We start from the raw sequence: 115,343 nt of genomic DNA, 5'->3' as shown, positions 1-115,343 counted from the left end.
TGGCTAAGATTGGCATTACTGTAATGGCAAGCTCAGTCGCTCTAATTACTCTAAACTCTAAAAACAAAGGCGCAAGCTCTTTGCGCATTGGCCATTTTTTACCATACAAACGGCCAGTTTGTAGTTGTGACATCACACTTTTTTGCATCATGACTCCTCACAGATACTGCTTTTAAATACAATGGAAAAACGAGCTATACACAAAGTGTAACACAAAATGAAGGAGTTACACTTTCTCAGTAAAACAGCTTAAATTTACCTTTTAATGGCGAACAATCCTAACTTAAACATCTTAATTAAGGTAAAGTATTTAACATTGCGTTAACCACTTTGCAGTTGAACACTCAACTGTCTTAGCTTTATTTAATACCGTAAGTGTAACGATTACGTACTAACGTTTACTTACTAAATTTGTTTATGGAAATTGAATCTATGCCAACAACCTCTCCTGAATCACAACACGTTTTAGTTTTAAATTGTGGTAGCTCTAGCTTAAAGTTTGCCATTATTGATGCAAACGATGGTCACGAAATTATTTCAGGCCTTGCAGAACGCTTAGGCGCTAAAGCGCCCTCTATTAAATACAAATTTAATGGTGCTAAAACAGTTATCGACTTAGCGACTAATCAAGCACATGCTGAGGCTATAAATACGCTTGTAAGCTTAATAAAAGATCACAAATTAGACGAGCAACTTATCGCAGTGGGCCATCGTGTAGTACATGGCGGCGAGCACTTTACGCGATCGGTATTGATTGACGAAAAAGTAATTGCAGGCATTACACAGTCGGCAACGCTTGCGCCGCTTCATGGGCACGCTAATTTACTAGGTATATCGTCGGCGCAGGCATCGTTTGAAGGTTTGCCACAAGTTGCGGTGTTTGATACTGCATTTCACCAAACTATGAATGAAGTTGCCTTTCTTTACGCTCTTCCATATAAGTTGTACACCGAGTTTGGTGTTAGGCGTTATGGTTTTCACGGCACAAGTCATTTTTATGTTGCAGGGCAAACAGCAAAGTTACTTGAGCAACCTATCGAGCAAAGCAATTTTATTAGTGCCCACTTAGGCAACGGCTGTTCTGTATGCGCTATTAAAAATGGTAAGAGTGTTGATACCAGCATGGGACTAACGCCTCTAGAGGGGCTGATAATGGGCACACGTAGCGGCGATATTGACCCTGGTTTATTTAACTTTTTAACCACTCAACTTGATTACACAGCCCAGCAAATAGATAACCTACTAAATCAAAAAAGTGGCTTGTTAGGTATTAGCGAGCTTTCTAACGATTGCCGTACCATTGAAGAAGCCGCTATAGCCGGTGATAAAAAAGCGATACTCGCAATTGAAATGTTTTGCTACCGACTTTCAAAACAAATCGCGGCGTATATGGTGCCATTACAGCGCCTTGATGCTGTTATATTTACTGGTGGTATTGGTGAAAACTCAGATATTATTCGTGAAAAAGTAATTACACAACTTGCCTTTTTAGGCATTAATTGTAATCCGCAAGCCAACCTTAATGCGCGCTTTGGTCAAGAAGGCGTTATTAGCTGTAAAAATTCACACGTCAAAGCAGTTGTAATGCCAACTAATGAAGAATGGGTTATTGCCCTTGATGCTGCAAATATTGTGAAGGAGCTTTAATATGGCACGTCGTATTATGTTAATTCCTGTTTCTACCGGTGTGGGTTTAACGTCGGTATCAGTTGGTTTAGTGCGCGCACTTGAACAAAAAACAGTTAAAGTTAACTTTTTCAAACCAATAGCTCAGCCACGTTCAGGTGAAACAGGCCCTGAAAAATCAACACAAATAGTTACTCAAGGCTCACCTATCAACCCACCAATGCCTTTTGCACTTGATTATGCTGAGCAAATGATTGGCGACGGTAAAGGTGATGACCTACTAGAGGAAATTGTTGAACGCTTTGAAAGTAAAATAAACGACGACGAAGTCGCTATTATTGAAGGTATGGTACCTACTCGTCGTCAACCTTATGCTGGGCGTGTAAACCGCGAAATTGCGCAAACACTCGGCGCCGAAATTGTATTTGTACTTACCCCAGGTAATTACACCATTACTCAAATAGAAGACCGCCTTGAAATTGCAGCAGGTAACTACGGTGGTATCGATCACCCTCGCGTACTGGGCTGTATTTTTAATAAAGTAAATGCGCCACTTGATGAAGAAGGTCGTGCACGCGCCGATTTAGTCGATGCCTATAAACCTGAAGAGCTCGAAAACGAGTTAAATCGTTTAGCATCCCTACCTATTTTTAAAAAAAATCCGTTTATGTTACTTGGTGCAATCCCGTGGGATTTTGACTTAGTAGCGCCGCGCGTAAAAGACTTAAGCGCATACTTAAAAGCCACGATTATTAACGAAGGCGATATGCTTCATCGTCGTCTGCGCCGGATTACTTTTTGTGCTCGTACGGTTTCAAATATTTTAAATTATTTTACGCCAGGCGCTTTATTAGTAACACCGGGCGATCGCTCTGACATACTTGTTGCTGCGTGCTTATCTGCTATGAACGGCACTAAACTTGGTGCTATATTACTCACCGGTGGTTTTGAGCCAGAGCCACGTATTATGGCCTTGTGTGAGCAAGCCATGCAAACCGGCTTACCAATACTCGCAACCGATGCAGACACGTGGCGTACATCATTACTACTGCATAACTTTAATATGGAAGTACCAAATGATGATGACCAACGTATCGAAAAAGTAAAAGATCACAACGCAGAGCATATCAATTCAAGCTGGCTAGATACTCTAGCTAAAAGTGTAGGTAAAACTCGTAAGTTATCACCACCCGCATTTCGTTACTTACTTACCACTAAAGCGCGTAAAGCAGGTAAAACCGTGGTTCTACCAGAAGGTAATGAACCTCGTACAATTAAAGCGGCTGCTATTTGTGGTCAACGCGGAATTGCTAAAACTATATTACTAGGCGATCGCGAAGAAATAATGCGTATTGCACAGCAGCAAGGTATTGAGCTAAACGAACATGTAAGTATTATCGAGCCTCAAAGCATTATTAATGATTATATTGCGCCTATGGTCGAAATTCGTAAAAGCAAAGGCCTAACTGCCGTAGTAGCACAAGAGCAACTACAAGATAACGTCGTACTGGGTACAATGATGCTTGAGCAAGGTAAAGTAGACGGTTTAGTATCGGGTGCAGTAAACACTACGGCAAATACAATTCGCCCACCACTGCAATTGATTAAAACAGCACCAGGGTCATCACTAGTATCATCTGTATTTTTTATGCTACTGCCTGACCAAGTGTTAGTTTACGGTGACTGTGCGATTAACCCAGACCCTAATGCTGAACAACTTGCAGACATAGCGATTCAATCTGCCGACTCTGCAGCTGCATTTGGCATAGAGCCGCGTGTTGCCATGATCAGCTACAGCACTGGCACTTCTGGTACAGGTGCCGATGTTGAAAAAGTACGTGAAGCCACAAAAATAGCAAAACAAAAACGCCCTGATCTAATTATCGACGGCCCACTACAATACGATGCAGCTATAATGGAAAACGTAGCACTTAAAAAAGCACCTAACAGCCCTGTAGCCGGTAAAGCGACCGTATTTATATTCCCAGATTTAAATACGGGTAATACCACGTATAAAGCAGTACAACGTAGTGCCGACTTGATAAGTATTGGCCCTATGCTGCAAGGTATGCGTAAACCTGTAAACGATTTAAGCCGTGGTGCATTAGTTGATGATATTGTGTATACAATCGCCTTAACTGCCATTCAGGCAGCTCAAACAGAAGCGCTAATTACTCATTAAACGTAACGTGTGCTTTTTATAGCCTAGCTATTATTTATTTAATAATTAACTAGTTAGGTTATTTATACCCTGCAACCCCCATACTTATCCACAGAAATTGTGGGTAAGTTTTTACCCCCTTCTTTTATCTACTTATTTACTGCTGAGTTAGTCGTTGTTACACCTTTAATTTAAAGCCAATAATCTATACTATTAAGCTATCAATATTGCTGTTCGCAGGCTTTTAATGTCAAAACAAACATTACAATTACACAGCACCATTTTATCTATACACAGTTTAGATGTAGATGCCGACATACCTGCGGCACTTTTAAAGCAATCTTTGTTTTTTATTTCTAAAACCCATGATGAACTTTCAATTGTATGCCCAAGCGATTTTGAAGTAAAAAGCTTGGATACCGAACCCGACTGGCAAGCTTTAGAGGTTGTAGGTCCACTTGGCTTTTCGTTAACCGGAATTATGGCTAATATTTCAGGGGTATTAGCGCGCGCTAAAATTTCTATCTTTTCAATCTCAACCTACGATACTGATTATATTCTCATAAAAAAACACACTGCAGAAAATGCTATTTCCGCTTTAAAAAAAGAGGGTTATAACGTGGTGGGAAACTAACTTATGAAAGCTCAAAAAATTGACTATTTAGCTCAAAATAAAACGCCTCTTAATGCAATAAATATAACCAGCCCATTTACAGGTAAAGTAATTGAACTGAAAGAGCATCCAGAACCTTTTTTTCGTTTTGGCACTCTGGGCCCTGGTATTATGGTGCAACTAACAAGTCATAAAATTTTAGCACCGTTTGATGGAACTTTATTACAAGTAAAAAATGCAGGTACTGAGTTTATTCTACAAGCTAATAATGGTCTAAAAGTCTTGATTAACTTAACCATTTTTGATTCGCAATCAATTACGCATACCCATATTGCGCAACTCAATGGTAGCAAAATATGCAAAGGTCAACGCCTTGCTTATTTTGATTTACGAGAACTTGATACTCCAATGCTTGCTAGTTTAATTTTACTAAACGGCCATAACCTTGGCACATTTCATTACTCGCATTCGCATGTAAATGCGGGTGAAGACACCCTATTAACTATTATTAAGAAGAACTAGATTTATGATCACTCTATACGGTATTAGCAACTGCGATACGATAAAAAAAGCTAAAAAACATTTAACTAATAACAACATCGAATTTACGTTTCATGACTACCGCAAAGATGGCGTAAATGAGCAAATGGTGAGTGAATTTGCAGACAAGCTCGATTGGGAACAACTCGTTAATAAACGTGGAACAACTTATCGCGCATTAACTGATGAGCAAAAACAAAGCCTAACTAAAGAAAGTGCTATCCCATTGTTGGTTGAACAACCTGCCATGATCAAACGTCCAGTACTGGTAAACAATGGCAGTTACCATTTAGGTTTTAAAGCAGCCCAATACGACGAGATTTTTAAATAATGACTAATGACGTAATTCAACTCGCCCAAGCGCTAATCCAACGTGAATCGGTAACGCCCGAAGATGCTGGCTGCCAACAAATGATGAACGATCGCCTTGCTGCGGTTGGTTTTAATATAGAATCATTATTTTTTACCGACACACTTAATACTTGGGCTCGAAAAGGCACACAATCGCCGCACTTTTGTTTTGCTGGTCACACCGACGTTGTACCAACAGGCCCTGAAAAAAATTGGCAACACCCGCCGTTTTCAGGATTAATAAAAGACGGCCTACTGCACGGGCGTGGCGCTGCCGATATGAAAGGCTCATTAGCCGCAATGCTTGTAGCAACCGAACGTTTTGTTACTAAACATCCAGATCATAAAGGCTCTATTTCTTTTTTAATCACTTCTGACGAAGAAGGACCGTTTATAAACGGCACAACACGTGTAATAGATACACTAGAAGCCCGTGGTGAAAAAATAGATATGTGCCTAGTAGGCGAGCCCTCATCACGCGATGTACTCGGTGATGTGGTTAAAAATGGTCGCAGAGGTTCACTTACCGCTTTTTTAACCGTTAAGGGTATACAAGGTCATGTTGCCTACCCACATTTAGCACAAAACCCAATTCATCTAGCAACGCCTGCACTTACTGAGCTTAGCCAAACGGTGTGGGATAACGGAAATGAGTACTTCCCAGCAACTAGCTTTCAAATTTCGAATATTAATGGCGGCACAGGTGCTGGTAACGTGATCCCGGGTGAACTAGAAGTACAGTTTAACTTTAGATTTAGCACGCAAGTAACGCATGAGCAATTACAACAGCGTGTAAATGACATTCTACAAAAGCATAACTTAAATTATGAATTAAGCTGGATAGTAAATGGCTTACCTTTTATTACCGAGCACGGCCCGCTTGTTGATGCCACAGTTAAAGCGATTAAATCAGTAACCGATTTAACCACGAATCTAGAAACTACCGGCGGCACATCTGACGGTCGCTTTATTGCACAAACAGGCGCTAAAGTAATTGAACTTGGCCCACGTAACGCCACTATTCATAAAATAGATGAATGCGTAAGTACCGATGATTTAATAGCCCTTACCGACATTTACGAGCAAATATTAGAGCAACTTTTAGCATAATGGATGTAACTAAACCAACACCAATAATGTGTATCACAGGGCAAAGTGATACACATTTAACTGATATACAAAATCATCGCTTGCACAGCGCTATTATTAACGACTTTTTAGCGCTGCAAAGTGCAGCAAAAAAAGCGGGATTTGAGCTTACTATTGCCTCAAGTTTTCGCGATTTTGATCGTCAATCAATTATTTGGAATAATAAGTTTTTAGGTATTCGACCTGTTTATAATAAACAGCAAAAGGTTGTAGATTTAACTAAATTAAATGATGTAGATAAATGCATAGCAATAATGCTCTACTCTGCATTACCTGGGGCAAGCAGGCACCATTTAGGCACCGATTTAGATGTGTTTGATAAAGCTGCGGTAAGTGATGATTATAAACTACAGCTAACACCTGATGAATACCTGCAAGGTGGGCCGTTTGCGCCTTTAAGTAATTGGCTTGATACTAACTTAGATAAATTTGGCTTTTATCGCCCTTACCAGCATGATTTAAGTGGTGTCGCACCTGAGCTTTGGCATATAAGCCATATTAAGCAATCGCAATTATTAGTGAATAAGCTTAGCGAACAAGTACTTTTTGAATGCATAAAAAACAGTGAACTACAGGGTAAGCAGGCAATACTTGATAACTTACTCGATATTTATACACGCTTTGTAACGAACGTTAGTCCGCCATAAAGAACTTGTTTAAGTGGTATCACACCTTCTTTTTATTTAAGATAAATACCAGCACAGCCCCTAATATTAACGAGCTTGCTACTATAAATTCCATTGTTACCTGCTCTGATAAAAACAAGACCCCGGCAACGGCTGCAAGTACAGGTACACAAAGCTGCACAACAGCAGCTTGGGTACTTTTAAGCAGTGGCATAGCCACATACCAAACACTGTAACCAATTCCAGACGCTATCGCACCCGAGGCACATGCAAGCAAAACCCCTTCAATACTCATATTTTTTAAATAACTCATACCAACAAGTAATAAAATAGGGATAGCCACTAAGCTTCTTATAAAGTTAAACCCGGTAGTACGCAGTGGCGATACGCACACTTTACCGCGAATACTGTAAATACCCCATGCCACACCACTGAGTGCCATGAGTGATGCACCTAATAATGAAGGTACAGCAGCAGATGGCAGCATTAAATATACAAACCCACCTAGCGCCACTATAAACGCGCACCACTGAAGCACACTCAACTGCTCTTTTTGATATATACCCCAGCCAATCATAGTGAGTTGCACGGCTGAAAACAAAATCAGTGCACCGGTGCCTGTATCTAGCTCTACGTATGCAATCGAAAAACAAAGTGCATAAACTAAAAGGCTTATACTGCTTCGCCAGCTTCCTTTATCACTTAAAATAGCGGGGTTAAATGTGCCTTTTCGTTTTAAATTATGAGTATAGATAGCCATTATAATACCCAAACACGCAGCACCACTGAGTAAGCGAATAACTGTAAAGTTCCAAGCATCTATATAGCCTTCGGCTAAAGCCATTCTGCAAAAAAGAGAATTTGCAGCAAACGCAATTAAAGCAATGATTGTGTACAACGTAGCTTTCAAAAAAATTCCTTAGCAATAAAAACAAATTACAGCGTTATTTCAATTAATTAACCTACTAAGCTAAAAACATTGTCATAAGCGCCTATAAAACCGCTTAATGAGCAGCACATTTAAACAGGATTGGTATAACTGTGCAAAGAGAGTATTTAGTTTTTATAAATTAGATCATTTATACTCAAATCTTAGCCGCATTTGCAAAATACGGTGTCTACAACACAAGATATCCTTTTAGTATTTTCCGTATTCGACTTAGTGAATAGCAATTACTTCATTTAAAAAATTCATTTATCATTACGCTTTAGGGATCATTGTATTCAATAAGACCAATAAAGTACCTTAAGCATTTCAATATTGTTACCCAACAAGAAAATTCACACTTTGTTCACCAATGTCATTTTATATTTCTTTATTAGCAGGCAGTTTTACTCTACGATTTTTTACAATATTTCACACATTTAGCTAAAAATAATATGTTAATGTATGCAGGTAAATTAAGAGGAGTGCGCAGTGCGCCTAAGTATAATTTTAAGCTTTTGTTGTATTTTAAGTGGGTGTAGCACAATGGGCTTTAATGACCTATTTAATGACTATGCCACGCAAATGACACCAATAAGAAATGCGATCGAGAAAAACAATATCGAAGAAGCGCAATCCCTTATTGCCAATAATAGCACCATGCACAGCAGCTACTTACTCAACCAACTTGAGCAAGCTCGCTTAAACGACTTAGCCAATACGCCACAAGAGGCACAAAGTAAATTTGAGAACGTGTATACGCAAATGCAAAAAAAACGCGAAGCCGCCAAAATACAAGTAAGTGCGGGGCTTGAGCAAAGCAATGCGTTATTTACTAACGACTCAGCCATAACTTATGTACCACCGGCTTACGAAATGAGTATGCTTCATAGTTATAAAGCACTTAACTACGTGTATAAAAATGATGTAGAAGGCGCTTTGGTCGAAATTCGCCGTGCTAATAAAGTACAAGTTGATGCACTAAGCGAAAATAAAACAGATGGCGACTCAACAGTTAAGGAAGCGCAGCAGCACTACCCTAGCATGGGCAATGTAACCAGAGATGTAAAAAATGGCTTTCAAAATGCCTACACATTTTATTTATCTGCTTTGCTTTACCAAAGCGCTAAACAGTATGACGATGCTTATATTGATTATAAAAAAGCACTGGCTATACAACCTAACAATATTTATTTACAGCAGGACGTAATGCGCTTTGCTAAAAAACAAGGGTTTGACCAAGACCTAAGTGAATTTAAAAAACGTTTTAGTGATGCACCCACTATTTCTGCAACACAAGGCGAAGTAATTGTTTTATTTGAACAAGGCTTAGTACCAAAACAAGATGAATTTAAACTGCGCTTGCCAATTTATTCGTCACGCGGCGATGCACGCTTTTACAGCCTTGCAATGCCAGTATATAAAGATAATGCCTATGTGCGCCGTCTTAATAATATAAACATAGATGCACAAAGCTTAGCGCTGAGCCCATTAGTACACATTGAAGCACTTGCAGCAAAAACATTAGAAGATCAAATACCTGCAAAAGTAGCTCGCCAAGTGCTTAGGTTAGTAGCTAAAGAAAAAGTCCGTGCAGAGCTTGCACGCAGTGCCGGTGACGTAGGTAATATACTTGCCAATATTTATAATTTGGCGTCTGAGCAAGCTGATACACGCAGTTGGCTTACGCTTCCAAATCAAATAAGTGTTGCAAGGCAAAGCCTAAATACAGGTGAGCATTCTCTGCATATAGGCACACAAGCACCTATAAATTTTACCGTTAGTAAGCAAGGGTTAACGTTAATTTACTTAACCTCCATTAATAGCTACTTTAATTATCACGTAGTTCAACTTTAGGAGCCATCATGAAATACATAGCGCCATTATTAGCAGTTTTAATGCTCAGTGCATGTTCCAGCAAACCGGTTACATCGGGTATTTCTGTTGAACAAAATAAAAATCAGTTTAATGAGCAATTACGTGTAGATAACCCAGAGCTCGGTAAAAAGCTGGCCATTACTGATGTTAAAACACGTCAAACCAACCAGTTAACCGATGTAGTAGTGACACTTTCGAGCCAGTATAAAAAATCACAGTATTTGCAGTATCAATTTAATTGGTTTGATAAAGACGGCTTTGTTATTAAAGGCAATCATTCACCTTGGCAAGCACTCACCTTATTTGGTTTTGCAAAAACACAATTACCGGGCTTAGCACCTAGCTCTGATGCGGTTACCTTTTCTTTAGCAGTAAGAGAAGTGTCTACCGAATCACAAGAATTTAAAGATTAAAGGAAACAACCATGATAATCAGTAACAAATTTAAAACAGCATCAACTTACGCTTTAGTTGGCTTGAGCGCTTTAGTATTAAGTGGCTGTGCTAATAAAGCCGTAGTAAGTTATGGCGATGCACAAGCAGTAGAAACAACAGATATTAATTTTGGTTCTACCGACTTACAAAAAGTAGCGAGCCAAATGACCGACTCATTACTTAGCTCACCTGTTGTTGGCACAATGACCGCTAATAAACGCCCTGTAGTATTTGTTGAGCGTATTAAAAATAAAACCAGCGAGCACATTGATACAGAATCAATCACCGATTCAATCTCAACACAAATGCTACGCAGCGGTAAGTTCCGTTTTGTAGATATGACCCGTGTTGAGTCAGTACGTGAGCAATTAACGTTTCAAAACGAAGATGCCCTGGTTAATCCTGCAACAGCCGTTGCATTTGGTAAACAAATTGGCGCGCAATATATGTTATATGGAAACTTATCAAGCATCGTTAAATCAAATGCCGATAAATCAGACGTATACTATAAATTTACAATGCGCTTAATGGATATGGAAAGCGGCCTAGTTGAGTGGGCAGACGAAACTGAAATTCGTAAAACTAAAGAAAAATCAACCTTTGGCTGGTAGCTAATACCAATCTGCTTATATATGGGGTCTATTTAACGTTATGAAAATTACGCTAGTACTAGGCAAAAATTTTTGTATTTAGTTGTTCTAAATAAAAAATTTTTACCGACGTTATAGCGCAATTTAATTCGTTAAATTGATCAAAGATTTATGCAGGTTGGTATAAAAGGAGCAAGTTATGAAAGCAATTACTGTAATTATGTGCGCTTTACTTACAATAAGCGCGCCTACGTTTGCTAAATACGAGCGCAATAAAGCAGTCCCTGTGCAGCAAGTTTTATTTGGTGACGTAAAATCGGTACGCAATATTACCGAACAAGAAATCATTCAAGACAAAAACAACGGCTGGAAAACCTTCGGCGGTGCATTACTCGGTGGCGTAGTAGGCAACCAGTTTGGTGGTGGTAGCGGCCGCACAGTAGCAACAATATTAGGTTCGGTAATTGGCGGCAGTGTTGCACATAATAGGCAGCAGCAAAGTCATTATCAGCAAAATCACTTTGTAGAGTTATTAATACAAGTTGAAAATGGCGACCAGTTTATGGTTGTTCAAGATCAGGACCAATCAATGCGTTTTAGCAAAGGCGATAACGTAAGATTAGTGTACTTGAACGACAACACAGTGCGTGTAGATAAAGCGTACTAGGACGTGCTGAACTTTGGTGGTTGAATTTGCAGCAGAATGTTTGGTATTTAGACAAGGCAGAGCCTATGAACTGTGGTTGTTCCCTATTAATAGGCGATAACGCAGCATAAATGCCAAACATGCGCTGCCCGAAGGGTTCTGCCTAGCGGCAATTAACTCTTTGTTGCTCGGTTTTTACTTATTCTTACATGGATGTAAGCCAGTAGGGTAACGCAGGAGCAGTTACCGAGCCCACTAGGTTACAAACCTCGCGTCGCGATTTAATCGCCCCTAGATTGAACAAATTTCAATCCACAAAGATCTACACGCCCTGTTAATATATTCATGACTAAAGTAAAAAACGAGCCAAATTTGGCTCGTTTTTTTATTATTTTTTAATAACTATACTTGGCGATAGTCTTTAAAAAACCGCTTCATTTTTAACATCGCATCCGATAAATCATCTTTGCTTGGTAAAAAGACCAACCTAAAATGATCAGGATCTGGCCAATTAAACGCCCTGCCATGTACAAGTAATATTTTTTCGGCTTTTAGCAAATCGTACATCATCTTTTCATCATCTTTGACGTTAAAAAGTGCTGTATCTACTTTGGCAAACGCATAGAGTGCGCCTTTAGGTTTTTTACAACTAATGCCTTCAATATCATTTAATCCGCGCCATGCAATATCACGCTGCTCATACAAGCGACCACCCGGGTTTATTAGACTATCAATTGATTGCACGCCGCCCAAAGCCTGTTGAATCGCATACTGTGCAGGTACATTTGCGCACAAACGCATAGATGAAAGTATTTCTAGGCCTTTGCGTAAATCATCCATTACCGAGGTACGACCGCTTAGAACCATCCACCCCATTCTCAGCCCCGCTGCACGGTAGGTTTTAGCTAAACCATTAAAAGTAATAATAGGCACATCGTCGCAAAGTGAGCCGATTGAAGTATGCGTTATACCATCGTATAAAATCTTTTCGTAAATTTCATCGCTCAATAACAGCAGTTTATGTTCACGCGCTATATCAATTAATTGCATTAACAAATCATCACTGTAAACCGCACCAGTAGGATTATTAGGATTAATTAATACCAGAGCTTTAGTTTTAGACGTGATTTTACTTTTTATATCGGCAATGTCCGGAAACCAATCTTGCTCTTCATCACATAAATAATGTACCGGATTACCACCCGATAACGTGACCGAAGCAGTCCAAAGTGGATAATCTGGAGCAGGAATAAGCACTTCGTCACCATTATTTAATAGCGCTTGGGTGATCATCTGAATAAGTTCGCTTACGCCATTACCAATATAAATGTTATCTACATCTAAATTATGTAATCCACGTTGTTGATAGTGTTGATAAATAGCCACGCGAGCTGAATAGAGGCCTTTAGAGTCACAGTAACCTTGGGCTGAATATAAGTTGCGGATAATATCTCGGTGCATATCTTCTGGCATATCAAAACCAAAAGCAGCCGGATTACCTATATTCAATTTTAATACTTTTTGACCTTCGTCTTCCATTTTTTTAGCTTGCGCTAAAACCGGCCCACGAATGTCATAACATACACCTTCTAATTTGTGACTCTTTTTAATATCAGACATTTTTACCTCTTTAGGGCGTATTGACTTAATGGATTAAATTTGTTCAACCTAGGGGCGATTTAATCGCGGCGCGAGATTTGTAACCTAGTGGGCTAAGTAAAAATTGAGTAACAAAGAGAAAATAGCCCCTAGGAAGAACCCTCTGGGCAATGCGTGTTTGGATTTTATGTGTTGTTATCGCCTATTTATGTGGAAAAACCACACTGCATAGGCTCTACCTAACCTAAAAACCAGACACTCGTTGCAAATTCAATCCCGAAAGATCAACACGCCCTAGTGAGTCTTTAGACTAACCTAGTAAAGGCGCAAAATGCCAGTGTATTTGATTACTTAGTACTGAAATAAATTCACGTTTAGCTTATATTTTTAACGAGATGCTAACCATTCATTTAGCTTAGCTTGAGAGCCTGTTACTTGAGTCATTAAGCTATTAGATGCGTCGATGGCTTCAGCTAAGTTATCTAGGTTTAAATTTTGTTCAATAACGCGAGATACTTCAGCAAGGCTTGAAGCACCAAACTGCGCAGCGTTAGATTTTAAGCTATGAGAATGACGAATCGCCGCTTCTCTGTCTTTTCCAATGGTTGCTAAAACTTCAGAGCCTAAACGCTCAAACTCCGAGCAGCAAAAATCAAGTGTATCAGCAAACTGCTCACCCAATAACGATTCCATACTCTCTAATGCTGATGTATCAATATTTATTTCTGTCATATTTTAAGCCCTTAAAACAATCCATGTAAATTACAGTTTAATAGTACTACTTTATATTGATGCGTAAAAAAAACCAACTTAATTACCTTATAAATGTATAATTGTGAGGATCATACTGGCAACAAAAAGTTTATTAAATGGCACGCACACTTTGTAATCATTGTAACTTTGCACTTAACACCTGTATTTGCAGCGCAATTACAAATATAAACAACAAAGTTAAGGTTATTATTCTACAGCACCCAAGCGAAGAAAAAATAGCAAAAAATACCGCTAAACTACTCAATTTGTGTCTAACTGATTGCCAAATAGTCAAAGGCGAAAATAATGACGACTTTTCTATTCTTAAATCACTGCCAGTAAGCTCAACTGTTTTGCTCTACCCTAACGAACACGCTGTAAATTTAGACGATAGCGCTGAGCAATCTAATATAAAAAACATCACCCATTTAATCGTGGTTGATGGTACATGGAAAAAAGCCTACAAAATTTTGCAGCTCACCACATTGCTAAATCAATTCAAAACGGTCAGTTTTAAACAGTTACCTAAAAATCGTTATGCTATTCGTAAAGCCCCTAGGGCCGACAGCCTATCCACACTTGAAGCCGTAGCGCATAGTTTGTTTTTAATAGAGCAGTTAAATCCTGCACCACTTTATAATGTGCTTGATGAATTAATACAAAAACAAACCCAACACATGCCCGAGCACGTAAAAGCACGTTACTTAGATTAAATTCGTTACTATATGAAACTTGCAATGCGTAACTACCCTAACAGACTAAAACGTGGCTTTACTCGCCAAGGACCCGACTATCGCTTTGACGACCAAGTCGACTTTAGCGATATAAGAGATACCTTCGGCTTTAGATCAATGGTCGTCGGTAAATGGGTAACTAAAGAAGAGCGCTATATTAGCGCCAATTTAATTTACGATGCACTGGCCGACCTTGCACAAATACTGCATTTACCGCCCAAAGCTATTGGCCTGCGCGGGAAGCTTAATTTTGCATTTGGTCATGGTGGTCAAAAAGGTGTGCAAGCGCATTATAATGCAGCCTCTCAAACACTTGCTCTTGCAAAAAATGCAGGCGGTGGTGCACTTGCTCACGAATGGTTCCATGCGTTTGACCATCATATAAGTGAGCATTTATTTGCAGCAAAACCCCGCTTTGGCTTTGCCTCAAAATTATGGCTTTCAAACACGCCTAATTTATCGCACCCACTTAATAATGCTTTGAACAGTTTTTATAAAAATGTATTTTTAGATGAGCAAGGCGTTGATGCAAATAACTTTGTACAAACATGCATAGAACACGATAAAGCTCACAATATGAATTATATGAGTATGCCAGAGGAGCTTGCCGCACGTTGTTTTGAAGCCTGTATTGAGCAGCATTCAAATATAAAAAATAGCTTTTTAGTGGGGGGCTTACAAAGTAGTAATTTAATATACCCAAATATTGGGCATATTAATAAAGCAAATGAAGCGCTTAACCAGTACTTTGAACTACTGGGTTATGCGCTTCATAAAATGGATTAAATCAGCTCTTAAAGTGATGCTTAGCTAAACCATTACCTGTACTAATGGTTAGCGAACTAAATCTAGTAATTTGTTTGTGCTCTGAACATTACAATAACCAAAGCTCAATGCAGCCATAAATGCATGATGAACATTATGTGCAGATACTACCACCCCATTAAATTCAAGATCTAATGTAGCACAAGCATCATGTGCTACATGACATTCATAGCCAAAATCTACTGCAGCACGAGTAACAGCATCAATACACATATGGCTCATAGCACCAACAATAATCAACCTTTCAACGTTGAGCTCTTCTAGTACTCTTTGTAAATCAGTATCGCGAAAACTATTTATTTGATGCTTTAAAACGACCGGCTCACCTTCAATTGGAGTAACCGTAGGATGGATTTTCGCACCATCAGAGTTAGGCACAAAGAACGGAGCCTCGTCAGAAGGAAACTCATGACGAACATGAACTACAGGCATACCATTATCACGAAATTGAGCTAGTAGTATTGCTGTATTTTCTGAGGCTTTTTCAGTTCCAGACAGAGGCCATTTAGCTCCTTCGAATGTAGAGTAATAATCGTTTTGTAAATCAATAAGTAGTAATGCTATGTTAGACATAATAATCTCTCTTATGTTGTTTAGGTTATCTGTTGAGACTATTATGCAAAACATCAACTCATTACACCGATGGCGAAATAGCCATAAATCAGTTTAAAAATGACAAAGCATGTTCAGATCACAATTATCGACTACCCCAACGCCCTACAAAGTGCAGTACAAGGCTTTAAAGAGTTATTTTTTTTGGCAAACAGAATAGTTATAGAAAGCCAGCTTGAAGTTCAGTTCTCTGTAAAGGTCATTCAGCCCGGTATAGATTTAGATGGGATGAGCCAAAATGATATTATTATTCTCCCACCAAACTTAGATGGTGATTATTACTACACGCCTCAACCCAAGTTGTTGCAATACCTCAACGAGGCTCATCAAAAAGGGACTATATTATGCTCTGCTTGCGCTGGTGCATTTATACTTGCCAAAACAGGCTTATTAAATAATCGTGTTGCTACAACACATTGGCAATTAGCTGATGTCATGGATTGATCTAGGGCTAGAAATCGTGGCTCAATTCACAAAACCACACGTTATGCGTACACTTGGAAAGTTTCTTATCGTTGATACGGGTAAAAGAGAACAACGCTATTACGGTAGTTTTTCGCCAAAACTTAATCACGGGAATAAACAAATATTACTAGTTCAGCATTTCATTCAAGCAAATTATAGTAAAACACTGAATGTTTCTGTACTAGCTGCTTTGGCCTGTATGAGCGAGCGAACATTTCTTCGACAATTCACCCATGCCACAACATTAAAGCCGATACAGTATATTCAAAAAATAAGAGTGCAAAAGGCATGTGAGCTATTAGAATCGACCACTCACAGTTTTGAGCGAGTGGCTCTGAATATTGGCTATGACGATGTAAACAGTTTTCGCAAAGTATTTATTAAGATAATCGGATTAAGCCCTACGGCGTTTAAAGAAAGATTTTTTTGAATAGATAGTACCAAAGGGAAGAATCATTAATTACCGTTGTATTCTCACTTCACTATTAAAATAAATGGCTATTATTGTAAATATTGAATTAAAGGTATAAAACTTTCATCTTTATACTTAGCAAACTTGTTGCACACGCTTAATAAAGCAAATGAAGCGCTTAACCAGTATTTTGCACTACCGGGTTATGCGCTTCATAAAATGGACGAATAAAAGCTTTATTTAGTGGTTACTTATCGTCACTAATACGACTTGCTACTGCGCTGCTTTGATCTTTATATTTTGCATCTTTACGAATATTGTATGGGTTTTCACACGGGCCCGATAACATTTCAAAGCTCATAGCCCCAATTTTCATCAGTGGGCGAAGAGCGAGTGGTAATTTACCTGAGTTGTAAAACTCTAAAACAATATTACCGCTCCAGCCTGGATCTATTCGGTGCGCAGTTACATGCACCATTAAACCTAAACGTGCTAGCGATGAGCGTCCATCTAACCACCCTACTATGTCTGCTGGCAGAGTTACTTTTTCGTGCGTTATAGCAAGTGCAAGTTCACCTGGGTGTAAAAAGAATGCTTCACCTTCATCAAGCACTATTTCTTCACTCATGATTGATTCCATGGCTTTATTTAGCTGATCTTTTGGACCACTTAAATCGACGTATGCCGCGTTGTGTGCATTAAAAGTTCTGAATTTATTACCTAATCGCAAATCGGCAGTTACGCCTGAAATCATGTCACTTGTTGGCGCAGGCTCAATAACAATGCGACCATCGCTTAGGTATTCATTAATATGTGTGTCTGAAAGTCTCATTATTTACTAATCTTCTGTAATCACAATTTCAATCGCATTGTGATGCTGTTGATAATAAAGCGTGCTGGCTATAAGCCTCGCTGCTGCGCTGTATGTTTTGCTTATTGCCGCGTCGTTATCGTTGGCAATAAGTTTTCCTTGCTCAGAATACTCGCGTATATCTATTGCAAGAGGAATATGACTAAGTACGGGTACGCCGTGCTTGTGCGCAAGTTTTTGTGCGCCGTCTTTACCAAATACGTGGTTAGCTTCGCCGCAATGGCTGCAAATGTAATAACTCATGTTTTCAATTAAGCCCAGCACTGGCACGTTTACTTTATTAAACATAGCAATGCCTTTTTGCGCATCGGCAAGGGCTAAGTCTTGCGGCGTAGTGACAATAACAGTGCCGCTCGCGGGTACTTTTTGGCTCATTGTAAGTTGAATATCACCAGTGCCCGGTGGCATATCTACAATTAAGTAATCAAGCTCGCCCCAATCAGTCTCGTTAAGCAATTGGCTAAGCGCGCCTGAAGCCATTGGCCCGCGCCATACGGTGGCGTCATCGCTTGGGACTAAAAAGCCAATTGACTGCGCTTTAATGCCGTTTGCATCAAAAGGCTGTAGCTGTTTGTTATCTTTAGTGACGGGCTCTGCGCCCACCAAGCCTAAAAGCATTGGAATAGATGGGCCATAAATATCAGCATCTAAAATACCCACCTTTGCGCCTTCGTTTTTAAGGGCGCCCGCCAAGTTAACAGCAGTAGTCGATTTACCTACTCCGCCTTTGCCTGAGGCAATAAGCACAATATGTTTAATCGCCTTAAACTTAGCTGCCTCTTTAATGATAACCTTGGCGCTAATTGTTACAGACACATTTAAGCTTTCACTTACGTGTTGCTCAACTAAAGGCATTTCTGATTGCCCAGCAAATGGCAGGGTTAATTTAATGTGTAGTGATTTATCGTCATTTTGAGTAATAGTATCAATGAAGCTTTCGTCAATACCGACGGCAAAAGCCGCACTACGATATGCCGCTAAGGCAGTAATAATCGGTTGTTTTTGCACCGATTTAGAAGAGAATAGTTTCGACAGTCCAAACATAGCAATTAAATAGCGTTTCTTTGATGAAAAGTGCCACGGAATTATGTAACATTCAGGGCATTAACACCAGTCAATTAATAAAAATCCATAAGCTGTGCGCACTCTAAGCAGATAGCTTGTAGATAAATTAATGATAATTGCCGTTTGTATAATAAAAACGGCGTTTTATCCTCAATTCGGAATGATTATGACGCAGCGAAAGATCCTGATTACCAGCGCATTACCTTATGCAAATGGCCCTACTCACTTAGGTCATTTATTGGAATATATTCAAACTGATATTTGGTCACGTTTTCAAAAACTACAGGGCCACGAAGCTTATTATGTTTGCGCAGACGATGCCCACGGCACGCCAATTATGCTTAATGCGCAAAAGCAAGGGATCACGCCTGAAGAAATGGTAAAACAAGTGAGCATAGAGCGCCAACGCGACTTCGCTGACTTTAATATCAAATTTGATAACTACCACAGCACGCATAGCCAAGAAAACAAAGAATTAAGCGAGCTTATTTATAACCGCCTAAACGATGCCGGTCATATTAAAAAGCACACTATTTCGCAATTATTCGATCCGGAAAAAGGTATTTTCTTACCCGATCGTTTTGTAACAGGTACTTGCCCAACGTGTAAGTCTGAAAACCAAAACGGCGACAGTTGTGATTCGTGTGGTGCTACATACAGCCCTACCGAACTCATTAATCCGCGTTCTGTAATGTCAGGTGCAGAGCCTGTACTTAAAGATTCTGAACATTACTTTTTTGATTTGCCAGCATTTGAAGGCATGTTAAAAGAATGGCTACACTCGGGCACTATTCAGCAAGAAATGGCTAACAAGCTAGACGAATGGTTTACCGATGGCTTGCAACAGTGGGATATTAGTCGTGATGCGCCTTACTTTGGTTTTGAAATTCCAAATGCACCGGGCAAATATTTTTACGTTTGGCTAGATGCCCCTATTGGTTACATGGCAAGCTTTAAAAACCTATGTGACAAAAAAGGCATCAACTTTGATGAGTTTTGGGCTGAAGGCTCAAACGCTGAGCTTTATCACTTTATTGGTAAAGACATTATCTACTTCCACAGCTTATTTTGGCCAGCAATGCTAGAAGGCGCTAATTTTAGAAAGCCAACTAACGTATTCGCTCATGGTTTTGTCACTGTAAATGGCGAAAAAATGTCTAAATCAAAGGGTACGTTTATTAAAGCGCGTACTTATTTAGATAACTTAAACCCAGAGTACTTACGTTACTACTACGCAGCAAAATTAAGCAGCGGTATTGTTGACCTTGATTTAAACCTAGAAGACTTTGCACAACGTGTAAATTCAGACCTAGTAGGTAAAGTAGTAAATATAGCGAGCCGTTGTGCTGGCTTTATTACTAAAAAGTTTGATGGCAAGCTAAGCAGCACAATTATGCAACCAGAGCTATTAGCAGAATTTCAAGCGGCTGCACCGAGCATTACAACACACTATGAGAACCGCGATTACAGCCGCGCAATTCGCGAAATAATGGCGCTTGCCGACAAAGCAAACCAATTTATTGATGGCGCAGCACCTTGGGTATTAATTAAAGACGAAACTAAGCAACAAGAAGCACACGAAGTGTGTTCTCTTGGTCTTAACTTATTCCGCGTTTTAATTACTTACTTAAAACCCGTGTTACCAGAAATGGCCGACAACGTACAAGCGTTTTTAAATGACGACCTTGCATGGAACAGCGTTCAAAATGCGCTAGTAAGCCACCCTATCAATAAATTTAAACCGTTAATGCAACGTGTTGAAATGGATAAAGTAAATAAAATGGTTGAAGAATCTAAAGAAAGCTTAGCGCCAAAAGTAACTATTGACCCTAACAGCCCACTTGCAAAAGAGCCGATTAGCGACGAAATAGAATTTGATGACTTTGCAAAAGTAGATTTACGCGTAGCTAAAATTGCTAAAGCTGAGCACGTAGAAGGCGCCGATAAACTACTTAAGCTAACACTTGATTTAGGCGGCGAAACTCGCCAAGTATTTGCGGGTATTAAATCGGCTTACGCACCAGAGGATCTTGAAGGTAAGTTAACCGTTATGGTTGCTAACCTTAAGCCTCGTAAAATGCGCTTTGGTATGTCTGAGGGCATGGTATTAGCAGCAGGTCCTGGCGGAAAAGAAATTTATATTCTAAACCCAGATGACGGCTCAGAGCCTGGTATGCGCGTAATGTAAGCTAACGCTTAATAACCCATCTAAAAACCGCTGATACTGTCAGCGGTTTTTTTATAAGCTTCCCTATTTGCTTTATAGGCATTATTTAAATAATATCAGTGTATTAAAATATTTTTTAGATCAACAACCATGACCAGCAACCTTGATACCCAAAGACTAAATACCAGTGCGCTAATCAAGCAATATAAGTTACTCGCAATCTTGCGCTTAAAACAACAAAGCGATGTAGCTCCATTAATTGACTGCTTAGTTAATGCGGGCATAAACGCACTCGAAATCACTTCAAACACACCTGGCTTTGAGCAAGAAATAACAAAAGCACGCGCTGCTCATAAAAATGCCTTCATTGGCGCAGGTACAATTCTAAATACAACACTTGCTCAGCAAGCAATTGATGCCGGTGCACAATTTATTGTAACCCCTAACACAAATAAAGCCGTTGTAGATCTTGCTCACCAGCATGGTTTACCTGTACTTATGGGCGCATTAACACCTACCGATGTTGCAAATGCGATTGAATATAATGCTGACATTATTAAGGTATTTCCTGCTGGCAGTATGGGCGTTGGTTACTTTAAAGCATTAACAGGACCATTTTCAGACGCGCAACTAATGCCTGTTGGTGGCATTACTTTGGATAATATATCTCAGTGGTTTGACGCAGGTGCTTGCGGCGCGGCAGTCAGTGGTGATTTTTGTAAAATAGTTAATACCGAACAAGAACGTGATGCACTTACTAAGTTAGTACACAGCTATATAAGTAAACTGCCTAAATAGGCAGTTGTACTTTTATTTATAAAACAACCCAGATATAGGCTGATTGTATTTGATGCGTATTGTAAAAAATTAGTCACTGCATTAATTTAATGCCTTTAATACACGATCTTTTCTGGGTAGATAATAGTTATCGTAATCAAGCGACAAAATGACGCGCTCTGCTTTTCCTAATAGCTCATCACGCGGAATTAAACCTATTACACGAGAGTCTGCACTATTATCTCGGTTATCGCCCATTGCTAAATAGTAATCATCAGGAATTGTTATTTCGTCAAACCCCGATAAACGCGAAGGAATATTCGCCACTCTTATCGAATGCTCTAATCCGTTTAAATCTTCAATTTTATCAAGCGAGTCTATGTTGCTGCGCTGATCTGCATAGTTAAGCTTTTTACCATTAATAATAAGCTCATTATTTTCAAGTGCGACACTATCGCCAGGTACCCCAATCACTCGTTTAACTAAACGATTATCGGCAGCTTGTGAGTCAAACACGATAATATCGCCTGTTTGCGGATCACCTAATTTAAAAACCGGTATGTGCGTAAAAGGAATACGTAAGTCGTAAGCCATTTTATCGGTAAGTATTCTATCCCCTTCTTGAATAGTCGGTTTCATTGAGCCTGTAGGCACTTCGTACCAGTCGGCAACAGCGCTTCTAAATACGCTCATTAGTGCAATAAATACGATGAGAGAACGGTTGTTTTTCCAAAAATTATAAACTGGTTTCATGCCTAATCCCTTTAATTTAACACGTCTTTAGTTAAGTAAGTGTTTATATGACTTTACTAATAAGCAGCAGTTCAATTAAGGATGTAACAAAACATGTTTACTACTTAATTTTAATTGATCGATTAAATTTTAAGCGCCGTAACATTTAATGAAACCAACGGGTATTAACTTAAAGGAAAATAAAATGTTTAAGAAAATTACTACTGCATTATTGTTTACAACAGCAAGCCTTGGATTTACTACGGCGGCTTATGCTGATCATCATGGTATGAAAAAAGATGTTGTTGAAGTAGCCGTTGAAAATGGTTCGTTCACTACTCTTGTTGCCGCTGTTAAAGCTGCAGGTTTAGTTGAAACGCTACAAGGTAAAGGACCATTTACTATTTTTGCACCAACAGACGCTGCATTTTCAAAACTGCCTGAAGGCACTGTAGAAATGCTACTCAAGCCTGAAAACAAAGATAAGCTAACGGCGGTATTAACTTACCACGTAGTGTCGGGCAAGGTTATGGCTGCTGATGTAATGACAATTGATAAAGCAACAACCGTGCAAGGTCAATCAGTTATGGTCAAAGCTAGTGATATGGGCGTGATGATTAACGATGCAAACGTTATTAAAGCTGATGTAGAAGCAAGTAACGGCGTAATTCATGTTATCGACACCGTATTACTTCCAAAAGAGTAGTCATAAAAGAATAAGCCAAATAAAAAAGCATAAGTAAATACTTATGCTTTTTTATTGTTTTATGTTTCATCACATAAAAAATTACTGATTTAGTTTTTCTTTCGCTTCTTTTACTTTTTCAAAATCTAAACCAAGTTCGTCGGTTGCTTCTTTAATCAAGTGTGGTTGCGTCATCACCACTGCCATTAGTTGCTGTAGCTTTTCTGGCGGAATACCAAGCTCTTGAACAAGCGCCATTGCCATCATTGGGTTTTGAGTAAACGCTTCAAACAATGCTTTTACTTTTTCGTCGCTTACATTGTGCTCTTTAAGTATTGCTAGTATTGGATTCATTATTAAACCTTAAGTGTTTTTTATAGGGCTTAGTATATGGGCTAAACCCTAAAATTAAAGAGTTACTCTACAAGTAAAACAACTTTACCAGCATTTTCATTACGCTCTAAAATAGCATGAGCTTCGTTTGCGTCGCTCCAAGGCAATGTTTTGTACAGGTTAAAGTCGTACTTTTTAGTGGCAATATCATTGTAAAAACGCGCTACAAAGTCGTCGCGCACCTGGCGTTTAAACTCAATACTACGATTTCTAAGCGTTGAGGCATGAAACGAAATACGTTTGCGTAAAAGCGCGGCAAAATCAACTTCTGCAAAACGTCCATCTAAAAATGCAAGCATTACAATTTGGCAATCCATCGCTGCAATAGCGGCATTTTTATTTAAGTAACTCCCCGAAACAGGATCTACAATTGCATTTGCTGTTAACTCATTTGCTTTCATATATTCTACAAAGTCGGTGGTTTTGTAGTTAATTGCATGATCGGCACCGAGTTCTTTTGCGTGTCGGCATTTGTCATCCGTACCTGCGGTAATAACCACGGTAGCACCTGCGCTTTTAGCCATTTGAATTGCTGCACCGCCCACACCACTAGCACCTGCATGAATAAGCGCTGTTTGCCCTTTTTGCAATTTACCAAGCTCAAATAACGCGCCAAATGCTGTTAGGTACACTTCGCTTATTGCTGCGCCTTCAGCCATTGTTACATCATCGGGTAATTCCATAAGCTGCTTTGCATCAACGGCTACATATTCACTGTAAGCGCCACCAGAACACAAAGCAAAAACACGTTTATTAAGCCAAACTCTATCAACTTTACCACCAATATCGCTAACAACACCGGCACATTCTAAACCTAAAATAGGGCTATCTCCCGCAGGGGCCGGGTATTTACCTTGGCGCTGCATACTGTCTGCACGGTTTACACCTATTGCTGCAACTTTAACAAGTACTTCATGGCTCTTTAAAACCGGTTTTTCGGTTTCACTAAATGCAAGATTACCATCTTCATGAGAAATATATTTCATTGTTGCTCCAAGTTTAAAAACTGTAATAACATATAGATGGGGATGAACACAGATTCAAACAACCTCAAAAGCGCCAACTTTGTTTGTAAGGATAAACATCGGGTAGATAACCATTGTGTACTTGTTGCTGACAACCTTGCCAAAACGTCGCTAAAAACAAGTTACTGTGCTCATTATTAAAATAATTAAACGCAATCTCGTTGGCGCTAAAAAACACCTTAAATTGGCTCGGAAATATATCGTTTTCAGCTATATCAAAATACGAGTTACTACTTAGCTCTTCAAGTGCATTTTGGGTTTGTGGCACCTCTCTAAAGTTGCAATCGGTTAGTGGGCAAATTTCGTCAAAGTCGTAAAACACCACTCGCCCCCATCGCGTTACGCCAAAGTTTTTCATTAGCATGTCGCCCGGAAATATATTAGCACCGGCTAATTCTTTAATTGCTTTACCGTAATCATGCATAACTCTCTCTAAGGTTTTGTTATCGCATTGGGTAATATATAAATTAAGCGGGGTCATTTTACGCTCAACATAAACGTGCTTTAAAATAAGTGCCTTGCCAGATATAACCATGCTGCTGCCAATTTGGCTTTTCATCTGCTCAAGCAGTTCATCGCTAAAACGGCTTAAATCAAACGCTAAATATCTAAATTCGTGTGTGTCTACCAAACGACCAACCCTATCGGCTTGTTTTACAAAGTTATACTTTTCTTTCACTTGTGCTTTGGTGGCTGTTTTTGGCGCACTAAATTTGTCTTTAATTACTTTATAAACGTAATCTAGCCCTTCAATAGTAAATACCAGCATTACCATACCTGGCGTCCCTGGTGCTGTGACATACTTGAAGTTGGCTGGGCTATTTTTAGTCGTATCAACCTTGTGCCGATAAAACTCAGTTTTGGCGTGCTTTATAAAACCAATGGCGTTAAATAACTCAAAGCGTTGTTTATGTGGCATTAACACACTTAAGTAATCTACATAACGAGCGGGCTTATCGGTATCAACCATAAAATAGGTGCGTGCAAAACCAAATAATAAACTTAATTGATCGGCGCCCATCATTACAGCATCAAGCTTTAATCCCTCATCGGTATTTAAAATAGCGATAGCAAAAGGCATATTGTCGCCATTTTTAGCAATGCAGCGCCCAATTAAATAACAGGCTTTGTTTCTAAAAAATAATGAGTTGGCGTATTCAATATACCCATCGTTTAAATTTATAAGTTCGTACACCTGTTTGCATTGCTGCTTAGCGCCTTGCATTAACGTACTTTGTAATGTGGCTACATCGCGTTCTAAATGACTAAACGGCACTCTAAATACTTGATTAGTGATAAGCGTTTTAACGGCGTTATTAAACCCATTATGTAGCGATACCCTGCTCACTAAGCTTTCATAAGAGCGCGGCTCACTACGATACTTTGCTTTTAATACAAACAAATGCACAGTACGAATTTTTTTATCGTCCCAAATTGCGCCAAACGTTGAGTTAAAAAAGGTATGCGCAATAGGTTTATTTTCGTGATTTTCTACCATATCGCCGTAAATATTTTTAGCTAACTGCCACGTTTGCGGGCAAGTAAGTTCAGCATAAGCAATAACTCTCACGGCTTCACTCACGTTTTTAACTTCGCGCTCATACACCTGTAAACGTTCACGCATAGCACTTTGTACACTGTGATACTGTCGTTGTTCAAAACGGCTTTGTGCACCCAGTGTAATATTTAAAAATTGCGAAAACATCGCCTCAAATCCAGCAAAAACAGATCGTGCAAGCTTACTGGCTACAACGTGTTGTAGCGCATTATTAGATTGATTTGTTAGCTTATTTTGCATAAATACAGCACTTATATTGATGCCAGTTATGGCGGTTATTTTTTATTAATGGTTTACACCTTAGCAAGCAGGCTTTAATTTAGATAATTAATAAAGCATATAAATAGAATTTATTGGGCGTATTGACCTTTCGAGGTTAATTTTGCAGCCGTGTATTTGGTTTTTAAGCAAGGCAAAGTACATGTAGTGTGGTGACTCCCCATAAATGTACTTTAACGCTGCATAAAGGCCAAATACACACTGCCCATAGGGTTCTTTCTAGGGACGATTAACTCTTTGTTACTCGATTTTTACTTAGCCCACTAGGTGGCAAACCTCGCGCCGCGATTAAATCGCCCCTAGATTGAACAAATTTCAACCCTGAAAGGCCAACACGCCCATATGAATATAAGAAATGTCGATCTTAACCTTCTCGTTTACTTAAATGTGTTAATAGATGAAAAAAGTGTGTCAAAAGCTGCAAATAAACTTGCTCTTACGCAACCAGCTATGAGTAATGCGCTAAAACGTTTGCGCGATTTATTTGACGACCCGCTACTTGTGCGTGCCGCAGGCTCTATGACGCCAACGGCAAAGGCACTTGCATTAAAGCCTGAAGTTGAGGCCCTATTAAAAATGGCTGAAGCTATTACGCAGCCTAGTGAGCAGTTTAACCCTACAACCGCTGAAGTTACGTTTAGAATAATGGCAAACGACTATATAGAGTCGACCTTAATAGCCCCTTTTATAACGGCGCAGCTTAGTAAAAACCCCGGTATTAATTTTGATGTATTGAGCCCAAGCGACGTAAACCTACAAGATATGGAAAAAGGCACTATTGATTTAGCTATAAACCGCTTTAACGGTCTCCCTCGCTCGTTTCATCAGGCCAGTGTTTGGCGCGATAACTACTGTTGTTTAACGCATCCTAAAAATACATTTTTACAACATTCAGGGTTAGACGACTACTTACAAAAAGAACATATTTGGGTAAACCGTGCAGGTTGGGGGCCGGAGGCCGCTGTTACTAATAAATCAGGTAAGCAAAAATTAGGCTGGGTAGACGAAGCCCTTTGGCAACTAGAACAAACCCGTAAAATACGTGTTTTTACTCGCCACTACATGGTCGCAAGCCTGCTTTGCCAATCAGAGCAACTTATTGCCACCCTACCGCGCAGGCAGGCTAAATTGTTAACCTCTCATACTGATTTAGTAATCAGCCCTGTACCATTTCAAATAGTGCCTATTGAGGTAAAAATGATATGGAGCCCGCTACTACACCACGCGCCTGCACACCAATGGTTAAGGCGTGAATTATTAGCGTTTGCTAAAACGATTGCAGATAGGTAATTAAGAGCAAACCTTTGATTAGTACTCAAGAGCCTAATGCGAGTGCCTGTGCTATGTACTGAATCATCTTATTTTGAGCTAATAGCTTGGTTAGCATTTTAAATACATTGAGTTAAAAACTATCTAATGAAAAAGCTAGAACTCAAATACAGTGTTCGCTGAAGAATTGAATCAAAATAGGTACTGCGTTATTCTTAATTAGTGATATAAAGTCAATAACTTTAGATACTCGTTATCAATAACCTAAGACATATTAAAAAATGGAATTTTATGTACCAATACCTATATTTGAAGTGTTCACTTATAATGAGCAAGGTCACCAAAATTAGCTTTCTTCCTTTCTCTAAAGTTGAAACTGATAATTTAAAAACCCTCTTATTTACTGCACGATTTTTTGTTTATATAGCTCTTGCATACTTTTTGAATGGGTTAGGTACTTTTTTATATGATGTTCATGAAGTTGTTAATTTATACAACTTTGAACAAACTTGGAGCGTAATATTTACAAATATTCATCAGACTCTACTGTTGAAAAAATTATTATGGGAGATGTTATTTAGCGCTGCTATATTAGCGACTGGAGGTATATTGGCTGCAATAGTTTCATTCGAGTTTAAATATGAAAGTAAAAGTGACTAACCTCAAGTCTTTGCTACATTAAAATAAACTTAATCGGATTATAAAAATATCATTAAATAACAACAACTTAAAAACCTTGCTGTGTAAGTGTTATTTAAGAGCCTTTTAAGGAAGATTATTATAAATATTGATTACTCTGCTTATTCACTTAGTGAATTAAACGAAGCAATTGAAAGTATTGACTCACATAAATATCCAGAGAACTACAAACGCCTTAAAGATGAATTAGCTAAACCAAATCGTAACGAGCCAAAAGCTGCGCAACAAATAGTAATAGCTAAAAAGAACACTAAGAAAACAAGTAAAGCGCTCCTGTGTATTGTTTTAGGTTTGTTTATTCTTTTGCGCAGCTATTTTAATTACGAAAGTGGTGTCATTTATAAGAGATACAATGAGCCGGCAGTGGCATCTTTAGAAAATAACCCGAAAAAGTTTTATTTATTTCTTTTTTTCACAATTAGTGCCGGAGGTTTTATTACGGCATATGGTATTCATGCTTTATTTTCTAAAAAAGAAGACAATGATAAACAAACTTAATAATAAGAATAACGATACTGCAAATAAAATTTTTGCTGTCTTTCAAAAATCCTATGCTATTGAGGCTAAACTGATCGGCGCGCATAACTTCCCTCCTTTAGCGCGTAATATTAAAGGTATAAAAAAGTCAGAAACAACTTTTTATGGCTACAGCGAAAAAGAATGTTTAGTAGCTGTTATTGAAGTAGATACAAACAACGAGTGTTTAGATATTTGTAGTTTAACCGTTGATCCTAGTCATTTTAAAAAAGGTATCGCAAGTAAGCTAATAAGTTATGTTTTAGCAATGGATGATTTTTCTCATGCAATAGTGGAGACTGCGGTTGCTAATACTCCTGCAATAAATTTATATAAAAAGCATGGCTTCGTGGAATTTAAAAGATGGACTCCTTCACATGGTATTGAAAACCTGGCTATGTCGGTCGTAATTTAAATCAGTATTTCAAAATAGGTAATTTATAAATGGATAGTGCATCAATAATTGCGTGGAGTGTTTTGTTCGGCGGCATAGGTATTGGCTACCTTACTTACGGGCGAAGAAAAAAAGCCGTAGTGCCACTTTGTATTGGTTTGTCATTATTGGTTTTTCCGTACTTTATGACCAGTGTTAGCATGCTGTTGATTGTAGGCGGTATTTTAGTGGCTATTCCCTACTTTATTAAAATTTAACATTACTATTGTTATTGCTATTGTGACGGCTAAATAAAATACACGCGAAAAATAAAAAAGCGCCACGGTATTCAACTTTGGGAAAATACCGTGGCGCTTTTGGAAATCGTCGATATAGGAATCTACCTACAGCGTATTATTAGCAAGCTTAGTACCAACTTCATAAAATAATTAAAATTCAATAAAAACAATTAACTAAGATTCCTTCTTTATTCCTCAACTCCTCCCCTTGTTCCATTTTTGTGCACACGTTCACCGCATTGCACCAAATCAATTAGTATTATTTAGATATGTTTTCTATTTTTTATTTAGTTTTAAAACTTACTATTGATAAAATCAATATCAGTTATTGAAAACAACAATTTTATTAATATTACACTTAGCGCTAGAGTGAAGTTAAGCCAACAAACTAAGAGTAATTATTATGACAACAGCTTCTTTCACACGCCAAGACGGATTATTCATCGATGCTAACTTGCATCAGTTCATTGAAGAGCAGTTATGCACTAAAGCTAACACCACTGAAACTTACCAAGCGTTAGCTACTTTAGTTGATGAGTTTGGTTGTAAATGCCGTAAAACAAAGCATCAACCAGATGATGTATTAGAAGTTGATACATTATTAAATGCATACCAACTTAAAAATCATCCACTTTGCCATGTTGATGCACAAACTACGGAAGCCGTTTTAGACGAATATTGCTGCCAGGTTCCTGCAATTATTGTTGTTGCGTTAATGGATACGCTTAGTGGTACACAGTGCGATGAACCCCAAGCACATGAGATTTACCATCGTGCAGCGCAGTTAACCAACCGCCCTTGTATGCACAGAGTAAAAACTGCCTCAGCAGCTTAATAATGAATGTATTTAAAAGTGCTCGATAACCTTCTTTGCAAAGCCAGTACAAGTTAAGGTTGTCGAGTTATGAATACTTGAGTTATCGCTCTGCTCTTGCGCTAAATCAAAGGTTACTTCACCGCTTTTAAATGTTTGCTCTAACGCATTTTCTATGAGTAATGCGGCCTCGTCCCACCCCATAAATTTAAGCATTAATACCGCACTTAAAATACTACTACTGGGGTTTGCTTTATTTTGCCCTGCTATACGTTCAAACGTGCCATGTGTAGGCTCAAAAAATGCGACATCGTTATTTAAATTTGCAGCGGGCATTATACCAACACCACCAACTTGTGCGCTCAGCATATCCGCTAAAAAGTCACCATTTTGGTTAGTAGTCACCACTACATCAAATTGCTCTGGATGCATTAAACATTGTTGCAGCATGTTGTCAGCTATGACTTCTTTAATAATTAAGGGCGCTTGGTGTGCTCGCTCTATTTGCAACCAACGCCCATTTTCATGTGCAGTGGCATTAAACTCGTTTTGTGCAAGTGCAAACCCCCAACGCTTAAATGCACCATCGGTAAATTTAAGTACATTACCTTTGTGTACTAGCGTTAATGATTCACTATCGTTTTTAAGTGCATAGTTAATTGCAAAGCGCATTAGTCGCTCAGAGCCTTCTTTAGATATATTTTTAATACCAATTCCGCACTCTTGTGAAAACCTTAGGCGGGTTACGCCCATTTCCTCACATAAAAAATCGAGCATTTTTTCGCTTTCTACACTGCCTGCTTGCCACTCAATACCTGAGTACACGTCTTCGCTGCTATCACGAAGCACTGTTATGTTTGTTAAAAAAGGGTTTTTTAAAGGAGAAGGGAGTGCACTAAAGCCTTTTATAGTGCGCATATTTACAAACAAATCCATTTCTTGCCTGAGTGCGACATTAAGAGATCGAAAACCACCACCTAGTGGTGTGGTTAACGGCCCTTTTATGGCAATTTTACAGGCACGTACCGCGTTAATTGTTTCTTGTGGAAACCAATCACCGTCATACAGCTTTGCGGCCTGCTCGCCATTATAAACCTGCATCCAATGAATTTTCCGTGCGCTTTTATAGCAATGCTCAATTGCACTATCAACAACGTGGCGCATTACCGGCATAACATCTAGCCCCACGCCATCGCCATCAATAAAAGCAATGATAGGTTCTAACGGTATTTGCCAGTGTCCTTGTGCATCAATAGTGATATTTTGGCCGTGCTCAGGAACTTGAATATGCTGATACGTCATGGCTAAACCTAACTTAAAATAACGATTAATTGATTAAACCATGCTTAGCTAGGAGTGTCTGTATTTGTACTTTTATAGTTACTATCATTTTAAAAAATAAAGAATTAGGCGTGATTATTTATCCATTTAGTTGGTCTTGTATATTAGAATTTTCGTACCAATTATTAAATTACAGTGGAGCATTTTAATGAAATTCTTTTTTGTACTGCTACTATTAATCAGCTCTTTTAACGCATTAGCCGTTGAAGTAGTCATACATAACCTTAGCTCGCTCTCAAGTAATGCTCAAAATACGGTGTCTATATGGGTTAATCAAAGTGTTGAAAAAACACAAAATACACTGGGACCTTTAAAACAAACCACATTGCCTATTTATTTAAAACCGCAATACTTTGCTTTTGAGCCTGTACCGTGGGCTACAGTTAAGCGCAATAACCCCGATGGGCTTGAACTACATATAGATCGCTATGCCAGTTTAAATGCATTCACTAAAGATTGGACGCTATACCATGAACTTTCGCATTTATATTTGCCGCTACTTCCCTACTCCGGTTTTTGGCTTAGCGAGGGTTTTGCCAGTTATATGCAAAACGTAATAATGCGTGACAGCGGTATAATTACCCAGCCGCAATTTGTACAACGTTTAAATGCAGGGTTTGATCGTGCCCGCATGCAAACTAAAACTAAAACACAGCCACTTAATAAGCTCTCTGCCGATATGTGGAAACAACGAGCCCAGCAACGTGTTTATTGGACGGGTGCGGCTTTTTTTGCACAGGCCGATTTGGAGCTACAAAAACAAGGTTTATCTGTCGCGGGTATAATAAAACAGTATCAAGTATGCTGTAGACCCGCTCGATCTAGTGCGAAAACCTTTATAAAAGAGTTAGATAAGCTATCCGGTAGTAGCGTTTTTACAGCGCTGTATGCAAAATATAATACCCGCACCGATTTTCCTGATATTAGTAAAGAGCAGCTAAACACGCTTTAACGGCTGCTCTGTTTTATATAGTTACTATATTCAACAAGCCCTTGCGCGTTAAAATTGGTTGAGTACTCGTTCATAAAACCATGCAAAAAATTGGTTTTATAGCACTTAACATCCGCTTTGGTGCTTAAAGCTTTAATAACTTCATCAACATTAAAGTGACTCTCACTTTCTGGAAATATGAACTCACAGGGTACTTTTGCGCTTAAATTTAAATTATGTCTAATTTGCGACGGATAAAAGCCAATTAACTTTTTAAGGTGTGTATTGCCTGTTAATAACTGTGCCCGCCATTCTGCACTTGCCCCTGCACTAAAAGCAATACACGTCGTTGGCAATTTTAAACTCTCAAAGCATTTTTGAAGTTTGTCGGTGTATTTATCATGGCCACAGTGCTGTATGGAATTATTGTAACTATCTTGTTCACTTTCAATAGCTTGAAACTTGTTATTGTAAGGGTCAATAATCACTAGATTTGAACTAATTGCCTGTGATAACTTCCTTAAAGCAGGGGTTAAACCATAAATATCACTCACTATTAGGTAATTCATACTTATCCTTTGGTAACTAAAAATGGGCTTTGTAAGCAGTTGATAAGATTTATTATAAATATTTTTACAAAAATAGCTTGCACACAATTTATATATAAGTTACCTTCCCTCTCTGGTTTAAAGAAACCGCCGCGGTTAACCATTTACCCTGATCCAGTAAGCCCCGCAAAACGTATATTTGAAAGCTAAGTTATTGTACGGCGAGAACCCCTTGAATAATACCGAGATGATTTTTTACTATCATCGCAAAAGTGTCATAAAGATCGTCAACACTGTAATGAAGCTAAACACAACATCGTTAATTTATTAACTGCAATTTGCTATAAAAATATAGCGCAGAATAAATAACAAGAATAAAGTGAGTTTTATTATGTCTTATAAATATAATGGGTCTATGATCCAAATCGCACATCCAGTGCAATCAATTTCAGTAAACAAACATCGTGTAATCTTTAGTGATACACAAGGTTTAAAAAATGCATTGTTTCAAAAAGCGAGTGATGCACGCCAGTTTGTTAAGTGGCTAAAAGCTAACTAAGCAACACATAACTTTAATTGCCCTTTTATTATTGCAATTATTGATAAGATATTATGCCAGCCTCGTTGCTGGCATTTTACTTTTTAGCTCTTTATTGGTTACAATAGTTTTACAATAATAATTACTGGCAGCTGTTGTAATGCTCCGTATATTTTTAACTTTCTTACTTTTTTTCTGTCTGAGCTCAATAGGCAATGCTAGAACCATAAACTGGCTAGCGCACGACTTTGCACCCTATTATATTTTAAATGGTCAATATCAACACCAAGGCCGTGACGAAAGCATAATTTCATTACTTGAAAAACAACTTCCTAATATTACCTTTAACCGCATGCTTATCCCTTCAGGTAAAGTAATCCAAGAGCTATCTAATACTTCAAATAATGTTTGTGCGTTATCGCTTTATAAAAATGATTACAGAAAAGAGCATATTTATTTTACAGAGGAGAGCTCAACAACGGGCCTCTCGCCTTCAATAGCAATGCACAAAAGACTCGCCAAAGCGCTAAATATAGCGGAATCAAAAGAAGTATCACTATTAGATTTAATACAAGATAAAAAACTAACTCTTGGGATCTCTATGAGCCGCTCTTATGGCCAAGAGATAGATACATTGATAAACAGTACGCCTAATATAGATTTAGTAATTAGACCCACTCGCGATAGCCTAGCGAGCCTCACATATATGCTTAACCTAAAACGAATTGATATTTTGCTGGGTTACCCAAGCGAGCATTACTATTTAGCTAAATCAATGCACTTTGAAGAGAACTTAACGCAGCGTCCATTAACCGAATCACCTGCGTTAAGTTATGGTTTTATTGGCTGTACTAAAAACAAGCAAGGCGCAGAAGACATTGCTATTCTTAATGAGCAGCTTAAAGTTATTAAAAAAACGCAGGCTTATAATGATTTACTCATGCGCTGGTTGCCCGAGCATTTAAGGCCGCTATTACAGTCACGTATTAATAGCGCAAAATAAGCAAATTCGAAGTCGCTTAATTTGAGTTTCTGTTAAGCAAAAAAAACGCCACAGTAAGTGGCGTTTTTATATTTAATAATGGTATTACTGACGAACGCCTTCTATTGATAAAATAATATCAACATGAGTAGATGCAGGTCCTAAGTTGTAATCAATACCGTAATCGGTAAGTTTAAGGCTGGTTTCGCCCTCAAAACCTACGCGGTAGCCGCCCCACGGATCTTTACCTTCGCCCACTTTATCTATTTCAAAGGTAATAGTGTTTGTTACGCCGTGCAGCGTAAACTCACCGGTTACATCAGCCTCTTCGCCGTCTTCATCAAATTTAATACTCGTGCTTTTAAATGTCGCTTTTGGGTATTTATCTACATTTAAAAAATCTTTACCATGTAAATGCTTATCGCGCTCTGCATGGTTAGAGTCAAGACTTGTGGTATCAATGTTTACCATAATTTTTGACGCATCAGGGTTTTTAGCATCGTAACTAAATGTGCCGTCAAAAGTATTAAAACGACCATATAACCAGCTGTAACCTAAGTGTTTAATTTTAAAGTTAACAGATGCATGCCCGCCTTTTGTATCAATTACATAATCAGCTGCATTGGCGGCTGTTGCCGATAACATCATTGCAGCCGAAACGGCTGTGCTTACTAATAATTTTTTCATTTTAATCATCCTTTAATGGTTTGATCATTCTAATTAAGGTTTTATCTTTATCGATAAAGTGATGTTTTAACGCCCCTAGTGCATGCAATACTGCAAACCCGATTAATGTGCACGCGCCGTAATAATGTACTTTTCCTGCAATATCGGCTTGGTCATCAAAGGCAAAATCAAGCGCTGATACATTAAATAAAGTAAATACTTCTATTGGACGCCCGTCTGCGGTTGATATTAAATACCCTGCAACAACAATAACAGCCAAAATAATATACATAGCAATATGCGCCGTATGCGCTAATTGGTTCATGCCTTTACTCTCACCTAATGGCTTAGGTTGTGTAGATAAAGCACGCCATAAAACTCTAAATAAAAATACGGCCACAAGCGTAATACCAATACTCTTATGTAAATCGAGTGAACCTTTATACCAGCTATCGTAATAAGTAAGCTCAACCATATATAAACCTAAACCAAACAGGCCAAAAATAGTCAGCGCCATGAGCCAATGTAAAATAATGGCGACAAGTCCGTAAGATGAAGGTGTATTTTTAAACATGTGTAACGTCCTATAATGCTATGACGTTACAATATAGTGCACAGCCGTAAATGAAAATAACATTTACAAACACTTTATGTGCGTATACGCACAGAACTTTATTATTTAAAGTCAGTTTTGCAAATAGATGATTAAACAGATAAGTTTATAGGGTGGATTGTTCGCTTAAGCTGACATAAATTAAGCTCTCAGGGCTCACTTGCAAACAGGTAACAAGCCCTTCTTTAATAAGCTCAAGCATAGCTATAAAACTAACCACTACACCACTTCGCCCTTCATTTGGGGTAAAAAGCGCATTAAATACCACTGCCGAGTTTGCTTGCGATAGTTGCTGTAATATTTGGCTCATTCTCTCTCGGGTTGAGAGTACTTCAGCAGTAATTTGATGATGCTCAAAGGTTTTTGCACGCGCCATTACATCACTCAGCGCCAGCATTAAGTCTTTAAGTTCAATATCGGGGAGATTTTGACTTGTATCTTCACTTATTGGCATAGCGGCATGCGCTATAAAAATATCACGACCAACTCGGGGAATATCGTCGAGGTTTTCGGCGGCTTGTTTAAACAGCTCATACTCTTGCAGGCGTTTAATAAGCTCTGCACGAGGATCTTCTTCCTCTTCAAGCTCTTCATGTACAGGGAGTAATAAGCGAGACTTAATTTGCGCAAGTAACGCAGCCATTACTAAATATTCGCCAGCAAGTTCGAGTTGAAACTCGGTCATCATTTCTACATAACTTACGTACTGCTCTGTAATACTAAAAATAGAAAGCTCGAGTACATCAAGCTTATGCTTTTTAATTAAATAGAGCAGTAAATCGAGCGGGCCTTCAAAGGTTTCTAATATTATTTCGAGCGCGTCAGGTGGAATGTATAAATCTTCTGGTTTGTCTACAACCGCTTTACCATGCAAAAAAGCCAGTGGCAGCTTTTGCTGCACTGGCTTTTCACTATTTTTTGTATTCGCAGTGCTTTCGCTCACTCGCTATTACTCAAACGGGCTTGTATCACCACAGCCAACACGCAAAATCTTGACTTCATCTTCCGACAAATCGATTACCGTGGTTGCTTGCTCGGCTAAGTGGCCACCGTGAATAATTAAATCAACGTGTTTATCTAATCGCTCTAATATTTCATCAGGATCTGATTCTGTAAACTGCTCACCTGGTAAAATTAAAGAACACGACATTAACGGCTCACCAAGTTCGGCAAGTAACGCACAGGCTATTGGGTGCTCAATTACACGCATGCCAATGGTTTTTTTCTTGTCGTTTAATAAACGTTTAGGGACTTCTTTTGTGCCTTTAAAAATAAAGGTATATGGCCCTGGCGTATTATTTTTTATTAACCTAAATAGCTGATTATCTACACGTGCGTAAGTAGATAGCTCCGATAAATCACGACAAACTAGCGTAAAATTATCGTTTTTTTCAATACCACGAATACGCTCTATGCGCTCTTTGGCTTGCTTATTACCAATGTTACAACCGATGGCGTAACCCGAATCTGTTGGGTAAACAACAACGCCGCCTTGTTTAATAATATCAACGGCTTGACTAATTAGTCTCGGTTGCGGGTTATCAGGATGAATATGAAATAATTGACTCATGTTAATGCCCCTTCTTCTCCTTCCCAAGCTTGCCAAACACCTTGGCAGTCTTTTGGTAGGTATAAATTTTTGCCAAGCTCTAAATAGCTTGTCGGAAAATGAAAATCAGACCCTTGCGAGCAAAGTAGTTCGTACTCACGGCTGAGTTCACCTAAAAATTGACGTTCGCTTGGCGCCTGTTGAGGTTGTGCAACTTCCATTGCGTCCCCTCCTACACTTTTAAATTCTACTAATAATTTGCGTAGCCACTTGTTTGACATTTGATAGCTACTTGGATGCGCTAGTACAGCAACACCACCAGCGGCATGTATGGCCTCAATAGCGGTTTGCATGGTGCACCAGCAACTTGGTACGTAGCCTGTTTTGCCACGCCCTAAGTACTTTTTAAAAACACCCGGGAAATTTTTAGCAACACCGCGCTCAATAAGGGCGCGTGCAAAATGTGCACGCGTTATTTGCGCGTCTTTTGCCTGCTCTTTAGCTTGCTCGTAAATGCCATCAAAGCCATTTTTTGCAAGGCGAACACCAATCTCTAGTGCACGCTCTTCTCGCTTTTGCTGCTGAGCTGATAATAAAGAGGTAAGGTCAATATTATTAATATCAATATTTAAACCTACAATATGAATTTCGAAGCTTTCCCATTTAGTAGACACTTCGGTACCCGTTATCAATGAAAGCGGTAAGTTTTCGGTTTTAATAAATTGCTGCGCAGGCTTAATAGCCGCCACAGTGTCATGATCGGTAATAGCAAACACATCAATATTTTTATCAACAGCGCGATGCAATAATTCTTCAACCGTTAAACGCCCGTCTGAATGTGTGGTATGGCTATGTAAATCATATTTTATCAAAAGAAAACTGCTTAAAATTAAGGGTTACTGGTGTTTATGTAAGTATAACAACTTTTTTGACTAAATTGTTTTAAATAAACACTTGACACAAAAGCATAAGATACGTTTTACTGTAGCCACTTTCAGACACATTAAGAATTAACAATAATGATCAATTCAAACTTAAACACTATTTGGTGGTGGCACTCGTAATTATCGGGTGATGAATTGTCGTGTCTAACAAAAATTCAAAACCCGCAACTATGCGGGTTTTTTTATAACTAAATTTTACGAAACGTATACGTTAAAAATATTTAACAAATTTTGAGGCAGAAAAACATGAATAACGGTCTTACTCTTACACATCGTTGGTGGTGGCGCCTGATATAGCGGGACGGTAATGATCTGTTTGTAATTTAGATATCGTTATTCAAACCCCGCACTGCTAAAGCATTGCGGGGTTTAATTTTTTGAGGGAATGAGGTTTGATTTTTAGTCATATAACTACCACACCAGGCGAAGTAACAAGCATTACGCAAGTACGCGACTATATTAGTAGTCCTCTTGCATTATACGCGGCACTTGATAAGCCTAACTCACTACTGCTTGAATCGGCTGAGATTGATTCTAAAGACAGTGTAAAAAGTTTAATTTTAGTCGACTGTGCACTGCGCATTGTATGCCAAGGTAAAACAGTTACTATTACTGCTCAATCTAATAATGGGCAACAGCTTCTAAGCTACTTGCAGGCAAATGTTAAAAGCTGTGACGCTACTTTAGACGGCGCAACACTTACCCTGTGTTATTTAGACACTAGCGGCGATACTGACGAAGCGAGTAAACTAATTGCAGATAACGCATTTAGCGCTCTGCGTACTTGTATTAACAGTATAAAAAGCACAACTAACAATCCATTTTCGTTATTTTTAGGCGGTGTATTTGCCTACGATATGGTAGCAAACTTTGAGCAGTTAAGTGATGTACCTGATGGCGAAAACACCTGCCCAGATTACGTATTTTATTTAGCCGAAACCTTAGTTGTTATTGATCATCAAAAACAAACAACCGAACTCATTGGTAATGTATTTAACGGCCCAGACGTACACGCTAACTGCTTTGAAGTAGGTAAAGAATTAGAGCGATTAAATACACTGTGCGATAACGCCTCAGAATTTAGTGCGGATATGCAAAGTGGCGAATGTGAGGTAAGCGTTGATATTGACGATGACACATACTGCGAGCAAGTAGTTAAGCTTAAAAAGAATATTGTAGACGGTGATATTTTTCAGGTAGTGCCATCGCGTACATTTTCACTACCTTGTCCTGACGCTTTGCATGCTTATAGCCAGCTTAAAAAGCAAAATCCAAGTCCGTATATGTTTTATATGCGCGATGAAGACTTTGCTTTATTTGGCGCATCGCCTGAGTCAGCACTTAAATACACAGTGCAATCTCAGCAAGTTGAAGTATACCCAATTGCTGGCACTCGCCCACGTGGCAAATTTGCTAATGGGCAAATAAATCCAGACCTAGACAGCCGCATTGAGCTTGAACTTAGAAACGATCAAAAAGAGCGCGCCGAGCATTTAATGCTTGTCGATTTAGCCCGTAACGACGTAGCCCGCATTAGTGTTGCAGGTACTCGTTTTGCCAAAGAGCTATTAAAAGTAGACCGCTATTCACAAGTAATGCATTTAGTGTCACGCGTTGTTGGCACACTAAAACCCGAGCTTGATGCACTGCACGCTTACCAAGCGTGTATGAACATGGGCACGCTTGTTGGTGCACCAAAGGTTCGTGCTGCTGAGCTTGTTCGTCAAACTGAAGGTAAGCGCCGTGGCAGTTATGGCGGCGCAGTAGGTTACTTAACCGGTGATGGCGCAATGGATAGCTGTATTGTTATTCGCTCAGCTTTTGTTAAAAATAACAAAGCGTATGTGCAAGCAGGTGCCGGTGTGGTGTTTGACTCAGATCCTATTTCAGAAGCAAACGAAACTCGCGCTAAAGCACAAGCGGTTATCACCGCCATAAAATCTACGTATAAGGCGGTATAAAATGAGTAAAGCGAATCCTATTAAAATCTATTTTTTAGATAACTTTGACTCATTTACATATAACCTTGTTGATGAGCTTACGATGCTTGGCTGCGAACTGGTTGTTTACAGAAACAACATTAGCGCTGAGGTTATTTTTAACAAAATGCGCCAAGAGCAAGGCCAAGTGCTATTAGTACTTTCGCCTGGCCCTGGAACACCAAGCGATGCGGGCTGTTTAATGGAGCTTATTGAGCTCTCTAAAGGCCACTTCCCAATGCTAGGCATTTGTTTAGGTCAACAAGCATTAACACAAAGCTATGGCGGAGTAATCGGTCACGCGGGTGAAACCGTACATGGTAAGTCTTCAATTATTAATTTAGGCGAGCACCCTGTATTTGATGGTATGGGCAATACAATGCCAGTTGCGCGTTATCATTCATTAATGGCAACAAAAGTGCCTGATAATATTAAGGTAATTGCCCAGTACGAAGATATCCCTATGGCTATTTATCATCATGATGACAACGCATTGGGTTACCAGTTTCATCCAGAATCAATACTAACGCCAAACGGCGCAATGCTACTTCAGCAAAGTGTCGCTTACTTAACACGCGCTAAATAAAAGAGGACATTATGAGTACACAACCAGAACAACCCATAAATGTTCAACACGCTATTGAGCAACTAATTACGGGGCAATCATTAAGCTACGCAGACGCCAAAGCGCTTTTTGATGAAATAATGCAAGGTAACATGAGTGAAATTGAGCTAACCGCCCTACTTATAAGCCTTAAAATTAAAGGCGAAGTAAGCGACGAAATTGCAGGCGCTGCAGCCTCAATGCGCGAAAACGCCGTTGCTTTTACTACCAGCAGTACGCAACTTGCCGATAGCTGTGGCACTGGTGGCGATGGCTCAAACACAATTAATATAAGTACAACGGCTGCAATTGTTGCCGCTGCTGCTGGTATTAACATGGTAAAACATGGTAATCGCAGTGTATCGAGTAATTCAGGCTCAGCCGATTTACTCAAAGCCCTGGGCATTAATATAGATATGAGCCCAGAGCAAGCAGCAAAATGTCTTGAGCAAACCAATTTTACCTTTTTGTTTGCACCGCACTATCACAGTGGCGTACGCCATGCGATGGGCGTACGAACATCGCTTAAAACACGCACTATTTTTAATATTTTAGGTCCGCTTGCTAACCCTGCAGCACCTGAAGTGCAATTACTCGGCGTGTATAACGAAGCGTTGTGTATGCCAATGGCACAAACACTTAAAACCCTTGGCACAAAGCGCGCTATGATTGTTCACGGCTCGGGCACTGACGAAATAGCTCTGCACGGCCCAACAACGGTAGTTGAGCTAAATAATGGCGAGCTTACACAGTACACACTAAACCCAAGCGACTTTGACCTTGCAAACTATTCACTTGAACAACTCGCTGGTGAAGGCCCACAATACAACGCAAATGCTAGCCTCGCCATCTTACAAGGCAAAGGCACAGTTGCACATAATGCTGCTATTGTGGTTAACGTAGCTGCTCTTTTATACCTAACAGGTAAAGCAGAAACGTTAAAAGAAGGGGCAAAACAAGTACAAACATTATTAAGTTCAGGGCAAGCCATGAACACACTAAGTGCAATTATTGAGGTAAGTAATGGCTAATGTATTAGACAAAATTGTTGCTGATAAAAAATTAGAACTAATTGAAAGAAAAGCTGCACGCCCGCTTGAAAGCTTTAAGCATCTTGCAGTGCCTACAAGCCGTAGTTTTTATAAAGCACTTGCAGCACCTGGCACTCAGTTTATTTTAGAGTGTAAAAAAGCATCGCCTTCAAAAGGGTTAATTAGAAACCCATTTGATTTAACTGAAATTACCTCAGTTTATAAAAAATACGCTACCTGCATGAGTGTGTTAACTGATGCTAAATATTTTCAAGGCAGCTTTGACTACCTCGAATTTGTGCGCAGCCAAGTAGAACAACCGCTTATCTGTAAAGACTTTTTTATAGATGAGTACCAAGTGTACATGGCACGTATTTATGGTGGTGACGCTATATTGCTGATGCTTTCGGTACTCGATGACGAGAGCTATAAAGCACTGCATGCTGTTGCCGATTCACTTAATATGTCGGTGTTAACCGAAGTAAGTAATGAAGAAGAAGTACACCGCGCACTTGCGCTTGATGCACAAATTATTGGTATTAATAACCGCGATTTACGCGATTTAAGCACCGACTTAGCCACTACTGAAAAACTACGAAAGCTTATTCCGGCTGATAAAGTGGTTATTTCGGAATCGGGTATTTACACCCATCAAGACGTAAAACGTTTAGCTCCTCTATGCGATGGCTTTTTAATTGGCAGCTCACTTATGGGCGAGCGTGATTTAGAGCAAGCATGTCGCCGTGTTATTTTAGGCGACAATAAAGTATGTGGTTTAACACGTAGCCAAGATGCACAAGCGGCATATCAAAACGGTGCTGTTTATGGTGGTTTAATTTTTCATCCTAAATCGCCTCGCTATGTCGATTTAGATTGTGCAAGAGAGCTGAGCCAAAGCGCACCACTTAACTTTGTTGGTGTATTTGTAGATGCTCCCATTGAGCAAGTTGCTCAATACGCAAGTGTGCTAAAATTAGCGGCAGTTCAATTACATGGCCAAGAAAGTGACGATTACATTGCTGCGCTGCGTACACAACTTCCAACTAATTGCGAAATTTGGAAAGCCCAAGCAATAAAAGATGCATTGCCAACGCCTGTAAATGGGGTTGATCGACACCTTTACGATACGCACAGTGATACACAAGCTGGCGGTACTGGTAAAGCATTTGATTGGTCGGTGCTTAGCGGCGCAACTACACCATTTATGCTCGCTGGAGGCTTAAATCCAGACAATATTAAAGATGCGCTTTTTAAAGGTGCCTTAGGCCTTGACTTAAACTCAGGCGTTGAAGAATCTGCGGGTAAAAAGTGCCCTAACAAATTACATAATGCTTTCACAAGCATCAGAAATTATTGAGGTTAAAATGCAAAATCCAGCTTATTTTGGCGAGTTTGGCGGTATGTTTGTACCCGAGTTACTTGTCCCTGCGCTTAAGCAGTTAGAAAATGAATTTAACAAAGCACAAAAAGATCCTGAGTTTCAGGCAGAGCTAAGTAAATTATTAAACGAGTATGCGGGTCGTCCTACCCCACTTACTTTAACGCGCAATTTAGTTAAAAATCCAAAAGTAAAACTGTACCTAAAGCGTGAAGACTTACTACACGGCGGCGCACATAAAACGAACCAAGTACTTGGTCAGGCGTTACTTACTAAGCGTATGGGTAAAAAACAAGTTATTGCTGAAACAGGTGCCGGTCAACACGGTGTTGCAACAGCGCTTGCATGTGCCTTACTGGGTTTAAAATGTCGTATTTATATGGGCGCAAAAGACGTTGAACGTCAGCAACCTAACGTATTTAGAATGAAGTTAATGGGCGCAGAAGTTATTCCGGTAACAGCGGGTTCTGGCACATTAAAAGATGCAGTAAATGAAGCGCTGCGTGACTGGTCAGCAAATTACCAAGACGCACATTACCTACTAGGTACAGCTGCGGGTCCTCACCCATTCCCAACAATTGTACGCGAGTATCAAAAAATTATTGGTGAAGAAGCTAAGCAACAAGTACTTAAAGCAGAAGGTCGTTTACCTGACGCTGTTATTGCCTGTGTTGGTGGTGGTTCAAACGCAATTGGTATGTTTACTGACTTTATTGACGAGCCAGGCGTTAAATTAATTGGTGTTGAGCCTGCTGGTAAAGGGCTTGATACAAATGAGCACGGTGCAACAATTTGTAAAGGCACAAAAGGCATATTGCACGGTACTTATACGTACATTATGCAAAATGATGATGGCCAAATTGAAGAGTCTTACTCTGTATCAGCGGGTCTTGATTACCCAGCTGTTGGTCCTCAACATGCATTTTTACACGAAACTGGTCGCGCTCAATACGTGGGTATTACCGATACAGAAGCGCTTGATGCGTTTCAGTCGCTTGCTAAAAATGAAGGGATTATTCCGGCGCTTGAATCAAGCCATGCGTTAGCTTATGCGCTTAAGTACGCAGAGGAGCTAACCGAGGAAAGTGTTATAGTGATTAATTTAAGTGGTCGTGGCGATAAAGATTTAGCACACGTTCACAATGTACTAACTGAAAGAGGTCAGCTATGAGCCAAGTAAAAACGGATCGTTACGGCAAAATGTTTGCAGCGCTTAACGAGCAAAAACAAGGTGCGTTTGTACCATTTGTAACGATTGGCGACCCAGGTAAAGAGCAAAGTATTGCGATTATTAAAAGTCTAATTGACGGCGGAGCAGATGCGCTTGAACTTGGTATTCCGTTTTCTGATCCAATTGCAGATGGTCCAGTAATTCAAAAAGCTAATATTCGCGCCCTCGATGTGCACATTAACACACAAGATTGCTTTGATATTATTAAAGAAATACGTGAGTATAATGCCGATATTCCAATTGGCTTATTATTGTATTCAAACCTTGTGTTTAAGCGCGGTATAGAAGCATTTTATAAAGATGCAAAAGCGGTAGGCGTAGACTCAATTTTAGTGGCTGATGTACCTCTGCATGAATCTAAAATGTTTAGAAAGTCAGCTATGGATAACGGTGTAGACCCAATTTTTATTGCAACACCAAATGCAGATGACGACACACTTCGCCAGTGTGCCTCTTACGGTCGTGGTTATACGTATTTACTATCGCGCGCAGGTGTTACCGGTACCGATACTAAAGCACAAATGCCTGCTGGTAATATTGTTACTAAATTAAAAGAATACCATGCAGCCCCTGCTCTTTTAGGGTTTGGTATTTCAACGCCAGATGATGTAAAAGCGGCTCTTAATGCAGGAGCAGCCGGTGCTATTTCAGGCTCTGCCGTGGTTAAAATTATTGAAGCTAACCTTAATGATTTACCTGTAATGACCGCGCATCTAAAAGCTTTTGTAGCCGATATGAAAGCAGCTACATCGCTATAATCTAACTAGGGCGTGTTTTATACGCATTAAAAAAAGGGCATTTAAAATGCCCTTTTTTGTTTTTTAAAATCAAACGCTGTATCAATAACCAAACGTTTTAAAAAAGAAAATTAGTGAGCTTGGTGTTTACCCTCTAAAATCTCTTCAATAAATTTAGCATTAAATGCTTCTAAATCAGCTGGGCTTCGGCTCGTTACTAAGCCTTTATCTACACATACTTCTTGGTCAACCCAATTGGCACCTGCATTAATTAAATCGCTTTTAATACTTGGAAAAGAGGTAATGGTACGGTCACGCAGTTTATTAATTTCAGCTAGTAACCACGGTGCATGGCAAATTGCAGCAACGGGTTTATTTTTTTCTGCGCCAAAAAAGCCATCAATAAAGGCTTTAGCATCTTTATCTTGACGTAAACTGTCTGGGTTAAATAAACCACCAGGAAGCATAAGCGCGTCGTAATCGGCGGGGTCTGCGTTTGTGACTAGTTTATCTACTGTTACTTTATCGCCCCACTTGTCTTCATCCCAGCCCGTAATTTGGCCTTCTTTAATTGATACTATTTCGATGTTTGCACCAGCATCAAGTAATGCGCTGCGTGGAGATAAAAGCTCACTTTGCTCAAATCCATCAGTGGCTAAAATTGCAATTTTTTTGCCTTGTAAACGTGTGCTTGTTTGTAATGTACTCATTGAGATCTCCTTATATTATACCAACCTGCATAAATCTTTGAGCAATTTAACGAATTAAATCGCACTATAACGTCGTTAAAAACCTTTCATTTAGAACAACTAAATACGAAAAATTTTTGCCTTGTTCTAGCGTGATTTTCTTAACGTTAAATAGACCCCATATATAAGCGGACTGGTATTGTTTAAAAATATGTTCGAAACACACAGTTAAACAGCATAATGCATGCCGATAACAAGCAATTGAAAATAAAGGATTTAATGTAAGTGGGGTTTATAATGCCATGTAAATCATTTAGAGATTATGAATAATCTACATAGGTGCGAATTTATTTCCAGCTCATGTAATTTAACGCCACCAAACGCGAGGTGCAAAACCTCACCTACAACATATACCCGTAGGTGCGAATTTACTTCGCGCTCATGTAACTTATCTATCAATACGGGGTTTAAAACCTTAAATAAATTTAAAGCAGATCTTTTAACGCCTTAGCCGGTTTAAAAACCGCTTTATTAGCGCCTTCTATTTCAATTGCTGCACCTGTTTGCGGGTTACGCCCAGTACGCGCTGGGTAGTAACTTAGTGCAAACGTACCAAAGCCATTAATTTGAACCTGATCGCCCTCAGAAAGTGATTTAGTAATTACTTTTTGCAAGCTTGAAAGTGCCGCTTGAGAATCTTTTTTTGTTAATTCACTTTTGTGTGCAATGGCAGCAACGAGTTCTGCTTTATTCATTTTAGGCTCCTAAATACACGCCAAATCAGTGTTGGTTAAGCGTGGGAATATGATGATATAAAAAATACCAAACCAAATTGGCAATAAAGCCACGCAGGCTAAGGGTTACAGGGCAACAAGTCAACCTTGTAGTTGCTAAGCTTTATGTGGTAAAAAGCCTTTGACTCTTTTTTGTATAATTTAGGTAAGCTATGCACGCATTAATTGAATACATCCCACTCATACTGTTTTTTGCAGTTTTTAAGCTAGTCGATATTTACTGGGCTACCGGTTTATTAATGGCCACTACGCTCATTCAAGTTGCTTATAGCTACTTTAAACATGGCTCTGTGCCAACTCGTCAGTGGATATTTTTTGGCATTGCTGCCGTGTTTGGCACGTTAACGCTGGTACTTCATGATGAGCAATACATAAAATGGAAAGCAACACTCATATACGCAGGTTTAAGCTTAACGTTACTTGTTAGCCGTTATGTACTTAAGAAAAATCTCGTTAAAAAAGCGCTTAGCTCAATCCTCGAAAATGCTAATGATACAAAACAAGCCATTGTAGTCCCAGAACCATTATGGGATAAGCTTAACCTAATGTGGGTTGCTATAACTGCTGGCATCGCAGCACTAAACATTTATATTGCATATAATTTTTCGCTCGACTTTTGGGTTAATTTTAAAGTGTTTGGTTTAATGGGTATTACCTTTGTGAGTATTTTTGCCACTATTATTGCCTTGTACAAATACCTCCCTAGTGAAGAGGAACCAGCAAAGTAAGCCCCCTCGTCATAAAAATGTCGTCTTAGCTTGATAGCTTATTAAAAAACAAGTTGAGACGACCTTGAACGCCAATCAATATCGCTGGTTTGAATTTACCCTCATTTTTGTGTTACTACCCTTGTTGGGTTTTGTATTACGCGAGTATTTAGCTAACTGGCTTATTCCTGCGCTTATTATTTTAATGAGCGTGTGTTGTATGTTGCTACTGGGCGATCCCCATTTTAAACGTTTTAGGCTTACAAGCCTTGGGCAATTTTCTGCTGTTAAAAAACGTGTGTTTAGCTTCTTTTTTTTAGGTGCACTGTTCTCAGGTATGTTTTACGGGATTATTCATCAGGGAAACTGGTTTACCCTTCCCCGCAACTCGTTTAATGATTGGCTTTTACTGTTGCTACTCTACCCAATACTGTCGGTTATTCCTCAAGAGTTAATATTCAGAACGTATTTTTTTCATCGTTATAAACGCATCATGCCCAAAAAAGCAGTGCGTATTGTAGTTAGTGCGAGTGTATTTGCGTTGGCGCATATTGTGTATGCAAATTGGATTGCAGTAGCCTTAGCATTTTTAGGTGGCTTACTGTTTGCTTATACCTATGCACAAAGCCGCTCAACCGTCGTGTGTGTTATTGAGCATAGTTTATGGGGGATATGGATGTTTACACTCGGGATCGGCAGCTACCTTGATTCAGGCGCATTTAACTAATATAACAAGCATTAAAAAATCCGATACTAGAAAACTAATATCGGATTTTGAATATTTCTAAAACCACTTAACTAATGGTTAAAATAACGATTCAAACTCACCATTTGGAAATAAAACACCAGGAATACCACGTACTGCAGTAACATCAGCTAGTTTAGTATCACCAAAATATAAACCGCCACTGTAATTACGGCCCTTTTGCTTTACATCTAACCAACGTCCATTTTCGCCTTTCGCTATTAGATTAATGTTGCCACTAACATCACGAATACGTAAATCTAACGCACGGTTTTTTATGCTAACAAATATATCTGTAGAGGTAAGTTCTGATAAGTTTTCAACATCGCCCACGTAAGCAAACTTAAAATCGCTTGCACCACTCAACGGAAAATCTAATTCAAAAGTAAATGCTAAATCGTCATTATCTTCACCAATAAAAGGCGAAGCCTCTACTGCAGTGATATGAAATGCAGTGTCTTGAATGTCACTTACGTAATCACCATTAAAATCAAAAGTAGATAACGTCGTAGACTCTTCACCTAATGAATTAACAAAGCGATTTAAGTTTAGTGATAAGTCACCTTCAAGTTTACCAGCGGCTTTATTGATAATTACATTGGTAGTTACCTGTGTAATACCTGTGTCGGCTTCTGGATTTAATTCACTTTGAGCATCTATACCATCAAACTGAATTAGCAACTCACTTACATCTACACTTAATACCGTAGCACCATTTGTGACTGTTGCGCTCATTACACCTTCAATTTTATTACCTAATACACCACTTACTCTAAATGTTGGAATTGATAAATCAATTGTTATAGGTAAATCATCATATGTGCCAGTTATAGCCCAAGTATAAGGTGATTGGCTGTAATCAATATCTAAGTCACGAAGTTTATATTGTCCTGATGGTGTAGAGCCATCAGCTAGTGGTGAATAATTTGTAATAACTTCGTTTAAAGCATTAGTAAGTGCATCAAGTGTTCTTTGTGTGTCTTCATCAAACGCACTTTCAAGCTCAGCAAATTTTACGTCTAATTCATCTGAATAGCTTTTTTCTTGAAGTCTTGCAGCACCTATAATATTTCGTGTATCAACAAGTAACTCTCTAGAATCTAAGCTTTGAGCTTCTGTTGAGCGAGCCTGCCAATTTGTAAATGTAGTTACACTTGCAATTGTTTGCTTAACTTGACCAGCTACATTTTGCAGCAAAGCATTACCTTGGTCGCTAAATAAGTTATCTGTAACATACTGCGCTGCTAAATCGCTATAATCTTGCCATGCTTGCTGGTCAGTCTCTAAGTTAGTAAATGCATTAAAAGCACTTTCAACACTAAACGTACTATCAGCAACACCAGCTAAAATTGCCGCATAAGTAAATGCATTAGTAACCATTTCTGCTTCAACACTTGCATTTAAATTGCTGTGCGTTAAATGATAAAAAGGCGTGGCTGATAAACTAGCTTGCGTAGCACTAAAGCCTTCATCTGTAATTGCTTTACTCAATGGCGATAAATAAACCGTATTTACACCTGGTGCACTAAATGCATCTGCTTTGTAATTAAGAGTAACGGCTGTCAATTCTTGGTAGTCTATTAAACGGTTTGCGTTTAAGTCATTTACATCACCACGAACTGTTCTGCCACAACCTGTAAAGCGAGGACAAGGTAGAGCAGTATCACTCGGTATAAACTCAAAACTATTAAAAGTAAGTGGAGCTACACTTACACTCGCAGTATTGATGTTTTCAACTTCAATTGATTCTTGCACCACCCCGTCGCTATCTAAAACATTAAGCGTGCCCTGTGGTGATTGCCAATTAGATACATAAAAACTCACAGAAGAAGATGTAGCAATCTCACTCACTGCAACAGACTCTGAACTGTCACTGTCTGATGAAGAACCACAACCTACCAATGCAATAGCTACCCCTAAGGGTATAATTTGTTTTAACATCTTCATTCCTTAAAACTTAATGTTCACGTACCAATTCACATTAGCATAATAGGCTTTATCTAAATCTAGGCTATCAGTTTGTAAATTAAGACCAAAATACTCGTTTTCTATACCAACTAAAAATGCTTCACTTTTTGTCTCATAGCCTGCCTGTACTTTCCAATGATCCCAAAAGTGTATACGGCCTTTTAATTGGCTGAACGTGTCTTTGTCGTAACGTTTTAAAGTTAACTGAGTCGAAAATCGGTCGTTTATTCTGTAATCGGCAAATGCTTGTAGTCGCATTTCCATTTCTAAATCATGAGATACCGTATTTCCAAATGCAGATGTTTTTAATGAAACTGTTGGCTGAGTAATAATATCGCCGTTGTCATCTTCGCTAAATGGAATTTCAGTAGTTTGACCTTTTACGGAGCCACTGTCTTCATACTCTGTTTTATAAAGCAAATCTTTTACGCTAAAGCCAACCTGAAGCTCATCGTTTACTTGCCAATCAGCAAAAATATCTAGGCTATAGCCAAGCCCTTCAGGCTTTTCTGAAGGTGAAAACTTTTTAAATAATATATCTTTTGAAAAGTTGTAATCAACAGTTACAGCGCCTTCAACTTCATCACTATAAATTTCACCATTTACAGTGGCATCTTGATAGTGTGAGCTGGCAAAAACAGAAAGTTTAGGTGTTATTGTTAATGCATTTTTATCTAAAAATTTAAAATCATAAGATACAAATACACCGTTAGACGTTGCTTGTTTAGCATCAAGGTAATATGTATAAAATCTATCTTCAAACTCTAGATCATTTTTTTCGGTATGAGTATATTTAGCTGTATCAGGATCAAAGTTAAGGACATAGTCGTAACGACTTTGTAAACCTACCTTAAAATTACCGTAGCCAACACCTACTTCAAATATATTATAGGTAAATGCACTGTCACCCGATTTTAATGGAGCATCAAAATCATCTACAAAAGCTTGTACTGGTTGTGCTTCTGTATAAATTTCTGCGTCAAAGTGGGTAAAAATTTGAAATTGGTTATCTGCGGAAGCAAGAGGAGAAATAAAAGCTGTTGAAAATCCTAACAAGAGAATTTTTTTTTTCATAATTTAATCGCTTTCTATAAAAAAAGGGAAAAGCGCTGCTTTCCCCTTTTATAGTTTAAATATTACTTAGATGAATCAATTAAATCAACATCAGTGTAAGGCACTACATCACCATCAATGTAAGTGATAGATACACCGTTAGTAACTTTAGAAGCTGTACCAAATGACATCATTTCGCCATTGTACATAGCTTTAACATCACCAGTGTAACCTGTAGATTCCATACCAGTTAGAGATAATGTGTAACCCATTGCTGCGTCACCTTTAACCATAACTTCTAATGTACTTTCATCTTCATCACCACTACTGTCAACCATACCCATTACTTTAAAGTCTAAGTCGCCAGACATACCTTCAAGTGTAATACTTGAAGAATCTGATTCTTCAGTTGCAGTAAGGTTTAGCATACCAGTGAAACCAGAATCACCGTCCATAATTTCAACGTGGTTCCAAGCTTGCGTATCGATAATTTCAGCATCATCAACTGTATCTTTATCAACTGCACCATCAAATGTGAATATTAAACATGAATCAATTTGAGTAGAATCAATTGTACCTGCAGCGAAATCAACACAATCTGTAAGTGCTTGTTCTTGTGTATCAGCAGTAACAAGTGAAACAGTTGCGTCATTTTCACCCATTAATGTAGCGCCCCAAGCAACAACTAATTGCTCGCCTTGGTAAGAAGCTGAAGCACTGATCATTTCACCGGTGGTTTCATTCTCTAATACTAAAACTAGCGCATCTAAGTCATAGTTATATGACCAATCAGGTTGACGAGTAGAAGTACCTTCACCTGAGTTACCCATTTCAGCTAATTCATCAATTACGTCAGCAAGAACGTCTGCTGCATCGATAACCGCTTGACCACCAGTGTTAGTAAGCACAGTCATAGTCGATAATGACTCTGATGTAGCTTTAACAGAAGTTAGTACTTCAAGTTTTGCAACTGCAGTTTCAGCAGCAAGTTGTAGGTTATAAGCTGTTACAAATTGCTCGCTAGCTAGTACACCTTGAGCTACAGCAGCTGTTTGCATAGCTGTAAGCGCATCAATCATTGCTTGTGCGCCTTCGCCTTCAAGTTCTAGGTAGGCATTAGCAGCAACAAGTGCTTGCTCAATAGCAATTTCAAGTGCATCAACAGCAGCAGCAAAATCAGACGCAGCAGTAACGGCAGTCATTGCAAGCTCAAGAGCTTCAGTTGCGTTTGCAGCTGTATCTACCATTGCACCTTCTGCGTTAGCAAGTGCGCTAGTAGAAGCCGCTTCAGCTGTGTCTGCTACTGATTTTTTCTCATCAGCAACGTCTGCAGTGTCTTCAGCAACTAGTTTTGCTGCAGCAAGAGCCACATCAAACTCTGTAATTGCTGCTTCAGCTTCAGCTACTAGTGCAGCTAATGCAGCGTCGTATGCAACTGTGTCAGTTACAGCAACAGATGCATCTGTTTGCAACGATGTTGCAGAATCAAGAACTTGTTGGTAATCAGAGCTTTGAGTAACTAACGCTTTTGCAGCAGTTACATAGCCTTGTGATTTAACAAAAATAGAGTCTGCTTTAGCTGTTAAATCAGCCGTAGTAGCTTCATTTTTCAGTAATGTAACAGCGCTTACAAATGCAGCTGCGTTATCAGCTGTAAGAGCATCGCCACCCATTGCTTGAACATCTGCAAGTGAGCTTTGAGCTGTTTCAATGCTCATTTCTAATGCAGTAAGTGCAGTTTGAGAAGCAGTAACTTCTACTGTTAAAGCAGCTGCTAGAGCTGTATAAAAATCATCTCCAACTGTACATTCTGCGCCAGTACAACCAATTACTTCTAGTGCTTTTTTAACTTTTACTGCAGCGGCTGCAAGGCTCGCATCAGTTGCTGCACCATTTTTAACAGCTTTATCTTTAGCAGCTTTTGCTTTTTTAGCAACATCAGCTGAGTTAGCAGCAAATGCAACTATCTCACCAGCAGTAGGAGCTGGAATTTTTGCTGCGAAAGCGGCTTCTAATGCAGTTTTAATGTCATCTTCAGTACCAGTAGCAATGGCAACAAAAACATTTGCAGTATTTGTAATAGCTGTTTGTAACATTGTCGCTATTGCTGCAATGCTAGCATCAGCATTACCTTTAAACTGGCCTGATTTAATACCAGCTTTAATGCTGCTCATTACATCACCAATTGAAGGTAAACCTTGAATTGAAGATGAAAGCTGTGCAATTGCTAAAATACCGTCAGTAAGTTCTTCTTCGCCATCAACATCACTTAAATCTACAGCGCCGCCGTTAGATAAATCACCAATAATAGCTGAAAGTAAAAGTGCAGCGTCTTGACCCATTACTTGTACAACAGTATCTAAGCTTGCTTTAGCAATTGCGTCTTCATCTACACTTGAACCTGAGTCAAGAAGAAGAGCCGCCACTAACGATGTTAAGAAAGTAACATTAGCTTTATAAGAAGCTTCTACATTAGCATCGCCTGCAGAACCACTTACTCCAGATGTATCTGCTTCAACAGCTGGAACAAATTTAACAACTGAAAGCTCTAGGTCAGTTTTGTACCATTCGCCAAACTCAATCGCAGTATCGCCATCATTTACGTCATCTTCTTCTGGCGCTACATCGTAATCGCCACAACCTACGTAAGCATCACAACGTAAAAAGCTATCATCGCCTTCTGCAGACGTTTTAACAGTAATGTAAACTGGTCCAGTAAAGTCATCATCTAAGTAGATGCTGTAACGGCCGCTTTCATCAGTTAATACTTCAGGGTTAGCAGCAATTTTACTTGCTTCTACTGCAGCATCAGCAGCACTTTGTGATAGTGCTTCTTCAGAAAAAGACTCTGCTTCTGCTGAAGCAGCTGAGCGAAACGCAACAGGAACGCTTTGACCAGATGCATCTAAAGTCATTACAGTTACTACTGCACTTTTCATTGAACCTTTAACTGCTTTACCAGTTACTTCTATGTTGAACTGTGCATCACCTGTTGCAGTAAAAGATTCTACAGGTGTAACAGGAATGTTTCTGTCATTGTCCGAACCACATGCTGTTAAGCCTAATGTAAGTGCAACTGAAGCTGCAATAGGTGTAAATTTGATCGTACGCTTTACCATTTATTTCTCCTTGATAGCCTGGAATGAGTATCAGAAATTAGTTTAGTTGATAGTGGCTTGTGTAAGCTTTTATGTTTAAAAAGCATTAAAAAAGTACACAATCATAACCTTTGTTACCAGAACATTAAAAATACCATTAAGCTATATAGTTATGCTACATATTTATACGTTTTATAGAAGTATTTATCTTTATTCTATGAGCTACTTCTTTATCAGCATCTCTATTATTCAATAACCTATAGACACTCATAAAGAACCAGCACATATTGATACAATATATTCACTTTATTAAATGAATATTACATACAATCTAGTTTGTTAATTATATTCTTCAAGTAAATGCGATGGATGAGAGCTAAAAAAGAGGATAATTCGAAAAATTAATGAAAAAGGATTGTTTATAACGAATGTTAGTAGGTTTTACTTTAGCTAAGCAAACGTTTATAAAACTTGTTTACTTACCTAAAGTAAATGTTTAGTAATTACTGAGGGACTCTTACAACCCCTTCCATTAATACGCGTGCACTTCGGCTCATACTTGCTTTGGTGACTAGCCAGTTGCCAGCATTATTTTTAGCCTCAGCACCTACTTTTAGCGTGCCCGACGGATGACCAAAGTTAACTTCACTCAATGCGCCGCCACCAGCGGCTATATTTACGAGTGTGCCTTCGATTGCTGCAGCCGTGCCAATAGCAACAGCCGCTGTGCCCATCATGGCATGGTGCAGTTTACCCATCGACATAGCGCGTACTAACAAGTTGATATTTGCAGCTTCAATAAGCTTTCCGCTAGACGCTTTATAATCTAAAGGCGATGCAACAAACGCAACTTTAGGCGTATGTTGGCGAGCTTGCGCTTCACTAATGTTAGTGATTAAGCCCATTTTAACAGCGCCATAAGCACGAATGGTTTCAAGCTTTTTAAGCGCTGCAACATCGTTATTTATATCGTCTTGCAGCTCTGTGCCGGTATAACCAATATCAGTGGCGTTAATAAATATGGTAGGAATACCTGCATTTATCATTGTTGCTTTTAAAGTACCAACACCCGGTACTTCTAAATCATCAACTACATTACCAGTTGGAAATAACGCGCCATCGCCATCAGCGGGGTCAATAAATTCAAGTTTTACTTCAGCTGCAGCAAAAGTAACGCCATCGAGCTCAAAGTCGCCGGTTTCTTGTACTTCGCCATTTGTCATAGGGACATGCACTAATATGCTTTTTTTAATATTAGCCTGCCACACACGCACGATAGCAACACCGTTATCGGGTACTCGGTTTTTATCGACCAAACCATTACTAATGGCAAAAGCACCCACTGCTGAGGTTAAGTTACCGCAGTTACCGCTCCAATCTACAAAAGGTTTATCTATCGCCACTTGACCAAATAAATAATCTACATCGTGGTCAGTTTGCTCACTTTTACTTAAGATTACGGTTTTACTGGTACTTGATGTAGCACCACCCATGCCATCCGTTTGCTTAGCATACGGATCGGGGCTGCCAATAACACGCAGTAATAAATTATCCCGCGCCTCGCCTGCTACTTGAGCAGGCTTTGGCAAATCAGTTAAATTAAAAAACACACCTTTACTGGTGCCGCCACGCATATAGGTTGCAGGTATTTTAATTTGCGGTTTAAACATAATGCTTGCCCTTATGCAGATTGTGTTGCTTCTAAAAAGTCTTGTGCAAAGCGTTGTAACACACCACCAGCCGCGTAAATAGAAAGCTCTTCTTGGGTATCGATACGGCACTTCATAGGCACAGTGAGTACTTCACCGTCTTTACGAGTAATACTTAAATTAACGGTGGCACCTGGTTTTAAATCGCCTGCTACATCGTACGTTTCACTGCCATCCAGCTTTAGAGTTTTACGCGTTGTGCCCGCTTTAAACTCAAGCGGTAAAACACCCATACCAATTAGGTTAGTACGGTGAATACGCTCAAAACCTTCAGCTGCTATTACTTCAACGCCTGCAAGTCTTACGCCTTTTGCTGCCCAATCGCGCGACGAACCTTGCCCGTAATCGGCACCGGCTACAATAATAAGCGGTTGTTTACGCTCCATGTAAGCTTCGATTGCTTCCCACATACGAGTATTAGTGCCTTGTGGTTCTAAGCGTGCGTAAGAGCCTTGCTTAACTTCGCCGTTTTCGTCCAGTACCATTTCATTAAGTAGTTTAGGGTTTGCAAATGTTGCACGCTGCGCTGTTAAATGATCGCCCCGGTGCGTTGCGTACGAGTTGTAGTCTTCCTCTGGGACGTTCATTTTGGTCAGGTATTCGCCAGCAGCGCTGCTTGCCATAATTGCGTTTGATGGCGATAAATGATCCGTTGTAATGTTATCGCCAAGAACTGCAAGCGCACGCATACCGGTCATTGTGCGCTCACCCGCAAGTGCACCTTCCCAATAAGGAGGGCGACGAATGTAGGTGCTTTCTGGGCGCCAGTCGTAAAGTGGGTCGTTATCTTCACCGTAATCTACGGTTAAATTAAACATCGGCTCGTATACTTTTCTAAACTGCTCTGGCTTAACGCTTTGCTTAATTACTGCATCAATCTCTTCATCCGATGGCCATAAATCTTTAAGCGTAATATCGTTGCCTTGTTGATCTTGCCCTAGTATCCCCTTTTCAATATCAAAGCGAATAGTGCCTGCAATAGCGTACGCAACAACTAAAGGAGGTGACGCTAAAAATGCTTGCTTAGCATAAGGATGAATGCGTCCATCAAAGTTACGATTGCCAGAAAGCACCGCTGTAGTGTATAAATCGCGATCGATTACTTCTTTTTGAATAACAGGGTCAAGCGCCCCGCTCATACCATTACAGGTAGTACACGCAAAACCAACAATGCCAAAGCCAAGTTGCTCAAGCTCTGTTAGTAGGTTTGCATCTTCAAGGTATGATTGCACTGCTTTTGAGCCCGGTGCTAATGAAGTTTTAACCCAAGGTTTGCGCATTAAACCCTTAGCATTTGCGTTACGGGCAAGGAGTGCAGCGGCAATTACATTGCGTGGATTACTCGTATTAGTACAGCTAGTAATCGCGGCAATAATACATGCGCCGTCTGGCATTAAGCCTTCTTCATTTTCAACAACACCCGAAATACCTTCTTTAGCTAAATCGCTTGTCGATACACGGCGGTGTGGATTAGATGGACCCGCAATATTGCGCCCCACGCTTGATAAATCAAACTTAAGCACACGCTCATATTTTGCGGTTTTTAAGCTATCGCTCCAAAGGCCTGCTGTTTTTGCGTAGTTTTCTACAAGGGCAATTTGTTCTTCTTCGCGACCTGTTAAACGCAAGTAATCTATTGTTTTATCATCGATATAAAACATGGCTGCAGTTGCGCCAAATTCAGGTGTCATGTTTGAAATGGTTGCTCTGTCGCCAAGTGTAAGCGCATCGGCACCTTCACCGTAAAACTCTAAATAAGTAGATACAACACGTTGCTCACGTAAAAATTCAGTAATAGCCAACACAATATCGGTTGCGGTAATACCGGGTTGGCGCTTGCCTGTTAGCTCAACACCGACAATATCGGGCAAGCGAATATAAGAAGCACGGCCCAGCATTACGCTTTCAGCTTCAAGCCCACCTACACCCACAGCAATAACACCTAGCGCATCAACATGTGGCGTGTGGCTGTCGGTGCCAACTAGTGTATCTGGGAATGCAATGCCATCTCGGTTTTGAATAACCGGCGACATTTTTTCAAGATTAATTTGATGCATAATGCCGTTACCCGGTGGAATAACGTCAATATTTTTAAACGCAGTTTTTGTCCAGTTTATAAAATGAAAACGGTCATCATTTCGTCTATCTTCGATGGCGCGGTTTTTTTCAAACGCATCAGGATCAAAACCGGCATGCTCTACCGCTAACGAATGATCCACTATTAACTGCGTGGGTACCACAGGGTTCACTTTTGCCGGATCGCCGCCTTTGGCTGCAATTGCATCACGCAAACCTGCTAAATCAACAAGCGCTGTTTGCCCTAAAATATCGTGGCACACTACCCGCGCCGGATACCACGGAAAATCTAAATCTTGTTTGCGCTCAATTAGCTGATTAAGTGCATCGGTTAACATGGCAGGGTCGCATCGGCGTACTAAGTTTTCGGCAAATACACGTGATGAATAAGGTAGCGTGGCATATGCACCTGGCTTAATTGCATCTACGGCTTCTTGAGTATCGTAATAGTCGACATTTGAGCCCGGTAGAGGTTTACGGTATTGGGTATTATTAATTATGGTCATGGTAAGGGTTCGCTAATTTGGTGACGGTGTTTGCTCACAGCTAGCGTGTTTAATGAAAAGTTTGAGAAAAACTGCTCGCTAGTGGCTATGTGCAATAAAAAGTGAGCACATGCGTGCTCACTCATTTTTTAACGTGACTCTATTGGTGTGTAACTACGTGCATCAGGGCCTGTGTAATCGGCACTTGGGCGAATAATACGGTTGTTAGCGCGTTGCTCTTTTACATGCGCAGTCCAACCCGTAACACGGCTCATTACAAATATTGGCGTAAATAACTTAGTCGGAATATCCATAAAGTGATAAGCAGACGCATGGAAAAAATCGGCATTACAAAACAGTTTTTTCTCGCGCCACATAATCTCCTCACAACGAACAGACACTGGGTAAAGCACGGTATCGCCTACCTCTGCCGCTAGTTTTTCAGACCATTTTTTAATAATTACATTGCGTGGATCAGATTCGCGATAAATAGCATGACCAAAGCCCATAATTTTATCTTTACGTTCAAGCATGCCCATTACTTCTTGCTCAGCATGCTCAGCACTTGTAAAACCTTGAATCATATCCATAGCTGCTTCGTTAGCACCACCATGTAATGGCCCACGTAGCGTACCAATCGCACCTGTTACACAAGAGTGAATATCAGAAAGCGTTGATGCACACACACGACCCGCAAATGTAGAAGCATTAAACTCATGCTCTGCGTATAAAATTAGTGATACGTTCATCACTTGTGCAAATAAATCACTAGGTGCTTTGTCATGTAACAGTGTTAAAAAATGTGCGCCAACTGAGTCGTCATCAGTTTGTGTTTCAATGCGTACGCCATCATGTGTAAAGCGGTACCAGTAACAAATAATACTTGGGAACACAGCAACCATACGGTCGATTGCATCATTGGCTTGGTTAAAATCAAGCTCCATTTCAAGGTTACCCAACATTGAGCAGCCCGTGCGCATTACATCCATTGGATGCGCGTCTTTAGGAATATTTTCAAGCACGGTTTTAAGCGCATCTGGTAAGCCGCGTAAGCTTTTAAGTTTAGCTTTATACTCAGCCAGTTCACTGGTTGTAGGTAGCTCACCGCGTGAAAGTAAAAAAGACACTTCTTCAAACTGCGCTTTTTCAGCAAGTTCGCTAATATCGTAACCACAATACGTTAAACCAGAACCACTTTGCCCAACAGTACACAATGCTGTTTGACCAGCCACTTGTCCGCGTAAACCCGCGCCGCCTAATGCTTTATCTACCATGATCTTCTCCTATCTTAAATTTGTGTGTGATTTAGGGCGTATTGAACTTTGTGGATTGAAATTTGTTCAATCTAGGGGCGATTAAATCGCGGCGCGAAGTTTGTAACCTAGTGGACTAAGTAAAAACCGAGCAACAAAGAGATAATCGTCCCTAGAAAGAACCTAAGGGGCAGCGCATGTTTGGTCTTTATGCTGCGTTATCGCCTATTTATGTGGAATAACCACACTTCATAGGCTCTGCCTTGCCTAAAAACCAAACACACTGCTGCAAATTCAACCACCAACGTTCAACACGCCCTTATTTAATAGTTTTTATTTGTCAGATTTTGATGAAAAAAGGGTGTCGAGTGTGTTCTCGTACGTGTGGTAATCTAAAAAGTCGTAAAGCTCAGAACGCGTTTGCATATTTTCAATTTGGCTTTGTTGTGAGCCTTCATTTAAAATTGCTGAATACACGTTTAGTGCTGCTTTGTTCATGGCTCTAAATGCACTTAGTGGGTAAAGCACCATTTCAACACCTACATCACTTAGCTGCTCTTTTGTGTAAATAGGTGTTTGGCCAAACTCAGTAATGTTTGCCAAAATTGGAACGTTAATCGCCTTTGCAAATGCTTGGTAATCAGCAAGGTCGTGTACGGCTTCTGCAAAAATAGCGTCAGCACCCGCTTCAACACAGGCAGCTGCACGGTCTATCGCGGCGTTTAGACCTTCTTTTTGAAATGCATCGGTACGAGCCATAATATAAAAATCGCTATCGGTTTTTGCATCCACCGCCGCTTTAATGCGGTCAACCATTTCACCTTGGCTTACAATTTCTTTATTAGGACGATGACCACAGCGTTTTTGCGCTACTTGGTCTTCTATATGAAAACCCGCCGCACCCGCTTTAGTCATTTCTTTTACTGTGCGTGCAATATTAAATGCCCCCCCCCAACCGGTATCGGCATCAACAAGTAGTGGTAAATCGCTAGCACCTGTAATACGGCGAATATCTTCAAGCACGTTATCAAGGCTCGTCATACCTAAATCTGGCATACCAAACGAGGCGTTTGCAACACCGGCACCTGAAAGATAAATAGCTTGGTGGCCCATTTTTTCAGCCATCATCGCTGTGTAGGCGTTAATAGTACCTACCACTTGTAACGGGCGGTTATTGGCAATAGCGTGTTTAAATTTTAATCCTGCTGACATTACTTTCTCCTCACTTTGAACGGTTGCTACGTGGAGTAACTTATAGTTTTAATCTGTAATTGTGACTGTTTAACTGCTCTGCTTAGCTTTTAACTTTTAACTTTTAACAGCTTATGCTTTTTTGCTTAGCTAATAAGTTGAATTTGGTTTGAATATTTGCTTGTGATGCACTTATGTGGCGCTTCATTAACATTTCGGCCAGTTCACCGTCGTGGTTTTCAATGGCGTTAATAATAGCTAAATGCTCATCAAACGCTTTTGATACACGCGGCCCCACCATGCCCATTTGTACACGGTACATGCGTATTAATTGATAGAGCTCATTACACAGTAAATGAATTAAATGCGCGTTTTTACTGCCCTGAATAATACGATAATGAAAATCTAAATCGCCGGCTTCTTGATAATAAGATTCGCCCTCTTTAACACGTTGTGTTTGTAGGTGCTGATTAAGTAATTGCTTTAAGCCTTTTACTTCTTCGGGTTCCATATTGTCGGCAGCAAGCCTACATGCTAAGCCTTCAAGTGAGCTGCGAACTTGATAAACTTCAATCAAACGCTCAGCGGTAAGAGCAACTACTCGGCAACCTACGTTAGCTTTACGCTCAACAAGGTAGCAACTTTCTAGGCGATTTAACGCCTCTCTAAGCGTTGCACGGCTTACACCATAACGTTTGGCAAGCTCAGGCTCTGATATTTTACTGCCTTGAACTATGCTGCCTTCAACAATCTCACGGCGCATATCTACAAATACTTGATCTGATGCGGTAGTTATAGGCGCTTCGTTTAAAAATGTGTGTGTCATAAGTTATTTTTTAGATTGTCGACAATTAATGTAGTTACTATGGGCTTATTAAAAAATCATGTCAACCCTAAACCTATCAAAATGGCTAAAAAACACACCTATTGTCGACACTATTAATCTAAAGTCGTATAAAATACGCTTTAAAATAGGCCAAACCAATAAAGTGTCGACATAGCAATAAATTGGATGTTACGTTTTTAAGCACTGAAAATGCGTTATATAAATGCTATTATCACGCTTTATTTTTATAGTATGAGCTAACGCGTGAACGCCAACACTTTTATTCCTGAGCACTTTATTGACGACGTAAAAACCTATTTACCAGCGCATCTAAACTTAGATGACTTTTTAAATGCGTGTCGCAGGCCACTCAGAAAATCTATCCGCGTTAATACTTTAAAAATTAGCATTGAAGAATTTGTAAAACGTGCCACTGAAAAAAATTGGCTGCTAACCCCAATCCCATGGTGCAGTGAAGGCTTTTGGTTAGAGCGCCCAAACGATGAAGAGCAAAACCTAGCCCTTGGTAATACCGACTTACATCTAAGCGGGGCTATGTACGTGCAAGAAGCAAGTTCAATGCTGCCCCCTATCGCATTAAAGCAAAGTATTAAACTCGCAGACTCTCAAAATAACACCGTGCTTGATATGGCATCAGCACCGGGTTCTAAAACATCACAACTTGCAGCACTTATGGATAACCAAGGCGTGCTTGTTGCAAATGAGCTATCGTCATCTCGTTTAAAGGTACTCAGCGCAACACTCAAACGTATGGGAGTAGGTAACTGTGCGCTCTCGCATTTTGATGGCGTTATATTTGGCAGCTACATGTTTGAATGCTTTGACAGCATATTACTAGACGCGCCCTGCTCTGGCGAAGGCACAGTACGTAAAGACGCCGACGCACTTAAAAATTGGTCAATAGAATCAAACATACAAATAGCTCAAGTACAAAAAAACTTAATTAAAAGCGCATTTTACGCACTAAAGCCCGGTGGCACATTAGTGTATTCAACCTGTACACTTACCCCGCTCGAAAACCAGCAAGTGTGCGATTATTTACTGAGTGAATTTGGCGACTATATAGCGCCTGAGTCACTAAGTGATTTATTTGAAGGTGCGAGCAAAGCCACCACAAATGAAGGCTACTTACATGTATGGCCGCAAACATTCGACAGCGAAGGCTTTTTTATTGCTAAATTTAAAAAGCACACAAGTTGCGATAATCCAAATCAAACTGTTAAAAAAGGCGCGTTTCCGTTTAACGAGTTTGATAAAAAACAAAGCGTCGCGTTTATGCAATCGCTTAAAAAGCACTTTGGGTTAACTAACCTACCTGGCAACTTAATGCAGCGAGATAAAGAACTGTGGTTGTTCCCTGAGGGGTTTGAAGCCGTACAAAATAAAATTAAGTACGCACGTTTAGGTATTCAAATTGGAATTATTCATAAAAACGGCGTTAGGCTAACGCACGAATTTGCAACCGTATTTGGCAATGAGTGTAAAAACAATATATTTGCTTTAAATAACGAGCAAGCAAATGATTATTTTCAAGGTAAAGATATACGCTTAACTGAAGTAACTCAAACAATAGGGGAAGTAGTATTAACGCTGTGTGGTTGCCCTATTGGGCTAGGAAAATGGCAAAAAAATAAGATCAAAAATTCACTACCACGAGATCTAGTGCAAAATACTCAGTTAATAAGCTGGGTTTAATGCATATACTTTACAATATATTAACCATATAATACTAAAGCATTTAAATGAACTAAGTATCTAAATAAGCTGAGCTAATACATAAAATTAATGATGATTAATTTACTAGCGTTGTTGCTTCGTCTCACTTACAAAGAATCTATATCAAATAAGGAATAATAGTTTGCAGTTCAGGGAAGATATTAATGGCTTAAGGGCCATAGCAGTTATTGCTGTTGTTTTATTTCATTTTAACCCATCTTGGATGCCTGGTGGATTTGCAGGTGTAGATGTATTTTTTGTTATCTCTGGTTTTTTAATGACAGGGATAATATTTAAAGGTTTAGAACAACAAAAATTTTCTATTTTAAGGTTCTATGTTGCACGCGCAAATAGGATTATTCCAGCGCTCGCAATTCTCTGCATTATATTATTAATTTTAGGTTGGTTTTACCTTACCCCTCAAGACTATAAATCATTAGGAAAACATGCCGCTAGCAGTGTAACTTTTGTATCAAATGTAACGTACTGGCTAGAATCAGGCTACTTTGATGCCTTAGCAAGCGAAAAATGGTTATTACATACGTGGTCATTATCTGTTGAATGGCAATTTTATCTTATTTACCCATTAGTCCTTGTTGCACTATATAAATTTATATCTATAGACATGATGAAAAAAGTAGTGTTAGTTAGCACTATTTTAGGCTTTGTATTTTGTGTTCTGGTTACTTATAAATGGTCCAAAGGTGCTTACTTTTTATTACCCACAAGAGTGTGGGAAATGTTGTTAGGTGGGGTTGCATACCTGTACCCATTTAGCATTAAAGACAAACAAAAAAAGTTAGTTGAATGGACCGGTATTGCACTTATTTTAGGCTCTTACTTTTTAATTTCAAAAGATACACCTTGGCCTGGTTACTTTGCTGTTTTTCCTGTTTTAGGTGCATTTCTTGTTATTCAAGCACAACGCGACAATAGTATCGTCACAAGTAATATTGTCTTTAAAAAACTAGGTGCATGGTCGTATTCGATTTATTTATGGCATTGGCCTTTAGTTGTAATCATTTATTATTTTTCTTTAAATAATAATTATATTTATATCGGCATTGCATTGTCAGTACTACTTGGATTTTTAAGTAACAAATATATTGAAAAAATCAAGCTCAAAAGTGATTTTAATAAACGTTTAGATTATTTAAAGTGTAAACCGCTATATTTAGTATTAACTGTTGGAATAGCTGGCTACATAGTTATTTCAACTAACGGTTTTGATAGTGAGGTTAGGCTAACCTCTGAACAATTGATTGTTACTAATGGTATGCATAGAAATAACCGAGAGCATTATTGTGGTTCACTTATCGAGGGAGATTCTCCGTCTTGTAGATATGGTGACGGTGAAGTTAAGGCTATCGTTTTAGGTGATAGCCATGCACAAGCCTTAATTGAGGGTATTGGTGTTAAAGCAAAACTACATAATGGTTCTGTGATCGATTGGGGATTGAGCGCCTGTAATACCATAAAGGGGCTTTATACTACAGACAGGCTAGGTAACGTTATAGATGACTCTTGCGGTAAACTAATTAGTAAATTAATCACACGTGCTGGTAATGAGTTTACCGGTATACCCATAATAATTATTAATAGAACATCATTAAACTTAATCGGTCGCAACGAAGATAAAATCAGCACTCCCCCAGACAGTTTTGTTGATAAAAGGTTTCAAACAAGAAGTGATGCTTATAGAAAGAATTTGGTATCGCATATGGTCGATACTATTTGTGAGTTATCAGAAAATAATCCTGTATATTTATTGAGGCCAGTACCTGAGTTAAAAATTAATGTACCTAAATCTATGTTTAGATCAACGCTAACTCAAAACCAAATGGAAAGAGTAAAACTTCCTAAATTAGAGTATGACACACGTCAAAAAACAGCGTATGAGATGCAAAATAAAGCGGTTAAAAAATGCGGGGCTAAAATATTAAACCCAATCCCGTTTTTATGTGATTCAGAGTTTTGCCATGGAGACATTGATGGAAAACCACTCTATTTCGACGATGATCATTTAAATTTGTATGGAACTAAAGTTATTTCGCCGGTATTTGATGAAGTATTCATGAACAATTAGGAAAAAATCAAAGCTCAGAAAAGGAATAGTTAAGGCTGAGGAAAAAACAAATAAACGTTAGCTTAGTTTCATCTAAACTATAGTAAATATTACTCTCTGAATTATAATTATATGCCTTATTAAGTAGAAGAATTTATCGTTTATTAATAAGTAGTAAGATAATTTTAACGCGGTGTGGTTACCCTCGTAAGCAGCGGAATTAAAAATAAGTTCACAATTTACTACCACGAGATCTAGTGCAAAATACGCAGTTAATAAGTTGGACCTTACAGTTGTAATTAACAATTAATTAACCGTATAATGAATAATTCAATTATTTTTATATATAGATAAGCTAAATTAATACATAAAATTAATGACTATTACTTTACTACCGTTATTACTCAGTATCATTTACGAGAGCGTATATTAAACAAGGAATATTAATTTGCAGTTCAGGGAAGATATTAATGGCTTAAGGGCCATAGCAGTTATTGCTGTTGTTTTATTCCATTTTAACTCGTCTTGGATGCCTGGTGGATTTGCAGGTGTAGATGTATTTTTTGTTATCTCTGGTTTTTTAATGACAGGGATAATATTTAAAGGATTAGAACAAGAAAAATTTTCTATTTTGAGGTTCTATGTTGCGCGTGCAAATAGGATCATCCCCGCCCTATCACTCCTTTGTTTTATTTTGCTAATATTTGGCTGGTTCTATATATCACCCATAGACTATGAAGCACTGGGTATTCATGCTGCAAGCAGTATGAGTTTTTTATCAAATATAGTTTATTGGAGAGAATCTGGATATTTTGATGTTAGTTCACATGAAAAATGGCTATTACATACGTGGTCATTATCTGTTGAATGGCAATTTTATATAATTTACCCATTAGTCCTTGTTATGCTCCACAAGCTAATATCTCTTAGAGCAATTAAACTAACGATTCTAATTGGTACTATACTGGGATTCTTATTTTGTGTTTTAGCTACTTACAAATGGTCTGAGGCTGCTTATTATTTGTTACCAACAAGAGCTTGGGAAATGATGATTGGTGGAGTTGCTTATCTATACCCATTTAATATTAAAGAAAAACAAAAAATACCCATTGAGTGGACTGGCATCACTCTTATTTTTGGGTCTTATTTTTTAATAACTAAAGACACTCCTTGGCCTGGTTACTTAGCCATACTTCCAGTTTTTGGATCCTTCCTAGTTATTCAAGCGCAGCGTAATAATAGTCTTATCACAAGTAATATAATCTTCAATAAACTAGGCTCATGGTCATATTCAATTTACCTATGGCATTGGCTTATAGTTGTTGCTATTAGTTACTTCTCGTTAAGTAGAGTTTACATTTACCCTGGTATTTTAATATCAGTTTTACTCGGTTTTTTGAGCTACAAATATGTTGAAAAAATAAACTTCAGAAATGATTACAACTCTTTATTTAGTTATTTGAAATGCAAACCGCTTTATATGGGATTATTCATTGTTACTTTAGGCTCTGTTACGTTTATAAAAGATGGCTTTATTTATCTATCATCTCCTGAATACCAATCATTAATTTATAATGCTCAGTCGAGTCCTTTTAGAAATAAATGCAATATAAAAGAATATCGTGCTCCAGCAGAGTCTTGTGAATATTTTGGAAGGAATATATCGTGGGCGACTTTAGGCGATAGCCATTCTATTGAAATAGCATATGCCTTAGCAGAAAAGTTAAAACTCGACAATATTGGGTTGAAACAATTTAGTTTTTCTGGCTGTAGAATTTCATATAAAGAAGCTGAAAACTTCGGAAAATGTGCAAAGTGGTATAACGAGACTGTAGATTATATATTGAATAAGGATAAGATTAAAAATGTTGTTTTTAATCACAGATTTACTGGTAGTTTCTTTTGGGGAGAGCCTATTAATTATCCTGAACATAGTGATTCAAAAATAACAGATGAAATTGTCCGAATGACTAAACATATGGATGAACTAATCTTTAAACTCGCATTAAAAAAAGATAATGTTTATATTTTTTATCCAATACCTGAACTACAACGAAACATAAATCAATTAATAGGTGTTGCATCTAGAACTGAAAGCAGCCTCGTTAATATTTTAGGCACTGATTTAGATTGGTATAAGGAAAGAAATAAGTACATTATAAGTCATTTTGATAACTCCAATTACCCTAGCAATGTTCACTTCATAAAACCGCAAGATGCTTTTTGTGATGAAAAATATTGCTACGCGGTTAGAGATTCTATACCTCTATATTTTGACGACGATCATCCCTCCATATTAGGGGCGGCTAAATTAGTTGGGTTAATTAAAGAGGAGTAAATTTATAGTCGATTTAATTTGTAAAGTGATCAAAGTGAATAATGACAGTGTAAAAAGATAGGCACTCTATTACAGAGGTGCCTAGGCCTCGTATTCTAAATTATGCTTAAGCGTGTGTTTACAGCTGAGAGCTATTAAATTTAGGTAGCATCAATGACATTAAACAGTCTATTTACCTTTAAAACGAGAGATTCACGATTATTTAGAGAGTAGAGTATGAACTTCACTTGAGTAACTCAAACAACAGGTGAAGTAGTATTAACACTGTGTAGTTGTCCTATTGGGCTCGGGAATGGCAAAAAATAAGATCAAAAATACACTGCCGCGCGATCTAGCACAAAATACATGGCTAATAAGTTGGGGTTAAACTAAAATACAAATAACGCATAATTAATCTAATCATTTGTTATCAAATCTAACCTGGAGGCTAAATTAGTTATGCTTTTTTCAATAGCTTTACTACACTTTAAAGTACTTTCTTCTTCTCCCTAACGAACCAAGAAAGTGTTTTAGTTAACGATAGGCTCAATTTAGAGTCACTTTATAGCCCAGAGGTTTATTATAAGCCTCTGGGCGTTTTTATTTGCAGGTTTGTTTGTAAATATAACGCTGTTTGAGTTTTTTGTATGCAACACCAAATTGTAGTGACATACACAAAGTAGGTAGTTGATTTAATTGTTTAGCAATAGTGTAAATATGGTTAAATCGATAGCCATATTGGGCAGCCATGCTTAAAGAGTTTACATACAGTGCCTTATACTCAGGAGGTAGTTGCTGCCAATTTGCTAATGAAATTTCTATAATACCCAAATGCACCTCAAGCTTGTATGGACCTACTTTTTTAGCCTGCTCAATATAATTTAAAACTTGTTTGCTTGGCCCTTGTTGGTAACTAGTAACTTTAGCAAGTTCAATCCAAGTTTCAGCCCATGAGCTTCTAATCTGGGTAGAATGAAGTAAAAATGATTGTATCTCTTTATATTCAGTATCTAGCTTACTTTGCTCAATGAGATCAGTCTTAGCTAAAACTAGAAGCTTAATATACGACAAAAAATGTAAGTAATGGGCATGTTCAGGCTCAAGCTGTATGGCTAACTTAATAGCATTTTGGGCTTTGTTGAGCTCATTATTATAAACCTCAGGTGCATCAATGGGTGAGGTATTACTGAGCTCTTGTACTGTATTTAGTGAGCTAAAATACCAGGCATTAGCGCGCATACTTTGTAAACTAAAATAACAAATAATGAGTGTAACTATTGCCAACAGTGTAAGGTGTAACCGCTTAATAACCAGCTTCTCAATCATTAAATAACACCTCAGTTAAACACTTAGGGTTTGTTACAAACAGTGCATGCGACTTACTTTCACCAAGCATATCGGTTACTCGTTTTTTTGCCTTACTTAAAATAGGTGGCCTACGGTTAACCGAATGAGCATCAGATGCAATATAACTAACTAAATCGGCTTTAAGCATATGCTCACTAATATACTGAGCTTTCTCTCCCCATAGGCCTTCAATGCTAGACGCTGTTAACTGAAACTCACACCCTAACTGTGTTAGTTTTTCGATGTAAAATAGGTTTGACTGAATATCACGATTTCGCTCTGGGTGCGGAATAACCACTTTTATATTTTGTTTAGTTAGCCAAGTAATAAATTTGTCGTACCCCTGAGGTACATGTGAATGAGGTAGTTCTAACAATAAATAATTAAAGCCATTTTTTTTGCCAATAAACGGTAGTTTATTAGTTAAAATAAGCGGCATTAACTCAACATCAAGGCGAGCCTCAGCAGCTAGTGCAATATTTATATTAATATTTTGAGCTAAGCAAGCTGCTTTTAATAGGGCTAAATCATTAAAAAGTTGGGGAGCCGAATTATTATATCGGCCTAAATGAATATGTGGGGTTGCAACAATATGTGTTATACCGTCGCTTTGCGCCATTTTTAAAAGCGCTAAAGACTCGTTTAAATCTTTAGCGCCATCATCAATACCTGGCAAAATGTGTGAATGTATATCAATCACAATGTAATAGGCCGTTTAAGTATTTTCTGGTTCAGGTTTTTTAGAATAATCGTGGTAATCGTAATAACCATAGCTATGCTCATCGTTAGACTTGCTCATATCCACCTGATTTAGCACCACACCAGCTACATGTGCTTTTACTTCAAACAAACGCTCAAGACCAGCTTTAATTGGTTTAATACGTGTAACGTCTGATTTTACAACATATATAACTGAATCAGCACTTTGCGCTATAACTAATGCATCACTCACGGCTTGTGTTGGTGGTGTATCAATAATTATATGGTCGTACTGACTTTTAAGGTGTTCAATCAACTGTGTAAATTTTACGTTTGATAATAACTCAAGTGGGTTGCTTGGTATTTGCCCGCTTGGCATTATTACTACACCTGATTTTTCATCAATGTGAACACACTCACTAAGCTCTTCCGTACCCACTATTAAATTTGTTAAACCAGGATGATAAACCGGTATTTCAAATCGCTTAGCGATAGCTGGCTTACGTAAGTCACCATCAATTAGTAATACCTTACCCATTTGAGCTAATGATATAGCTAAATTAGAAGATGTAGTTGTTTTACCTTCACCTGGCGATGTAGAGGTAACTGCAATTATTTTATGCTGTTTATCAAGCTGAGTTAAAAGTAAGCTAGTACGAAATGTTCTTACCGACTCTGCAAAGCGCCTATAGGTTTCGTCAAGATATGCATGCATAGGCAAAACGCTTTTTTTAGGTAAACTTACCTGTGGTAATAAGCCAAGCATTCGCTGAGCTAACTTGCTTTCTACGTCTGGCTTAGTTTTAACGGTATCGTTAAGGGCATCAAAAATAAAGCTCATAACTATTGCAAAAATAAAGCTCGCTACAAATGCAAGCACAACAATAAGCTTTTTATTAGGTTTACTAGGGTTATTAGGTGCATACGCTCGGTCGGTAAAACGCGCTGCCGCAGAGGTAAAATCGCTGGTTACTTCGGTTTCTTTAGAGCGTGATAAAAACGTATTAAATATATTACGGTTAGTTTCTACTTCACGTTTTAGCTGGTTATATTGAGTTTCTTTACGGGTAATGTCTTGGTAACGCGCTCTTATATTACTTAAATCATTTTCAAGAGCGCCAACGGTTCTTGTAACCCTATTAAGCTCTTTTTCAATACCCGTAATTAGGCCTTTAATTTGTTTATTGAGATTATTTTTTACGGTAACAAGCTCTGCACTGGCCGATATAATTTTAGGATGTTTAGGGCCATAAACTTCACTTAACTCACTTAACTTACGCTCAACGGTAACTACATCACGTTTTACGTTTTGAATAACATTATGCGATGTTATTTCAGGCATACTGCCTAATAACTCAAGGTTATTGTTGCCGTATTCGGTTATAACTCTGTTAATGCTCTCAAGCTTGTTTTTTTCGTTTCGAGCTTCAATTAACTGAGCAGATATTTGCTCAAGCTCTTGTGTTGCAAGCCCTGCAATGCCTTCAATATCAATAAGGTGCTGATCTTCTCTAAAGTCTTGTAAGCGCTTTTCTGAGTTATCGAGCTGAATACGAAGTTGCGATAACCGCGAGTTTAACCAACTAGAAGCCTGTTGAGTTATTCCCATTTTGGCACGCATTTGGCTTTCTATATATATATCACCTACAGCATTAGCTACTAAAGCGGCTAACGCGGGATCGCTCGACTCATAGCTTATATTTACTAGTTGGGTATTTCTGATTGGTTCAATACTTAGCTTAGATTTATAAATACTCAATAAAAAAAGCATTTTTTGCTCTGCTTTTTCTTCTGCAGATAAATATCTTTCTTCATTTTTATTTAAAAAAGGCAGTAAACCTTTTACATAGCCTTTAACTTCCCCCATTAAACTAGGTTTAGGAATAAAATCGCCATGTTCTTCTAAATTAAGCTTGGTAATTACTTCTCGGCCAATACTGTCAGACTTAAGTATTTCAAACTGCGTTAAGTAATACTCTTTTTTTGTAGTATCAAGGCCATAAATTTCTTCAAAACTAACCGCTTTAGATTGCTCTGATTCAATAAGTAACGTAGCAGATGCCGTATATTGCGGCACAAGTGTTAAAGCAAACATAATTGTTAACAACGTAACAACTACCGAAAAGCCAATAATACGCCACTTAGCACGCTGTAAAACCTTTAGATAAACAGTGAAATCAATAACGTCTTCGTTATCAATTGAATTCTTTTCGAACTTATTCATTATTTACTGCCTTTAAAACTGCTTAAAACAAGCGTTGTTCTATTTTTATTGTATCGCCTGCTGCAATTTGGCTATTAAGGGTGCCTTTTTGTTGCTGCTGCTTAGTTTGCTCTTTAAAAATATAAATTTTATCGGTTGATGCCCGCTCAGTTAAACCACCTGCTAATGCAACGGCTTGGTTAACTGTCATAGCTGGCTGATAAGGGTAAGCACCAGGAGATTTAACCTCACCATGAATATAAAAAGGCCTATACTCAACAACTTGAACATATACACTTGGGGTTTTTAAATAATCAGGCTGTAAGCCGTTAGCAATTGACTTTTCAACCTCAAAGGTAGTTAACCCAGCAAGCTTAAGCGCTCCTAAAAATGGGTAATTAACCTCACCACTATTGCCTAGCAGTGCAGTAACCTCTAAATCGGGCTCACCAAATACTTTTATTTCTACTTTATCACCAGGGCCCAACACATAGTCTTGCGCCGTTTGCGCAAAACAAGCTCCACTTAGTAACAACAAAACAGCACTAAAAAAAATTTTACAGTTCATTAATTAGCCTTTAAAGCAAACGTAAAATTAACACCCACTATTACTCGATCAAACTCAATTAATGGCTGGTTTGAGTTTTTATCAACAAAATCAACATAAGTCGAAATTAAACCAAAGTTATTAGCTTGGTAATTTAAGCCAAGTCGAGCACTTTTAGTTTCATCTTTACGGCCAATGTCGCCAGTGTATTGCTCATCAATATAGCTCACACTTGCTACAGAGGCTAAATAGTCACTCCAATCGTGTTTCCATTTAACGCCGTAAGTGCTTTCTTTAATGTAATCGCCTTCAAGCAGTGGATCTGTTGCCGCTCTACTGGTTGTAAAATCAAACGTAGAGTAGGTTAAAGGTTGCCAAGTAACGCCAGCCTCCCAACTTAAGCCACTAAAGCTCTCACGTTGGTTATCGTCAAAGTCTTTGTTTTGGTAACCAAGTTTAAATGTACCTGAGGTAAGCGACGTTGCTTCCCACTCCATACCAAAAAGAACTTTAATATCGTCAGAATTACGTGAAACACCATTAGCCTCTAAAACGTCGTATCGGAAGTCATCGCGGGTTACTTCTACAAACATGCGTGTTGCAGCTTGGGTGTTGTAATACCCTTTTGCACCAACTAACGTTTTATCGTAATCACGAAATTGTGATGAAGCCCTAAAATTTTGATATTTTTTACTATAAAAACCAGACACCAACTCTAATTGGGCTTTAGATGTTTGCGAACCAAATTTATAAGTACCAGTAATATCTTGTTGTTGGTACTTTATTAGCTCGTCAACAATATCGCCCAAGCCCTGTGTTAAACCAGTACCTCGTGGCTCGTACAACCAATCAGCCTTGCCGCTAATATCAAAAACGTGTCGGCTGGTAAGCTCTTTATGTATGCCGGCACCCAAATTAACTTGAGTAAAGTTATCAACAGAATCTTTATTATATAAAGAGCTACTGGTACCAACGTTTAGCTTGTAGCTGTCGGGGCCATCGTCTATTACCGCTGCAACCCCTGGCGAAATAGTCCAAATTACACGAGACTCTTCGTCGGTTGGCGTATTAAAAACGTTATCGTTAACGCTTAAACCCGTTTGCAAAACTGGGGTAATTTCGGCACCATCTTTGGTCATAAAACTGCCTGGCGTAAATTCGGCCGACGCAGGAGCAGACAACGTTGCCGACAATAAAACTACAGCACAAGGTATAACTGATTTTTTAGTATGCATTTGCATTTTTAAATCCCTTAAAAATTGTCATAAAAATAATTTTAACATCTAACCATAAAGACCAATGCTTTATGTAATGTAAATCGTATTCAACGCGTTTTTCCATTTTATCAAGCGTATCGGTTTCGCCGCGCCAGCCATTAATTTGTGCCCAACCGGTTATGCCTGGTTTAGCTTTATGCCTAAACATGTAAAATTCAACTTTTTTACGATACTCTTCGTTGTGAGCAACGGCATGTGGGCGTGGCCCTACTATTGACATATCGCCTTTTAGCACGTTTATAAATTGCGGTAGCTCGTCAAGGCTAGTGCGGCGTAAAAAGCCGCCCAACTTAGTAATACGGGCATCGTTTTTAGTAGCTTGAGTTACCACTGCACTATTTTCGGTTACCGACATTGAGCGAAATTTCCATACTTTAATTTTACGCCCATCAAGCCCATATCTGTCTTGTTTAAAAATTACAGGCCCCTTAGAAGTAAACTTAACAGCAAACGCTATAGCAATAAGCATAGGAGATATAAGCAGCAAGATAATCGACGATACTATTATGTCTTCGGTGCGTTTAATAAACTCACGAGCACCAATAAAAGGAGATTCAAAAACGCTTAGCGTGTCTACATCGCCAACGTGTTCAACACGGGCATGTATTAAGTTTGAAAGTAAAAAGTCAGGTATAAAGTGTACGTCTACCGTGGTGTCGCCAAGTTGCAGTAACAAATCGGCTATACGCTTATCGGCTTTCATTGGGAGTGCTATATAAAGTATGTCAATTTTGCCTTCGCGGGCGGCACATATAGCATTTTGAATTGTCCCTGCTATATCGTACGTTTTAACGTTATTAAATAATCGGTCTGGTTTACGGTCGTCAAAAAAGCCTAAAAACTTAAAACCAAGCTCATCGTTTTTTTCAATCTCGTCATACAAATAAACAGCAGACTCTGTAGCACCTACTATTGCAACGTTACGTAAGTTCATACCTAAACTACGGCGATTTCGTTTATATAATTGCACCCCAAAGCGCCATATATACAAATAAACGACACTGAGTAAAAACCACAAACCTAAGCCAATACGCGAAAGCGATTCGGTAAACTTAAACATAAAAGATATGACGAATAAAATACTAAAGGCAACAAATAACGAACCCCAAGCACATAAAACCATAGTTTTAAATTTACCTGCTCGCCAAGAGCGATAAGCAGAAAATATTTCGGCGCAGTATAAAAAACTTAGAGCAACAGTTAAAACAGCTACCATATAATGGGCTGTCAGTTCAAAACTATAAAAGAGTGCAGAGCATTGAAAGGCTAAAAATAACGCGAATATATCGAATAAACGATAAAAACTAGCATCGGATGAGCTATTAGGCTTAAACGTCCTTGACGACTTCATACTTTTAGTCCCTAAGTAAAGTGCAGTGGATAAATACCCACAGAGCTATAAATAATAATAACGTATTACTTACCTGTATTCAATAATGCAGTTTCTTAAAAGCTAAAAATAGTGTAACAGGCCACAACCAAATTAACTTGTTCTTAATGCAATCGAAACATATATAAGCAAAAATAAACATTTAAATTTTGTTTATATTTAAACTACAAAAATAAACTTTTAACGTAACTCCATATACCTAATGAAAAACCTTCAAACAGGTTAATACCTAACGCCGATTTTAATAAATAAATTAAGAGTAGCAGTATAAAAAAACCTAACGTTACTACAATAGCCTGCGCTACGGCAGAGGCTTTTTTTTCGGTAGCACTTAACTGACGCCTATTTCGACCAGCTAATAATACAAAGTAATATCTGTACTTAAATAATCTAACAACGCCTCTACAATCTACAGCATGAGCTCCCCACTGCCTAGCACCAATAGCTATTTTAAGGTGAGACAGTTGCTCTTCAGTAAAGCTATTTTGCACACCTTTGGGCATTCTATTTAGTAAGCTTCTTATCGCTGGGTCTTCAGATAAAGTAGGCATTAACTACTCCACATTGTTAAATATTTAAATAAATGTAACAAGCTAATCACTCGCCTTGTTGGCAATAAAACCTTTAAAAATTGGTAAGTAAAAAATCACCATAGATGGAGCACCACCAGACATAAAAAGCAGCATAAAAATAGAGTATAAGCATAAAGCAATAAAAACCATTTTATCTTTTTTGTTTTTTAACCCAGCATCTCGAGTAACATGAATTAAATAAGGCAAAATTAATAAAAACAAGCCAATTGTGCCTTGCTCAATTAATGTATCTAAAAAAACGTTGTGCGTATACAGTGCAAGCCCTTGATTAATATAGTAATCACTCATAAACACAGGCAACATTTTTGGTCCTACACCAAAAACAAAATGAGTCGAAAATATATCCCATCCATTTGTCAATAATGATTGTCTGTGCAAGTTAGATATCCACAAAGCTTGCTCTTCATCTAGGTAAAGCATTTCAAAATCTGAATATTCAAAAAAAGTAAAATCATTTAAAAATGATAAGTCGTAAAATAATGCCAATAGCAGTACAGTTAAACTACATAAGGCCAGCATTATAAATTTATTTAACGGTTTTACACTGATGAAGATATAAAAAAAAGCAACCATATGAAATGCCAAAATCCCTTTCCGCTCTAGAGAGAGCAATATTACTGGGTATAAAAATATTAATGGTTTTAAGTAGCTTTTATCGTCAAAATAATAAGCACAACTTATAAGTATTACACCAGTTAAAGCAAAGGCATACTTAGCGTCACCCAAAAATTTATAGCTTGTTAAGTGACCATGCATTAAGTGATAAACCAACGTAAAGAAACATATCACTAATAAAGTTTTTATAAAAATTGCTCTAAACTTTTCTGGATCTTTCACCGCATTTGTATATACCACCACTAAAGTAAAAAGAATTAGCATCCACTGTACGGTCGCAATAATAGCTTTAGTTAAACCCACCTGCGCTAATGCATTAAAAAAGCAATAAACTATAAAAATGCATATATAATTAAAACCAACTGGGTACTTAATAACTATTTTATTTTTTAATAGCAGTAATACAAAAATAGAAATCGAAAACAAGGCTAGCACATCAGATAGCCTTATTATGACTCCACCGGTTTTGAGTCTAAAGTCAGTGAAATATAATGGTATTACCATAGCGGTAATCATAAAAAGCACATATTCAAGGTTTTTCACTTTAATGCTAAACATTGTTCAACACACTTTTATAAATTTGGGTGTGCTCAATAGCTGTATTAATAATTGAAAAGCTCGTTGCTTTATTAAGCGCAGCTACAGACTGCTCATTATAATAATTAGCATCATTAACCAGTGTGTTTATTTTATCAGCTAATGTATGTGTATCGCCCACTTCAAATAAACCTTGCTCAACAACTACATTATTTAAACCTTTAACATTAGTGGCAAATGATGGGAGCCCGGCTGCCATTGCCTCTACTACTGCAATACCAAATCCTTCCCAATGGGAAGATTGTATATAAACATCAAGTGAATCTAAAAAGTCCGGTATATCATTAACTTGGCCTAAAAATTTAACTTTATTGCTTACCCCTAAGCTTAATGCGTAATCTTCATACTCTGATCTTAGTTCTCCATCGCCCGCTAAATTAAGCACAAAACGCTCATCAAGTAATGTCATTAATTTTAATAGGGTTTTTATATCTTTTTGTGGTGCAAAACGGCCAACCATACCTATATTAATCACTTTAGCGTCAGCACTGAGTGTTTTAGGCATTTGAGAGAATCGATCTAAATTAACGCCATTATTTATAACATAAGCTTTTGAGCTACTAGCTTTAATGCTTTCTAAAAATTTAGTTTTAACGCCCTTCGATATACAAATAATTTTTTTAAATTTTTTATAAATAATGCTTTCAAGGGTTTTTATAAAAGGTAAATCTCGGCGCCTATAATGCGGGTTATGCTCTGTAACCACTGTTGGAGTATTCGTAAAATACGCAATATAAATTGAGGGGTATAAATGGGTATGCACTAAATCAGCTGCATTTAAGCGTTTTATAACACCTAAAAAACCTAAGTCACGCTTATGAAATACCTCTACCCCTAAAGCTTTTAACTCGTCTACGTATTCATTTTTGCCACGAGTTAAAATCACTTCAAACTTAAAGTCATTGTTTTGTAGTGTCATTAAATCTACAAGCAGACGCTGAACACCACCTAGACGCTGTAGGTCGTTAGTTATGTGCACTATTTTTTTCATTTATTATCCATAATAAGCTTTAATTTTAAATACACAGTTAAATTACAAAACTCGCCCAATGAAACAACAAAAATAAGTAAAACTAAATTTTAAACGTTCAACAATAGAATCATTGTATTTAAGGAACAAAGGTTTAAACGAATCATTTATTTTTAAGCATTGCCTATAAAATAGATGCCTGTCTTTCCTATCTTTAATTTTAGAACCTTTTAATACTGTTAGTAAAGAGAACCTAGCAACCTCTGAAGTAACAATGTTTTTATGATCGAAAAGCTCAATAGTGTCTTTAACTGAGTTAACTAAGTTGAGTAATAAATGAGAATAAGTAGAAGTACGTAAACTAGTTGTAGAACCCGCCCTTTTTCTGTAATAAACCAAAACGGAAGAAATCTTCACTGTTGTACTCGCCTTCGAAAAAGCCTGGACATTATAAAAAACATCCTCGTAAATCATACCTTCAGGAAAAATAAGACCATTCAACATGCTTTTTCTGTATAAACGAGTCCAAACAAAAAAACCACTATAGAACGGGTTTAAATTTGATGACTCTAACTCGGTTAATACCAAAGTAGACCTAGCGGGCAAAACAGAAGTAAACTCTTCAAAACTAAATTCAATTATGTCATTTGTTGCCGCTTTTACATAAGATGAGAGTACATCCCAATAATTAGAAGCAATTGCATCGTCAGAATCTATGAAGCCAATATACTCACCTTTAGCAATTAATAAAGCAGCATTACGTGCAGCAGCTTGGCCTTTATTATTAGGTTGCTTAATTATTGTTGAATTAAATTTTATTTCTGATTTATGCTCTAAAATAAAACTTTCGCACAGGCTTATTGAATTTTCAGGGCAGCAATCGTCAACAAAAATAATTTCTACTTGATCGCTATTAACACCTTGCAGTAGGCTTTGCATTAAATCAGGTATAAATTCAGCCACTTTATAAACAGGGCATATAAGTGATAATTTAATAGGCATATTAATTATTTACACCACTTTTTATTACACCATATTCTTTTGCGTAACTCTCTAGCATTACAGGTAACGAGTACTTTTGCTTATATAGCGTGTAAGCAGCATTACCATGTGAAACTGTTTTAGCTTTATTATTAATGTATTCACCCATGGCAATAGCCATTGTAGATGCATCACGAATAGGAATTAAATAGCCCGACTCTCCCTCTATTATTAGCTCAGAGCAGCCACCAACATTAGATGCAATTACCGCTTTTTTACACGCCATTGCTTCGATAATACTGCGCGGTAAGCCTTCCCAAAAGCTAGAGAGTATAAATACATCAGCTTGAGTTAGTTTTTCAGCAAAGTTGTCAACCACACCACAAAAATGAATTACACCTTCAGGAAAGTGATCAAACAACTGCTTTACTTTAGCTTCATACTGGCCGTCGCCATATATGCTTAAAGTAAACGGTTTACCTTGCCTTAATAAAGAGTCACACGCTTGAGCGAGTGTAGTGTAGTCTTTTTGATCTTCAAATCTGGCTGCGGTAATAAAATTAACGGGTTTGTCTGTTAGTTCCCACGTATCGTCAAACTTACCAAGCATACCGTTACGTATCACTAACAGCTTTTTGTCGGGCACGCCTATTCGCAAATATTCATTTTTGTCGAACTCGCACACACCTATTATTTTTGAAGGTAAATAAGATAGTAACTTTTCAAGTCGCTCATATTTTTTAAAGCCTTTATTTTCGGGTGTATTAACAAAAGGCACACCATGAGGAACATAATAAGAGCGTTTAAAAGTAAACATTGCAGCTATACGCCCAAGCGCACCTATTTTAGCTGTATGCCAAGAACAAACTTGCGGATTTTCTGAAATAATTAGCCATATTAATTTTAACAATGACCAAATGTCGCTCAGTGGGCTTAAATCTCTTTTTAAATTAGTTAAAGCATGCACTTTAAAACCAGCTGCTCGCAATTTTGTTATAGCATCGCCGTTACCACCTAGTGCATATACAACCTCTGCACCTTCGTCTCTAAACTTTTCGCCAATTTGGCAAATATGTTTAAATGAACCTGATACAATAGTATCCGAACGCGTCATCCCTATTAAAACCTTCATCTAAGAAGCTCCAAGTAATTTTTTATAAAGCTTTACGTATTCTTTTGCTATTACATCTACTGTAAAGTTAGATGCTATTAATTGCTCAGAAAAAACCTGCACTTCACCACTATTTTTATAATGTAATGCAATACCATCTTCTGTACTTTTAGCAATTTCAGCCGCACTAAAACCTGTAGCAATGTAACCGTTTTTATCTGTAAAAATAGCATCGCTTGCCCCACTTACAGGTGTCGAAACTAGCACCTTTCCTGCTAATAAAGCCTCAAGTAATGAGTTCGAAAATCCTTCAGCCTCAGAGGCATTTACAAAAATATCAAATTGCTTAATAAAATTTACCGGATCGTCAACCTCACCATAAAATGTTATTTTGTTTTGTAGGTTATTTGCTTCAATATATTTTTTTGCTGCAGGTAGTACACTACCACTACCTATTAAATGAAAATGCACTTGATCATGTTTTTTAGTAAGCAATGCAAACGCCTCCATTAGCACATCTACTTTTTTAATTTGCTCTAACCTACCATGATAAAAAAGATTTATTACAGAATCGTTTTTATCATTTAAAACTGGGTTATCAATATCGATTAAGCTTTTATCAATACTGTTTGGTATATTAATAATATTTTTAAAGCCAAACTCTTTACAGTTTTGTGCGATAACACCCGATATTGCGACTATTGTAGGGTTAGTTTTTAGCACAAAATTAGCCATAATTGGCCCAACAATCTTTTTAGATTTTAATGCTTTAAAATCCATATGTTGGTTAGAGTTACCTACTTTTATTAATATTGGCTTTTTAAATAGACGCGCCAGGCAGCAACCCACAAAAGCACCAAATTTACCTTGGTGACAATGTATTACATCAAAGCTTTTGTTATTAAACATACCCCAAATTAATACGCGCATTAACCAATATACTGAAAAGGGTAACCAGCGACCAAGTAAGTCAGGGGCTATGGGCGAATATAAACGCGTTACAGGCACATCGTTCATTACCTCATTTGCTTTGCCTTTTAACTTTTGGCGTGATGTTAATATATGTACACTAACACCTTCAGTTTGTATTCCTTTAGAGACTCGCCCGCATTGTTTTTCAGCACCACCAAATACATCTGGCATGTATTGACATGTAAGCATTAAAATTTTCATTTAGATATATATTCCCTTAATCTAATGTTGATGTTTTTTTCGATAATATTATAAATAAAACAGCCAAATAGCACACTAATTAAAGTGATAAATAACCAAGTAATTACTATTGGTACATACTGTATTTGAGGAGTTAAATTACGCCCCAAAACACCACTAACAACCATTATTGGAAACATATGAAATAAATATATTGAATAAGAGGCATCACCTAAGTAAACAAATGACTTATGAATTTTCATATCTTTTATTGGTGTATAAAGTACTGCAACAATAAAAATAGACAATGCTATAGGTGCTCTTGATATTAAAGACGTGTACTCCCATAAATAGGGTGTTGTAAAGTACATAAATAACCATAAACACCCAAATATAGCCACTACAAGCATAATGTTTTTAGATATTCTGTAGCCCGACAAATATAGTTTCGCTAGCCAACCACCTATCACAAACTCAAATAAAACTGGATTTTTTAATAAGGTTATAATGGCTAAATTTAAGTCAGTTAAATGTGCAAATATAGAAAGTAACGTTATGAAAACAGTAATTACTTCTAATCTTTTTGACGCAGCAAGCAATAATGTGGGAGCAAATAACATATAAAATATAATTTCATAGTTTAAAGTCCAACCAACTTTTAAAAAAGGAACAATCGCCCCTTCGTAGACATGTGGAATCAATAGTAATGAATAAAACACATGCAGCCCGTCAAACACAGCTGAAGATCCAGGCAATAAAGCTAATACACTCATAAAAAATATAGCGACAAACCAAATAGGATATATTCTGACAATTCTTTTTTTAAGATACAAACCTATATCATTTGTATTTCTTGAGGTGTAAAAAATAATAAAGCCAGACAATATAAAAAATATGTCTACCCCTATTGCCCCTATCTTTACAAACTGATTTTCTGCAAGCCAAAAGGAATGCTCTGCACCTAACTCAATATGTCGTTTAATAATTAAACCATGAACATGGTAGGCAACAACAATTATAGATGCCCAGCCTCTTAGAAACTGAAGTGTTAATAACTTCACAAACTTCCCCTAGAAAATCTATTATAGATAGCGTTATATTTTTAATTTACAAACATTATAAAATACTAGTAGTCATGTTAAAAATCATTTCTTCTTTTGGATCAAATTCCTTATATTACTCAACATTTCAGATGAGTGTTTTGGAAAAAGTAACCGGTAGACTGCCGAGTAAATAACACAACCAACGGCTATTGAGTAAATTATCTTTTCAATAGGTAAGCTATTCTGCAAAAATAAATTTAGAATGAGATATAAACCTAGCAACATAGCCAGTGATGATATTATTGATGGCAATAATGCCTTAACAATTGAATTAAGAGAAAATTTAAATTTATATTTTATTATAATTGCCATTGTAATAGTAATTAATGATGTCGTAACAACATTAGAAAATGCAACATGGTATATAGAATACTGAGAAAAAATACTAACGAGAAAAACAACAGCTATAAACTCAAATATCCTTAGTCTAAATGGTATATGCGAGTTATGCGTAGAATGACAAAGCGGTGCAAAAAAATAATTAAATGAAGCGCTTAAGCCTGTTAAGCAAAGAATAGAGAATATAAGGCCACTTTCAGCCCACTTATCACCGAAAATCAGATAAACCATATCAGAGCCAATTATATATCCGCCGGCAAATATTGGCAGAGCAAATAAACCTGTCGTAGTAATAAACTGAACAAAACAAGCTTCTAGTTTATATGGGTTATCTTGCAGTTTTGAAAATGCTGAAAATGAAACATCCACAATAGGCTTAATGGTAAACTGCACAATGACATCGAGTAATTTACCTGCAATTTTAAAGCTACCTAACGCAGCTACACCAAGAAAGTATCCAATAATTAACTCAACAAATCTAAAGATACCCTGCCCTATTAGCGCGCTCAAAACAATCGGTTGCCCCTGTCTCAAAATACTAATAATATGCCCGTAAGGTAATTTAATTACCGGTCTCCACTTGATGGATTTCCACACTAAAAAAAGCTCCAAAGAAATGGATATAATTTTTTGAACCACTAGGCTATAAAAGCCAAAGCCGTTGTAAGCTAAATAAATAGCAACTAGACCTGCAATTATAGAGGAAATTAATAACCTTACTGCTAAAGCCTTGAATTTGAAATTACGTTTTAGAATACCATTTGGTGCGGTTGTTAAACCTTGCATTACTGGAACTACTGATAGTATTTGCAAAGATATAGCTAGTCCTGGGGCGCTAAAAAATGACTCAATGTAAGGTGCAGTCAAAATAAAAGTTATACTAGTAACAATACCTATCAACAAAGTCGCTACGAATACATTGTTTTGTACGAAGTCCTCTTCTACTTCAATAGTACGTATTATAACTTGTTCAAGCCCGAAGCGGACCAGAACATTTGTTAACTCTACAAATACTATTGCTAATGCAGCAGTACCAAAATCTATAGGAGATAAAATTCTAGATAATATAATAAATATTACTAGCCCAGAAAGTTGATAGCCTGAGCTTCCAATTAAACTCCAAAAAGAGCCACTTACTATTTTTTTGTTTAAAGACACACTTCTCTCTATACAGTATTAGGAGTTAATAATTCAAAAATAGAAAAGCGCTAAATTAAATACAGTTAATCCTATAAATAAAAAGCGCAATTCAAATATATATCTATAAATTAATTATTAAACATATCTTTATAACCATTAATTACTTTATCTTTAATGTTTTTTAAATTCTCAGGGACCTGAATAAAAATATCTTTATTATTTAATGAGAGACCCACATTTTCAATTGTTTTCTCTACCCAAGCATTGTCATTTAAATTTACGGTTTTAATCGGGTAATTTATCTGATCAAATATTGAAGTCAATTTAAAAACAGAAGGCTCGATACTCACTACTGGAACTGACTCTGCTAGAGCCAAAATAGCAGAGTGAAGACGGCTACTAATTAGGACATCAAAATCTTTATAAAAATCTTGTATAACCTTGTAGCTTGGCTGATAGTCAATGACTTCGATATCAAATTTTTGTGAGTACTTCATTGCAAATTTCATATCATGATTCATAGCGTTTGACAAAAAACAAATAGGCTTATTGAATTTTTTTAATCTACTAAAAAAATCATCCCATTGTGACTCAGATGCATGTATAGCCTCAAGGCCATTAATTGCTAGGCATATTCCTTTTGTTTTTTCAATTTGTACATCATTTTGATTAACCGTTAGAAAAACTGCATCAGGTACTTCAAAAACATCGGACTTATCGACACCTATTTTTCCCGTCTCGATAACCGATACATGATCTCTGACCAAAATCCTGTTACAGTTTCTGTATATATAGCCCAGAATAACTGTCAATGAATCATCAAATAGCTCTAAACTGTGATTTATAATATATGTTTTTTTGCCAGATAGTTGGGCGATTCTTATGAGGATAAGTATTCTAAGAACCTCATCAACACTACCCGTTGGATGTATTTCACCCGCTGGATTCCAAATTAACTGATCAGATTTTAATATTGTATTAACAACAGTGTTAACATCATTTTTTCCTAGTAAGCCAACTTTAGCTAACCTTTTTCTAATCGCTATTTTTTGTTTTAATTTACGTAAATTACCCGTTAATTCTTTACCTTTTGTATTGAGGCTTACTATATTTTCAGGTTTTAGCAATGAGAAGTTAGTGTCAGAAAATTTATTTAATAAACTATTACATATTTTATCAAATTTATTTATTAGATCTTTTTCATCTCCACCAATAATATTTTTCAATTCATACTTGAAAAAATACTGAGGATAACGATCAAAAGCCCTGACAGTAACTCCTTCTTGACTTTCGAATAAGTTTAATAATTCTGATGATAAAGCCTCATTACCAGCATTTTGCATCGAAAGGCGAGTCAAAAAAACAATATTCTTCATTTTATTTTCATCCTAAATTCTAAATTTTCTCAAAAAGAGTACTTTAATTATTTATTGTAAGATTTATACCAATCAACAAACTGTTGCATACCATATTCAATGTTTGTATTGGGTTTAAAGCCAACTTCTTTTTGTAAGCTATCTATATCTGCAAAAGTTGCTGGCACGTCACCTGCTTGCATTGGCATGTAATCTTTGTCGGCAACTTTACCTGCTGCTTTTTCAATTGACTCAATAAAGGTCATGAGTGCGATAGGTTCGTTATTACCAATATTAAATACACGGTATGGAGCTTTACTTGACTCTGGCGAGGTATTGCTATTTGACTGGTCTCTTTTTGGAACTACGTCTTGAATGCGAATAATGCCCTCTACAATGTCGTCTATGTAGGTAAAGTCGCGTTTCATTTTTCCGTTATTAAATACTTTAATTTCTCGGTTATTTAATATTGCATCGGTAAATAAGTAAGGGGCCATATCTGGGCGCCCCCACGGGCCATAAACTGTAAAAAAACGCAACCCTGTTGTTGGTAGGTCGTATAGGTGGCTATAGCTATGCGCCATCAACTCATTTGATTTTTTAGTTGCTGCATACAGTGATACTGGGTGATCTACTGCATCGTCAGTCGAAAATGGCATTTTTTCGTTCATACCATAAACAGAGCTTGATGATGCATATACTAAATGCTGTACTTTATTATGCCGACACCCTTCTAAAATAGTAGCAGTACCTACTAAATTAGAATCAATGTATGCCATTGGATTTTCTATTGAGTAACGCACACCGGCTTGCGCTGCTAGGTGTATTACGCGGTCAAATTTTTCATCTTTAAATAAATTTGCTATGCCGTCTCTGTCGGCTAAATCCATTTTTACAAAACGAAATTGAGTAAGGTGTTTAATACGCTCAAGCCTTGCATGTTTTAATGCCGGATCGTAATAGTCGTTTAAGTTATCTAGCCCTATTACTTCGTGGCCATCGTTACATAAGCGTTCAGCTACAAAGTTACCGATAAACCCTGCGGCACCAGTTACAAGATATTTCATTTGTAAGAATCCTTTAAATTTTCTTTATTAATTTAATTTCAGGCACTGCTATTTTGGCTTTTAAATATTACCGTTAAATACAAATTAAATTTGGTTGTGATTATACAAGTAAGTTACGAAACCAGTTTTTTAACTGCTTTGGTAAACTCTTCACCCATATGGCTTGATTGCATTGCATATTCTACGTTAGCAAGCATATAGCCTAATTTAGAACCACAATCGTGCGATTGGCCTTTTAAATGGTATGCTTCAAGTGTTTCTAGGTGGCGTAATTGCAGTAATGCATCGGTAAGTTGTATTTCGCCACCGGCACCAGGAGGTGTGTACTCTAATAAATCCCAAATAGTAGGCGATACAACATAACGGCCTGTAATAGCTAAGTTGCTTGGTGCTTCATCGGTATTTGGCTTTTCTACCATGTTTTTAATTGTTGCGTTTTCGCCCGCGTTAATTTTTATACCGGCTAGGTCAACCACACCGTATTGGTGTACTTGTTCTTTTGGGACTGGCTCTACCATTACTTGGTTGTGGCCTGTTTGGTCGAAGCGGTCGATCATTTGACTTAAATTATCGGTTTTAGGATTTGATTTGTATTTATCAATAATTACGTCAGGTAACATTACTGCAAATGGGTTGTTGCCTACTATTGGTTTGGCGGCAAGTACTGCGTGGCCAAGGCCTAAAGGCGCAGATTGACGAACCGAAATTACGGTTACGTCTTTTGGTACTATTGAGCGCACTTCTTCTAGTAGGCTACGCTTTACACGTGCTTCTAGTGTGGCTTCTAGCTCAAAGCTGGTATCAAAATGGTTTTCGATTGAGTTTTTTGAAGCGTGAGTAACAAGTATTATTTCTTTAATACCTGCTTGTACGGCTTCGTTAACTACATATTGAATAAGTGGTTTGTCTACTAGAGGCAGCATTTCTTTTGGAATGGCTTTTGTGGCTGGTAACATACGTGTTCCAAGGCCAGCTACAGGTAATACGGCTTTTAAAACTTTCACTTTAATTCCTTTCATTATTATTTTGTAAATATATAAAGAAGAAACTAAAGTTTACTTCCATATAACGTGCTTCACATACCTTGTGTTAGCATTATTATACACACCATAATGTTTGACTCAATAAATAAAGCATCCTTTTAGATTGTTTTTTTGTTAATTTTATGTTGCACCAAACTGGTCAGGGTGAGTCATATTGGGGCATCTAATTCTTTTTGATGATCTACCTTTTTAAAAGTAATAATACTATACTGGTATAGTTATTTATTAAGGATTACTAACTTAAGGAACATTTGTGCGCTTAGGGCTTTGCATTTTATTTATTGTGTCGTTTTTTGTATGTGCACAAGATATGCTTTTGTATTTGCGTAATAGCGATATTATTACCCGTGCACAGCAACAGTATGGCAACGAAGGCCATAAACGAATTAAAGATTGGCTTAATTTTATTGATGACTCAGCTGATGAAAGCGAATGGAAAAAAATTCATCTTGTTAACGATTTTTTTAATAAACACATTAAATACAAAAGCGATGAAGATCTTTGGCAGCAAAAAGATTACTGGGCTACCCCGCTAGAGAGCTTAGGTGTTGGTATGGGCGATTGCGAAGATTACGTTATTGCTAAATACTTTACGTTAATAGCGCTAGGTGTTCCGGAGGATAAAATACGTTTAATGTATGTACGACAGCGCACAGTAAACCAACCCCACATGGTACTTATATATATAGAAGATCCAAACAGAATTCCCTTTGTTTTAGGTAACTTTAATACTAAACTGCTGCCCGCTAATAAACGCCCCGATTTAACGCCTATTTACAGTTTTAATGGTCAAGGGCTTTGGTTAGCTAAATCGAAAGGGTTAGGCAATAAAGTAAAAAATAGCCGTGGTGTGTCGGCTTGGAATACTATGCTAGAGCGAATTGAACAAGGTGAGCTTGCTCCCATTAAAAGTAACATTAAAGGAACTACCAGTTATGTCTCGACTTTTTAAAAATGGATTGAGTCTTAAAACCCAAGTTTATGGTTTAATAATCGTTATTTCGGTTGTTTCATTTGTGGTTCGAGTAGTTACAGATGTTGAAACTACTCGCGATTACTTACAAACCCAAATGGGAAGCCATGCCCAAGACACAGCTACCAGCTTAGGGCTTTCTATTTCGCCTTACTTAGATCCAGAAAACTTAGTAATAGCTGAAACAATGGCTACCGCTATTTTTGATTCTGGTTACTACAAAGAAATTAAATTTACAAATTCACAAAGCCAGGTTGTATTTGATCTGGAAAATCCTAAGCGTGTTGAGTCTGTGCCTAATTGGTTTATTGCTTTAAGTAGTTTAAAAGCACCCACTATGCAGTCGGAACTAAATAATGGTTGGATTATGGCGGGTATACTTGAGGTTACAAGCCATACTGGACAGTCTTATGTTACGTTGTGGGAGCATACAAAACGCAGTTTTTATGGTTCTTTTTTAATACTAATTGCCTCGCTTGCAGTTGCCTTTTTAATATTACGCGAAGTATTTAAGCCTTTAAAAGCAGTTGAGCATCAAGCTCACCTTGTTACTCGTAAGCGCTTTACGTTAAACGAAGAAATACCTGTTGCACGAGAGCTGCGCACTGTAACCAAAGCTATAAATAATATGGTTATTAACTTACAAAGTACTTTTGATTCTTTAACTAAACAAACCCAAGCCTTAACAGAAGAAGTTTATATTGATTCTTTAACAGGGTTAGGTAATCGAAAGTTGTTTGAAAATCACTTTAGCTCGGTTGTTGATACAATAACCACCGATGCGCCACTTACTGCAATGATGATTACCCTACCTTCACTTACTAATATAAACCAAACTGTTAGCTATCAAGATGGTGACGCGCATGTAAAAGATGTGAGCGTTATTCTTACTAAAATTATTGGTAACCTTACTAACTCTAAAATATTTAGGTTAAATGGTAGTACTTTTATTGCCCTTATACCTTACGATACGCAGTTTTTAAATAGAACTCGCTTAGAAATTACCGATGCTTTTAGTAAACAAAAAAATAGCTTACATGTTAATGGGTTTGCTAATTTTGCTATATTAGAAGTAAATAAAGGCTCCTCTATTGGTAGTGTTTTATCTGCTTTAGATACAGGTAGCACTATTGGCGATACAATAGACACTAACAAAATAGATAAAGATACGCTATTTAGTGTTAAACAATGGCGTACACTTATTCAGTCGATTATTGACTCTGGTGAAGTTAGCTTTTCGGTGCAGCCAGTTAAACGCACTAACTCACAAAACAAGCAGTGTTACTTTGAGGCATTTGCCCACTTTACCCATGAAGGTGAAAAGGTAAATAATGGCCATTTATTTGCTATGGCCGAAAAGCTTAATTTAACCGAAGAGTTAGACAAAAAAATAATTCGTAACTTTGTAAACATAAAAGAGCAATACCCTGATGACGTATTTGCTTTAAACGTAAGTAAGGCGTCTTTATATTCGGCTGATTTTATACAATGGCTTACTCTTTATGCCCACACTAAACCTGTTATTAAAACTAACCTTATATTTGAGTTACATGAAATTAGTTTACTTTATAATGTACACATAGCCTCAAAACATATAGATGCAATTAAAGATATTGGCATTAATGTGTGTATAGAACACTTTGGAACGAGCTTAACGTCGTTTAGGTATTTACAAGGCCTTGATATTGAATATGTAAAAATTGATGGCAGTTATATTCAAGACTTGTTAGATAATTCTCAAAGCCAATTTTTTATTCAAACCGTTAATAATATTTGTCATGGCTTTGGTATTAAAGTGTTGGCATGCTTAATTGAAAAACCCGAAACATTAAAAATGCTTGAAAATTTAGGTTGTGATGGTGTACAAGGTAATTTAATTATGGAGCCTTCTAAAGTACTTACAAGTAAGAACCGTGATAACGTTAATAAAGAGTTTACTTTTTGCGCAGACACGCTAAAATTCTGTAATTAGATACTCACTTAAAGGGACACAAGATGAAATCGATTTTTTTAAAGAGTTTATTAATAGGTGCAATGGCTTTTACTGTTTCACCTGTTTACTCACAAGCAGATTCTGATGTTGTAGTACAATCTGACAGCCTTACTAACTTACTAAATATTTTGAATAATGCTCCTGATGATATTACGCCAGAAGAATTACAAAGAGAGTTAGTGGCTGCCATTGAGCAATTTTGTCAAAACATGGGTCCTATGGACCTTGATTCGCCTATTGCAAACGCCACGTGTTCTGCTGAACAACTTGATATGTTAATTAACGCGGTTGTTGCCTCTTTAGGTGCAGATAATGCGTTAATTTCTGACTTTTTAGCAGCCTTAGTAACTGCTGGAGCTGATAGTGATGCGGTAACTATTGCTGCAATCACTGCTGGTATAGATCCCACCGTTGCATCTGAAGCGACTGCTGCGGGTCCTACTGATGGCACTCCGGTTGCAGCCCCTCCTGTTGTTGTTTTACCTACAGTTACTGTACCGCCTGGTACTGGTGGCACTGGTGGTGATGCTGGTATATCTGAAGTTGGTAACTAAACACTCTTCTAAAATATAATACAAACGCAGCCTATGGCTGCGTTTTTACTTTATGAGTTTACATTGAATCGTTTTATATTTTTGTTGCTATGCGCAATACTTTTTTTACTACCTATTCCCTTAGGTAGCTACCGCCCTTGGGCTATTTTAGCTATTGGTTTGTTGATTGGTGCCACTTTTTTAGTTCATTTAATTAATAGCGCTATAAATAATAAGCAGCCCCTCTATCCTCCATTGTATTCCTGGCCGTTATTTGTTGCACTTGGTGCTGTTGTTTTAATTTGCTTTATACAAATATTTAGCGTTAGCCTTGACCCGTTTCAAACAAAACAAATGCTTATTAAAACAAGTTTTATGATTTTATTTTGTTGGCTATTATTTATTTATTGTAATACTGAAAAGCGTATTAAAAATTTAATATATGCAATTATAAGTGCTGGCGTTTTTCAGGCTTTGTATGCCACTTATTTAAACCTATCGCCCGATATAATCAGCCCGCTATTTGGCTATAAACATACCGAACGTGCTATTGGTACATTTACCTACTCTAACTTTTTAGCTAACTTTTTAGCTTTATGTTTATGTTTGGGTATTGGTGTTTTAGTTAGCGAATTAAAGCGCTCTACTAGCGATTACAAACAAACATTAAAACAAACGCTTCGGGCGTGGACTGAAATACTTTTAAGCTCAAAAATAATTTTACGTATTTCGTTAATTATTATTATTGTTGCGTTAATTTTAACCCGTAGCCGTATGGGTAACTCTGCATTTTTTATTGCATTAATGGCTGTTAGCTTACTCGCATTTTTTATTTACAGGCAAAAACCTAAAGCCTTTAAACTACTTATAGTCAGCTTTTTTATAATCGATTTAATTATCATTGGTGCTATATTTGATGTAGAAAAAGTTAAACAGCGTATTAGCGAAACCAGTATTTCATCAGAAACCCGTGACGAAGTTGTACGTGATTCAATACCCCTTATTTTAGATAAGCCTTTGTTGGGCTCTGGTGGGGGTACATTTTATACTGCGTTTCCGGCATATCAGTCTGAGCCTTATTCGGGTTACTACGATAATGCTCATAACGATTACATACAGTTTGCAGTAGAGCTGGGTATACCCACTACAGCCGCACTGGGCTCACTTATACTCTATTGTTTATGGTTATGTATTGCGACTATGCGAAAGCGTAAAACAGCATTGTTTCAGGGCGTTGCTTTTGGCTGCGCCATTGCAATTATAGATATGCTCCTGCATTCGTTGGTAGATTACTCTTTACAAGCGGGTGCAAATTCTATGTTGTTTATGACTATTCTATGCTTGGCGATATTAAGTAGTAAATTACCTGCGTCTAAACGAAGTCGAAAAGAGCACAGTTAAATACAAAGCTAAGTAATTACCTAATACAAAGTAATTAGAAGCTACGCTTCTCACGCGAGCAAGCTCTGCTTCTACCGCCGAGGTTCAATTTACGGTTAACTTGAAAAACTCCGCTTGTTGCCGTGACAAGCAAAGCCTGTAATAAGTAATTTATGCACTAAGAGGTTAAGAGGCGCTTCGCTTTTAGAGAAGAAAATAAACACCAAACGCGTTTTTTATTAGTATTATGTCTTCTCATTTACTCCTCTTTTGTTTCTCTTTGTGAAAATAGATCTTTAATTGATTTATTGGTGAATAGATTAAATAATTTAAGCGTGGCTTTCGTAACAATCGTACCCATTATAAGAGATTTTTTCACTAAGAGGTTAAGAGGCGCTGCGCTTTTAGAGGAAGTAATAAAACCGAAACTATATCCTGATTGGTATTATGTATTCTCATTTACTCCTCTTTCGCTTCTCTTTGTGCAAATAGATTTTTAATTGATTTATTGGTGAATGGATTAAATAATTTAAGCGTGACTTTCGTAACAAGCGTACCCGTTATAAGTGATTTATGCACTAAGAGCTTAAGAGGCGCTGCGCTTTTAGAGAAGGAAATAAACACCAAACGCGTTTTTTATTAGTATTATGTTTTCTCATTTACTCCTCTTTAGCTTCTCTTTGTGCAAATAGGTTTTTAGCTGATTGTGAATAAATTAAGCGCTGCTTTCATAACAACCTTACTCCGTAATTAGTAATTTATTCACTAAGAGGGTATGAGGCGCTGCGCTTTTAGAGAAGGAAATAAAAACCAAACGCGTTTTTTATTGGTATTATGCCTTCTCATTTACCCCTCTTTAACTTCTCTTTGTGCAAATAGATCTTTAATTGATTTATTGGTGAATGGATTAAATAATTTAAGCGTGACTTTCGTAACAAGCGTACCCGTTATAAGTAATTTATTCACTAAGAGGTTATGAGGCGCTGCGCTTTTAGAGAAGGGAATGAACATAAAACACAGTTTTGATTAACATTATGTCTTCTCCTTTACACCTCTTTCGTTTCTCTTTGTGCAAATAGATCTTCGATTGATTTAAGATCAACAAACGAGTGACAACTTAATAGATTGCTTCATATAGCCTACAAGTCTTCAATTTTGCTATTTTATTTGTACTACACTTAATTCTTATTTTAAAACTGTTTCTTAGTTAATTAAATGCTTGTAGATTAAGCAAAAGGATACCTATGGATACTGATACATTAACAAAAACAGTAATAGGTTGCGCTATAGAAGTACACAGGAATTTAGGGCCTGGGTTATTAGAATCAAGTTACGAAGCTTGCTTAATATATGAATTAAGTAAAATTGGCTTATCTGCTAAAAACCAAGTTGAGCTACCGATATATTATAAAGATCAATATATAAATACAGGTTACCGGTTAGATATTTTATTGCCTAATAAATTAATAATTGAACTAAAGGCGGTTGATAAGCTTCTTCCAATTCACTCTGCACAATTAATAACTTATATGAAACTTTCAGAAATAAGTACTGGTTTACTAATAAACTTCAATGTTCTAAAGCTAGTCGATGGCATAAAGCGCTTTAATTCATAAAAATTATTTACTTAGGTTTTAAGTCGTTATTCAAAGGGCTATAAGTAACTGTACATTAAATTTTTAAGCGATTTATTCACAAAGAGGTTATGAGGCGCTGCGCTTTTAGAGAAGAAAATAAACACCGTAACTGTATTCTGATTGGCATTGTGTCTTCTCATTTACTCCTCTTTCGCTTCTCTTTGTGCAAATAGATTTTTAGCTGATTTTTAAATAAATTAAGCGTTGCTTTCGTAACAACCTTACCCCGTGTAAGTAATTTATTCACTAAGAGGGTATGAGGCGCTGCGCTTTTAGAGAAGAAATAAAACCGATAATATATCCTGATTGGCATTATGTCTTCTCATTTACTCCTCTTTCGCTTCTCTTTGTGCAAATAGGTTTTTAGCTGGTTTTTAAATAAATTAAGCGTTGCTTTCTTAACAACCTTACTCCGTAATTAGTAATTTATTCACAAAGAGGGTATGAGGCGATGCGCTTTTAGAGAAGAAAATAAACACCGAAACTGTATTCTGATTGGCATTGTGTCTTCTCATTTACTCCTCTTTCGCTTCTCTTTGTGCAAATAGGTTTTTAGCTGATTTTTAAATAAATTAAGCGTTGCTTTCTTAACAACCTTACTCCGTATAAGTAATTTATTCACTAAGAGGGTATGAGGCGCTGCGCTTTTAGAGAAGAAATAAAACCGATAATATATCCTGATTNGGCATTATGTCTTCTCATTTACTCCTCTTTCGCTTCTCTTTGTGCAAATAGGTTTTTAGCTGGTTTTTAAATAAATTAAGCGTTGCTTTCTTAACAACCTTACTCCGTAATTAGTAATTTATTCACAAAGAGGGTATGAGGCGATGCGCTTTTAGAGAAGAAAATAAACACCGAAACTGTATTCTGATTGGCATTGTGTCTTCTCATTTACTCCTCTTTCGCTTCTCTTTGTGCAAATAGGCCTTTAATTATTGATTAAAAATTACTGTTCTTCTAAATCAAACTCAGTTAAATGCCCTTCACCATGTATGAGTTGATAGCGGGCTAAATTTCCTTGCTCTAGTGTTATTAAACTAATAGCTGAGTCGCTTACTAAGTATTTTTGCCCTTCACCTATAGTTTGGTGTTTATCTACTTCCATGTGCCAGCGTTTGGTAAAAAAGTTTAATGGGCTTTTTGGGCCGTATAGAATTGAATCTAGTTTATCGAGTATGTTTATTAATTTACGCGGGAACTCGTTTTTAATACCGCTGGCGGTAAGTTGCCAAATTCGATTGGGATGATCGCCAAAACGCTTTTGCACCGAAAAGCAAAATGAGTAATGTACGTCTCCCGATAAAATCAGGGTTTCGTTTGGGGTGTCGGTTCGTCTAAATGTATCGAGTAGCTTTTTGGCTGAGCCTTCGTGCGCCATCCAGTTTTCTACGTCAACCATGAGCGGTTGGCCACATATGTTAAACATGGCTTGAATGGCTTCTATTGATTTAACACCAAATACAGGGGCTGGCGATACAATAATAACTTGGTCGTGGCTTAATAGGCTTTCCTCAAGCTCTGTGAGGCGCTCCCAATCAAGTAGCCCCGAAGGTTCGTTAAAGTTTTGCTCATTTCGCCAGCGGTGCGTGCGCGTATCTAGCACCACTACTTTGGGTATTGTAGTCAGTTCGTAATGCCAAAAACTAAAATCGTTTAGTGGTTTATCAAATGCTTTAAACTGCCATAAATTATTAGCAGTACGGCTTTGCTTAAAAGGTGTCAGTAGCTCGCCTGTTTTATTTAGTGCATCGTTCCCCATTCCCTGAAAAAGCCAATAACTAATTAAACCGTTATTAATGATTCGTTTACTACTTGGGTTTTCATTTATAGCTTGCTCCCACCCAGCGGTGAGGTTCCAATCGTCGGTGACATCGTGATCGTCAAATATCATTAATGTCGATACATTGGCAAACAACCGCTCTACTTCACTCAAGCCTTTTGCATAATCAATTAATGCTGTTTTTTCAGCGTTAAAAATAGTTTTGTTTTGCTCGCTTTGACCTAAATACGTTGCGTTTTGTATATCAACGCATTGCCAAGCAGCGGCGCTAAAGTTTAATAAATAAAGCGCTATATATTCTTCAAAGTGGATAAGGTGGTTATACGCTTTTACACTTGAAAAGTGAGGTTCGTCTTTTTTTAGCCAATAACCTACACCTAACTTTGAGCGTTTTTGCCACGGCGTTTTTGGTAAGAACACATGGCGATTATAAAGTTGCTCATTTATATCGTCGGGTAGCTCAATTGCAAGTGGTTGCTCTTTATAAATACCTAAGGCTTTAATTAACTGATGAACAGCTAATAACATGGGCCCTGCTACGTCATCGGCATAAACCTGATCACCACTGAGTAATAGCAATTGCGCGCCTTGATTATTATTACCACGCTGAGTATTTTGCCAGTGACTTGCAGACACTAAGCTGTCTTTTGCTGGATGATGTGCATTTCGGCACGAGCCATGCAAAATATCACTGAGTTTATTGGGAATTACAAATGCAGGCGTTGTTTGATTGCTATAGCACCACGGCGATAAATCGATTGCTGTATCGTCAATTATAAGTTCATAGCTTAATAAGCTATCTACGGGAAGTTTATTATCTACTGGCTTTATAATCACGAAATGCAGGTACAAATGTTCCCCTAAAGAAACAGTGTGTTGATCGCTATAACACTCAACATTTAATAAGTTTATTTGGCAGTTTGCAGGCTTGGAGGTAGCAAACTGGATGCAGACTCCAGTTTGCTCTGCACGGCGCACCATTGGCCCCATTAGTAAAATAGGAAGGTTTGCCGTGTGAGTAATCATGTATTTAGCCTTTAGCTGCTAATTTAAATAAAGAATAAAAGTTCTCGGTAGTCGCTTTAGCAAGTTCATTAAAGCTAATGCCTTTAAGTTCGCTAATGTAATAAGCAACATCTTCTACGTACGCTGGCTGGTTTGTTTGCCCACGATGCGGTACCGGCGCTAAATAAGGCGAGTCGGTTTCTATTAGTAATCTATCTAGCGGTATTTGTTTTACTACTTCTTTTAATTCAATAGCATTTTTAAAGGTAACAATACCCGATATAGAAATATAAAAGCCCATGTCTATGGCTTTTTTTGCCATATCCCAGTCTTCAGTAAAGCAATGCAGTACGCCACCGCAGTTTTCGGCTTTGTGCTCACGCATTAAATTAATGGTATCGCTGCGGGCATCACGAGTATGAATAATTAACGGCTTTTGTAATTCGTTAGCCACTTCAATATGCCCAACAAAGCTGGCTTGCTGCACTGCGTGAGTATCTTTTGAATAGTAGTAATCAAGACCCGTTTCGCCAATGGCAACAACTTTTTCGTGTGAGGCTAAGTCGATTAGTTGCTGTTTATTAAGGGCGTCTTTTTGATCAAGTGGATGTACACCACATGAGGCTGATACATCGTCGTAATGCTTAATTTTGTCAAGCATACTTGGAAACTGATCAAGCGTTACGCTTACACATAAAAAGTGCTCTATTTGCTTTGCACGCGCTTTATCAAGAACTTGGTCAAGGTTTAAGTCTAATTTATCAAAATCAAGACGATCTAAATGGCAATGAGAATCTACAATCACTATAAGGCCTGTATTATGTTCAGGGTTTAAATTTGTTCGTTTAATTTATTATGTTAGCAATTAAAAGAACCCAATATAGGGCGGCGTTAATCTCAATGAAAAACCGACCCTATAACTACATGGTATATGTTTGATCGCCTGAGTTTAACATAGTCCCAAGTAGCTTTTCGATTTTAGCGTTTAGGTTTGTTTTATCGTCTAAAAAGCTAATACCGATACCTGGAGGGTTAGAGCTTTGTGCCCCTTGTGGCGTGATCCACGACACTTTACCAGTTACTACATCATCTTCTAAGGCATCGGGCAAGGTAACTCTAAGGGCTAATGAATGCCCTGCTTCGTAGCGCATATTAGTACGTACAAATAAGCCACCTTTTTTTAAGTAAGGCATATAACAACGGTATAACTCGTCTAAATCGTCTATGTCTACTAGTAGTTCTTGCATGATTAATCCTTTTAAGAATTTCGCAATGTGTATGCTAATCGTGATACAGCTAGCGGTAAATTAAGGCCAAGTACTTGTGTGTTATTTTGTAAAAACTCGTCTAATGCATTTTGCGCACTTTGATAAGCGTCAAAACTCATACCTTGCAGCAATTGATGCTTTAGTTGCACGCTTAAAAATAAAGTAAATATACGAACAAGCTCAGGCTGTTTATTTATTATATCGACTAACGCTTTGAAATTATGGCTTTGTTTAAACTCAGTTGCAAACTTATACAGTGTATCAATATTTTTTAGCTGGTCTTGCTGTTGCCAATGCTTTACTTGCAGCGGTTGGTTATAAAAAAGTGCTAACCAACTATAGTTAGGAATATCTAATGTCTCTAACCATTGCTGAGCAAGGGCTGTATTTGTTATTTTTACGTCACTTTTAGCGCATCGACTTAAAATAGTTGCAGGGAGCTGTGCTGGTTGGCTTGTAGTTAATATTAGAAAACGGCTATTAGTTGGCTCTTCAAGTGTTTTTAATAATGCGTTAGCTGCTGCAGTAGTCATTTTTTCGCAATTTTCGATTATCGCTACTTTATTACCATTTTGCGCTGCTGAGTGATTCATAAAATCACTAATGCCGCGTATATCATCTACGCCTATGCTTTGCCCGTCGACTTGCGTTAAACGCTTGTCGGGATGAGTACCCGCAAGAGTAAGTAAACAGCTTTTACAATGCCCGCAAGGTTTTAGCATACTGTTTTGCGCAGCTACCTGCTTAGCTATATTTTGGCATAACAAAGCATTACCAAGCTCATCACTTAACTCAAATTTACCTACGCCAACAGGCCCACAAAATAATTGCGCATGATGAAAACGCTCTGCGCGATAACTTTGCGCTAAACGTGCTTGAGTATCATGTAGCCACGGCAATGGCATATTATTTTAGGCCTTCAAAAAATGAATGCAGTACATTGGTTATATCGCGATGTACTTTATCAATACTTTGGTTTGCATCAACCGTTTTAATTGTGTTGTCGTCATTAGCAAGTTCAACATAACGCATACGTGTACGTTGAAAAAACTCAATGGCTTCTTGTTCAATACGGTCAAGCTCACCACGCCCTTTTGCGCGTTCAAGGCCTATCACTGGGTCAATATCAAGGTAAATAGTTAAATCAGGCTTTAAGCCCTTTAATACCATTGACGAAAGTGAAGCTAATGTATTTGAGCTAATGCCACGCCCGCCACCTTGATACGCTTGTGACGATAAATCATGACGATCGGCAAGTACCCACTGGCCTTTATCAAGCGCTGGGGTAATAACATTGTGCATTAATTGCGAGCGTGCTGCGTACATAATAAGCAACTCGGTTTCAAAGGCAATTTCTTCTTCGTGCTCTGCTTTTACAAGCGTACGAAGCGATTCAGCAAGCGGTGTGCCGCCAGGTTCGCGGACGTTAATGAAGTCTATTTTTTGTTTGTTTAAAAAGTCTTGGCATAACGAAATAGCGGTTGATTTACCCGCGCCTTCTAGCCCTTCTATTACTATAAATTTTGATTTCATAAAAATTAATTCTTTTTATTTAATATATACGTTTTAACTGCCGCGTTATGCTGCTTTAACGTGGTTGAAAACTGGTGGCTACCATCGCCTTTTGATACAAAGTAAACGTATTCACTTTGTGGCGGATTAACTGCAGCTAAAATAGCGGCTTTTGATGGCATTGCAATCGGTGTTGGTGGTAAACCATTAATACGATACGTATTGTAAGGCGTATAATCGCGTAAATCTTTGCGTTTAATATCGCCATCAAAATCAGCGCCTAATCCGTATATTACGGTTGGATCGGTCTGTAGGCGCATATTGGTGTTTAATCGATTAACAAACGCTGATGCAATTAACGGACGCTCGCTGGCAAGGCCTGTTTCTTTTTCAATAATTGAAGCCATTATAAGTGCTTCGTATGCTGTTTTGTAGGGCAGATTAACAGCGCGCTGCTGCCAAGCGTCGTCTAACGTTTGCTGCATTTTTTGTGCTGCACGTTTTAATACACTGCTTGCAGTATCGTTATTATGATAATGGTAAGTGTCTGGAAATAACCAGCCCTCTAAGTGTGTATTATTGCCCAGTATTTGTGTACTTAGCTCATCACTTTTTAAATCGTTTTGTAAATTATCGGCTTTTTTAATAGCACTTAGTACTTCACGTAAGTTTTGCCCTTCAATTATGGTAAAACTAAAGTTGATTTGCTGGCCTTGATTAATTTTTTTTACGTTGTTGATAACGCTATCGGCTGTTAGCTCGTAAAGGCCCGCTTTTAAGTCGGTAAGTGTGGGATCTAATTTGGCAATGACTTGATAACGCCAGCAGCCTTCCACCCAGTTATTAGCTTGCCACTGCTGACATAACTTATTAAAGCCAGTGCCATGCTTAACTTCAAATTGTGTGTTTTGCGCTACTTTTAGCGGGCTATTTATTGTTGCTTGTAATTGCTGGTAACCAATAGCAGTGGTTATAACAGCTAAAAAAAGTACCGATAAAATAACTTTTAACACTCAGCCTCCTTGGCTAATAATTTAGTTAGTAATGCGTGGCTGTCGTCTGTATTAAATACCTGTTGCTCAATACGTTTAACAGGTACTGCTCCCATTAAGCTATTACACACAAATACAGCGTCTGCTTGGGTTAAATCTTCTACTTTCACGCGTTTAAATTCAACAGGCAATTTATCACATAACGATTGTAGATAAACGCCCTTTATTCCGCACTCATCAAGCAATGGCGTAAACACACACTTATTTTTAATCGCAAAAATATTAGCTGCTGAAGCTTCAATTACATTGTTATTGTAATCAAGCACTAATACATCATCGCAGTTTTGCGTTTGCATTGCTTTTTTAACTAGTACTTGCTCAAGCCGGTTTAATGTTTTAAGGCCCGCTAAATGTGGCTGTGCAGCTAATTTAATCGGGCTTATTTCGAGATTTACACCCTTTTTAGTAAGCGCTTCGTAATTACTAGGGTAGTCTAATATGCTCAATAAAATAGTAATATTACACTCACTTGGCAGCCCATAACCACGTCCGCCTTCGCCTCGCGTTACAAGTATTTTAAGCACGTTTAGTGGTGCAGCGTTTATATGCAAAGCAATTTGATTTTCAAGGCTATTAAAGTCTAACTCAGGAAAACCCAAACGCTGTGCGCATTCAATCAAACGCGCTTTATGATGAGCCCAATACTGTACTTGCCCATCAACAACCTTAGCGGTTGTAAAAAAGCCATCACCGTAATTTAAGCCCCTGTCACGCGTGCTTAAAGTGCTGTTTTGATCTACTGCTATTATTGTTTGCATTTTGTTTGGCATATAAAAAAAGCCCAGTTAAACAACTGAGCTCTTATAATTTGATTCGTTGTTAAAAAAGATTATACCTTTTTAAATAGCAACGAGCCATTAGTACCACCAAAACCGAACGAGTTACACAGTGCAAAGTCTAACTTTGCATCACGTGCAGTGTGAGCAATATAATCTAAGTCACACCCTTCGTCTGGATTATCAAGGTTGATAGTTGGTGACACTTTTTGATCTGTCAGCGATAAAATCGAAATAATCGATTCAACTGAACCTGCAGCACCTAACAAGTGACCCATCATCGATTTAGAGGAGCCTACCATTACATCTTTAGCTGCATTACCAAAAATTGACTTAACAGCGGCAGTTTCTGCTTTATCGCCTGCATTTGTAGATGTACCGTGTGCGTTAATGTAACCAATTTGCTCAGCGTTTACTTGCGCATCGTTTAGTGCGTTTTGCATTGCAAGTGCAGCACCCGCACCATCTTCTGGTGGTGACGTCATGTGGTACGCGTCGCCGCTCATACCAAAGCCTACTAGCTCAGCATAAATTTTAGCGCCACGTGCTTTAGCATGTTCGTACTCTTCAACTACAACAACACCCGCACCGTCAGAAAGCACAAAGCCATCGCGGTCTTTATCCCAAGGGCGAGAAGCCGCTTGTGGATCGTCGTTACGTGTTGAAAGTGCACGCGCAGCATTAAAGCCACCCATACCAATTGGGGTACACGCTTTTTCTGCACCGCCAGCAACCATTGCATCTGCATCACCGTAGGCAATCATGCGCGCTGCATGGCCAATATTATGCAAACCAGTAGTACAGGCAGTTACAATTGAAATATTTGGACCACGAAGTCCATGCATCATTGATAAATGACCTGAGATCATATTAATAATGGTAGACGGCACATAAAATGGCGATAACTTGCGCGGACCACTATTTAATAGCTTAATGTGGTTTTCTTCAATTAACGTAAGCCCACCAATACCTGAACCTACAGCTACACCAATGCGTGCTGCGTTTTGCTCAGTGATTTCAAGGCCTGAATCTTTAAAGGCTTGAACACCCGCTGCAATGCCGTACTGAATAAACAAGTCCATTTTTTTAGTATCTTTCGCTGGCATGTATGCAGTTGCATCAAAATCATTTATTAAACCAGCGAATTTAGTACCAAATTTTGATGTATCAAAGTGCGTTATTGTTTGAATGCCACTTTTACCATCTAATAAGCCTTGCCAGGTTGATTGAACATCATTACCTAGCGGCGTCAACATTCCTAAGCCAGTTACGACGACTCGACGTTTAGCCACGGTTTGCCTCCAATAAGGGATATTTTACAAGGGGATGATCATACCCAAGCTACCTCAAAGTGCTAGTCCCAAAATAGATTAAAAACGCATAACACTATCAAAATTAATTTTTAGCTAAAATTGAGCATAGAGATTTAAGTTTTGAATCACGAACTTTGAGGTGGTTTGGATATAAAAAATTAAAGGCAGCGGATGCTGCCTTTAACGTGCGATTAATTACTCAGCGTGTGCTGTAACGTAATCGATAGCAGTTTGTACTGTAGTGATCTTCTCAGCTTCTTCATCTGGGATCTCAGTATCAAACTCTTCTTCAAGAGCCATTACTAGTTCAACAGTATCAAGAGAATCTGCACCTAGGTCATCTACGAAAGAAGATTCATTTTTAACTTCTTCTTCTTTAACACCTAGTTGTTCAATGATAATTTTCTTTACGCGTTCTTGGATATCGCTCATTCTTCTTTCCTTTATTAAAAACGCCAATGCGTTATTTTCAGATTGCGGCGTAGTTTACGCCGCATAATTCTCTGATTCAATGATTTGACCATAAATAATTGTCTGGTCAAACCTCTGAGTGTGTGTTTTGTCTTTTATCGCTTATTTTCGCAGCGATTTCAAGTATGTTTAAAGCAAGTTCACAAATAATTCAATGTTTTTGAGGTAACTTACTTAACTTTATCAAGTAGTAATTTAGGTACAATGGCTATTAAACCATGTACATCGCGCCATTTACATGCAAAGTTTCGCCTGATACATACGCAGCCGCGTCAGATGCTAAATAACATACTGCAGCAGCAATTTCGTCTGGTTGACCTAAACGCCCTGCTGGAACATTTGCAAGTGTTGCTGCTTTTTGCTCATCAGTTAAATTATCAGTCATGTCTGTTTGAATAAAACCAGGTGCGATTACGTTAACTGTAATACCACGTGATGCAACTTCGCGCGCAAGTGACTTAGAAAAACCAATTACACCCGCTTTAGCCGCTGCATAATTAGCTTGACCTGCATTACCCATAGTACCTACTACTGAGCCAATGTTAATAATACGGCCTTTCTTTTTCTTCATCATTGGACGAAGTACCGCTTTAGATAAACGGAAAACTGAGCTTAAATTAGTGTCAATAATATCGTCCCACTCAGTTTCTTTCATACGCATTAATAAGTTATCGCGTGTAATACCTGCGTTATTTACAAGTACGTCAATATCGCCTAAATCAGCTTTTATTGCAGCAAGTGTTGCTTCAATAGATGCAGGATCGGTTACGTTTAATGCATAACCTTTACCACTGTCACCTAGGTACTCACTGATTTTAGCAGCGCCCGACTCACTTGTCGCAGTACCTGCAACTTTTGCACCTTGTGCAACTAATGTTGTTGCAATTGCTTTACCAATACCACGGCTGGCGCCAGTAATTAGGACAACTTTGCCCTCTAATGAAAATAAATTAGACATTTTATATACTCTTATTTAGCTGCATCAATTGAAGCGGCGTCGTTTACTGAGCCACAGATCATTGCTTTATCAATTCGTTTAGCAAGTCCTGTTAATACTTTACCAGGACCAAATTCGTAGCTTTGTGTTACATCTTGCGCAACCAGGGCTTGTACTGTTTCTGTCCAGCGAACTGGGCTGTAAAGCTGGCGTACTAATGCATCTTTAATTGCATCAGCTGACGTTTCAGCTTTTACATCAACATTATTAATTACATCACATTTAGGTGTGTTAAATGTTAAAGCGGCTAAGTCAGCTGCAAGCTTATCAGCTGCTGGCTTCATTAACTCACAATGTGAAGGTACGCTAACAGAAAGTGGTAATGCACGTTTAGCACCGGCATCTTTACATGCTTGCGATGCTCTATCTACTGCCGCTTTATGGCCTGCGATAACAACTTGACCAGGAGAGTTGTAGTTAACTGGAGACACAACTTCACCTTGCGCTGAGGCAGCACAAGCCGCTTTAATTTCTTCATCGCCTAAGCCAATAATAGCAGCCATTGAACCTACGCCTGCTGGCACGGCTTCTTGCATGTATAAACCACGGTTTTCAACAAGCTTTACGGCTTCGCTCAAGCTTAATACGTCGCTACATACTAACGCTGAGTACTCACCTAAGCTGTGACCCGCCATAACAACGTCTGTATCAGGGTTAGCTGCTAGCCAATCACGGTAAATACCAACACTTGCAGTTAGTAATGCAGGTTGTGTGCGGTGAGTTTGATTTAATTTTTCTTCTGGGCCATTAAGAACTAGCTCTGCTAAGTCGTAACCCAGTGCATTTGACGCTTCTGCAAATGTTGCTTTAACAATGTCAGAACTCTCTAGTAGTTCTTGTAACATACCAACGCTTTGCGAGCCTTGACCTGGGAATAGAAGTGCAATTTTTTGTGCCATACTTTGCTCTTTTTAATTAAACAAATAAATAATGAAATACACGGCACATCAATTATTGATTAACCGCCGTGTCTTTAGAATGTGTTTTTTCGAAAATAGCGGCTATTTTATCAGGAAGTTGACGTTCAACCTCTTTTACCGCTTCATCAATTGCTGCTTGAAATGCTTTAGCTGACGCATTTCCATGACTTTTAACGACAATACCGCGCAATCCTACCAGAGAAGCACCGTTATACTGGTCGGGGTTCACCCTTTTATAGAGTTTTTTTATTATTGGGCGCAATATAAAGGCCATACATTTATATAAAAGGTGCTTTTCGAGCGCGGTTGTAAACTTATTCATAATAAGCTTGGCAATGCCTTCACATGTTTTAAGTGCTACGTTACCCACAAATCCTTCGCATACTATGACATCAGCCTTACCCGAAAAAATATCACTTCCTTCGCTGTAACCAATATAATTTATATGTGGGCTTTGCTGCATTAATTGTGCAGCTTGTTTAATGTCGTCGTGGCCTTTAATGTCCTCAGCGCCAATATTTAATAGACTAACGCGAGGATTATCCAAACCAAGTGCTTGTCCTGCAACTATAGAGCCCATAATGCCAAACTGATAGAGCATTTGCGCATCACAATGCACATTAGCACCTAAGTCGAGTAAATATACTGGGTTTTTAAGCTCTGTAGGAACAGATGAAATGAGTGCGGCACGTTTAACACCTGGCAGCATTTTTAATACATAGTGAGCCATAAAAAATAGAGCGCCGGTATTACCTGAGCTAACACATGCTTGAGCCTCGCCCGATTTAACTAAATCTAGGGCAACACGCATAGATGAATCTTTTTTTGAACGCACAGCAATTGCAGGTTCACAGGCATTGGTGACTATTTCACTACAGTGACGAATTATGAGTCTAGGATGAGGTAGAGAATCGAGGGATTCGAGTTCTTTAGATATAACATGTTCATTGCCGCATAAAATGAGAGTTAAATTGGCATGAGCATTTACTGCACAAACGGCAGCAGGAATAGATGAACGGGGGCCGTAATCGCCCCCCATCATATCTAACGCTATGGTTAGATCTTTCAGCATATAAGTAATCTCTTATTTAGAAATTACTTGAACGCCTTTGTAGTAACCATCTGCAGTCACATGGTGACGACGATGAGTCTCACCAGATGTTTGATCTACAGTTAAAGTTGGACCACTGATCGCATCGTGTGAACGGCGCATGCCGCGTCTTGCACGAGACTTTTTGCTTTTTTGTACAGCCATAGTCTTCTCCTAAGAATCTTTCTTAAGTTGTTTCAAAATATCAAATGGATTAGGTTTATCATCTTCCGCCTTTAATACACCAAAGCTGGCAGGCTTTGCTGAATAACTGCATGAAGCTTCGTTGTGGGTAGCCACTAATGGAATTGCTAAAATTAGTTCGTCTTCAATTAAATTAAAAACGTTAACTTCACCATTTTCATCAAGCGCTACTTCATCGTAGTCTTCTGGAAAAATATCTAACTCTGTATCTTCACCTACTGGTGAATATGCAAAGTCTTGAACCAAATCCAACCCTAAATCACCATTACAACGTTGACAAATGACAGTAACGTGTGTGGACAAATTGCCTCTAATCACAGCGAAACCTTGATCATCGTTTTTGCAATGTATTTTTACCGCTATTTCACCTACTTCTTCCTGCACAACTTTCTCTAAACGAGTAAGTTTTTCAAGCGGTACAATTCCGTCATACTTTAAACGGTGCTGCGCTGCTTTGCCTGGATGAAGAGTGATGGGAATTTTCACCTTTTGCATAGGGGCTGCATCATATAGATAGTTAGTTTGTTAGTCAAAGTAAAAAACCATTTTTACTTGGTTTTTAACGTGTTTTACTCTCGGATCTGATTTATCCTAACTCAATCTGAATTATCGTAGGAAAACAGTCCGTGAAGCATCCACTCATTTTAGCGTCAAGCTCGCCTTTTAGGCAGTCTTTATTACAAAAATTTAATTTACCATTTGATACGTTTTCACCAGACGTTGACGAATCAGCACTTGAATGCGAAACACCTACCGAACTGGTTAAGCGTTTAAGTGAATTAAAAGCCTCAGCGGCTAATAAACACTTTAACAAAGGGTTAGCTATTGGATCAGACCAAGTCGCTGTGTTTAATAATCAAATTTTAGGTAAACCACATAATAAACAAAATGCCGTAAAACAACTAAATTTATTTAGCGGTAATACTGTAACATTTTTAACTGGGCTTTGTGTTTACGATATTGTAACTGGCACTAAAAAAACCTGCGTAGAACCTTTTAATGTGACGTTTAAAACTCTCAGTGATGCACAAATTAGTGCTTATTGCGACGCAGAGCAGCCTTATAATTGTGCTGGCAGCTTTAAAAGTGAAGGGTTGGGTATCTGTTTATTTGAAAAGTTAAGCGGAGACGATCCTAATAGCTTAATTGGGTTGCCATTAATTAAACTCAGCCAGCTACTGGCTGAGTTTGGTATTGATGTACTTACTGCTCAAAACAAGTTCTAGTTAAATAAATTAGCCAAGCAAAACCTGTTGCAGCTGCAGATAGTTATCTACTGTTGCAACAGGACTAAGCTTATTTAACTGCTGTGCGTTGTGTACACCCATTGTTACGCCAATTCTATCCATGCCAGCAGCTTTTGCCATAGTCATGTCTATTTGAGTGTCGCCAATCATTACAGCGTCTTGAGCACTTATGCCAAGTTCTTCAAGTAATTGATACAACATATCTGGAGAGGGCTTTGATTGCGCGTCATCGCTTGTACGTGTTGCACTAAAAAAATGGCGCAATTGACTTTGTTCAAGCAAACGCTCTAACCCACCCCTACCTTTACCTGTTGCAACCGCTAAAACAATGCCCTGCTCTTTTAAGGCATTTAAAACGCTGACAACATTAGCAAATACAGGCGTGGGAGTAGTATCCACACTGTATTGATATTTATAACCTGAAATTAACGCTTGGTGCTGCGCTACATTATCAGGAAATAAAACGTCAATTGCTTTTTCAAGCGACATACCAATAATGTTTTTAATGGCTAAATCACTTGGCGACACTAAATTAAGTGACTCGGCGCTACTACGAATACAGTTAACTATTTTAGTTACTGAATCCATAACGGTGCCATCCCAATCAAAAATGACGAGCTTATATTTTTTAATTGGGGCTACTTTTATCACAGTTTTGCATCTCGTAATTTTAGTAATGTATTTTTAAGCGTTTTATCTAGCGGTGCTTCAATACGCATGGTTGTTTCGTTTTTAGGGTGATAAAAACTTAAATCATGTGCGTGTAAAAACAATCGGTTTAACCCAACTTTACGCATAGAATCGTCGAAACCCTGATCGCCATATTTATCGTCGCACGCTATTGGGTGACCTTTACATTGCGTATGCACACGAATTTGGTGCGTACGCCCTGTAACAGGCGATGCTTGTACAAGTGAGCAATCGTTAAAACGTTCAAGTACTTTAAAACGAGTATGTGAAGGTTTTCCCTCAGTGTTATCTACGCGTACTACGCGCTCGCCCGATTTAAGTGTATTTTTACGCAGCCCTTCGGTTACGTTTTTAGTTTTAGAGTCCCACTGCCCTTCTACAAGTGCCCAGTAATTTTTTTCCATTGTTTTTTCACGAAGTTGTTCATGCAATGCTGTTAACACCGAACGACGCTTCGCTATAAGTAAACAGCCCGAAGTATCACGGTCAAGCCTATGTACTAGCTCAAGGCTGCGCTCTTCTGGGCGAAGCGCTCGCAAAGCTTCAATTAAGCCATAACTTAAACCACTGCCGCCATGAACAGCCATACCTGATGGTTTATTTATTACGATAAGGTATTTATCTTCAAATAAAATATCGTTTTCTAGGCGAGTTACTTTGTCTAATTTTGATGGAACAAATTCTTCACGCTCAGCAACCCTGATAGGTGCAATACGAAGTACATCTTCAAGCTGTAGTTTATATACAGGCTTAATACGCTTTTTATTAACGCGTACCTCACCTTTGCGCAAAAGTTTATAAATAGCGCTTTTAGGCACCCCTTTTAAATGGGTAATAAGAAAGTTATCAATACGCTGACCTAAATGGTCTTCGTTGATCGTGACATAAGTTACTTGTAAGTCGTTTTTTTCTGACATTGCCTAATCACTAATTTAAGTAAAATAATTTAGTTGCTAACACTGTAATAATAGTGGGATAATCAGCAGCGCAAATATTTAGTATTTGCAAATAACAACGGTGCTTTTTAACACATTAAAACATTCGTGATGCACATTCTGGGTAGCCGATCATACAGATCCGAGTTAAGTTTTCCAAAGCTTTTATGCCTCCTCAGTTAACACGTGCGATCAATTAACGGCAATGCGCGTAATATATTGCTGGTTAAGTTTGAACATGAAGCGATTTTTAACGTGCTAGAGAAAGCAATGAACAGATAATTTGTCTGATAGTGACGACGTAAAAAACGTCGTTCAGCACTAGCTCAATTATTGTAGTACCGTATAGCAGCTTATTTAGAACTAAAAAAATCTAATAAATAAGCGTTCATTAACATCGGCAGCGATTTTTGCTCTTAAAACGGATATTAGCGATACATCAGTATGTATTGCTCACCAACTTAATGAGCCCTACGCGCCTAATATGAATGATATTTAGTAAGATTAATATGACAGGCCGACTTCTGGGTAAAACTTGTAAACGTAGCTGAAAAGCCGACAGTTTTAGCACCATTAAGAATTTAATAGCGATGATAATTGCTATTGTTTGCCAGCATTTAAAATACTGCATACGAGAAACAGAGCCGTTCCGTTAAAGACCCAGTCGTGAGGCTGCACATTCTAAAAATAGGGACAACTGAACAGGCGAGAAAAACATCGTCATGTCAGCGACATAAATAAGTAGAGTAACAATATGAAACGTATGCTAATCAATGCAACGCAGCAAGAAGAAATGCGCGTAGCACTGGTTGATGGCCAGCGCCTATATGATTTAGATATCGAAAGCCCAGGTCACGAACAGAAAAAAGCCAATATTTATAAAGGCAAAATCACTCGCATTGAACCATCTCTTGAAGCAGCATTTGTTGATTACGGTGCTGACCGCCATGGTTTCCTTCCTTTAAAAGAAATTGCCCGTACTTACTTCCCTGCAGGTTACACTTTTCATGGTCGCCCTAACATTCGGGACGTGATCAAAGAAGGTCAAGAAGTTATAGTACAAGTTGATAAAGAAGAGCGTGGCCAAAAAGGCGCTGCGTTAACTACTTTTATCAGTGTTGCTGGTAGCTACTTAGTACTTATGCCTAACAACCCACGTGCTGGCGGTATTTCTCGTCGCATTGAAGGTGATGAACGTACTGAACTTAAAGAAGCATTGGGTCGTTTAGAACTTCCTAAAGGTATGGGCTTAATTGTTCGTACAGCGGGTGTTGGTAAATCGTTTGAAGAATTAAACTACGATTTAAAAGCATTATTAGTACATTGGGAAGCAATTAGACAAGCAGCCGATAGTGCTAAAGCGCCATTTTTAATACACCAAGAAAGCAATGTAATATTCCGTGCGATACGCGATTATTTACGTCGTGATATTGGCGAAATTTTAATTGATAAACCACGCGTTTTTGAAGAAGCTAAAGCGCACATTGAGCGTTTTCGTCCTGACTTTATGAGCCGTGTTAAGCTTTATCAAGGCGACACTCCTTTATTTACGCATTACCAAATTGAAAGCCAAATTGAGTCTGCGTTCCAGCGTGAAGTACGCTTGCCTTCTGGTGGTTCAATTGTAATTGACCCAACTGAAGCACTAACGTCTATCGATATCAACTCGTCTAAAGCAACTAAAGGCGGCGATATTGAAGAAACAGCACTTAATACTAACTTAGAAGCAGCCGATGAGATTGCACGTCAATTACGTCTTCGTGACTTAGGTGGTTTAATTGTTATCGACTTTATCGATATGACGCCTCCACGTCATCAACGTGAAGTAGAAAATCGTTTAAAAGATGCTGCTCGTCCAGATCGTGCTCGTGTTCAAATTGGTAAAATTTCACGCTTTGGTTTACTTGAAATGTCGCGTCAGCGTTTGCGTCCTTCATTAGGTGAAGCAAGCCAAGGCCCATGCCCACGTTGTAGTGGACAAGGTACTATTCGTTCAAACGAATCAATTGCACTTTCTATTCTTCGTTTAATTGAAGAAGAAGCAATTAAAGACAACACAGCACAAGTAAATGCACAAGTGCCTGTTGCCGTTGCCGCTTATTTATTAAATGAGCAACGTCGTAGTGTTCATCGCATTGAAAAACATCATAAATGTGACGTAGTGATTATTCCTAATCAACATATGGAAACACCACATTACGAAGTTATGCGTTTACGTAAAGACGAAACACTTGAAACGGTAAGTTACGGACAAGTTGTTGCGCCAGAACCTGAAGCATTTGAGATGTCAAAATCACCAAGTGCACCAGTACGTGAAGAGCCAATGCTAAAAGGTGTTGTAATGCCTTCTACACCGGCTCCACAAGCAGCGCCTACACCAGTAGCTCAGCCAGTAGTAACAGAGACTAAAACTGAAGGTGGCTTGTTTGAAGCAATCACTAAATGGTTTAAATCGTTATTTGCAAGCGAAACAGTAGAAGAGAAAAAAGAAGCTGTAGAAAAAGAGCAGCAAGAAGCGCGTAATAACGCTCGCCGTGGTAACGATAATCGTCGTCGTAATAACAACCAACGTCGTCGTAATAATAACCCGCGCACTAATAAACCACGCAATGAGCGCCCTGCAGCTGAAGAGGAAGTTAAAACAGACTCACCAGCAGCAACAAGCACCGAGACGCAAGAGAGAAACGAGAACCGCAATAAGCGTCGTCGTAACCCTAACTCTCGTAAGCGCCCAGAGCATAAAAGCGAAGAAAAAGATCAAGTTAAAACTGAAGCCCCTGTAAAAGCAGAAGTAGAAGTAGAAACTGATTCTAAGCCAGCTCAAGCTGTAGAGCCTAAAGAGCAAAAGCCTAAGGTTCGCCGTCAACGTCGTAACATACGTAAAAAAGTACGTCTGCAAGATGAAAACGCTGAGCAAGCAAACTCAACAGAGCAAACACCTGAACAAGCGGTAGTTACTGACACTCCACAAGTTCAAGAGCAAGCACCTGTTGTAGAAAAGCAAACACAAGCTCCGGCAGAAAAAACAGCTCACATTAAAGAAGAGAAAGTTGACGTTGTTGATTCTAACGATGAAGCAGCAACTACTGAAGACGAGCAAGAGCAAACACGTACGCGTTCACGCCGTTCTCCTCGTCATCTTCGTGCATCAGGTCAACGTCGTCGACGTCCTGAAGGTGAAGCAGAAGTTAAATCTGACGAAGCCCCTGCATTTGTTCCAGTTGCTGATCAAGCTGCTGCAGAATATGAAGCAGAACTTAAAGCTAAATCTGAAGAAACACCTGTAGATGCAGCGCAGCAAATTGAACAAGCCGTTGCAGTTGAAGACTTAGCAAAAGTTGAAGCTGTAGAAGAGCCAGCTAAAGTTGAAACTCCAGTAGCAACTGAAGAGCCAGCTAAAGTTGAAACTCCTGTAGTAACTGAAGAGCCAGCTAAAGTTGAAGCTCCAGTAGCAACTGAAGAGCCAGCTAAAGTTGAAACGCCAGTAGTAACTGAAGAGCCAGCTAAAGTTGAAACGCCAGTAGTGACTGAAGAGCCAGCTAAAGTTGAAGCGCCAGTAGTAACTGAAGAACCAGCTAAAGTTGAAACGCCAGTAGTAACTGAAGAGCCAGCTAAAGTTGAAACGCCAGTAGTAACTGAAGAACCAGCTAAAGTTGAAACGCCAGTAGTAACTGAAGAGCCAGCTAAAGTTGAAACGCCAGTAGTAACTGAAGAGCCAGCTAAAGTTGAAACGCCAGTAGTAACTGAAGAGCCAGCTAAAGTTGAAGCAAAAGTGAAAACTGAAAAATCAGCACCGCATGTTAAAACAGCGGTTACTCAAGGGTCTGCAAGTGCGCCAATGGCACAGCCTACTCCTGTAGCTGATAGCGAAGTAAAACACACATCTGTAGCAATGGCTCACGATAAACGTGACCTAGTACCAGACAGTGGTTTACGTGCGGGTTCTATCAAACCTGCTGGTCGTGCAAGTTCTGCAATGACTAAAACATTGAGTGTTGATTAATAACTAACACTTATTTAAAAGCCCCGCTATTTAATAAATAGCGGGGCTTTTTTGTTTACATACTTTGAATAATTATTAAAGTTTCTTCACGCCCATAATAAGCGATTTGTTCACAAAGAGGTTACAAGACGCTGCGCTTTTAGAGTTAACAATAAAGCTAAATTGAAAAAGCTCCGCTAATAAACCATCGCTTGTGTTTTCTCATTTACTCCTCTTTCACTTCTCTTTGTGAAATAGATCTTTAAGTGGTTTTGTTAGCAAAGAAATTAAATAAACAGAAGCGGTGCTTCACGCCTACAGCCGAAATTCAACACCGTGGATAAGATTAGCTTGTGTTTCTCACTTACTCTTCTTTCACTTCTCTTTGTTCAATAGATATTTTAGTGGCTCTGTTCCGATTCAATGAATTTAGATACCGGTATAAAAAAGCGCGATATAAATATCGCGCTCTTAAATCAACTTTCAACTCGCTCAAATGGGTTTACTCTTTTTCACTTTCCATAAAACGTTGTAACTGATCTTTTAAGTTTGGCGGAATGCCTTTAATCACTAGTGTATCGGTTGCTTCGTTGTACGTTACGCGCTCACCTAAGTGTTTACGTTCAAAACTGACACTTACACCCCCACCAAGGCCTGAAAACTTAACCATACTGGTTACGGTTTTTTTATCAACGGGGAAAGTTTCTTCCAAGTCATAGCTTTGCTCTTTGCAAAAACTATCAAACGGGCTGTCATTGCCTTTTGTAAGCGTTGCAGATAGATCGCTCACACTTGCATCTTCGCCTGTGGTTACGCAATCATTACAGTAATCAAATACTTGTTTACGTAAATCGTCTTTTTCTGATTTATCAAACTGTTGCTCTGATAAATAATCCTCTACTGCGCTAAGCATTACTTGGCTTTGCTGTTTTGAATCAATTCCCTCTTCACAGCCTAAAAAGTCTAAGAAAAAGTCAGCAACTTTACGACCCGCACGTCCTTTGATAAACGAAATATAACGATTATCTTCTGCTTGCGTATCCCATGCTGTTAAATCGATACGAGCAGCGAGTTGCATGCGAGATATGTCTAAATGGCGAGAAGCCGCTAAATCAAGCTCAGACGTCATAGAATAATGCTCTTTAATGTTAATCATCGCAATTAACATGTAATCGGTAGCAACATACTGATAATGACAAAATACTAAATAGCCTGTTTCACTAAATGCATACTTATCAAGCTCTTCTTTTAAAACCGTTGAGGCTTGCTCGGTCATATGCCAAAAGCCTAGCTCATCGTTACGGTAGCTTTGCATTGCAGATGCTACAATGCTATTTTTATCACCACTGAAAGCACAGTAACCTTTACCTGGCTTACCATTGTATGCATGATGTAATTGTTCGATAAAAACGGCTACTTTATCGTTAATTACCATCTCATCATTTCGAAGGTGAATTTGCGTATCGTCGTCTTTTTTGTCTACATAATGAACGACTAATTTTTTAACGTCTGTTGTCATCTTTGTTTTTCACGCCTCTAGTGTTAAAATACGAGAATATAACTATTTTATTGAACCAACTGATGCCAATCTTATCAAAATACTCTAATGAAGAAGTAGAACAAATCGTCGATCAGCTTATTGATGTGCTAACTAAACACAATGCGCCGGTAGATTTAAGCCTTATGTGTTTAGGAAATTCTATCACGCATATCTTAAAAGAGCATGTACCAACAGGGAAAAGACAAGCCGTAACTGAGAACTTTGCAAAAGCTCTATCACAGTCGGTTAAATAAACTCTATGAATTTATC

General features: G+C 38.2%; 109 protein-coding genes and 1 pseudogene (2 of these 110 cut by a window edge). 48 read left to right on the top strand and 62 right to left on the bottom strand.

What is annotated here, in order from left to right:
* Positions 1-148: the 5' end (the start) of a terminus macrodomain insulation protein YfbV gene (gene yfbV, locus I6E72_RS01010; RefSeq protein ID WP_007582569.1), read on the bottom strand. It extends 299 nt beyond the left edge of the window; only the first 148 of its 447 coding nucleotides appear in the window; the start codon lies at positions 146-148; its stop codon lies beyond the left edge, outside the window.
* 284 nt (positions 149-432) lie between these two features.
* Between yfbV and I6E72_RS01005 the strand changes: the two genes are divergently transcribed.
* The 7 genes from I6E72_RS01005 to I6E72_RS00975 all read left to right on the top strand — a co-directional run bounded on the left by I6E72_RS01005 (position 433) and on the right by I6E72_RS00975 (position 7,087).
* Positions 433-1,647 carry an acetate kinase gene (locus I6E72_RS01005; protein WP_197101944.1) on the top strand — a complete coding sequence of 405 codons (1,215 nt, stop codon included), beginning with the start codon at positions 433-435 and terminating at the stop codon, positions 1,645-1,647.
* A gap of 1 nt (position 1,648) precedes the next feature.
* On the top strand, positions 1,649-3,808 hold the full coding sequence (gene pta, locus I6E72_RS01000; protein ID WP_165721502.1) for a phosphate acetyltransferase: 2,160 nt from the start codon (positions 1,649-1,651) through the stop codon (positions 3,806-3,808).
* A gap of 226 nt (positions 3,809-4,034) precedes the next feature.
* Positions 4,035-4,421, top strand: a complete 387-nt coding sequence (locus I6E72_RS00995) for an ACT domain-containing protein (protein WP_024592533.1) — start codon at positions 4,035-4,037, stop codon at positions 4,419-4,421.
* Positions 4,422-4,424: 3 nt separating this feature from the next.
* Complete coding sequence (locus I6E72_RS00990) at positions 4,425-4,922, top strand: PTS glucose transporter subunit IIA (protein ID WP_007582561.1); 498 nt, start codon at positions 4,425-4,427, stop codon at positions 4,920-4,922.
* A 4-nt stretch (positions 4,923-4,926) separates the two neighbouring features.
* Positions 4,927-5,271 carry an ArsC family reductase gene (locus tag I6E72_RS00985; RefSeq protein WP_197101942.1) on the top strand — a complete coding sequence of 115 codons (345 nt, stop codon included), beginning with the start codon at positions 4,927-4,929 and terminating at the stop codon, positions 5,269-5,271.
* Positions 5,271-6,401, top strand: coding sequence for a succinyl-diaminopimelate desuccinylase (gene dapE, locus I6E72_RS00980; protein ID WP_197110811.1), 1,131 nt, complete (start codon positions 5,271-5,273; stop codon positions 6,399-6,401). Before I6E72_RS00985 ends, dapE begins: the two co-directional genes overlap by 1 nt.
* On the top strand, positions 6,401-7,087 hold the full coding sequence (locus I6E72_RS00975; protein WP_197101929.1) for a M15 family metallopeptidase: 687 nt from the start codon (positions 6,401-6,403) through the stop codon (positions 7,085-7,087). Before dapE ends, I6E72_RS00975 begins: the two co-directional genes overlap by 1 nt.
* A gap of 19 nt (positions 7,088-7,106) precedes the next feature.
* Here I6E72_RS00975 and I6E72_RS00970 read toward each other — a convergent pair whose 3' ends face one another.
* Positions 7,107-7,976: a DMT family transporter gene (locus tag I6E72_RS00970; RefSeq protein WP_007582553.1), complete on the bottom strand. Its 870-nt coding sequence runs from the start codon at positions 7,974-7,976 to the stop codon at positions 7,107-7,109.
* 507 nt (positions 7,977-8,483) lie between these two features.
* Here I6E72_RS00970 and I6E72_RS00965 point away from each other — a divergent pair.
* The 4 genes from I6E72_RS00965 to I6E72_RS00950 all read left to right on the top strand — a co-directional run bounded on the left by I6E72_RS00965 (position 8,484) and on the right by I6E72_RS00950 (position 11,560).
* Positions 8,484-9,848: a COG3014 family protein gene (locus I6E72_RS00965; protein ID WP_197101927.1), complete on the top strand. Its 1,365-nt coding sequence runs from the start codon at positions 8,484-8,486 to the stop codon at positions 9,846-9,848.
* A gap of 8 nt (positions 9,849-9,856) precedes the next feature.
* Complete coding sequence (locus I6E72_RS00960; protein ID WP_007582549.1) at positions 9,857-10,282, top strand: YcfL family protein; 426 nt, start codon at positions 9,857-9,859, stop codon at positions 10,280-10,282.
* An 11-nt stretch (positions 10,283-10,293) separates the two neighbouring features.
* Positions 10,294-10,914 (top strand): penicillin-binding protein activator LpoB, encoded by a 621-nt coding sequence (gene lpoB / locus I6E72_RS00955; RefSeq protein WP_007375407.1) that lies wholly within the window; start codon positions 10,294-10,296, stop codon positions 10,912-10,914.
* A 178-nt stretch (positions 10,915-11,092) separates the two neighbouring features.
* Entirely contained in the window at positions 11,093-11,560 is a 468-nt protein-coding gene (locus I6E72_RS00950) for a glycine zipper 2TM domain-containing protein (RefSeq protein WP_008134100.1), read from the top strand.
* 381 nt (positions 11,561-11,941) lie between these two features.
* Here the strand turns inward: I6E72_RS00950 and I6E72_RS00945 are convergent, their stop codons facing one another.
* Positions 11,942-13,159 (bottom strand): pyridoxal phosphate-dependent aminotransferase, encoded by a 1,218-nt coding sequence (locus I6E72_RS00945; RefSeq protein WP_010554238.1) that lies wholly within the window; start codon positions 13,157-13,159, stop codon positions 11,942-11,944.
* Between the two features lie 366 nt (positions 13,160-13,525).
* Positions 13,526-13,870, bottom strand: coding sequence for an Hpt domain-containing protein (locus I6E72_RS00940; RefSeq protein WP_024592529.1), 345 nt, complete (start codon positions 13,868-13,870; stop codon positions 13,526-13,528).
* 137 nt (positions 13,871-14,007) lie between these two features.
* On the opposite strand from I6E72_RS00940, the gene I6E72_RS00935 reads away from it, so the two are divergent.
* On the top strand, positions 14,008-14,604 hold the full coding sequence (locus I6E72_RS00935) for a tRNA-uridine aminocarboxypropyltransferase (RefSeq protein ID WP_010554237.1): 597 nt from the start codon (positions 14,008-14,010) through the stop codon (positions 14,602-14,604).
* Positions 14,605-14,628: 24 nt separating this feature from the next.
* Entirely contained in the window at positions 14,629-15,411 is a 783-nt protein-coding gene (locus I6E72_RS00930; protein ID WP_024592528.1) for a CLCA_X family protein, read from the top strand.
* A 48-nt stretch (positions 15,412-15,459) separates the two neighbouring features.
* On the opposite strand, the gene I6E72_RS00925 is transcribed toward I6E72_RS00930, so the two are convergent.
* Positions 15,460-16,023, bottom strand: coding sequence for a cysteine hydrolase family protein (locus I6E72_RS00925; protein WP_197110810.1), 564 nt, complete (start codon positions 16,021-16,023; stop codon positions 15,460-15,462).
* A gap of 99 nt (positions 16,024-16,122) precedes the next feature.
* On the opposite strand from I6E72_RS00925, the gene I6E72_RS19675 reads away from it, so the two are divergent.
* On the top strand, positions 16,123-16,506 hold the full coding sequence (locus tag I6E72_RS19675) for a DJ-1/PfpI family protein (protein ID WP_231620488.1): 384 nt from the start codon (positions 16,123-16,125) through the stop codon (positions 16,504-16,506).
* On the top strand, positions 16,493-16,957 hold the full coding sequence (locus I6E72_RS19670) for a GlxA family transcriptional regulator (protein WP_231620487.1): 465 nt from the start codon (positions 16,493-16,495) through the stop codon (positions 16,955-16,957). The genes I6E72_RS19675 and I6E72_RS19670 overlap by 14 nt, the downstream gene beginning before the upstream one ends.
* Before the next feature lie 229 nt (positions 16,958-17,186).
* Here the strand turns inward: I6E72_RS19670 and dcd are convergent, their stop codons facing one another.
* Together dcd and apbC are read right to left on the bottom strand one after the other, a co-directional pair.
* On the bottom strand, positions 17,187-17,771 hold the full coding sequence (dcd, locus tag I6E72_RS00915) for a dCTP deaminase (protein ID WP_008168080.1): 585 nt from the start codon (positions 17,769-17,771) through the stop codon (positions 17,187-17,189).
* A gap of 6 nt (positions 17,772-17,777) precedes the next feature.
* Positions 17,778-18,854: an iron-sulfur cluster carrier protein ApbC gene (gene apbC / locus I6E72_RS00910; protein ID WP_024599367.1), complete on the bottom strand. Its 1,077-nt coding sequence runs from the start codon at positions 18,852-18,854 to the stop codon at positions 17,778-17,780.
* 187 nt (positions 18,855-19,041) lie between these two features.
* Here apbC and metG point away from each other — a divergent pair, with 187 nt between their 5' ends.
* Positions 19,042-21,063 (top strand): methionine--tRNA ligase, encoded by a 2,022-nt coding sequence (metG, locus tag I6E72_RS00905; RefSeq protein WP_197110809.1) that lies wholly within the window; start codon positions 19,042-19,044, stop codon positions 21,061-21,063.
* 129 nt (positions 21,064-21,192) lie between these two features.
* Positions 21,193-21,840, top strand: a complete 648-nt coding sequence (locus tag I6E72_RS00900; protein ID WP_197110808.1) for a bifunctional 4-hydroxy-2-oxoglutarate aldolase/2-dehydro-3-deoxy-phosphogluconate aldolase — start codon at positions 21,193-21,195, stop codon at positions 21,838-21,840.
* An 81-nt stretch (positions 21,841-21,921) separates the two neighbouring features.
* Here the strand turns inward: I6E72_RS00900 and lepB are convergent, their stop codons facing one another.
* Positions 21,922-22,572, bottom strand: coding sequence for a signal peptidase I (lepB, locus tag I6E72_RS00895; RefSeq protein ID WP_197110807.1), 651 nt, complete (start codon positions 22,570-22,572; stop codon positions 21,922-21,924).
* A gap of 184 nt (positions 22,573-22,756) precedes the next feature.
* On the opposite strand from lepB, the gene I6E72_RS00890 reads away from it, so the two are divergent.
* Positions 22,757-23,257, top strand: a complete 501-nt coding sequence (locus tag I6E72_RS00890; RefSeq protein ID WP_197110806.1) for a fasciclin domain-containing protein — start codon at positions 22,757-22,759, stop codon at positions 23,255-23,257.
* An 81-nt stretch (positions 23,258-23,338) separates the two neighbouring features.
* Here I6E72_RS00890 and I6E72_RS00885 read toward each other — a convergent pair whose 3' ends face one another.
* The 3 genes from I6E72_RS00885 to aceK all read right to left on the bottom strand — a co-directional run bounded on the left by I6E72_RS00885 (position 23,339) and on the right by aceK (position 26,452).
* The gene (locus I6E72_RS00885) at positions 23,339-23,590 is read right to left on the bottom strand and encodes a DUF2999 family protein (protein WP_007582532.1); all 252 of its coding nucleotides are present in this window, start codon (positions 23,588-23,590) and stop codon (positions 23,339-23,341) included.
* A 62-nt stretch (positions 23,591-23,652) separates the two neighbouring features.
* Entirely contained in the window at positions 23,653-24,615 is a 963-nt protein-coding gene (locus I6E72_RS00880) for a zinc-binding dehydrogenase (RefSeq protein ID WP_010554229.1), read from the bottom strand.
* A gap of 64 nt (positions 24,616-24,679) precedes the next feature.
* A complete protein-coding gene (gene aceK, locus I6E72_RS00875) occupies positions 24,680-26,452 on the bottom strand; it encodes a bifunctional isocitrate dehydrogenase kinase/phosphatase (RefSeq protein WP_197110805.1) in 1,773 nt (590 codons plus the stop codon).
* 381 nt (positions 26,453-26,833) lie between these two features.
* On the opposite strand from aceK, the gene I6E72_RS00870 reads away from it, so the two are divergent.
* The 6 genes from I6E72_RS00870 (at position 26,834) to I6E72_RS00845 (ending at position 30,482) form a co-directional block, all read left to right on the top strand.
* Positions 26,834-27,781, top strand: coding sequence for a LysR family transcriptional regulator (locus tag I6E72_RS00870; RefSeq protein ID WP_101216732.1), 948 nt, complete (start codon positions 26,834-26,836; stop codon positions 27,779-27,781).
* 306 nt (positions 27,782-28,087) lie between these two features.
* Complete coding sequence (locus I6E72_RS00865) at positions 28,088-28,420, top strand: hypothetical protein (RefSeq protein WP_133120254.1); 333 nt, start codon at positions 28,088-28,090, stop codon at positions 28,418-28,420.
* Between the two features lie 87 nt (positions 28,421-28,507).
* On the top strand, positions 28,508-28,957 hold the full coding sequence (locus I6E72_RS00860; protein WP_101216730.1) for a hypothetical protein: 450 nt from the start codon (positions 28,508-28,510) through the stop codon (positions 28,955-28,957).
* Positions 28,941-29,390 carry a GNAT family N-acetyltransferase gene (locus I6E72_RS00855; protein WP_197110804.1) on the top strand — a complete coding sequence of 150 codons (450 nt, stop codon included), beginning with the start codon at positions 28,941-28,943 and terminating at the stop codon, positions 29,388-29,390. Before I6E72_RS00860 ends, I6E72_RS00855 begins: the two co-directional genes overlap by 17 nt.
* A 29-nt stretch (positions 29,391-29,419) precedes the next feature.
* Positions 29,420-29,626: a hypothetical protein gene (locus tag I6E72_RS00850; protein ID WP_010554223.1), complete on the top strand. Its 207-nt coding sequence runs from the start codon at positions 29,420-29,422 to the stop codon at positions 29,624-29,626.
* 424 nt (positions 29,627-30,050) lie between these two features.
* Positions 30,051-30,482: a hypothetical protein gene (locus I6E72_RS00845; RefSeq protein WP_010554222.1), complete on the top strand. Its 432-nt coding sequence runs from the start codon at positions 30,051-30,053 to the stop codon at positions 30,480-30,482.
* Between the two features lie 12 nt (positions 30,483-30,494).
* Here I6E72_RS00845 and icd read toward each other — a convergent pair whose 3' ends face one another.
* Complete coding sequence (gene icd, locus I6E72_RS00840; protein WP_197110803.1) at positions 30,495-31,763, bottom strand: NADP-dependent isocitrate dehydrogenase; 1,269 nt, start codon at positions 31,761-31,763, stop codon at positions 30,495-30,497.
* A gap of 187 nt (positions 31,764-31,950) precedes the next feature.
* Between icd and I6E72_RS00835 the strand changes: the two genes are divergently transcribed.
* A complete protein-coding gene (locus I6E72_RS00835; protein WP_197110802.1) occupies positions 31,951-32,754 on the top strand; it encodes a M61 family metallopeptidase in 804 nt (267 codons plus the stop codon).
* Here the strand turns inward: I6E72_RS00835 and I6E72_RS00830 are convergent.
* Positions 32,751-33,302, bottom strand: a complete 552-nt coding sequence (locus tag I6E72_RS00830) for a hypothetical protein (RefSeq protein WP_197110801.1) — start codon at positions 33,300-33,302, stop codon at positions 32,751-32,753. The genes I6E72_RS00835 and I6E72_RS00830 overlap by 4 nt on opposite strands.
* Before the next feature lie 370 nt (positions 33,303-33,672).
* Here I6E72_RS00830 and I6E72_RS00825 point away from each other — a divergent pair, with 370 nt between their 5' ends.
* Both I6E72_RS00825 and I6E72_RS00820 read left to right on the top strand, forming a co-directional pair.
* Positions 33,673-33,840 (top strand): hypothetical protein, encoded by a 168-nt coding sequence (locus I6E72_RS00825; RefSeq protein ID WP_002961566.1) that lies wholly within the window; start codon positions 33,673-33,675, stop codon positions 33,838-33,840.
* A gap of 139 nt (positions 33,841-33,979) precedes the next feature.
* Positions 33,980-34,822, top strand: a complete 843-nt coding sequence (locus tag I6E72_RS00820; protein ID WP_197110800.1) for a transporter substrate-binding domain-containing protein — start codon at positions 33,980-33,982, stop codon at positions 34,820-34,822.
* Between the two features lie 84 nt (positions 34,823-34,906).
* Here I6E72_RS00820 and I6E72_RS00815 read toward each other — a convergent pair whose 3' ends face one another.
* The 5 genes from I6E72_RS00815 to rnm form a co-directional block, all read right to left on the bottom strand.
* A complete protein-coding gene (locus I6E72_RS00815) occupies positions 34,907-35,488 on the bottom strand; it encodes a YceI family protein (RefSeq protein WP_007582505.1) in 582 nt (193 codons plus the stop codon).
* 1 nt (position 35,489) lies between these two features.
* Positions 35,490-36,041 carry a cytochrome b gene (locus tag I6E72_RS00810; protein WP_165721489.1) on the bottom strand — a complete coding sequence of 184 codons (552 nt, stop codon included), beginning with the start codon at positions 36,039-36,041 and terminating at the stop codon, positions 35,490-35,492.
* 145 nt (positions 36,042-36,186) lie between these two features.
* The gene (locus I6E72_RS00805; protein ID WP_010554218.1) at positions 36,187-37,023 is read right to left on the bottom strand and encodes a segregation and condensation protein A; all 837 of its coding nucleotides are present in this window, start codon (positions 37,021-37,023) and stop codon (positions 36,187-36,189) included.
* 6 nt (positions 37,024-37,029) lie between these two features.
* Positions 37,030-37,650: an L-threonylcarbamoyladenylate synthase gene (locus I6E72_RS00800; protein WP_024590418.1), complete on the bottom strand. Its 621-nt coding sequence runs from the start codon at positions 37,648-37,650 to the stop codon at positions 37,030-37,032.
* Entirely contained in the window at positions 37,647-38,501 is an 855-nt protein-coding gene (gene rnm, locus I6E72_RS00795) for an RNase RNM (RefSeq protein WP_197110799.1), read from the bottom strand. Before rnm ends, I6E72_RS00800 begins: the two co-directional genes overlap by 4 nt.
* Before the next feature lie 464 nt (positions 38,502-38,965).
* Here rnm and I6E72_RS00790 point away from each other — a divergent pair, with 464 nt between their 5' ends.
* Genes I6E72_RS00790 through trpA form a run of 6 tightly spaced genes read left to right on the top strand, consistent with a single transcriptional unit; the run spans position 38,966 to position 45,554 of the window.
* Positions 38,966-40,534 carry an anthranilate synthase component 1 gene (locus tag I6E72_RS00790; RefSeq protein ID WP_007582499.1) on the top strand — a complete coding sequence of 523 codons (1,569 nt, stop codon included), beginning with the start codon at positions 38,966-38,968 and terminating at the stop codon, positions 40,532-40,534.
* 1 nt (position 40,535) lies between these two features.
* A complete protein-coding gene (locus I6E72_RS00785; RefSeq protein WP_149592564.1) occupies positions 40,536-41,138 on the top strand; it encodes an aminodeoxychorismate/anthranilate synthase component II in 603 nt (200 codons plus the stop codon).
* Between the two features lie 11 nt (positions 41,139-41,149).
* Positions 41,150-42,187: an anthranilate phosphoribosyltransferase gene (trpD, locus tag I6E72_RS00780; RefSeq protein ID WP_197110798.1), complete on the top strand. Its 1,038-nt coding sequence runs from the start codon at positions 41,150-41,152 to the stop codon at positions 42,185-42,187.
* Positions 42,180-43,544 (top strand): bifunctional indole-3-glycerol-phosphate synthase TrpC/phosphoribosylanthranilate isomerase TrpF, encoded by a 1,365-nt coding sequence (trpCF, locus tag I6E72_RS00775; protein WP_197110797.1) that lies wholly within the window; start codon positions 42,180-42,182, stop codon positions 43,542-43,544. Before trpD ends, trpCF begins: the two co-directional genes overlap by 8 nt.
* Before the next feature lie 7 nt (positions 43,545-43,551).
* On the top strand, positions 43,552-44,736 hold the full coding sequence (gene trpB, locus I6E72_RS00770) for a tryptophan synthase subunit beta (protein ID WP_010554212.1): 1,185 nt from the start codon (positions 43,552-43,554) through the stop codon (positions 44,734-44,736).
* Complete coding sequence (gene trpA, locus I6E72_RS00765; RefSeq protein ID WP_121954218.1) at positions 44,733-45,554, top strand: tryptophan synthase subunit alpha; 822 nt, start codon at positions 44,733-44,735, stop codon at positions 45,552-45,554. Before trpB ends, trpA begins: the two co-directional genes overlap by 4 nt.
* 110 nt (positions 45,555-45,664) lie before the next feature.
* On the opposite strand, the gene I6E72_RS00760 is transcribed toward trpA, so the two are convergent.
* The gene (locus I6E72_RS00760) at positions 45,665-46,243 is read right to left on the bottom strand and encodes a type 1 glutamine amidotransferase domain-containing protein (RefSeq protein WP_007582489.1); all 579 of its coding nucleotides are present in this window, start codon (positions 46,241-46,243) and stop codon (positions 45,665-45,667) included.
* A gap of 464 nt (positions 46,244-46,707) precedes the next feature.
* Positions 46,708-46,977: an HU family DNA-binding protein gene (locus tag I6E72_RS00755; protein WP_007375441.1), complete on the bottom strand. Its 270-nt coding sequence runs from the start codon at positions 46,975-46,977 to the stop codon at positions 46,708-46,710.
* 191 nt (positions 46,978-47,168) lie between these two features.
* Between I6E72_RS00755 and I6E72_RS00750 the strand changes: the two genes are divergently transcribed.
* Together I6E72_RS00750 and I6E72_RS00745 are read left to right on the top strand one after the other, a co-directional pair.
* Positions 47,169-47,744 (top strand): inner membrane-spanning protein YciB, encoded by a 576-nt coding sequence (locus tag I6E72_RS00750; protein WP_165726114.1) that lies wholly within the window; start codon positions 47,169-47,171, stop codon positions 47,742-47,744.
* Positions 47,745-47,808: 64 nt separating this feature from the next.
* Positions 47,809-48,450: a CPBP family intramembrane glutamic endopeptidase gene (locus tag I6E72_RS00745; protein WP_165727361.1), complete on the top strand. Its 642-nt coding sequence runs from the start codon at positions 47,809-47,811 to the stop codon at positions 48,448-48,450.
* Between the two features lie 78 nt (positions 48,451-48,528).
* Here the strand turns inward: I6E72_RS00745 and I6E72_RS00740 are convergent, their stop codons facing one another.
* From I6E72_RS00740 to I6E72_RS00705, 8 genes are all read right to left on the bottom strand, one after another.
* Positions 48,529-50,409 (bottom strand): hypothetical protein, encoded by a 1,881-nt coding sequence (locus I6E72_RS00740; protein ID WP_197110796.1) that lies wholly within the window; start codon positions 50,407-50,409, stop codon positions 48,529-48,531.
* A gap of 9 nt (positions 50,410-50,418) precedes the next feature.
* On the bottom strand, positions 50,419-51,510 hold the full coding sequence (locus I6E72_RS00735; protein WP_165721479.1) for a hypothetical protein: 1,092 nt from the start codon (positions 51,508-51,510) through the stop codon (positions 50,419-50,421).
* A gap of 62 nt (positions 51,511-51,572) precedes the next feature.
* Positions 51,573-54,608 carry a hypothetical protein gene (locus I6E72_RS00730; RefSeq protein WP_197110795.1) on the bottom strand — a complete coding sequence of 1,012 codons (3,036 nt, stop codon included), beginning with the start codon at positions 54,606-54,608 and terminating at the stop codon, positions 51,573-51,575.
* A gap of 482 nt (positions 54,609-55,090) precedes the next feature.
* Positions 55,091-56,257, bottom strand: coding sequence for a 2-methylaconitate cis-trans isomerase PrpF (gene prpF / locus I6E72_RS00725; RefSeq protein WP_197110794.1), 1,167 nt, complete (start codon positions 56,255-56,257; stop codon positions 55,091-55,093).
* 11 nt (positions 56,258-56,268) lie between these two features.
* Entirely contained in the window at positions 56,269-58,878 is a 2,610-nt protein-coding gene (gene acnD, locus I6E72_RS00720; protein ID WP_197110793.1) for a Fe/S-dependent 2-methylisocitrate dehydratase AcnD, read from the bottom strand.
* 128 nt (positions 58,879-59,006) lie between these two features.
* Positions 59,007-60,131, bottom strand: a complete 1,125-nt coding sequence (gene prpC / locus I6E72_RS00715) for a bifunctional 2-methylcitrate synthase/citrate synthase (protein ID WP_197110792.1) — start codon at positions 60,129-60,131, stop codon at positions 59,007-59,009.
* A 312-nt stretch (positions 60,132-60,443) separates the two neighbouring features.
* Positions 60,444-61,322: a methylisocitrate lyase gene (gene prpB / locus I6E72_RS00710; protein ID WP_002962361.1), complete on the bottom strand. Its 879-nt coding sequence runs from the start codon at positions 61,320-61,322 to the stop codon at positions 60,444-60,446.
* 103 nt (positions 61,323-61,425) lie between these two features.
* Positions 61,426-62,127: a GntR family transcriptional regulator gene (locus I6E72_RS00705; RefSeq protein WP_197110791.1), complete on the bottom strand. Its 702-nt coding sequence runs from the start codon at positions 62,125-62,127 to the stop codon at positions 61,426-61,428.
* Positions 62,128-62,391: 264 nt separating this feature from the next.
* Here I6E72_RS00705 and rsmF point away from each other — a divergent pair, with 264 nt between their 5' ends.
* The 4 genes and pseudogenes from rsmF to I6E72_RS19920 form a co-directional block, all read left to right on the top strand.
* On the top strand, positions 62,392-63,843 hold the full coding sequence (rsmF, locus tag I6E72_RS00700; protein ID WP_197110790.1) for a 16S rRNA (cytosine(1407)-C(5))-methyltransferase RsmF: 1,452 nt from the start codon (positions 62,392-62,394) through the stop codon (positions 63,841-63,843).
* Positions 63,844-64,006: 163 nt separating this feature from the next.
* Entirely contained in the window at positions 64,007-65,950 is a 1,944-nt protein-coding gene (locus I6E72_RS00695) for an acyltransferase family protein (RefSeq protein WP_197110789.1), read from the top strand.
* 427 nt (positions 65,951-66,377) lie between these two features.
* Positions 66,378-68,267 carry an acyltransferase family protein gene (locus I6E72_RS00690; protein WP_197110788.1) on the top strand — a complete coding sequence of 630 codons (1,890 nt, stop codon included), beginning with the start codon at positions 66,378-66,380 and terminating at the stop codon, positions 68,265-68,267.
* Between the two features lie 231 nt (positions 68,268-68,498).
* Positions 68,499-68,634, top strand: a pseudogene (locus I6E72_RS19920) (methyltransferase RsmF C-terminal domain-like protein); the annotation flags it as partial.
* Between the two features lie 212 nt (positions 68,635-68,846).
* On the opposite strand, the gene I6E72_RS00685 reads toward I6E72_RS19920, so the two are convergent.
* The 17 genes from I6E72_RS00685 to galU form a co-directional block, all read right to left on the bottom strand.
* A complete protein-coding gene (locus tag I6E72_RS00685) occupies positions 68,847-69,572 on the bottom strand; it encodes a VpsP family polysaccharide biosynthesis protein (RefSeq protein WP_197110787.1) in 726 nt (241 codons plus the stop codon).
* Positions 69,565-70,293: a tyrosine-protein phosphatase gene (locus I6E72_RS00680; protein WP_197110786.1), complete on the bottom strand. Its 729-nt coding sequence runs from the start codon at positions 70,291-70,293 to the stop codon at positions 69,565-69,567. The genes I6E72_RS00685 and I6E72_RS00680 overlap by 8 nt, the downstream gene beginning before the upstream one ends.
* 15 nt (positions 70,294-70,308) lie before the next feature.
* Complete coding sequence (locus tag I6E72_RS00675) at positions 70,309-72,516, bottom strand: GumC family protein (RefSeq protein ID WP_197110785.1); 2,208 nt, start codon at positions 72,514-72,516, stop codon at positions 70,309-70,311.
* A gap of 22 nt (positions 72,517-72,538) precedes the next feature.
* The gene (locus tag I6E72_RS00670) at positions 72,539-73,063 is read right to left on the bottom strand and encodes a polysaccharide biosynthesis/export family protein (RefSeq protein WP_197110784.1); all 525 of its coding nucleotides are present in this window, start codon (positions 73,061-73,063) and stop codon (positions 72,539-72,541) included.
* Positions 73,063-74,283, bottom strand: coding sequence for an outer membrane beta-barrel protein (locus tag I6E72_RS00665; protein WP_197110783.1), 1,221 nt, complete (start codon positions 74,281-74,283; stop codon positions 73,063-73,065). The genes I6E72_RS00670 and I6E72_RS00665 overlap by 1 nt, the downstream gene beginning before the upstream one ends.
* Complete coding sequence (locus I6E72_RS00660; protein WP_197101866.1) at positions 74,267-75,670, bottom strand: undecaprenyl-phosphate glucose phosphotransferase; 1,404 nt, start codon at positions 75,668-75,670, stop codon at positions 74,267-74,269. The genes I6E72_RS00665 and I6E72_RS00660 overlap by 17 nt, the downstream gene beginning before the upstream one ends.
* A 203-nt stretch (positions 75,671-75,873) precedes the next feature.
* Entirely contained in the window at positions 75,874-76,260 is a 387-nt protein-coding gene (locus tag I6E72_RS00655; protein ID WP_197110782.1) for a 3-phosphoshikimate 1-carboxyvinyltransferase, read from the bottom strand.
* Between the two features lie 42 nt (positions 76,261-76,302).
* Positions 76,303-77,475 (bottom strand): O-antigen ligase family protein, encoded by a 1,173-nt coding sequence (locus tag I6E72_RS00650; protein ID WP_231620486.1) that lies wholly within the window; start codon positions 77,473-77,475, stop codon positions 76,303-76,305.
* A complete protein-coding gene (locus I6E72_RS00645; protein WP_197110781.1) occupies positions 77,468-78,505 on the bottom strand; it encodes a glycosyltransferase in 1,038 nt (345 codons plus the stop codon). Before I6E72_RS00645 ends, I6E72_RS00650 begins: the two co-directional genes overlap by 8 nt.
* A gap of 42 nt (positions 78,506-78,547) precedes the next feature.
* Positions 78,548-79,486 carry a glycosyltransferase family 2 protein gene (locus I6E72_RS00640; RefSeq protein ID WP_197110780.1) on the bottom strand — a complete coding sequence of 313 codons (939 nt, stop codon included), beginning with the start codon at positions 79,484-79,486 and terminating at the stop codon, positions 78,548-78,550.
* Between the two features lies 1 nt (position 79,487).
* On the bottom strand, positions 79,488-80,597 hold the full coding sequence (locus I6E72_RS00635) for a glycosyltransferase family 4 protein (protein WP_197110779.1): 1,110 nt from the start codon (positions 80,595-80,597) through the stop codon (positions 79,488-79,490).
* The gene (locus I6E72_RS00630; protein ID WP_197110778.1) at positions 80,598-81,749 is read right to left on the bottom strand and encodes a glycosyltransferase family 4 protein; all 1,152 of its coding nucleotides are present in this window, start codon (positions 81,747-81,749) and stop codon (positions 80,598-80,600) included.
* Positions 81,746-82,789, bottom strand: a complete 1,044-nt coding sequence (locus I6E72_RS00625) for an acyltransferase family protein (protein ID WP_197110777.1) — start codon at positions 82,787-82,789, stop codon at positions 81,746-81,748. Before I6E72_RS00625 ends, I6E72_RS00630 begins: the two co-directional genes overlap by 4 nt.
* A gap of 84 nt (positions 82,790-82,873) precedes the next feature.
* Positions 82,874-84,328, bottom strand: a complete 1,455-nt coding sequence (locus tag I6E72_RS00620) for a lipopolysaccharide biosynthesis protein (protein WP_197110776.1) — start codon at positions 84,326-84,328, stop codon at positions 82,874-82,876.
* A 110-nt stretch (positions 84,329-84,438) separates the two neighbouring features.
* The gene (locus I6E72_RS00615) at positions 84,439-85,686 is read right to left on the bottom strand and encodes a polysaccharide pyruvyl transferase family protein (RefSeq protein ID WP_197110775.1); all 1,248 of its coding nucleotides are present in this window, start codon (positions 85,684-85,686) and stop codon (positions 84,439-84,441) included.
* Between the two features lie 47 nt (positions 85,687-85,733).
* Entirely contained in the window at positions 85,734-86,732 is a 999-nt protein-coding gene (locus tag I6E72_RS00610; RefSeq protein WP_197110774.1) for an NAD-dependent epimerase, read from the bottom strand.
* A 113-nt stretch (positions 86,733-86,845) separates the two neighbouring features.
* Positions 86,846-87,736 (bottom strand): UTP--glucose-1-phosphate uridylyltransferase GalU, encoded by an 891-nt coding sequence (gene galU / locus I6E72_RS00605; protein WP_197110773.1) that lies wholly within the window; start codon positions 87,734-87,736, stop codon positions 86,846-86,848.
* 292 nt (positions 87,737-88,028) lie between these two features.
* Here galU and I6E72_RS00600 point away from each other — a divergent pair, with 292 nt between their 5' ends.
* From I6E72_RS00600 to I6E72_RS00580, 5 genes are all read left to right on the top strand, one after another.
* Entirely contained in the window at positions 88,029-88,727 is a 699-nt protein-coding gene (locus I6E72_RS00600) for a transglutaminase-like cysteine peptidase (RefSeq protein ID WP_024594585.1), read from the top strand.
* Entirely contained in the window at positions 88,711-90,720 is a 2,010-nt protein-coding gene (locus tag I6E72_RS00595; protein ID WP_197110772.1) for a bifunctional diguanylate cyclase/phosphodiesterase, read from the top strand. Before I6E72_RS00600 ends, I6E72_RS00595 begins: the two co-directional genes overlap by 17 nt.
* A 23-nt stretch (positions 90,721-90,743) precedes the next feature.
* Complete coding sequence (locus I6E72_RS00590; protein ID WP_197110771.1) at positions 90,744-91,295, top strand: hypothetical protein; 552 nt, start codon at positions 90,744-90,746, stop codon at positions 91,293-91,295.
* A 33-nt stretch (positions 91,296-91,328) separates the two neighbouring features.
* Positions 91,329-92,675 carry an O-antigen ligase family protein gene (locus tag I6E72_RS00585; RefSeq protein WP_231620484.1) on the top strand — a complete coding sequence of 449 codons (1,347 nt, stop codon included), beginning with the start codon at positions 91,329-91,331 and terminating at the stop codon, positions 92,673-92,675.
* A 1,223-nt stretch (positions 92,676-93,898) separates the two neighbouring features.
* Positions 93,899-94,270: a GxxExxY protein gene (locus I6E72_RS00580; protein WP_024590372.1), complete on the top strand. Its 372-nt coding sequence runs from the start codon at positions 93,899-93,901 to the stop codon at positions 94,268-94,270.
* Positions 94,271-95,237: 967 nt separating this feature from the next.
* Here I6E72_RS00580 and I6E72_RS00575 read toward each other — a convergent pair.
* From I6E72_RS00575 to yceD, 14 genes are all read right to left on the bottom strand, one after another.
* Positions 95,238-97,097 carry an alkaline phosphatase D family protein gene (locus I6E72_RS00575; RefSeq protein WP_197110770.1) on the bottom strand — a complete coding sequence of 620 codons (1,860 nt, stop codon included), beginning with the start codon at positions 97,095-97,097 and terminating at the stop codon, positions 95,238-95,240.
* A 4-nt stretch (positions 97,098-97,101) separates the two neighbouring features.
* Positions 97,102-97,881 (bottom strand): TatD family hydrolase, encoded by a 780-nt coding sequence (locus tag I6E72_RS00570; protein WP_197110769.1) that lies wholly within the window; start codon positions 97,879-97,881, stop codon positions 97,102-97,104.
* A gap of 115 nt (positions 97,882-97,996) precedes the next feature.
* Positions 97,997-98,323, bottom strand: coding sequence for a PilZ domain-containing protein (locus I6E72_RS00565; protein ID WP_002962367.1), 327 nt, complete (start codon positions 98,321-98,323; stop codon positions 97,997-97,999).
* A gap of 11 nt (positions 98,324-98,334) precedes the next feature.
* Positions 98,335-99,249 (bottom strand): DNA polymerase III subunit delta', encoded by a 915-nt coding sequence (locus I6E72_RS00560; RefSeq protein WP_197110768.1) that lies wholly within the window; start codon positions 99,247-99,249, stop codon positions 98,335-98,337.
* Between the two features lies 1 nt (position 99,250).
* Positions 99,251-99,877: a dTMP kinase gene (gene tmk, locus I6E72_RS00555; protein ID WP_007585737.1), complete on the bottom strand. Its 627-nt coding sequence runs from the start codon at positions 99,875-99,877 to the stop codon at positions 99,251-99,253.
* A gap of 5 nt (positions 99,878-99,882) precedes the next feature.
* Entirely contained in the window at positions 99,883-100,869 is a 987-nt protein-coding gene (gene mltG / locus I6E72_RS00550; RefSeq protein WP_197110767.1) for an endolytic transglycosylase MltG, read from the bottom strand.
* Positions 100,863-101,678: an aminodeoxychorismate lyase gene (pabC, locus tag I6E72_RS00545; RefSeq protein WP_197110766.1), complete on the bottom strand. Its 816-nt coding sequence runs from the start codon at positions 101,676-101,678 to the stop codon at positions 100,863-100,865. The genes mltG and pabC overlap by 7 nt, the downstream gene beginning before the upstream one ends.
* Positions 101,679-101,737: 59 nt before the next feature.
* Complete coding sequence (gene fabF, locus I6E72_RS00540; RefSeq protein ID WP_197110765.1) at positions 101,738-102,976, bottom strand: beta-ketoacyl-ACP synthase II; 1,239 nt, start codon at positions 102,974-102,976, stop codon at positions 101,738-101,740.
* A gap of 216 nt (positions 102,977-103,192) precedes the next feature.
* On the bottom strand, positions 103,193-103,429 hold the full coding sequence (acpP, locus tag I6E72_RS00535) for an acyl carrier protein (protein ID WP_002962377.1): 237 nt from the start codon (positions 103,427-103,429) through the stop codon (positions 103,193-103,195).
* Between the two features lie 250 nt (positions 103,430-103,679).
* Entirely contained in the window at positions 103,680-104,426 is a 747-nt protein-coding gene (gene fabG / locus I6E72_RS00530) for a 3-oxoacyl-ACP reductase FabG (protein WP_076923841.1), read from the bottom strand.
* Between the two features lie 11 nt (positions 104,427-104,437).
* Positions 104,438-105,364 carry an ACP S-malonyltransferase gene (fabD, locus tag I6E72_RS00525; protein WP_197110764.1) on the bottom strand — a complete coding sequence of 309 codons (927 nt, stop codon included), beginning with the start codon at positions 105,362-105,364 and terminating at the stop codon, positions 104,438-104,440.
* A gap of 52 nt (positions 105,365-105,416) precedes the next feature.
* Positions 105,417-106,457 carry a phosphate acyltransferase PlsX gene (gene plsX / locus I6E72_RS00520; RefSeq protein WP_007585728.1) on the bottom strand — a complete coding sequence of 347 codons (1,041 nt, stop codon included), beginning with the start codon at positions 106,455-106,457 and terminating at the stop codon, positions 105,417-105,419.
* Positions 106,458-106,469: 12 nt separating this feature from the next.
* Positions 106,470-106,640, bottom strand: a complete 171-nt coding sequence (rpmF, locus tag I6E72_RS00515) for a 50S ribosomal protein L32 (RefSeq protein ID WP_002962381.1) — start codon at positions 106,638-106,640, stop codon at positions 106,470-106,472.
* A gap of 9 nt (positions 106,641-106,649) precedes the next feature.
* Entirely contained in the window at positions 106,650-107,174 is a 525-nt protein-coding gene (gene yceD / locus I6E72_RS00510) for a 23S rRNA accumulation protein YceD (RefSeq protein ID WP_007585727.1), read from the bottom strand.
* A 131-nt stretch (positions 107,175-107,305) separates the two neighbouring features.
* Here yceD and I6E72_RS00505 point away from each other — a divergent pair, with 131 nt between their 5' ends.
* On the top strand, positions 107,306-107,905 hold the full coding sequence (locus I6E72_RS00505) for a Maf family protein (protein WP_197101832.1): 600 nt from the start codon (positions 107,306-107,308) through the stop codon (positions 107,903-107,905).
* Positions 107,906-107,914: 9 nt separating this feature from the next.
* Here I6E72_RS00505 and I6E72_RS00500 read toward each other — a convergent pair whose 3' ends face one another.
* On the bottom strand, positions 107,915-108,577 hold the full coding sequence (locus tag I6E72_RS00500; RefSeq protein WP_331459162.1) for an HAD-IA family hydrolase: 663 nt from the start codon (positions 108,575-108,577) through the stop codon (positions 107,915-107,917).
* Positions 108,574-109,533, bottom strand: a complete 960-nt coding sequence (gene rluC / locus I6E72_RS00495; protein WP_010554171.1) for a 23S rRNA pseudouridine(955/2504/2580) synthase RluC — start codon at positions 109,531-109,533, stop codon at positions 108,574-108,576. The genes I6E72_RS00500 and rluC overlap by 4 nt, the downstream gene beginning before the upstream one ends.
* 772 nt (positions 109,534-110,305) lie before the next feature.
* On the opposite strand from rluC, the gene rne reads away from it, so the two are divergent.
* Positions 110,306-113,554, top strand: coding sequence for a ribonuclease E (rne, locus tag I6E72_RS00490; RefSeq protein ID WP_197110763.1), 3,249 nt, complete (start codon positions 110,306-110,308; stop codon positions 113,552-113,554).
* Positions 113,555-114,035: 481 nt separating this feature from the next.
* On the opposite strand, the gene yejK is transcribed toward rne, so the two are convergent.
* Entirely contained in the window at positions 114,036-115,052 is a 1,017-nt protein-coding gene (gene yejK, locus I6E72_RS00485; protein WP_197110762.1) for a nucleoid-associated protein YejK, read from the bottom strand.
* Between the two features lie 62 nt (positions 115,053-115,114).
* Here yejK and I6E72_RS00480 point away from each other — a divergent pair, with 62 nt between their 5' ends.
* Positions 115,115-115,327 carry a DUF1414 domain-containing protein gene (locus I6E72_RS00480; RefSeq protein ID WP_007375276.1) on the top strand — a complete coding sequence of 71 codons (213 nt, stop codon included), beginning with the start codon at positions 115,115-115,117 and terminating at the stop codon, positions 115,325-115,327.
* 5 nt (positions 115,328-115,332) lie between these two features.
* A protein-coding gene (locus I6E72_RS00475) for a DUF3413 domain-containing protein (RefSeq protein ID WP_007585701.1) crosses the window boundary here: on the top strand, positions 115,333-115,343 show its start. The gene runs 1,486 nt beyond the window's last position; 11 of the gene's 1,497 nt are visible here — the first part of the coding sequence; it begins with the start codon at positions 115,333-115,335; the stop codon falls past the right edge of the window.

The sequence above is a fragment of the Pseudoalteromonas sp. NSLLW24 genome (assembly GCF_015864725.1).
GTDB classification, from domain to species: Bacteria; Pseudomonadota; Gammaproteobacteria; order Enterobacterales; family Alteromonadaceae; genus Pseudoalteromonas; species Pseudoalteromonas arctica.
Note: the sequence above shows the minus strand (reverse complement) of the source record. Positions and strands in the feature narration are given on the sequence as shown.

What these genes read in the sequence shown, in the direction of transcription:
- I6E72_RS01005 (WP_197101944.1), top strand. Translation starts at nt 433, where the DNA reads ATGCCAACAACCTCTCCTGAATCACAACACGTTTTAGTTTTAAATTGT.
- pta (WP_165721502.1), top strand. Translation starts at nt 1,649, where the DNA reads ATGGCACGTCGTATTATGTTAATTCCTGTTTCTACCGGTGTGGGTTTA.
- I6E72_RS00995 (WP_024592533.1), top strand. Translation starts at nt 4,035, where the DNA reads ATGTCAAAACAAACATTACAATTACACAGCACCATTTTATCTATACAC.
- I6E72_RS00990 (WP_007582561.1), top strand. Translation starts at nt 4,425, where the DNA reads ATGAAAGCTCAAAAAATTGACTATTTAGCTCAAAATAAAACGCCTCTT.
- I6E72_RS00985 (WP_197101942.1), top strand. Translation starts at nt 4,927, where the DNA reads ATGATCACTCTATACGGTATTAGCAACTGCGATACGATAAAAAAAGCT.
- dapE (WP_197110811.1), top strand. Translation starts at nt 5,271, where the DNA reads ATGACTAATGACGTAATTCAACTCGCCCAAGCGCTAATCCAACGTGAA.
- I6E72_RS00975 (WP_197101929.1), top strand. Translation starts at nt 6,401, where the DNA reads ATGGATGTAACTAAACCAACACCAATAATGTGTATCACAGGGCAAAGT.
- I6E72_RS00960 (WP_007582549.1), top strand. Translation starts at nt 9,857, where the DNA reads ATGAAATACATAGCGCCATTATTAGCAGTTTTAATGCTCAGTGCATGT.
- lpoB (WP_007375407.1), top strand. Translation starts at nt 10,294, where the DNA reads ATGATAATCAGTAACAAATTTAAAACAGCATCAACTTACGCTTTAGTT.
- I6E72_RS00950 (WP_008134100.1), top strand. Translation starts at nt 11,093, where the DNA reads ATGAAAGCAATTACTGTAATTATGTGCGCTTTACTTACAATAAGCGCG.
- I6E72_RS00945 (WP_010554238.1), bottom strand. Translation starts at nt 13,159, where the DNA reads ATGTCTGATATTAAAAAGAGTCACAAATTAGAAGGTGTATGTTATGAC.
- I6E72_RS00940 (WP_024592529.1), bottom strand. Translation starts at nt 13,870, where the DNA reads ATGACAGAAATAAATATTGATACATCAGCATTAGAGAGTATGGAATCG.
- I6E72_RS00935 (WP_010554237.1), top strand. Translation starts at nt 14,008, where the DNA reads ATGGCACGCACACTTTGTAATCATTGTAACTTTGCACTTAACACCTGT.
- I6E72_RS00930 (WP_024592528.1), top strand. Translation starts at nt 14,629, where the DNA reads ATGCGTAACTACCCTAACAGACTAAAACGTGGCTTTACTCGCCAAGGA.
- I6E72_RS00925 (WP_197110810.1), bottom strand. Translation starts at nt 16,023, where the DNA reads ATGTCTAACATAGCATTACTACTTATTGATTTACAAAACGATTATTAC.
- I6E72_RS19675 (WP_231620488.1), top strand. Translation starts at nt 16,123, where the DNA reads ATGACAAAGCATGTTCAGATCACAATTATCGACTACCCCAACGCCCTA.
- I6E72_RS19670 (WP_231620487.1), top strand. Translation starts at nt 16,493, where the DNA reads ATGTCATGGATTGATCTAGGGCTAGAAATCGTGGCTCAATTCACAAAA.
- dcd (WP_008168080.1), bottom strand. Translation starts at nt 17,771, where the DNA reads ATGAGACTTTCAGACACACATATTAATGAATACCTAAGCGATGGTCGC.
- apbC (WP_024599367.1), bottom strand. Translation starts at nt 18,854, where the DNA reads ATGTTTGGACTGTCGAAACTATTCTCTTCTAAATCGGTGCAAAAACAA.
- metG (WP_197110809.1), top strand. Translation starts at nt 19,042, where the DNA reads ATGACGCAGCGAAAGATCCTGATTACCAGCGCATTACCTTATGCAAAT.
- I6E72_RS00900 (WP_197110808.1), top strand. Translation starts at nt 21,193, where the DNA reads ATGACCAGCAACCTTGATACCCAAAGACTAAATACCAGTGCGCTAATC.
- lepB (WP_197110807.1), bottom strand. Translation starts at nt 22,572, where the DNA reads ATGAAACCAGTTTATAATTTTTGGAAAAACAACCGTTCTCTCATCGTA.
- I6E72_RS00890 (WP_197110806.1), top strand. Translation starts at nt 22,757, where the DNA reads ATGTTTAAGAAAATTACTACTGCATTATTGTTTACAACAGCAAGCCTT.
- I6E72_RS00885 (WP_007582532.1), bottom strand. Translation starts at nt 23,590, where the DNA reads ATGAATCCAATACTAGCAATACTTAAAGAGCACAATGTAAGCGACGAA.
- I6E72_RS00880 (WP_010554229.1), bottom strand. Translation starts at nt 24,615, where the DNA reads ATGAAATATATTTCTCATGAAGATGGTAATCTTGCATTTAGTGAAACC.
- aceK (WP_197110805.1), bottom strand. Translation starts at nt 26,452, where the DNA reads ATGCAAAATAAGCTAACAAATCAATCTAATAATGCGCTACAACACGTT.
- I6E72_RS00870 (WP_101216732.1), top strand. Translation starts at nt 26,834, where the DNA reads ATGAATATAAGAAATGTCGATCTTAACCTTCTCGTTTACTTAAATGTG.
- I6E72_RS00865 (WP_133120254.1), top strand. Translation starts at nt 28,088, where the DNA reads ATGAGCAAGGTCACCAAAATTAGCTTTCTTCCTTTCTCTAAAGTTGAA.
- I6E72_RS00855 (WP_197110804.1), top strand. Translation starts at nt 28,941, where the DNA reads ATGATAAACAAACTTAATAATAAGAATAACGATACTGCAAATAAAATT.
- I6E72_RS00850 (WP_010554223.1), top strand. Translation starts at nt 29,420, where the DNA reads ATGGATAGTGCATCAATAATTGCGTGGAGTGTTTTGTTCGGCGGCATA.
- I6E72_RS00845 (WP_010554222.1), top strand. Translation starts at nt 30,051, where the DNA reads ATGACAACAGCTTCTTTCACACGCCAAGACGGATTATTCATCGATGCT.
- icd (WP_197110803.1), bottom strand. Translation starts at nt 31,763, where the DNA reads ATGACGTATCAGCATATTCAAGTTCCTGAGCACGGCCAAAATATCACT.
- I6E72_RS00835 (WP_197110802.1), top strand. Translation starts at nt 31,951, where the DNA reads ATGAAATTCTTTTTTGTACTGCTACTATTAATCAGCTCTTTTAACGCA.
- I6E72_RS00830 (WP_197110801.1), bottom strand. Translation starts at nt 33,302, where the DNA reads ATGAATTACCTAATAGTGAGTGATATTTATGGTTTAACCCCTGCTTTA.
- I6E72_RS00825 (WP_002961566.1), top strand. Translation starts at nt 33,673, where the DNA reads ATGTCTTATAAATATAATGGGTCTATGATCCAAATCGCACATCCAGTG.
- I6E72_RS00820 (WP_197110800.1), top strand. Translation starts at nt 33,980, where the DNA reads ATGCTCCGTATATTTTTAACTTTCTTACTTTTTTTCTGTCTGAGCTCA.
- I6E72_RS00815 (WP_007582505.1), bottom strand. Translation starts at nt 35,488, where the DNA reads ATGAAAAAATTATTAGTAAGCACAGCCGTTTCGGCTGCAATGATGTTA.
- I6E72_RS00810 (WP_165721489.1), bottom strand. Translation starts at nt 36,041, where the DNA reads ATGTTTAAAAATACACCTTCATCTTACGGACTTGTCGCCATTATTTTA.
- I6E72_RS00800 (WP_024590418.1), bottom strand. Translation starts at nt 37,650, where the DNA reads ATGAGTCAATTATTTCATATTCATCCTGATAACCCGCAACCGAGACTA.
- I6E72_RS00785 (WP_149592564.1), top strand. Translation starts at nt 40,536, where the DNA reads ATGAGTAAAGCGAATCCTATTAAAATCTATTTTTTAGATAACTTTGAC.
- trpD (WP_197110798.1), top strand. Translation starts at nt 41,150, where the DNA reads ATGAGTACACAACCAGAACAACCCATAAATGTTCAACACGCTATTGAG.
- trpCF (WP_197110797.1), top strand. Translation starts at nt 42,180, where the DNA reads ATGGCTAATGTATTAGACAAAATTGTTGCTGATAAAAAATTAGAACTA.
- trpB (WP_010554212.1), top strand. Translation starts at nt 43,552, where the DNA reads ATGCAAAATCCAGCTTATTTTGGCGAGTTTGGCGGTATGTTTGTACCC.
- trpA (WP_121954218.1), top strand. Translation starts at nt 44,733, where the DNA reads ATGAGCCAAGTAAAAACGGATCGTTACGGCAAAATGTTTGCAGCGCTT.
- I6E72_RS00760 (WP_007582489.1), bottom strand. Translation starts at nt 46,243, where the DNA reads ATGAGTACATTACAAACAAGCACACGTTTACAAGGCAAAAAAATTGCA.
- I6E72_RS00755 (WP_007375441.1), bottom strand. Translation starts at nt 46,977, where the DNA reads ATGAATAAAGCAGAACTCGTTGCTGCCATTGCACACAAAAGTGAATTA.
- I6E72_RS00750 (WP_165726114.1), top strand. Translation starts at nt 47,169, where the DNA reads ATGCACGCATTAATTGAATACATCCCACTCATACTGTTTTTTGCAGTT.
- I6E72_RS00740 (WP_197110796.1), bottom strand. Translation starts at nt 50,409, where the DNA reads ATGTTAAAACAAATTATACCCTTAGGGGTAGCTATTGCATTGGTAGGT.
- I6E72_RS00735 (WP_165721479.1), bottom strand. Translation starts at nt 51,510, where the DNA reads ATGAAAAAAAAAATTCTCTTGTTAGGATTTTCAACAGCTTTTATTTCT.
- I6E72_RS00730 (WP_197110795.1), bottom strand. Translation starts at nt 54,608, where the DNA reads ATGGTAAAGCGTACGATCAAATTTACACCTATTGCAGCTTCAGTTGCA.
- prpF (WP_197110794.1), bottom strand. Translation starts at nt 56,257, where the DNA reads ATGTTTAAACCGCAAATTAAAATACCTGCAACCTATATGCGTGGCGGC.
- acnD (WP_197110793.1), bottom strand. Translation starts at nt 58,878, where the DNA reads ATGACCATAATTAATAATACCCAATACCGTAAACCTCTACCGGGCTCA.
- prpC (WP_197110792.1), bottom strand. Translation starts at nt 60,131, where the DNA reads ATGGTAGATAAAGCATTAGGCGGCGCGGGTTTACGCGGACAAGTGGCT.
- prpB (WP_002962361.1), bottom strand. Translation starts at nt 61,322, where the DNA reads ATGTCAGCAGGATTAAAATTTAAACACGCTATTGCCAATAACCGCCCG.
- I6E72_RS00705 (WP_197110791.1), bottom strand. Translation starts at nt 62,127, where the DNA reads ATGACACACACATTTTTAAACGAAGCGCCTATAACTACCGCATCAGAT.
- I6E72_RS00685 (WP_197110787.1), bottom strand. Translation starts at nt 69,572, where the DNA reads ATGATTGAGAAGCTGGTTATTAAGCGGTTACACCTTACACTGTTGGCA.
- I6E72_RS00675 (WP_197110785.1), bottom strand. Translation starts at nt 72,516, where the DNA reads ATGAATAAGTTCGAAAAGAATTCAATTGATAACGAAGACGTTATTGAT.
- I6E72_RS00670 (WP_197110784.1), bottom strand. Translation starts at nt 73,063, where the DNA reads ATGAACTGTAAAATTTTTTTTAGTGCTGTTTTGTTGTTACTAAGTGGA.
- I6E72_RS00665 (WP_197110783.1), bottom strand. Translation starts at nt 74,283, where the DNA reads ATGCAAATGCATACTAAAAAATCAGTTATACCTTGTGCTGTAGTTTTA.
- I6E72_RS00660 (WP_197101866.1), bottom strand. Translation starts at nt 75,670, where the DNA reads ATGAAGTCGTCAAGGACGTTTAAGCCTAATAGCTCATCCGATGCTAGT.
- I6E72_RS00655 (WP_197110782.1), bottom strand. Translation starts at nt 76,260, where the DNA reads ATGCCTACTTTATCTGAAGACCCAGCGATAAGAAGCTTACTAAATAGA.
- I6E72_RS00650 (WP_231620486.1), bottom strand. Translation starts at nt 77,475, where the DNA reads ATGTTTAGCATTAAAGTGAAAAACCTTGAATATGTGCTTTTTATGATT.
- I6E72_RS00645 (WP_197110781.1), bottom strand. Translation starts at nt 78,505, where the DNA reads ATGAAAAAAATAGTGCACATAACTAACGACCTACAGCGTCTAGGTGGT.
- I6E72_RS00640 (WP_197110780.1), bottom strand. Translation starts at nt 79,486, where the DNA reads ATGCCTATTAAATTATCACTTATATGCCCTGTTTATAAAGTGGCTGAA.
- I6E72_RS00635 (WP_197110779.1), bottom strand. Translation starts at nt 80,597, where the DNA reads ATGAAGGTTTTAATAGGGATGACGCGTTCGGATACTATTGTATCAGGT.
- I6E72_RS00630 (WP_197110778.1), bottom strand. Translation starts at nt 81,749, where the DNA reads ATGAAAATTTTAATGCTTACATGTCAATACATGCCAGATGTATTTGGT.
- I6E72_RS00615 (WP_197110775.1), bottom strand. Translation starts at nt 85,686, where the DNA reads ATGAAGAATATTGTTTTTTTGACTCGCCTTTCGATGCAAAATGCTGGT.
- I6E72_RS00610 (WP_197110774.1), bottom strand. Translation starts at nt 86,732, where the DNA reads ATGAAATATCTTGTAACTGGTGCCGCAGGGTTTATCGGTAACTTTGTA.
- I6E72_RS00595 (WP_197110772.1), top strand. Translation starts at nt 88,711, where the DNA reads ATGTCTCGACTTTTTAAAAATGGATTGAGTCTTAAAACCCAAGTTTAT.
- I6E72_RS00590 (WP_197110771.1), top strand. Translation starts at nt 90,744, where the DNA reads ATGAAATCGATTTTTTTAAAGAGTTTATTAATAGGTGCAATGGCTTTT.
- I6E72_RS00585 (WP_231620484.1), top strand. Translation starts at nt 91,329, where the DNA reads ATGGCTGCGTTTTTACTTTATGAGTTTACATTGAATCGTTTTATATTT.
- I6E72_RS00580 (WP_024590372.1), top strand. Translation starts at nt 93,899, where the DNA reads ATGGATACTGATACATTAACAAAAACAGTAATAGGTTGCGCTATAGAA.
- I6E72_RS00575 (WP_197110770.1), bottom strand. Translation starts at nt 97,097, where the DNA reads ATGATTACTCACACGGCAAACCTTCCTATTTTACTAATGGGGCCAATG.
- I6E72_RS00565 (WP_002962367.1), bottom strand. Translation starts at nt 98,323, where the DNA reads ATGCAAGAACTACTAGTAGACATAGACGATTTAGACGAGTTATACCGT.
- I6E72_RS00560 (WP_197110768.1), bottom strand. Translation starts at nt 99,249, where the DNA reads ATGCCATTGCCGTGGCTACATGATACTCAAGCACGTTTAGCGCAAAGT.
- tmk (WP_007585737.1), bottom strand. Translation starts at nt 99,877, where the DNA reads ATGAAATCAAAATTTATAGTAATAGAAGGGCTAGAAGGCGCGGGTAAA.
- pabC (WP_197110766.1), bottom strand. Translation starts at nt 101,678, where the DNA reads ATGCCAAACAAAATGCAAACAATAATAGCAGTAGATCAAAACAGCACT.
- acpP (WP_002962377.1), bottom strand. Translation starts at nt 103,429, where the DNA reads ATGAGCGATATCCAAGAACGCGTAAAGAAAATTATCATTGAACAACTA.
- fabG (WP_076923841.1), bottom strand. Translation starts at nt 104,426, where the DNA reads ATGTCTAATTTATTTTCATTAGAGGGCAAAGTTGTCCTAATTACTGGC.
- fabD (WP_197110764.1), bottom strand. Translation starts at nt 105,364, where the DNA reads ATGGCACAAAAAATTGCACTTCTATTCCCAGGTCAAGGCTCGCAAAGC.
- plsX (WP_007585728.1), bottom strand. Translation starts at nt 106,457, where the DNA reads ATGCTGAAAGATCTAACCATAGCGTTAGATATGATGGGGGGCGATTAC.
- rpmF (WP_002962381.1), bottom strand. Translation starts at nt 106,640, where the DNA reads ATGGCTGTACAAAAAAGCAAAAAGTCTCGTGCAAGACGCGGCATGCGC.
- yceD (WP_007585727.1), bottom strand. Translation starts at nt 107,174, where the DNA reads ATGCAAAAGGTGAAAATTCCCATCACTCTTCATCCAGGCAAAGCAGCG.
- rluC (WP_010554171.1), bottom strand. Translation starts at nt 109,533, where the DNA reads ATGTCAGAAAAAAACGACTTACAAGTAACTTATGTCACGATCAACGAA.
- rne (WP_197110763.1), top strand. Translation starts at nt 110,306, where the DNA reads ATGAAACGTATGCTAATCAATGCAACGCAGCAAGAAGAAATGCGCGTA.
- yejK (WP_197110762.1), bottom strand. Translation starts at nt 115,052, where the DNA reads ATGACAACAGACGTTAAAAAATTAGTCGTTCATTATGTAGACAAAAAA.
- I6E72_RS00480 (WP_007375276.1), top strand. Translation starts at nt 115,115, where the DNA reads ATGCCAATCTTATCAAAATACTCTAATGAAGAAGTAGAACAAATCGTC.